This window comes from Bradyrhizobium nivariense (assembly GCF_029846695.2).
In the GTDB taxonomy this organism is placed as follows: domain Bacteria; phylum Pseudomonadota; class Alphaproteobacteria; order Rhizobiales; family Xanthobacteraceae; genus Bradyrhizobium.
Map to the genome: position 1 here is coordinate 1 of NZ_JARWCR020000014.1, position 112,277 is coordinate 112,277.

Consider the following 112,277-nt stretch of genomic DNA (forward strand, 5'->3'; position numbering starts at 1 on the left):
CCCCATCGGCCGCGAAAACGGACCTGCCCACTTCGCGCCCGGCGCCTGAGGTCGTTCAAAAAAGCCCGAAATCGAACTTCACTCCCGCACAAGACATTGCGCAAAGCCCTCGCTTGCGGGAGAGGTGGAGCCCGCGGCTCCGACTGACCCAACTTACCGTCCTTTGCGCAAGCGTCCGCTACTCCACCTTGATGTTCGCGGCGGCCACCACTTCGGCGAGCTCCTTAGTCTCCTTCGCGATCTTCGCCGCATACTCGGCCGGGCTGAGCAGGCTAACCACGCCTTGCGAGCCGAGCCGCTCCGCGACGGTCGGATCCTTGGCCGCCGTGACGATCTCCCGGTGCAGCGTCTCGAGGATCGGCGCGGGCGTTGCCTTCGGCATGAAGAAGCCGACCCAGAACGAGAGGTCGAAGCCGGGATAGCCGGCTTCGGCGACGGTCGGCACGTCAGGCAGCGCCGGCAGCCGCTCGGCTGACGACACCGCGAGCGCGCGCAGCTTGCCGGCTTTCACCAGCGGCACGGCGGACAGGGGATCGAACACCGCCAGGACCTCCTGCGCGAGGATGCCGACCTCGGACGCAGCACCACCGCGATAGGGCACGTGGATCATCTTGATGCCGGCCTTCTGGCTGAGCAGTTCCATGGCGAGATGGGCGAGGTTGCCGTTGCCGCCGGAGCCGTAGGCAAGCGCGCCGGGCGCAGCCTTTGCCGCGGCGACGAGATCGGCGACGGTGTTGATGTCAGCCGTCTTGGGATTCTCCGGATTGACCACGAGCACGAGCGGCGCCGACACGACGGTGGTCAGCGGCGCGAAGTCCTTTTCCGGGTCGTAGCGGATGTCCTTGAAGAGCGTCTTGTTGAGCGTGATGGTGGACGAGTTGCAGGCGAGGATAGTGTAGCCGTCGCCCTCGGCATGCGCGACGCCTTCGGCTGCGATCATGCCGTTGGCGCCGGCGCGGTTCTCGACCACCAAGGGTTGTCCCAGCTTGTTGCTCAGCCGATCGCCAATGATGCGCGCGACGACGTCAACCGGACCGCCCGCGCTGAAGCCGACCATGATCTTGACCGGCCGCACCGGATATTTTTGCGCGAGGGCCTCAGTCGTCACGCACAATCCGGCGACGATCGCCAGCAGGCGAAGCGTTCGTTGCATTCGTTCTCTCCCGGGACGCTCGCGGCCGCTTTGGCATGACGCGGCGCATTCGGCGATCATGATGAGCGGGCGCGCCGGATTTCGCAATCGCGTTTGCAGGCTGGCATTCCGTCGCGCGGCAGGTCGGCGCCGCTTCGAAACAAAAACCGCGAAAACAACCCCATGCACAGTAGCCGGCCGCTGTCGGAACAAGGGCTTACACGGACCAGGATTTGCACGAACGAGAATTGCGCGCTTCGCAATGCCGTTTGACTCGTCGGGCAAAACACCGGCAGAATGCCATCATTGCAACAATCGCCAGCGTCCACGCCGCCCCGGCCACGGGGCGCTCGACGCGATTGCGCGTAAGCCCTTCATCGACATCTCGAAAATCGCACAGGCGCGCAGCGAGCGATTGATTTCGCGCGCAATCAGCCTGCGCCGGCAAAGGACACATCACATGACGACATCTGCCCAACGCCATAGCACGCTGCCGCTTGCGGTAACCGATCGCAGCGGCCCGGCCGCCACCCCGCGGATCAAGCTCTACAAGCGGCGCATTGTGATCCACCATGCCGACCCGCAAGCCGGCGAACGACTGCTCGCCGAGGCGCTCGGCGCCGCCGACCGCGACGCACTGCATGGTCTGCTGGGGCAATTGGTGAAGGCCAGTGCGGTCGGACGGGAGCCCGATGAAGCCAATCTCGCCTTCATGATCTCGCTGGTGAAGAGCATCGCGCCGAAGGATTCGATCGAGGCCATGCTCGCGGTGCAGATGGTGTCCATTCACACGGCGGCGATGCGCTCCGCCTGCCGCCTCGCCCTCACCCCCGACATTCCGCAGCAGGAGAGCATCACACGCGCATTGACCCGGTTGAACCGCACCTTCGCGGCCCAGATCGAGGCACTCAGCCGCCACCGCAACAACGGCGAGCGTGCGATTACGGTCCAAAATTTGTCGGTGCAGGACGGCGGCAGGGCGATCGTGGGCAACGTTACCCAGCACGCGAGCATGATGGTCGCGGAGCCGAACGCTGCGACAGCTGCTGGAATGGTCCCGCCGCGCGAGGCCGGCGAATGCGAACAGGCCGAATCCAGACAAGGCGCCACCGCATGAACGGCCATCACATCCGCAACACGGGCGCGATGATGACGAGCCCGCGCTGCGGCGCCGGAACGCGCAGCGGCACCATTTGCCGCGCGCCGGCGGTGCAAGGCAAGGCCCGCTGCCGCATGCACGGCGGCGCACGGAAATCAGGCGCGCCGAGGGGAAATCAGAATGCGCGGACGCATGGCGCGTTCACGCAGGACGGGATCGCGGAAGGACGGGCAATCCGGACGCTGCTGGGCGAGACGCGGAAGCTGCTGGTCGAGATGGAGTCAGTGCCTGACTGAGGGATCGGCCGTTTGAAGCCAAGTTTCAGACATTCACGCGCTATTAATGGAGCATATCGGCCTAAATGGTCCAGTTATAAACCATCATATATTGACGCGCCTATCAAGGCAGGACTATAAATAGATCATGTAGCCATATACGGTCTATTAATGGATCATCCATGCCAAAAATAGCAAGACCCTACTCCCGTTACGCCAAGGATGCGGCTGTGCTGCTCGGCCAGCTCATTCACAAGGCCCGTATCGAGCGGAAGATGACGGCCGAAGAACTGGCCAGCAGGGCTGGTCTTTCGCGCGGGCTGTTGCGGCGCATCGAGAACGGCGACCTCGGCTGCACGCTTGGTGCGGTCTTCGAAGCAGCGGCCATCGCCGGCGTGTCGTTGTTCGATAGCGACGAACGCGCCCTGGCGAGCGCCCTCTCCTCCAATTCCGCCGTGATGGCGCTGCTGCCGAAATCCGTCCGCACTTCGCACAAGACGCCCGATGACGATTTCTGAAAAGCCCACTGAGGCCTTCGTATGGACCTGGCTGCCGGACGCTACCGCCCCGGTCGTGGCAGGTCGACTGTTTGCAGAAGGCACACAGCTGCTCTTCCACTACGGACGAAGCTACCTCGCGCGAAACAACGCGATCGCGCTCTATCACCCGGAGCTTCCACTGCGGAGCGGCGTGCTGCCGCTGACGCCCGGCTTGATGATGCCGAACTGCATTCGCGACGCCTCACCCGATGCGTGGGGCCGTCGCGTCATCATCAACCGGACATTCGGGAAGAGCGGCAAGGACGTCGATACCGGAGACATCGACGAACTGACCTATCTGCTGGAGTCCGGCTCGGACCGCATCGGCGCCCTGGATTTCCAGCTCTCGGCGGAGAGCTATATACCGCGCGAGGCTTCGGCAGCATCGCTTGCAGAACTTCAAGCCGCGACCACGCTCGTCGAACAAGGGGTCCCGCTCACGCCGGAGCTTGATCGAGCCCTCCTGCATGGAAGCTCGATCGGCGGCGCCCGGCCGAAGACGACGATCATCGCGAATACTCAAAAATATATCGCAAAATTCTCATCGCAGAACGACCTCTACAATGTCGTGAAGGCGGAATTTGTGGCCATGCGGCTTGCCGCAAGGGCTGGTCTTGTTGCGGCCCCCGTCAGCCTCGACCGCGCCGCCGGAAAGGACGTCCTGCTGATCGAACGTTTCGATCGGCAGAAGACCGGGGACGGGTGGCGGCGCCGCGCGATGGTCTCCGCGCTGACGCTGCTCGAACTCGAGGAAATGATGGCGCGCTACGCGAGCTACGAGGACCTCGCGACGATCATCCGTCACAGGTTCACCTCGCCAAAGGAGACGCTCCGCGAACTGTTCGGACGGATGGTGTTCAACATCCTCTGCGGCAACACGGACGATCACGCCCGGAACCACGCGGCGTTCTGGGACGGAAAAAATCTCTCGCTGACGCCCGCTTACGACATCTGCCCCCAGGCCAGAACCGGCGGTGAGGCAACGCAAGCGATGTTCATCACCGGCGAACGACGCACGAGCCAGATCACCGTGTGCCTCCAGGCCGCGCCGCTCTTCCTTCTCGGGCTCGATGAGGCGACCAAGCTCATTGCGGGACAGATCAAGGCGATCAAGACGTTCTGGAAAAACGTATGCGACACAGCGGCGCTTTCGGAAGTCGACCGCAACTTCCTCTGGAGACGACAATTCCTCAACGAGTTCGCCTTCGTCGACGCTCCGGAACCGCTGGTCAAGCTCGTTGAGGGATGAAAGGCTCTAGGATGGCTTGAACTCTTCGCGAAACCCATTATCGGCCAGCGCCGTAGCGGCGCCGGCCCTCTGTCGCCCGCTACTGCGTCCGGTCCGAGGTCCAGCCCTTGTAGTCGCCGACATTGTCGCGCGTCACCAGTTTCGACGGCAGCAGCTCGACTGTGGAAGCCGGCTTCTGGCCGTTGAGGATGCCGACGCCGACCTGCACGGCGCGGCGGGCCATGAAGAACGGGTCCTGCGAGGCGGAGGCCTGGATCTGCGCCGCCTGCGGGTCCTTGAGGGCGGCTTCGATGTCGGGCGCGCCGTCGACCGCGGTGATGATAATGCCGGTGCGCTGCTGCTGGCGGGCCGCGAGGTCGGTGCCGATGGCCTGCGGATCGTTGATGGCGAAGATGGCGTCGATCTTGGTGAACCGGGTCAGATAGCCCTGTGCCACCGTGAGGCCGCCTTCGCGCGAGCCCTTGCCGTCCTGGTCGTTGGACAGGACCTTGATGCCGGGTGTTTTGCCGAGCACGTTCTTGCAGCCGACGACGCGGTCGATCACCGCGGAGACCTGCGGGCCGTTCTCGATGATCACATCGCCTTTGCCGCCGAGCTTGTCGACGATGTACTGGCAGGAGATCTCGCCGGCCTGGACGTTGTTGGTGGTCACCGTGGCGTCGGCGCCTTCGGCCGCGGTGTCGACTGCAACGACGACGATGCCGGCGGCCTGCGCCTTCTTGATCGCCGGGCCGACCGCCTTGGGATCGCCGGGGTTGAGCAGGATCAGGTCGACGCCGGCGGCGATGAAATTGTCGATCTGGGTGACCTGCTTGCCGAGATCATATTCGAAGCCGACGGTGGTGATCTTGACGTTGGGATTGGTCTTTTTGGCCTCGAATTCGGCGCCCTTCGACAACGCGACGAAGAACGGGTTGCCGAGCGAGCCCAGCGAAATGCCGATCGACTTGAGCTCCTTGGCGAAGGACGGCGCGGAGCTCAGGACGAGCGCCATCGCGGCGCCGGCAAACGAGATCGACTTCAACATTGGCTTCCTCCCTGGTCTGTTTGAAGCTCCGGCACGGCGACCAGTTGCCGTGACGGAATGGACAGGACGGCGCGCGCCGGCTGCATTTCTCAGGCGCTCCTTGTTCGAGCATGATCTTTTCGAAAAACCGCTTCGCGCTTTTTCGGATCATGCTCTCAAGTCCGGGCCGAGCCCTGCAGCCGATAGCGGTCCAGTGCGACCGCGCCGATGATCACCAGGCCCTTGATCACATATTGCCAGACGTCGGACACGCCGATCAGGATCAGGCCGTTCGACAACACGGCAATGATCAGCGCGCCGACCAGCGTGCCCCAGATCGAGCCGATGCCGCCGACAAAGGAGGTGCCGCCCAGGATCACGGCAGTGATGGCGTCGAGCTCATAGGACTGGCCGAGCTGCAGGCCGTTGGCGGCGTAGAGGCGCGCCGCCTGCATCGCCCCGCCGAGGCCCGCGAGCAGGCCGGACACGCCATAGACGAAGATCAGCACGGCCCAGACCTTGATGCCGGCGAGCCGCGCGGCGCTCTCGTTGCCGCCGACCGCATAGATGTGGACCCCGAGCACGGTGCGCTTGAGCACCAGCCACGACACCAGGATGACCAGCAACGCGATCACCCAGAGCCAGGGAATCGACACGACGCCGGGAATGAGAGTCAGGGCGCCGTTGCCGATGAAGGCATAGGGTATCGACGGATTGAACACGGTGGTGTCGGCACCGAGCAGGCGCGCCGCGCCGCGCACGGCGGTCAACGACCCCAGCGTGACGATGAAGGGCGGCAGGCGCAACAGCGCGATCAAGGCGCCATTGAGAATGCCGAAGACGGCGCCGGTGAGCACCGCGGCCGGCAGCCACAGCGCCCCGAGATCGGGGAATTTGGAGATGATCAGCCCGGCCATCGCCGACGCCGCCAGGATGGAGCCGACCGAGAGGTCGATGCCGCCGGTGAGGATGACGAAGGTCATGCCTGCGGCCAGCACGGTATTGACCGCGGACTGCTGCACCACGATGCCGATGTTCTGGCCGGTGAAGAAGCGGCCGTCCGACAGGACATGAAAGCCGATGCACAAGAGCAGCAGCACCGGCAGCATGCCGACCGCGCGAATGATCATCCGCGTACGCTGCCGCTTCGTCTCCTGTGCCGCGGCAAGGCCGGGCGCGGAGGCGGCGGCCTTGGTGGCGGTGGCCTTGGCAGGGGCGGTGTTGGCGGAAGCGCCGTTCTCAGGCATCGAGCTGCTCCGTTCCGGTGGCGAGTGCCATGATCTCCTCCTGACTGAGCGGCGAGGTCGCGCCCCGCCGCATCTGGCCGGCGATGTGTCCTGCGCGCATCACGATGACACGGTCGCAGATGCCGATGATCTCGGGCAGGTCGGACGAGATGACGAGAACCGCGGTGCCCGACTTCGCGAGATTGTCGATGATCGAGTAGATCTCGGACTTGGCGCCGACGTCGACGCCGCGCGTCGGCTCGTCCAGGATCAGGATTTTCGGGCCGATCGCGAGCAGCCGCGACAGCAGCACCTTCTGCTGGTTGCCGCCAGAAAGCCCGCCGGCGGGAACGCCGACATTGGCGGCACGGATGCCGAGGCCAGCGAACGCTCGCTGGGCCCGCTCGCGCGCCTTGTCGCGGTCGAGGATGCCGCCGAATTTCGCATCGCGGCCGAGCACCGCCAGATTGATGTTGTCGAGGCAGGACATGTCGAGGAACAGGCCGAGCGCCTTCCTGTCCTCGGTGAGGTAGGCAATGCCCGCATCCAGCGCCTCGCCGGGGGTGCGGATCGAGACCGCGCGCCCCTCGATCTCGACATGGCCGGAAGTTTTGGGCGCGGCGCCGATGATCAGATGCGCAAGCTCGGTGCGGCCGGCGCCGACCAGGCCGGCGAGGCCGACGACCTCGCCCGCATGCACCGTCAGCGAACATCCCTTGACGCGCCTGTTGTCGGCGATGTCGACGGCCGCGAGCACGGGCGCGCCCGGCCGCGCCTTGGGATCATGGTCCTTCTTGTAGAAGGACGAGACGTCGCGTCCCACCATCATCCGGACGATGGCGTCGGCGCGGATCTCGTCCTTGTCGAGCGAACCGACCAGCGTGCCGTCGCGCAGCACCGTGACGCGGTCGCCGAGCGCATAGACCTCGTCCATGCGATGCGAGATGTAGATGATGGCAAGACCTTCGGCGCGCAGCTGGCGGATCAGGGCGAACAGCCGTTCGCTCTCGCCGGCCGACAGCGCGGTGGTCGGCTCGTCCATGATCAGGATCCTGGAGCGCGCGTGCAGCGCGCGCGCGATCTCGACCAGCTGGCGCTGGCCCATCGAGAGATTGGCGACCAGGGTCTGCGGCGTGAAATCCGCGCCGAGCCGCGCCAGGATCGGACCAACGCCGGCCTGCATCGCCTCGCGCGCCAGCAAGCCGCCGCGGGAGACCTCGCGACCGAGATAGATATTCTCCGCAACGCTCAGATTGGGGGCGAGCGAGAGTTCCTGATAGATGATTGAGATGCCGGCCGCGCGGCCGCCGAGCGGGCCGCTGATCTGCACCGGCTGGCCGTCGATGCGGATTTCGCTGCCCGGATCGGGCCGGTAGGCGCCCGACAAGATCTTCATCAGGGTGGATTTGCCGGCGCCGTTCTCGCCCATCAAGGCGTGGATTTCGCCCGCGTAGACGGTGAGGTCGACGTCGCGCAGCGCCTTGATACTGAAGAAAGACTTGGAGACCCGGCGCATCTCGAGGATGGGCTCGCTCATCACACCTCCCCGACGCGCCGACGGCGGCATCGCATCTCACCCGCGTCTCGTTTGGTCCCTGGCGCGAGTGCCCGCATTAAACAAAAGGCTGCGGCGCAGGGCAATAGCTCCGACGCGCTCGCGAACGGCCGGGCGCGAATTTATCTTCTTTGGACGGAACCGATGTTCGGACGTAATGCCTTTTCTTCGCCACATCGTCGCGCACCATCCTTGTGCCTGAGTTCGATGCCTTGCGGATCGCGCTCAGCGCCGCGGCCGGTACAGGCGGCGCCATTCCGGAAGCCGCTCGGCGTAGGCGTCCGCAAGCGCGCGGTCGGGCTCGAACGTCTCCACGCGCTGTGGCGCCGTGCAGACGGCCTCGATCGCCTCCCCGGTGACGGCGAGGCGGCCAAGCCGCGCCGCACCAAACGCGGCGCCGGTGTCGCCGTCGGCAAAGCGATGCACCGGCATGTTCAGGACATTGGCCAGCACCGAAAGCCAGAACCGCGACCGCGAGCCGCCGCCGATGACATCCGCCTCCGCGATGACAAGTCCGGTCTCGGCAAGCACGTCCCGGCAATCCGCAAGCGCGAAGGCGACGCCTTCGAGCACGCTTTGCACGATGGCGTCACGATCGGTGGCGTGACTGAGCCCGCTAAGCATACCGCGCACGTCGGGGTCATCGTGCGGGGTGCGTTCGCCCGAGAGGTACGGCAGGAAGCTGACCGGTGACGGCGCCCTCGGGCGCAACCCGAGCGGCGCCAGCAGATCGGCCTCGGTGGTCCCCAACAGCCGCGCGATCCAGGCCAGGCACGATGCCGCCGAGAGGATCGCGCCGGCCTGGATCCATCTGCCGGGGACGGCGTGACAGAACGTGTGCACGACCCGCTCCGGATTCGCAGCGATTGTCTCGGTCGGCACCAGCAATGCGCCGGAGGTTCCGAGCGAAATGAAGGCAGCGCCGGGATTAATGGCGCCAATACCGACGGCTCCCGCAGGATTGTCGCCGGCCCCGCCGGCGATCATCGGCCGCCCGGTCATGCCCCAACGCTGCGCCATCTCGCTGCGCAGCCGCGCCGCCGGCGCGCAGCCCTCGACCAACCGCGGCATCTGCCGGCGCGACAGGGCGGTCGCGGCGAGCCCCTCATCCGACCAATCGCGGCTGATAACATCGAGCCACAGCGAACCCGAGGCGTCCGAGACATCCTCGATCGCCTCACCCGTCAGCACCAGGCGCAGATAGGCCTTGGGTTGCAGCACGAGTTTTGTCGCCGCGAAGATCTCCGGTTCGTGCCTGGCGACCCACAGCAGTTTTGGCGCCGTGAATCCCGGCATCGCCTTGTTGCCTGTCGTCGTCCGCAAGGCGGGCCAGCGCTGCTCCAGTTCGGCGCATTCCGCGAACGACCGTCCGTCATTCCAGAGAATGCAGGGCCGCAACGGCGTGAAATCGGCATCGAGCAGCGTTGCGCCGTGCATCTGGCCCGACAGGCCGATGCCCTCGACGGCGGCCAATTCGCGCGCGTGGTCCGCCTTCAGCGCGTCCAGCGTCGCGAACGTCGCCTCGATCCACTGCGCCGGGTCCTGCTCGCAATGGCCGGGACGCAGCGAGCTGACCGTCAGCGACCGGCTTCGGCTCGCCACCACGCGCTGCGCGTCGTCGACAAGAACGATTTTGACGGCAGATGTGCCGAGGTCGATGCCGAGATACATGATGTCAGTTGCCTTGCAGGATCTTGCGTCCATGACATTGCGGGCATGGCGTTGCCGATGTTGGCATGCACCCGCCAATCATGTAATCCCACCCGAAACCTCGCCGGGACGCAACGCCCATGACCACCGCCGCCACCAACGACGCGGGAGCCACCCGCGCGCTGATCCTTGCGTTGCTCGCGCTTGCCTGCGGGCACATGCTCTCGACCTTGCTGCGCACCATTCCGGCGGTCAGCCTCGACCTGATGGCGGCGGATTTCGGCATCGAACCACAGGCGCTGGCGAGCCTCGCCTCGGTCTATCCGTTCGCGTTTGCGGTTGCGCAGATCCCGGTCGGCGCGGCGATGGACCGCTTTGGCGTGCGGCCGGTGTCACTGAGCCTGCTCGCGGGAACCGTGGTCGGCGCCATCGCGTCGGGGTTCGCGACGGGCCCCGAAAGCTTCGCGGTCGGACAGGTGCTGCTGGGCATCGCGACCTCCGGCATGCTGATGTGCCCGATGACCTTGGCGGCCAAGCAATTGTCGGCCGCGCGCTTCGGGCTGTGGTCCGGCGCGATCCTCTCGATCGGCAATATCGGCATGCTGTTGTCGTCGAGCCCGCTCGCCTTCGTGGTCGACACTTACGGCTGGCGCGCGGGATTCTGGATCTCGGCACTCGGCGGCGTCGCGGTGGCGCTCGCGGTGTTCCTGCTGGTGCCGAGCCAGCCGGCCGAGCACAAGGACGAATCTTCGCCGCTGTCGCAGATGATCGAGGTGCTCAGGCTCGGATTGTCGCGGCCCTTGCGCGGCCTGATCGCGCTGGCGCTGGTGTCGCTGGCGACCTCGCTGGTGCTGCGCGGCCTCTGGGGCGGGCCGTGGCTGATGCAGGTCAAGGGATTGTCGCGGGTCGAGGCCGGCAACCAGCTCGGCGCGTTCACGCTGGCCATGATTGCCGGTCCGCTTCTCATCGGCATGATCGACCGCAGGCTCGGTCGCCGCCGCGCGCTGGTGGCCGGAACGCATCTGGTCGGCGCATTGCTGCTGGCGCTGATGGCGTTCGGGGCGCCGCATTACGCCATCTCCGTGCTGTTCGGCGTGCCCGTGATGCCGCCGCAATACGACCTGGTGCTGTTCGTGCTCATTGGCCTCGCCACCTCCGCGCAGCCGCTGCTGTTCGGCATGTCGCGTCAGCTGGTCGACGCGCAAGTGGCGGGCAAGGCGCTCGCGGCGATCAACCTCGCCTTCTTCCTCGGCGCGGCGCTGATGCAGTCGATCACCGGCGCGGTGGCCGCGTTCGCGGGGCTGCCGGCGGTGCTGCTTTTCATGGCTGCCATGCTTCTGTCCGGTACGCTGATCTTTTTGGTCTATACGTCGCCAAGGCCAGCGATAGAGTAGACCCTGCATCAAGGGGACATCTCATGCCTGTCGACACCAAAGCCGCCACCGACCGCCTCATGCGTTTCCTCGCCGTCGAGGGCGTCACCGGACAGGAGGCGGCGATCGGGCGTGAGCTCACGGCCGCGCTGAAGGAAAGCGGCGTGCCGGCGAAGGCGATCCAGCTCGACGACGCCAATACGCGCATTCCGGTGCCGACCGAGACCGGCAACCTCATCGTCGACCTGCCCGGCCGCGGCGCGCTGCACAACCAGCCGCGCATCATGTTCATGACCCACATGGACACCGTGCCGCTGTGCGCCGGCGCCAAGCCGAAGAAGTCGGGTCGCAAGATCGTCAACGAGGCCAAGACCGCGCTCGGCGGCGACAACCGTTGCGGCTGCGGCGTGCTGGTGACACTGGCGGCAGAGCTCGAAAAGCAGAAGCTCGACCATCCGCCGATCACGCTATTGTTCTGCGTGCGCGAGGAGAGCGGGCTCTATGGCGCGCGCCACGTCAAGCTCGACGAACTCGGCTCGCCGGTGATGGCCTTCAACTATGACGGCGGCTCGGCCTCCAACGTCGTCATCGGCGCCGTCGGTGCCGATCGCTGGACCGTCGAGATTCTTGGCCGCGCCTCGCATGCCGGCGTCGCGCCGGAGCGCGGCATCTCCTCGACCATGATCATGGCGCTGGCGCTCGCCGACGTGAAAGCCGGCGGCTGGTTCGGCAAGGTGGTGAAGGGCAAGCAGCAAGGCACCAGCAATGTCGGCCCCGTCACCGGCGGCGAGGGCCGCCCGGCGGGCGATGCCACCAATGTCGTCACCGACTACGTGCATGTGCGCGGCGAAAGCCGCAGCCACGACGGAAAGTTCTTCAAGGAGATCACCAAGGCCTACAAGGCCGCGTTCGAGAAAGCGGCCAAGCGCGTCACCAACGCACAAGGCAAATCCGGCAAGGTCAAGTTCAAGGCGGAGACCGACTATTATCCGTTCCGCATGAAGGACAACCTTCCCGTCGTCAAACGCGCGGTCGAGGCGGTGTCCGCCGTCGGCGGCACCGCGAACGTCCGCACCGCCAATGGCGGCCTCGATGCCAACTGGATGGTCCGCCACGGCGTTCCGACCGTGACCTTCGGCGCCGGCCAGAACGAGGCGCACACCATCGACGAATGGATCAATCTCGACGAATACGACCGCGCCTGCGCGCTGGCCGTGCAGCTCGCGACGATGCGGTGAGCTGCCTTGCACGGCGTGCGCTTGCCGGGCGGTGTGCGTCGGCCTAGCCTGCAAAGAAAACGCAGGGAGGCCACATGGCACGCATTTCGACGATCGAGACCGGATTCTACCGGATCCCCCTCCCCGTCATGCTCTCCGACTCGACGCATGGCGAGATCGCGGCATTCGAGCTGATCACCTGCCGCATCCGCGATGCCGATGGCGCCGAAGGCGTCGGCTACACCTACACGGTCGGGCGCAATGGCGGCGCCGTCGCCGACATCCTCAAGCGCGAGATCCCCGCGCTGATCGAGAGGCGCGACGCCGACGATACCGAGGCGATCTGGCATCAGGTCTGGTGGGGCCTGCATTATGGCGGGCGCGGCGGGCCGGCGGTACTGGCGCTCTCCGCGCTCGACATTGCGCTGTGGGATTTGAAGGCGCGGCGCGCCAAGCTACCGCTGTTCCGCCTGCTCGGCGGCTTCGATTCGCGCGTACCCTGTTACGCTGGCGGCATCGACCTCGATCTCTCCGTCGAGGCGCTGCTGAAGCAGACCGACGGCAATCTCGCAAAGGGCTTTCGCGCCATCAAGATGAAGGTCGGCCGGCCCGACCTCAAATCCGATGTCGCGCGGGTCGCGGCGATGCGACAGCATCTCGGTGATGGCTTTCCTCTGATGGCGGATGCCAACATGAAATGGACGGTCGAGGAAGCGATCCGCGCCGCTCGCGCCTTCGCATCCCACGATCTCACCTGGCTCGAGGAGCCGATCATTCCCGATGACATCGCGGGCCATGCCCGCATCATGCAGGCCGGCGGCGTGCCGATCGCGGCCGGTGAGAATTTGCGCTCGCTGTGGGAGTTCAAGAACTACATCGTTGCCGGCGCGGTGTCCTATCCCGAGCCTGATGTCACCAATTGCGGCGGGGTCTCCGCGTTCATGAAGATCGCGCGGCTGGCGGAAGCGTTCAACCTTCCCGTCACCAGCCATGGCGCGCACGACATCACGGTGCATTTGCTCGCGGCCTGCCCGAACCGCTCCTATCTCGAAGCCCACGGTTTCGGGCTCGACAAGTACATCGAGCATCCGCTGGTACTTCAGGACGGGCTTGCGCTTGCGCCGGACCGCATGGGCCACGGCATCGGCTTCGACTGGACGGGGCTGGCGAAGCTGTCGGCGTAGCGCGGATTCGCGGCCGCGGGTGCGCCCCCTCTTCCGCTTGCGGGAGAGGGTTGGGGCGAGGGTGTCTCCACAGTGAGATCCCCAATGACGATCGAGCCCTCTCCCGGCCTCTCCCGCAAGCGGGAGAGGTGAAGTGGAGCGCAGCGCGGTCGGTCTGCCCCAGCAATCACCGAAACTCGTTGATGCACGCGAGGCATTCCATGACATTGGATGCAGGCATCGAATATTCGGCTATGGTGTCGACGCCGACACACAATCCGAGAGACGCCAGCCTTGACACCCGAGCTGCACCAGAAACTGACCGCGTGGCGCCAGCATTTGCATGCGCATCCCGAACTATCCCTCCAGGAGAAAGCCACCGCCGCCTTCGTGCAGGACAAGCTCACCGCGCTCGGCATTCCCTTCGTGTCAGGCATCGGCGGCCACGGCATCGTCGCGACACTGACGCGAGGGGCTGCGAACAGCCGCGTCGGCCTGCGCGCCGACATGGATGCGCTGCCGATCACCGAGGACACGGGCCTTGCCTACGCCTCGAAAAATCCCGGCGTGATGCATGCCTGCGGGCATGACGGGCATACCGCCTCGCTGCTCGGCGCCGCCGCGCTGCTCGCCGCCGACACCAACTGGAGCGGCACCGTCGACTTCATCTTCCAGCCGGCCGAGGAAGGTTATGGCGGCTCGCGCGCGATGGTCGCGGCCGGGCTGTTCGAGCGCTTTCCGATGGATCGGGTATTCGGCTTTCACAACTGGCCGGGCCTCGCCGCCGGCACCATCGCGGTCCATGACGGCGTCGTCATGGCCTCCGGCGGGCGCGTCACCATAACCATCGACGGCCATGCCGGGCACGCCGGCATGCCGCACCTGACGCGTGATCCGGTGATGGCGGCCGGTCATTTGATCGTGGCGCTGCAATCGATCGTGTCGCGCAGCGTCGATCCGCTCGACACCGCCGTGCTCTCGCTCTGCACGATCGACGGCGGCACCGCGCCGAACCAGATCGCGGGACGCGTCGTGATCCGCGGCACGCTGCGCTACCATCGCGACGCGGTGAAGGGCACCATCCTCGACGGCATCGAACGCATCTGCGCCGGGATCGCGACGAGCTTTGGCGTCAAGGTGACGCCGGAGATCGTCATGGGCGTCGGCGTCGTGATCAATACGCCGGCCGAGGCGGGTCTCGCGCGCCTCGCCGCGGACAAGGTACGGGCCGAGCTGCGGCGCGACCTCGCGCCCAGCATGGCCGGCGAGGATTTCGCCCACTACCTCCAGCAGCGGCCGGGCGCCTTCGTCTGGATCGGCAATGGCGAATTGCGCGACGGCGCCGAGCTGCACGGCCCGCGCTATGATTTCAACGACGCGATCCTCCCCGTCGCCTCCGGCTGGATGGCGGAAGTCGCCAAGACAGCGCTGGCGTCGAACTAGCGCGTGGACTCTAGCGTGCAGCCGGCCGACAGCGCGGGGAAGAATGCGCAGTGTTCTAATTATTTTCGGGTTTCTCATAGCGATTCTCGTTCTGGGGATTTTGGGGCTGGGCAGTTGGCTCGCCTTCGTCCGTCCGGAATTGTTGCCGCTCGCTTCTGCTTATGCAGCAAAAACCGTCTGCTCGAACCTATTCATCGCGAAACGCGATGCCGACGCAGTGATACGAACCGACGTACAGTTTGCGGAACGTCGCGTCGTTAAACTCATGAAAATCGACGTCGACACAGCCAACCGGCGTGTCGAGGCCGCACTTTTCGGCCTGTTCGGCAAGCGTTACGCGGCCTATGCCGAGGGGCGTGGTTGCACACTGGTTTCAAAAGACGAAATCCCGGCCCCCGCCTCCACGCCGCCGTTGCTGCCTCTGGCCACGGCTGAGGCGCTTTGGCCGACCGGCGAGGCCGCGCAATTGTCCAATGATCGTCGTTTGCGGGCGGTGCTGAACGATCCAGTTCTTCGGGGACCGGGGATGCGTGCGATCGTCGTCGTCCATGACGGACGCATTGTCGGCGAGACCTATGGCGAAGGCTTCAACGCTTCGACGCCCTTGCTGGGCTGGTCAATGACGAAGACCGTCACTGCCGCCCTGGTCGGAATGGCGATCAAGGACGGCAAGCTTTCGCTGGATCGGAAGGATCTGTTTCCGCAATGGGCCGGGGATGCTCGCGCGGATATCTCGGTGGCCGATCTGTTGGCCATGTCCAGCGGTTTGGAATTCAACGAGGACGATGGCCTCCTCAACGACGCCGCGCGTATGGAATTCCTGGTGAGAGATGCGGCGGCTTTTGCGAGGGACAAAGCGCTTGTCGCCGCGCCCGGGACGACATTTCATTATGGGTCAGGATCGTCGGTCCTGTTGACGCGAATTTGGCAGAACGCGGTCGGAGCGGCTGCGCCGGCTTTTCCGCAGGAGCGGTTGTTCAAGCCCTTGGGTATGACCAGCGCGGTACTCGAATCCGACCCGTCAGGTACATTCCTCGGCGAAGCCTTTCTCTACGCCAATGCGCATGATTGGGCACGTTTCGGCGAGTTTTTGCGCCTGGGCGGAGAATGGAACGGCCAACAGCTTTTGTCGCCGGGTTTCGTCGATTACATGCGCTCGCCCGCGCCGGCGTCCGATCAGGGCCACGGTCCTGTCTATGGTCGTGGACAGCTTTGGTTGGCCGCGGGTCTCGGGTTTTCTCTTCCCGCCGACACGTTCATGTTGAACGGGCACCTCCGCCAGACAATCACGGTTATCCCCTCGCGCAAACTGGTGATCTTGCGCATGGGATTAACGCGTGAAGATATTGGCTACAGCAACGCGAAACTGCTGCAGGCCATCGTCGCGGCAGGGTTTTGAAGCCTTGGCCTTGCTCGCCGCACGGCAGCAAAGTTTACGGGCACGCGGCCAGATGCGACCGCGCCCGCTCACGAGATTTCGCGCGGCAGCTTCCAGTCGGGCCGCGGCTCGCAGACCTCCTCGACCCGCGCGACGTGATATCCGGCAGGCAGAAGCCTGCCGCCCTCCTCGTCCGCGACGGGAACGTCGGTCACCAGCCCTTCGATCAATGCGGCTTCCCACACCTCCTTCTCGGAGGGAAAAGGGTCGCCGATCTGCTTGTTGCCTTCGAACAGCGCGTACATCGGTTCCGGTCCTGCGTTGATCAAGCTCACGAGCAACGTATCGGCCGCACGGGCGTTCCCTTTCGGCTAGCGCGGCTCCCGCCATCGAGCGTGCCGCGTCCGACGATGGCAACGGATGACCCGGGAAATGGCGCGCGTTCTGATCGGAACCTCCGGCTGGCACTACGCCTCCTGGCGAGGTCCGTTCTTTCCCGAGAGCGTGACGCTGAAGCAGCAGCTGCGCTACTATGCCGGGCAGTTCGACACCACCGAGCTGAACGGCGTGTTCTACCGCACCCCGACGCCGGAGGCCGTCGAGGCTTGGCGGGCGCAGACCGGGCGCGATTTCGTCTTCGCCTGGAAGGCGTCGAAATTCATCACGCACTGGAAGCGCCTGTCGGACCGCTCGGTGAACAGCCTCGAGCTGCTGGAGGACCGCATCTCGCAGCTCGGCGGCAAGGCCGGCCCGATCCTGTTCCAGCTCCCGCCGCAATTCGAGGCCGACGCGGACCGCCTCGCCGGCTTCTTCAAGCTGCTGTCGAGAAAGCGGCGTTACAGTTTCGAATTCCGTCATCCGAGCTGGTATCAGCCGCGCATCTTGCGGATGCTGGCCGACGAGAACATCTCGCTGTGCTTGTCCGACCATCACGACGCGCCGGCGCCGTGGAAGCGCACGGCGGATTTCGTCTATGTGCGCGGACACGGGCCGGGCGGGCGCTATCACGGCCACTACAAGAAAGCCACGCTGGCGCAATGGGCGCGGCGCATCAAGTCCTGGAAGCGGCAGGGCTGCGACGTCTTTGTCTATTTCGACAACGACCAGAAGAGCGCGGCGCCGGCCGATGCACGGGCGTTGAAGCAATTGCTGTAACCGCGGACAAGGCCGGCGAAGCCGCCGTTACGCCGCCGATCGATCCGGGAAGTCGCCTTGCAACGCGTCGAGCAGGCGCTGCTCTCGCTCGATCCTGCTACGGTAGAGCTCGCGTTCGCTCTCGGTTCTGGCGGCGGCCAGCAGCACGCGATAGTGCCGGATCACCTTCTCGCTGCCGCGGATGAGGAGGTCGCGGACGTTGCTCATGGTTCCGCTCCCGTCGCGGCGGAGGCGGATTGCGGGTTCGGAAGCGTGAATGCGACAGGGAAGACATCAGCGGCGAAAGCGTCGAGCGCGGTCTGCTCCTCGGCGAGGCGTCGTTCGATGAACTGACGTTCGATGTCCGACAGCTTCGTCTTCAGCAAGCGCCGGTAGCGGGAAAGGTTGTTTCGGTGCGCGCGAATGCGGGCCAGATCCTGATCGAGCATCATCGTCACTCCAGGCGGTCTTTCACGGTCCTTTTCAATTTAACGGTGTCGGAAGAGGACTCTTCCGGCGCAAAAAATATTCGGGCTGCTTTCCTTGTCAAGACGCTCATCGCCGCTCTTCGGCGCTTTGGCGGGATCGGCCGGCCGCCGGCGGCGCGAGCCTAAAAAATTTTTCGCCCCCCCTCTTGCAACGTCCTTCCGCCGTTCTATCTCGTTTTTCGCCGCGAGAGCGGTGTGCCGGATGCCCCGATCGGGTCCGGCGCGGGCGCCGGCAGGGGTCTTCGGACCTGGTCCGATTCCTGTCTTGCGCTCCTTCGTATCCATCTTGCTCTTTGGAGGACTTGGTATGAGGACTACTTTTGACTTCGCGCCCCTGTGGCGCTCCACCATCGGCTTCGACCACCTGGCCGACCTCGTCGACAGCACGCTGCGCCAGGCGAGCGAGGATAACTATCCCCCCTACAACATCGAGCGATCCGGCGAAGACCACTATCGCATCACGCTGGCGGTGGCGGGATTCGGCGTCAACGACATCATCGTGACCGCCGAACAGAACGCGCTCACCATCGAAGGCAGGAAGCCCGACGGCGCTGCGCGCGAGTATCTCTACCAGGGTATCGCGGCACGTCCGTTCCGCCGTGTGTTCAATCTCGCCGACTACGTCCAGGTCAAGCAGGCTGCCTTTGAGGACGGTCTCCTGATCATCGATCTCGTGCGCGAGATTCCGGATGCGATGAAGCCGCGCCGGATCCAGATCGCGGGCGCTTCGTCACCGCAGATCGAGCAGAGGAAGGCGGCTTAGCCTCGTCGCACGCGTTCGGCACTGCCGCAACCAGCATGGCGGATGGCGACCGGGGTCGCCGTCCGCCGATCAAGAAGCATCCCTTCGGAAGGAGTGTAGAGGGAGACAACCATGACCAATGCCAATGCGACCATCGGCGGTCTCAACCCGCTGTTTCATCCCGCCGCATATTATGCATCTCCGAGCGCCGTCCTCGACGATCGCAGCCTCTCGACGCCGGAGAAGCGGATCATCCTGTCGTCGTGGGCTTCGGACATGTACGCGGTGGAATCCCATCCTGCGTTGCGCGAGATTCCCGGCCTCGACCACACCATCCGGCTCCCGGACATTCTCGCCGCGCTGCGCAGGCTGGATGACGATGACGACCCGCCGCCCCGCGGCGGCGCTTCGATGCGGCTGCGGCCTCCCGCACCTGATGCGGAAGCCGACAATGACGGCCGACCACCCGATCGTCGCGCTGCAATCGATCGCTGCGCGTAGCCTGCCGGGCCCCGACGTTTCCTTCCTCTAAACATCCCGTTGAACGCACTGCGGCAACGCTCCCGACAATCGCCTATGGCCGATGCGAGGTTGTCGAACGTGCTCGGCCTGCATGGTTCGAGACACCCGCTTTGGCGGGCTCCTCACCATGAGGGTCCGATATCTCGCCGCGAAACACGGCCTCATCCTGAGGGCCCGCCGTAGGCGGGCGTCCCGAAGGATGGCCTCAGGCGAGCTTCCCGCCACGATGTGCGATCGCCCGGGCTCCCGACCGGGCTGTTCCCGCCGCAGCTTCGCGCCGTCGCGCTTGACGCACGGTGTTCGGACGGGTCTAATAATCCTTAAGAACAATTGTTCGCATTCCGAACACTGCCCAGTCGGGACAGAGCGGGCTCACAACACCGCGTCCGCGTCACCAGAGGAAACGTCAACGATGCAAGCCATCCTCAATGGCGACAGCACGCTCATCGTCGCGATGATCGTCGCCTACATCGCCTTCACGTCCTGGCTCACGCTCAAGCTGCGCAGCAGGACGAGCGATCAGTTCATGACCGGCGGGCGCGCGATGCCGGCCATCGTGGTCGGCGTGCTGATGATGTCCGAATTCGTCGGCGCCAAGTCCACCGTCGGCACCGCGCAGGAAGCATTCCAGTCCGGCATGGCGGCGGGATGGGCCGTGCTCGGCGCCTCGATCGGCTTTCTGCTGTTCGGACTGTTGATGGTGAAGAAGCTCTACAATTCCGGCGAATACACCATCTCGGCCGCGATCGCGCAGAAATACGGCAAGTCGACCATGCTCACGGTCTCCGTGATCATGATCTACGCGCTGCTGCTCGTGAACGTCGGCAATTACATCAGCGGCGCGGCTGCGATCGCCACCGCGCTGCATGTCAGCCTGCCGCTCGCGATGTGCGTCATCGCCGTGGTCAGCACCTTCTACTACGTGTTCGGCGGCCTGAAGGGCGTCGCCTGGGTGACGATCCTGCACAGCGCCTTCAAGGTCGTCGGCATCGTCATCATCTTCACGGTCGCGATGTCCCTGACCGGCGGCATTGCGCCGATGCAGGCCAAGCTGCCCGTCCACTATTTCACCTGGGACGGCAAGATCGGCTTTGCGACCATCTTCGCCTGGACCTTCGGCACCGTCGGCGCGATCTTCTCGACCCAGTTCATCGTCCAGGCGATCTCCTCGACGCCGAGCGCCGACGACGCCCGCAAGGCCACCTTCTATGCCGCCGCGTTCTGTCTGCCGCTCGGCTTCCTGCTCGCCTTGATCGGCGTTGCCGCGAAATTCCTCTATCCCGACATGAACAGCCTCTACGCGCTGCCCGTGTTCCTGGAGAAGATGCCGCCGCTGGCCTCGGCCTTCGTGACAACCTCGCTCGTCGCTTCGATCTTCGTCAGCGTCTGCACCGTCGCGCTCGCAATCGCCTCGCTGGTGGTGCGCGACTTCTACGTTCCCTATTGGAAGCCGACGCCGGAGCGCGAGCTGAAGATGACCCGCGTGTTCTCGGTGGTGATCGGCATCGCGCCGCTGGTGTTCGTCTTCTTCGTCCCGGAGATCCTCAAGCTGTCGTTCTTCACGCGCGCGCTGCGCCTGTCGATCACGATCATCGCGATGATGGGATTCTATCTGCCGCTGTTCGCGAGCAATCGTGGCGCCACCGCGGGCCTGATCGGCGCCGCGGTCTCGACGACGGTCTGGTACATGCTCGGAAATCCCCTCGGCATCGACAACATGTATGTCGCCGCCGCGACGCCGCTGGTCGTGATGGCGATCGAGCGCATGGCGCTGGGCCGCGCGCCCGCCGCTGCCGCGACGCCGCAGGCCGCGCAACCCAATGCTTTCGTGGAAAGGACTTCGACATGATTGCCGACATCGAGATCGCCGCCGACGGCGTCGTTCGCCAGGCCGACGGCGATCCCGACCGGTTCGACGCCTTCATTCCCTCGCCTTGCGTGCAGAACCACGCCGCCAATCTGATGCCGCTCGCCGATGGCGATCTGGCCTGCGTCTGGTTCGGCGGCACGCAGGAAGGCATGTCGGACATCTCGGTGTATTTTTCGCGCCTGGCCCGCGGCGCGACGCAGTGGTCGCGCGCCGAAAAGCTGTCCGATGACAAGGCGCGTTCGGAGCAGAACCCGGTGCTGTTTCCCGCGCCCGACGGCACGCTATGGCTGATGTGGACCGCGCAGCTGGCGGGGAACCAGGACACCGCCCTGATCCGCCGCCGGCTCTCCCGCGACAATGGCAAGAGCTGGGGCCCGATCGAGACGCTGTTTCCCGAGCACCGTGGCCGCGGCACCTTCATCCGCCAGCCGATCGTCGTGCTCGACAATGGCGACTGGCTGCTGCCGGTGTTTTATTGTCACAGCACGCCGGGACGGAAATGGAACGGCGACGCGGACACCAGCGCGGTGAAGATCTCGTCGGATTCCGGCGCGACCTGGCGCGACGTCGACGTCCCCGGCAGCCGCGGCTGCGTGCACATGTGCATCGCGCGCCTCGACGACGGTTCGCTGCTCGCGCTGTATCGCAGCCGCTGGGCGGACAACATCTACCAGAGCCGGTCCACCGATCATGGCCAGACCTGGTCGGCACCTGTTACGACCGTGCTTCCCAACAACAATTCCTCGATCCAGGTCACGCGGCTCGCCAACGGTCATCTTGCGCTCGTGTTCAACGACTCCAGCGCCAATGACGCGACCGGACGCCGTCTCTCGCTGTATGACGAGATCGAGGACGACCTTCCCCCCGTGATCGCCGGCGATGGCAGAAGTGCGGATGGACGCACCGCATTCTGGGGCGCGCCGCGGGCGCCGATGACGCTGGCCGTCTCGGCCGATGGCGGACGAAGCTGGACCAGGCGCAATGTCGAGACCGGCGACGGATACTGCATGACCAACAATTCGCGCGAGCAGACCAATCGCGAGCTGTCCTACCCGTCCGTCAAGCAGACCCCCGACGGCGCGATCCACATGGCGTTCACCTTCCATCGCCGCGCAATCAAGTACGTGCGCGTGACCGAGCCATGGGTCACGAGAACTGGGTGACGAGAACTGGGTGAGGCGCGCCGACAGGGACTGAGATCATGAACAAGAGGCCCCACGCACTCGTCACCGGCGCCAGCTCAGGGATTGGCGCGGCGATCGTCGAGCGCCTGCTGCGCGACGGTTGGCGCGTCACCGGGATCAGCCGACGGCCCGCGCCGTTCGACCACCCGGCGTTCGATCATTTGTCACTCGACCTCGCCGATGTTGACGCCATCGCGGCCGCCGTCGCGGACATCGTGCCGACCGGGCTCGTTCATGCCGCCGGCATGCTCAAGGTCGGGCAGCTCGGATCGCTCGACCATGACGAGGGCGCTGCGATGTGGCGGCTGCATGTCGACGTCGCCGAGCGCCTCGCCAACGCGTTGGCACCGCGCCTGAAGCAGGGCGGGCGCATCGTCTTCATCGGCAGCCGCACCGCATCGGGCGCGTCCGGCCGCGGGCAATATGCCGCGACGAAGGCGGCGCTGGTGGCGCTGGCGCGGTCCTGGGCGATCGAGCTCGCACCGCGCGGCGTCACCGTCAACGTGGTTGCGCCGGCAGCGACGGAGACGCCGATGCTGAAGGATCCCTCGCGCGCCGATGTCGCGCCCAAATTGCCGCCGATCGGCCGCTACATCCGCGCCGACGAAGTCGCCCACGCGGTGGCATTCCTGCTCTCGGCGGACGCCGCCGCCATCACCGGACAGCAACTCGTGATCTGCGGCGGCAGCTCGCTGTGAGTTGGAAGCAAGACGTGGCGGGAAGGTCGCCTGCGGCCATCCTTCGAGACGCCCGCCTGCGGCGGGCCCTCAGGATGAGGTCGGGCTTCGCGGCGAGATATCGGACCCTCATGGTGAGGAGCCCGCCAAAGCGGGCGTTCCGGACGATGCTCTGCATCGCCGGGCGAACCATGCAGGCCGAGCACGTCCGGCAATCTCTCCGCTGCCCCTCTCCGATAGCCCTGCCCTTGCTCGCTAGACGATGCCGCCTTGCCGGAGCGCCGCGATCGCGGCCTTGTCGTAGCCGAGCTCAGTCAGGATAAGATCGGTATGCTCGCCGAGCGTCGGTGGGCGCGTCGCGATTTCGCCGGGCGTTTCCGAGAGGCGGACGGCGGCGCGTGTCACCGGTGCGGGCTTCGGCAAGCCGGGATAATCGACATCCTGCATGAAGCCGGCGGCACGGATGTGCGGATGATCCAGCGCCTGTTGCGGGCTCAGCACGGGGCCGGTCGGAATCATGGCCTTGCCCAGGGTGTCGACGGCCTCCTGCGTGGTGCGCTCGGCGCACCAGCGCGCCATCCGTTCGCTGATGACGGCGCCGTTGTTGCCGCGGCTGATGTCGTCGGCAAAGCGCGGATCGTTCAGCCACAACTCCTCCTCGCCCATCAGCTTCGCCCAGCGCTTGAACAGCGGATGCCCCGTGACCTGGCACAGCACCCAGCCGTCGCTGGTACGGTAGATGTCGGCGGGCGCCGCGGTCTGGCCGAGATTGCCTGATGGCACGCGATTGACGTTGATAACAGCCTGCTCGATCAGCGTGGCATTGGTGAATGACAAAGCGGTTGCGAGCAATGCGCCCTCGACGATCTGCCCGCGTCCGGATCTGCCGCGCTCGATCAGCGCGGCGAGCGTGCCGAACGCGCAATGCAGCGCGGTGCCGAAATCGACCCAGTTGACCGCGGCCCGGTAAGGCGGATCGCCGGCGCCCGTCATGTACACCGCGCCCGACATGACCTGCCCGACACCGTCGAAGCCGACGCGGTCGGACCACGGCCCCGGCCCGCCGAACGCGGTTGCCGTCGTCAGGATGATGTCGGGCTTGATCGCCTTGAGCGAGTCGTAGTCGAGCTTCATTGCGCGCAGGGTCTGCGGCGGCAGATTGGCGACGACGACGTCCGCGGTCGCGACCAGGCGGCGCATCACCTCCTGCCCTTCCGGCTTCATCGGATCGAGCGTGAGGCACTTCTTGTTGCGATTGACCTGAAGGAATAGCGCGCCTTCGCCACCCTCGCCGACCGGCGCCACGAAGCGGTCCTCACTGCCGTCGCGCTTCTCCACGCGAATGACCTCGGCGCCGAATTCAGCCAGCAAGGTGGCGCAATAGGGCCCCGCGATATAGCGCCCGAAATCGAGAACGCGTACGCCATCCAGAACTCCCCCCATGGTTCTCTTTCCTTGTGTGTTTTTGTCAGATTACAGGGAATGGTCGTCGCGACAAGGTGGCAACCGGCATCATACCCTGCCTTAAGATGTGATCGGCCAACAGTTCGGCTGGCGGAAATTGTGCTCTAGTATGACCTTGCCCGTCATCCTACCCGAGAGCCGCATCCATGCCTCAACAATTCGATCGGTCTGCAGAAGACCTCGGCAACGCGATCCATTTCGAGCACGTCAACATCCAGGTCCCGGATCAGCGCCTCGCCACCCTGTTCTACGTCACGGGCCTCGGTCTCACCCGCGATCCCTACCTCATGGTGTCCGACACCAACATGTGGATCAATGCCGGACGGAGCCAGTTTCACTTGCCGAGCGGCCGGCCGCAGGTGCTGCGCGGTCATGTCGGGCTGGTCATTGCGGGCCGCGAAGCGCTGCTCGCGCGATTGGCGTCGGTCGCCAAAAAGCTCGAAGGCACGGCGTTCGCCTTCGCCGAGTACAACGACCATGTCGAGGCGATTTGTCCGTGGGGCAACCGCATGCGCATCCATCAACCGGATGCGGCGCGCTTCGGGCGCATCGCGCTCGGCATTCCCTATGTCGAGTTCGACGTGCCGGTGGGATCCGCAGCTCGCATCTGCGCCTTCTACCCTGAAGTCAATTTGATCTCGCGCGAGGACAATCGATACCAGTACCGGTTTTGCGACATCGTCGATCTCGACAGCGGCAAGCCTCTGTTCACGGTCGAGCACGAGGTGCGCAGCGCAACGCACCCGATGTTCTTGCGGCCGATGGTCAATCGCAATCCAGCGATCAACAACCGCAACTACGCTTCCGGCCATGATCAGTCATCCTAGGCGATGGGGCCGGATCAGTACGAGGGATAGGCAATAGCCAAATCCCGCGAGCCAACTCCCACGTGCCAACTCCCACGTGCCAAGTCCCGCGTGCCAAGTCCCGCGCCTGGCAACGGCAACGTCCGGATGACCGAAGTCTCGGTTGCAGGGCGGCCCCGCTGAGCGGGGCCGCCGCATGTTGCGTGCGCTCCGGTGGGACGGGCATGCCCCACCTTTCGCATCAGACGGGTGAGCATCCCGTCAGAAGTGGACCTCGGTCCGCATACCAAGAACCACGGCATTGTCGGTCTTCACGCCCACGGCGTTATAGCCGCGCCCGCCGGGATTGATCACATACTGTGCGTCGAACTTGAGATTCAGCCAGCCGGTCGCCTGCCATCCGTACCAGACTTCGATCGGAACTTCGTTGCCGCCGGCATTGGGGCTGAGGGCGGCCGTGTTCACGTGGGTCGTGCCCACCGCGAAGCCGACTTCGTCCTGGGGACGCCAAGTGAACGTTCCGGTATGCCGGAAGCCCAGGGCGATCTGGTAGTCCTGGTACGACGTCCGGTGATCGGCGACGGTGGTATTGAGGAAGGTGTACCAACCCACCGCACCCGGACCGTCCACGGTCAATCGCTGCAGGATCGACTCGTAAACACCGTAGCGGCCACGTTGATCGCTGAGATTTTGATCCGGCACGCCACCGATGCCCGGGATCGTGCTGACAACACCGGGAAGGCCGCCATCAATGGACGAGGCGCTGTCGTACCAGCCGCCAACTCTCCAGGTCCCGGTCAAGGGCCCCTTCGGCGTCCAGACCAACTCCACCGGCACCATCACACCACTGGCGGGGTTCGAGGCGGGGATGCCCGGCAAGAAGTAGATGCCGGGGTCCGACGTGGTCAGGTAACCCGGATTGGCGTCGTAGACGCCGACCGAGATCGTGAACTCCGGCGCGATCTTGTAGTGGACGACACCGGCCCACTGGCTCACCGGCCAGTTGTAGATGTACCCGCCCTGGATGTTGCCGGGCTGGCCGCCGCAGAAGGTCAGGTTGATGAACTCGCACAGACCGAAGAAGAAGTCGGAGCCGACCGGAAGACGGCCGCCTTTTAGTTCGAGGCGGTCATCGAACAGCTTTTGCGAGTAATAGAGCTGGGTCAGGCGCAGGATATTGCCGCGGCCGAACACTTCGTTGGTCAGCTGCAAGGCGGGAATGCCCGCCTCGGTATTCAGATTTTTGCCGAAACGATCGACCAGCGTGAGGCCGACTGTGCCGCCGGGGATGCCGGCAAGTTTTCCCATGTCCAGCTTCGCGCCAAACCACAACTGACCGGCGTTGGCTGCGGTGTTCCTGCTTCCACCCGACAGGTTACCGACGGATTCGTTACCGAGCGTCAGGCCGATATCGATGCCCTGCTCCTTGAGCTTGGTCCTGCCGAGATCGCCGAACAGATACGGTCTCGTCCAGAAATCGTCAGCCGCATAGGGAACAGGAGCAGCCTTCGTCGAAAAATCGGCCGCATATACCGCACCGCCAAGCAGCGATGAGAAAGCAATCCCCACACCGCACGCACATGCAGTGTTCACAAACCTGCGCAACATTTGTCTCGTCCTCCCGCCGTTTCAGGCCTTGTCATCCTTGCCTCACGTTCCCCGCCCAAGCCATCAAGCCTGGAACGCGTTCCTTCCCCAGCCCACACCGCCGCAGCCGCGCGCCACGAAGCTGCTTTGTGCCGACTTGAGCCTGGATCCGTCATGCCTGGTCGCCCGTTCTCGCCGGCAGCGCATCCGCGCTGCGCGGTGCTGCGCCCTGCTGTTTTTCAAGTATCGATCTCGGCGTCGTGCGGGCGAGGCCGGCCAGCGCCATCTTGCGCCGCCGTCGGGCCTGCAATTGATGATCCGCCAGCACGCCGAGCAAAATCACCGTCCCCATCACCGCGAAGTTCAGTGAATTGGGAATGCCCAGGATGTTCACGAGGTTCTGCAGCACCTGCAGCAACGCCGTCCCCAGCACGATACCGAGAATTGAGCCCTCGCCGCCGCGCAGGCTGCACCCGCCCAGGACCGCAGCCGCGATCGCGTAGAGCTCGTAGAAATTGCCGAACGAGCTCGGAGACACTGAGTTCGTGTAGAACACGAACAAGACTGTCGAAACGCCGGCGAGCCCGCCGCTGACGATATAGGCGGTTGCGATCACGATATTTGTATTGATGCCCGAGAAGCGCGCCGCCTCCTCGTTTTTGCCGACGGCATAAAGCCAGCGCCCGTAGACCGAACGGTGCAGCAGCACGCCGAGAATCAGCGCAAGGATGATGAGGAGGATGAAGGTGTTCGGGACGCCCGCCACATTGCCGGAGGCGATGTCGCTCAGTGTCCCGGCTTCGTCGCCGTAGCCGAAGCCGCGTGTCGAATCGGTCGTATAGTAGCGCGCGGCTCCGCGATAGATCAGCAACCCGCACAGGGTCACGATGAAGGGCTGCATTTTCAGCCGCGTGATCAGGAAGCCCTGGATGCCGCCCAGCGCCAGCCCGCCCAGCAGCACGGCCAACAGCGCGATGGGCCAGGGAACTTCATAAGTCGTCAGAAGGTCGACGAATACGACGCCGAGCAGCGCGAACATCGAGCCGAGCGAAAGGTCGATGCCGCCGGTGATGATCACGAGCCCCTCGCCAAGCGCGAACACACCGAAGAGGCCGATCAGATTGGCCATGTTCAGCAAGTTCACCAGCGACAGGAAGGCCGGATTGATCGCGCCCGTGATCGCGGCGATCACCACCAGCAGCAACCCGAGGCCGAGCTCTTTCTTGATCATGGCGCAGCCGCTTCCATGTTTTCCAGCGCCTGGCCCATTGCTAGCCGCAACACGTTGTATTCACTGAACTGCGGGCGCTCGAGCACACCGCTGACGCTGCCTTCATGCATCACGGCCACCCGGTCGGAGACGCCGATGACCTCCTCCATGTCCGAGGAGATCATCACGATCGCGACGCCCTGCTCGGCGAGTTCGCGCATCAGCGCGTAGATCTCGCTCTTGGCACCGACATCGACGCCACGGGTGGGCTCGTCGAAGAACATCACGCGCGGCTGCATGGAAAGCCACTTGCCCAGCACGACTTTCTGCTGGTTGCCGCCGGAGAGCGTCACCGCCTCCATATCGATGCTCGGCGCCTTGATGGACAGACGCCTCACCTGCTCTTTCGCGATCTTGCGCTCGGCCGCGCCGCTGACCAGCCACATCCGCGCGTAATTCAGCAGGCTGGCGAGCGTCACGTTCTCCCGGATCGGCAGCTCCAGCACGAGCCCGGATTTCTTGCGGTCCTCCGGCACCAGATAGATGCCTTGCTTGATCGCGTCCCGCGGCGATGCGACTCCGACCGGTGCGTTGTCGATCCTGATCTCGCCGCCCAGCAGCGGGTCGATGCCGAAGGCCGCGCGGGCAAGAGAGGTGCGGCCGGCGCCCACGAGCCCCGCCAGGCCCAGGATCTCGCCATGCCGCACGGAAAGATCAACCTGCCGGTCGGGAAAGGCTGATGTCACGAGGCCGACGATGTCGCAGCCGCCCGGCTGCGGCGGCCGTTTCGGCGGCGTATGCAGCGCCTTCAGGTCGCGGCCGATCATCAGCCGGATCATCGCGGCATGGCTTAGCTCATTCCGCGCCAGCTCTCCCACCGTGCGCCCGTCGCGCAGCACCACGACGCGGTCGGCGCAGGTCATGATCTCGCCGAGCCGGTGGGATATGTAGATCACTGCGATGCCGTGTGCCTTCAGATCGGCAATCACCTCCAGCAGCCGTTCCGTCTCCGAAAGTGTCAGGCTGGAGGTCGGCTCGTCCATGATGATGACACGGGCGTCAATCGAGAGCGCCTTGGCGATCTCCACCATTTGACGCTCCGCGATGGACAGGTCTTCGACCAGCGTGTCCGGCGCGAAATCGGCACCCAGCCGCTCCAGCAGCGGGGTCACGCGGGCACGCATCTCGGCATTGTCCACCAGCTTCAGCGGCCCGCCCATAAGCTTCTCGCGCCCGATGAATACGTTGGCTGCGACGTCGAGATTCTCGAACAGGTTCAGCTCCTGGTGCACGAAGGCGATGCCGGCCCGCGTCGCTTCGGTCACCGTCATTCGGGCATGCTCGCTGGCGCCGATGCGGATCACGCCTTCGCTCGGCGCGATCACGCCGCCCAGCACCCGCATCAGCGTCGATTTGCCGGCGCCGTTCTCGCCGATCAGACCCAACACTTCGCCGCGATAGACGCGCAAGTTGACGTCGTCGAGCGCCCTGACACCGGGATAGGTCTTACTGATCCCACTGAGCTCCAACAGTGTCTCTGCCATTCTCCGCTTCCTCCCGCCCAAAGCCCGGCCACCGTGGCAGCCGGGCCGTGAAGCACGCTGAAGTCACTTCTTCAGCAGCTCCTTCAGATGAGCGGTAAACTCTGCGACGTTGGACTTGCTGATCACTTGGGTCGGCACGATCAGCTTGCTATCAGCCGGGATCCAGGACTTGTCGCCGTTCAGCGTCTTGATGATGTTGGTGGCGGAGAGATACCCGAACTCGTACGGCTGCTGCACGACAGTGGACTCGATTGTGCCGTCGGATATTCCCCGCAGCGTGCGCTGATCCTCGTCGAAGCCGACGATCTTCACCTTGCCGGCCTTGCCAGCCGCTTTGACCGCGTCATAGATCAGCGGAGTCTCGTAGCTCCAAAGACCGGACAACAGCGCGATGTCAGGATATTTGACGAGCACGTTCTCCATATTCGCCTTGGCCTTGGCGAAGTCCACCTGGTCGGTGAACACGTCGACCAGCTCGACCTTGGTGCCGGCGATCGCCTCCTTGATACCCTGCACCCGCTCGCGGGCGTTGTCCGCGTCCATCGTGCCGACGAACAGCGCGATCTTGCCGCCGTTCGGCAACGCCTTCTTGATCTCCTCGCCTGCCTGCCGCCCGGCCGCGACGTTGTCGGTGCCGATATAGGCGAGACGCTTACTCTGGGGCGCGTCGCTATCCGTCGTGATCAACACGGTCTTGGCCGCGACCTTGTTGAGCTCTTCGGTTGCGTGCGGCGCATCGTCGACAGAGATGGAGATGCCGGCGACGCCGCGCACCAGCAGGTCGTCCAGCTCGCGCCGCTGACCCGCCGCCGTCGCTTCGTTAGTCACTATCAACTGGATATCGAATTCCGGATGCTCTTTCTGAGCCTTCTCGAGCCCGCGGCCGGCGATGGTCCAGAAATCGGCCGCGGCATTGGTGACCAGCGCAATGGTCTTTTTCTGCTGGGCCTGCGCCATCCCCGTGGCCATTGCCAGCGCAGCGGCGGTCGCCAGCAGCGGCACCATCAATTTCTTCATTGAAGCGTTCATATACATCTCCCTTGGTCACCCCCATGGGGGCTACACAGCGCTTTGCGCCTTATTTTATTTACACAGCGAAGAAATGCCGCAGAGCGAATCATCCGATACGGGATGTACTTGGGCCATCTTCAAGCCTAGATAGTACACATGGTACGATGTTAGTAAATATGGCCCAATTCAACAGCCGTCCGATGTGCTTTTTCGATCACACTGCTAGCTCCGGCCCACTATTAATTTCAGATTTCGAATTAAAGGGACAACATGGTTGACCAAGCTGAGCCGCCGAGACGTGTCTCGACCCTGGCCCGCGGATCGAGCCGCGGCCGCGTCGTCGAGGTCTTGCGACGTCAGGGGCCGTTGCCGCGCGTCGAGCTCGCCCGCACTACGGGCCTGAGCTTCCCCGCTATTTCGGGCCTGACGTCGAGACTGATCGCGGAAGAGTTGCTGTGCGAGACTGAGACAGCGGCGACCTCGTGGTCGGACGACACCGACGAAGAGGATGCGGACGGTCTGAATGGCCGTCGCCGTGGCCGGCCGGCCGTGCTGCTGACCCTGAACCCGGAGTTCGGGCGCATCATCGCGGTCTCTATCCGCATGAACCTGATTGAGACGCTGATCGCGGATTTCAGAGGCTCCGGCGTGGCGCAGTCGCGACTTGCGCTCCCGACGCGCGCGCTCGATGCAGCTGCGCTGTGCGATCTCGTGATCGCGCAGATCAATGCGATGCTCGATGCGACAGCCACGCCGCGCCATCAGCTGCTGGGAATCGGAATTGCGCTGCAGGGCATCGTGAACGCCGACACCGGCTGGACGCTGTGGAGTCCGGCGTTGTCGATCACCGACGTCGATCTGGCGACGCCGACACGTCAGGCGTTCGGTGTCGAGGTCGTGATGGCGAACGACGCTGTCGCAGTTGCGCTGGCCCTCACCGCCGCTGAACCGGCATTGGCGCAGGGCCTCTCAGCCACGATCATGGTCGGTCACGGCATCGGAATGGGCGTCGTCGTCGACGGTGAAGCGCGCGGGGGCGCCGGCAGCGAGATCGGCCATGTCAAGCTGGCGCCGGACGGTCCGCAATGCCGCTGCGGCCAGCGCGGCTGCATCGAGGCCTATCTCGCCGACTATGCGCTCTACCGCGACGCCCGCACCTTTCTCGACCTGCCGCCGGCGGACTCGCAGCAACCGTCCGAGGCGCAGATGGCGCTGCTGCGCGAGCGAGCACTGGGCGGCGACCCCCGCCTCAAGCACCTGTTCCAGCAGGCAGGTCGCGCGCTTGCGGAGGCGGTCGCCGCAACGATATCGGTGCTGCGCCCACACCATGTGATCCTGGCGGGCCCCGGCCTGCAGGCATTCGACATGATGCGCGGCGCCTATGAGGAGCGGCTTGAGCAAGCGGTGTTGCCATCGCTGCTCAAGTCCACGGCGATCTATCTGCGTCCAAGCGAGTCGGCGGCAATTGTCGACGGCATGGTGCGGCGAACGTTGGGGGTCGTGGACCGAAACCACATGGAAGCGACCGAGTAAGTACCGGGAGGCAGGACCTGGTCGTCCGCCGCGCGATGCGTTCGCATAGCGTCCAAACGAGCGCGAGTGGAAGGTCTATTGCGCACTGGGTACGGCCGCCCGTGCTCGCCCGAAATTTCCGCCGATTCCGCGGCGCTCGGCGCTGACCGCGATTTGTGCACCGTCGCCAAACTTCGCAATTATCCCGCCGCCACCGCGCGCCTCGCGGAAGCGCGCTTCCGCATGAGCGCTATATCGACGCGACACGCGCTCTGCCCTCTGAGCGGCCTCCCGCCATTCGAAGCTGCTTGCCAGCGACACGCTCCATCCTGGACATCTCGGCAATCAGAAGCGCCAGCTCGAGCGCTTGGCTGGCGTTCAGTCGCGGGTCAACCGCTGTCTGGTACCGCAGCGACAACGACTCGTCCGTGATGGACCCGGCGCCGCCTGTGCATTCGGTGACGTCCTCGCCGGTCATCTCGAAATGCACGCCGCCTGGATGGGTGCCCTCGGCCCGGTGCACGTCGAAAAAGTCAAACACCTCGGACACGATTCGATCGAACGATCGCGTCTTGTAGCCCGACCGCGAGGTGACGGTATTGCCATGCATCGGGTCGCAGACCCAGCCGACGACCCGCCCGGCTTCCCGGACCCGGCGGAGCAGCGGCGGCAGTTTTTCCTTCACCTTGTCGGCGCCCATGCGGACGATCAGCGTCAGCCGGCCGGGCTCGTTGTTGGGATTCAGGACGTCGATCAGCCGGATCAGGTCGTCGGGCTCAAGCGAGGGGCCGCACTTCAGGCCCAGCGGATTCTTCACCCCGCGCAAGAACTCGACATGCGCTCCGTCAATCTGGCGTGTGCGGTCTCCGATCCAAAGCAGATGGCCCGACACGTCGTACCAATCGCCAGTGTCGCTGTCGATCCGGGTCAAAGCCTGCTCATAAGGTAACAGCAGGGCCTCGTGACTGGTGAACAATTCTGTCACACGAATCGCCGACGTGGTCTCCCCGGCGGCGCTACAGGCAGCTGTGAACTCCAGCGCTTCGTCGAGCCGGCTGGCGAAGTTTTCGTAGCGCTCAGCCCAAGGCAACCGGGCAGCAAAGCAGAGGTTCCACTGGCGCAACTTATGCAGATTGGCGTAGCCGCCCTGGGAGAAGCCGCGCAGCAGATTCAGGGTCGCGGCCGATTGGTTGTAGGCCTGGATCATGCGGGCCGGGTCGGGCATGCGCGACACCTCGTCGAAACCGGAGGCGTTGACGATGTCGCCGCGATAGGATGGCAACGAAACGCCTTCGATGACCTCCAGCTCGGCAGAGCGTGGCTTGGCGAACTGTCCGGCCATGCGGCCGACTCTCACAACCGGCAGGCCACCGCCGAAAGTCAGGATAACCGCCATCTGCAGCAGCACACGGAAGGTGTCTCGGATCTTGTCCGGATGAAACTCGGCAAAGCTTTCGGCGCAGTCGCCGCCCTGCAGGAGAAATGCCCTACCCTCGGCTACGCGCGCGAGCGCCGCCTTGAGCGATCGCGCCTCGCTGGCAAAAACCAACGGCGGATAATTGCGCAGGATCTGCTCCACCGCGGCCAGCTTTCCCGAGTCGGGGTATTGTGGCATCTGCCTCGCTGGCCTCTCGCGCCAGGACCTTGGAGTCCAACCATTCGAGGGAGCAGACTCGTCTGAAGCCAACAGGTCGGTCGCGCGAACATATTGAAAATGATCCGAGACCGGGACCTTCAACCACACGTCGTTCATCTGCGGGCTCCTTATTACTGGAATGCAGTTACGAGTCTTGTCGGCAGATCTAGAGGCGGAGCTTCGTCGCGTAGCAGCGCGCAAGCTTATGGAAGACAAGAAACGCTCGGCCTCTGTGGAGCGCGCTCACGCCGCTTCCGCGGACCGCGGGAAAGCTGATCGACCCGTTGGAACAGGAACCAGCAATCGGAGACGCTCTTCCCCTTCGTGGAGAATGACGTCAGGTCCTCCCGCCCGGTCCGACATGACGATCTCTGCCGTCGCAGGCCGCCTGATGCTCTCGTATCGCGCGAGTCCGCCTGCCGGATCGCGGCACGAGGCGAGCTCTCTCGCCAGCACCTCGGCGTCGAGGATCGCCTGTCCGGCACCGTTGGATCCAAGAGGCACTAACGGGTGGGCCGCATCGCCAAGAAGTGTTACCCGGCCGAAACTCCACCGCGGTAGCGGGTCTCGATCCATCATCGGGAATTGCAGGATCGTGTGCGCATTCCGGATCAGCTCGGGGACGTCCAGCCAGTCGAAGCGCCAGTCCGCGAAGACGTCGACAAAATCCTTCGCATCCCCCGGGCAGTTCCAGTCCCGCTTGCTGCAGAAGTTCCCGGGGTCGGGGACCTCGACTTCGGCCACCCAGTTGATGAGCTGCGTCCCGTCGTCGTAGTTGCGAATGGGATAGATCACCATTTTGCCGACCGAAGGCAGCCCGATGCGCACCATGGTGACGCCATCGAGAAATTTGGGGCGGCGTGTCACCCCACGCCACATGAAGACTCCGGAATAACGAGGGGCGCCTTCATCGGGATAGAATTGCTGGCGGATCTTCGAGTGAATCCCGTCGCACGCGACGACGATTCCTCCACGCTGCGGTTCGAGTTTTTGACCGGTTCGACGATCCCTGAAGTTCAAACACAGCCCGTCGTCGTGCTCCGACGAAACGCCGGCACACTCCCAACCGGTTCTTATTCGGTGGGGTCCGAGACGTTCGCGTACTGCGTCGAGCAGCACCGCCTGCAGTTCTGCGCGATGGATCGAGAGTTGCGGCCAGGTTTCGCCGGCAAAGCGCCCGACGGGCATCTGATGCAGCGGGCTGCCGCAACGATCGAAGTAGGCACTCGCACGGGTTGGGATTGCGCGCTTCTCCAGTTCCTTTTCAAGCCCAAAGCCCGCCAGCACGCGCATGGCATAAGGCAGCACATTGATGCCGACACCGACCTGCTGAATAACCGGCGTCGCCTCGTAGATCGTCGAACCGATACCCGCCTTCTCGAGAGCCAAGGCCAGAGAGAGGCCGCCGATTCCGCCTCCAACGATGATCACGTCACTCATTCTCGTCTCCTGCTTCTCGCAATAACCGTCTGATCAAACCATCCGTGTCGCTCACCGATGGGCTCTCGAATCATTGGTCCGCGTCGGCGGTCATCAAACCGCCGTGCGAAGGGAATGGTGAAGCGGGCCGTAGCCGTATTCGGGTTCGTGATCGTTGCTTTCGTGTCGAGGCGCGTCCGGCTCGTCCGCCGCGTAAAAATAGAGATCGGTGTTGGCGGAGAGAATGAAACCGGAATAGATGTCCTGGATCGCAGCCTTGCTGAAGTGCTGCGCCTCGTGCTTCGTGGCCACGAGAAGCGAGACATAGCGGTCGATCTCGCGCTCTTTCCACGCGACCTCCTGAGCCAGCAGAGGCCACGCACTCAGCAGTTGATCGGCCGTCAGGTCCTCGGGGCGAGCGGGTTCGACGCCATGCTGCGCTTTGTAGACAAAACGCTTGGCCTGGACATATTCGACATGGATCGACGCCAGCAGCTGGCGCGAATCCTTGATGTCGTTCGGCCGGAGGCCGTCTGCCAGTGCGATCACCTCGCGCCATTCGGGGAGCGAGCCGGTCAATGTTCGCCAGGCAAGCTCCATGCGCGTGCGTGCGGCCGCGTAGGCGATGTTCTTGACATAGCCGCGGAAGGTGGCATCTGCCCTGTACAGATCCCGCAGATCGCCGACGTCCCGTGCCGCCAGCAAGCCCGCGCCGATCAATTCATGATGCACGCCACTCAACATCAGGGCCCGCGTCCAGGGGATCGCGCGAATGGCATCGGGTCGGGATTCCAGTTCCTGCACGTCGAAGGCCCGCGACGGAGGGCGGGTGCTCTTGCTGTTGGCGCGAACGATGTCGAAGCGCGCGATACCGCGCAGCAGCGCCGGCAGCATCGGGTGCTCGAAGAAGCGCTGCTTGTAGAGCCGAACGATTGCGATCCAGTCGACCCGGGAAACCCCATTCGGTCCGCCGCCCCGAGACGGCTTTGCGATGCCAAGCGGCGGGCGGCGCATTGCGTTCGCAAGGAGGAGATCCCGCAGGCACTGGTGTGCCATCACGGGCGTCAGCAGATGACTGCGCATCTCCAGAATACCGGAGAGCATGTAGCGCGCATCGCGGCCGGCGAATGCGTCAAAAGCCTCGAGGTTCTCGGCGATCGGCCCGTTCGAGCGCGCGTGCTCGTATCCGATCACGATGCTGGGCACGACCTCTATGCCGAAGCGGCCGGCGATCGCGCGATGGCGCTTGGCGATCTGCATATTCGCGATATGCATCGCCTTGCCGCCCTGCTTGCCGGTGTCGCTGGGCCCGAACGTGATGAACTGCCGGCGGCCGCGCAGCTCCAGATGCTCCCGATAGACCGGATTGGCGTAGAGATCCTCGACCTGCTGCAGCATGGACTCTGCGCCTGCGAGATCCTCGGGCTGCAGCGCGATATCGACACCGTTGCGGTGGCCGGCGGCCGCCAGCAGAAACAGCAGCGCCAAGGGCTCGTCGATGTTGCCGGCTTCCGCGATGCCGTGGATCGCAATCCGGTCGCTATATGTCTTCAGCAGCTTGAGTGTGTTCAGCGTATTGAGGGCGTTCAGGATGCGAATGTGCCCGCGATCGACATTGTAGATGTCGATGTAGTCCCTGCCCTGGTAGTGAGCTGCCTTGTCATGGAAGGCCTGACTGTTGTCGTCCCAGAAACGCCGCCACAACTCTTCGGGCAGATCCTGACGCTGGCCGTTGCATCCATGCAGCCGGGAGAGAAGCTCGACCCTGTCGGCGGTCGACAGGTCCGCATAGCAGGAAGGTCGGCCGGGGCCGAGCGGCCCGGCGATCAGGCCAGGTGGAATGATGCTGTCCACCACCTCGGTGAACATGGCTGCGTTCTGACGGAATTCGATCTTGAGATAGTGGAAACCGAAGACGCCGATGCGCAGCATCAGCGCGCGCACGCGCTCGTCAGCGCCATAACCGCTGGCCTCCAGCTCCGCCAGAAACTGCGATGACGAGGTGAAGGCTTCAGGGTGGACGGAATCGAGTCTCTCCGCGAACTTCCGGAAAAAATCCGAAGCCGGATGGCCTTCGGCGATCTCGGCAAGGTCGCGCCGATAATTGGCGCGAATGCCTTTCTCGAGTGCGACAATCAGTCTTTCAGTGTGCGCATCCGTGTCGTGCGGCCGCCCGTCGCGATCACCGTAGAGCCAGGTGTAGGGCCTGAGGCAGGTTTCCAGATCCGCAGGATCGATCCCCTGCCTCGCGAGCAGGCGGCCCGCCTCGCTCAGCGCCTGCGGCAGCGCCGCGTACACGCTGTCGGCGTAGAGCAGCTGCGTTGCGATGAGGTCCACATCCTCATCGGACCAGATCGCATCCCACAGGGTCTGGAGCGCATCGCTGACGGCGCGCTTCGACAGGTCATTGTCCAAAACTTGATCCAAGTTTTGTTCCAAGCCACCTTCCAAGACTTGCACGAGGCCGCGAAGGCCTTTGACGACCCTGGCGCGCAGAAACTCCGTCTCCTGGCAATGCAGGCCGAGCTCCATGCGCAGAGGCGCGCTCTCGCCGCGCGATGGCCAGCATTCGGTTTGATCGAGGATGACCACGTCGCGTCGCTGGCGGTTGAGACAGGCCTGCAACGATGCGTTGATCAGGAGCTGCCGCATCAACGCAACGCGGAGCATTCTCATGTCGTGCGGATCGGGAGACTGCTCCTCGACTGCTTTGGCTGCACCGCACGCGCCGGATATCGAACGGATCGATGACTGCGCGCCGTAGATCTCATTGAGATCGGCTTCGGTGACGACGACGGCGTCGCCATCCGAGAGCGCGTCTTCTCTGAGAATTGGAATGAACTTGTTCCAAATTCGGTTAAACTGCTGCTGTGATGCCGCAATGCGAGGTGCGGCTTCCGTGACTACGGATGGAGCAGCTATACTTTCTATCTTGCCGTTTATTTTAGATTCTGCCGCCATTGAGATCACATCACGCGAATACATAGCCCTAATCCTTTCGTTTTAGCGAACTTTAGGCTAGATTTTCGACAGCGTAGAGATCGATTTTAAACTTTAACTTACTTACTTTTCTTGATTCTCTTCTTCTTTTATCTCTATTTTTACTTCATTTCTCTAACTTATTGCTTGAAGCAAGATGCCATCTATCACACGGCAATTTCAGCACAGGATCGATGAAACGTTACCAAATTTGCGCGCCGCGTCAATTGTATGCGGTGCACAAATCTCGGTAAAGTTGCACGAATTGCGGGCGTCACTCTGCGTGTGTTTTGCGCATTGCCGGCAAGCTGATCAGAGCAAGCATCGGTCAATCGCCCGACGACACAGCATGCTCTGCGCTCGAACAGAGAGTCGTCGAAACGGCGAAGCGCTTGATTGCGCGGGAGCCTGGAACCCGCGGCGAAAATCGTCGTCCGCGTGAGCGTTTCCGACGCGTCGACAACACGCGTTCTACACGGGAGAGCAATCGTGCGATGCGCGATAGCTGGCATATCCGCACGGCAACCGGTGAAGCTTGCGACGAGATAACACGATCATTGCCGGCGATGCGCGGCCGGGGTTACGCCTGACGGGCATCAAAGCGTCGATGTGGTGCTGCACGGCTGCCGAAATGACGGCCGTCGCGATCACTGTTCGGTTGTTGCCTTGTGCAGGTAGGCGATCAGGTCGTCGCGGTCGCTCTTCTCGGACATGCCTGCAAACGGCATGCGGTTGCCGGGCACGAGCGTCTGGGGTTCGGCCAGGAATCGATCCAGTGTTGCATCATCCCAGACGAGACCGCTGCGGCGCATCGCGGGCGAATAACGAAACTGCTCCTGGCTGCCGGCCCTTCGGCCGAAGATCCCCGCGAGCGGCGGTCCAAGGGTTGCGCCCTCCTGTTTGGTGGCGTGACAGGCATGGCATTTCTCAAACAGGCTTTCACCCTTCGCCGGATCCGCGGCCTGGACGGCGCTCGCGTCGGCGAGGACGAACACGCATGCGACGAACCATTGGCGCACGAGGTCCTTCATGGTGTTGCCCCGATCAGGTGTGCAAGAGCGGGCCCGGATCCTTCAGATACTTCGTCCGGATCGCGTCAGCTGCCCAATAGGTCAGCGCTCCGACGGCGCCCGTCGGATTGTAGCCCGAGTTGTGCGGGAAGCCGCTGGCGCCCATGACAAAGACGTTGGGAACGTCCCAGCTCTGCAGGTATCGATTGAGCGCGCTTTTGCCGGGATCATGTCCGGCAATCGCGCCTCCGGTGTTGTGCGTGCTTTGATAGGGCACGATCGAATAAGGAGCGCGGCGAGGCGTCTTGGAGCCGAGATGGGTTGGCCCCATCGCGCGGGCGATGTCATGTGCGACGGTCGTCAGGTGGGCCGAGAGCTTCTCGTCGTTATCAGTGAAGTTGTAGGTCATCCGCATCAGCGGCAAACCGAAGGCATTGCGATAAGTCGGATCGAGATCGAGATAGTTGTAGCGACTGGCCATGTTAGAGCCCTGCACCGACATCTGCAGTGTGCGGTTGTACCAGCGCGCGGTCGCTTTCTTCCATTCCGTTCCCCAGCGAGGGGTGCCCGGCGGCACGGCACGTTGATTGATCGGGCGTCCTCCCAGCGAAGCGCTGTAGATCGAGGCCCCGCCGATATAACCCACCGGCCCGTGGTCGAAATTGTCGCCGTTGAAATCATCGATGACGACGCCCAGCGACCCCGCCCCCATGAAGGGATTGAAATTCCTGTCATCGAAGAACGCCTGCACGACCGTGGCCACCTGGTAGCAATAGCCCTTCCCCACCGTGCCGGTATCGCTGACCGGGTCGTAGGGCCTGCCGATGCCGGACAGCAGCATCAGGTGCACATTGCCGAAGCCGTACGCGCACAGGATGACAAGGCTGGCGGGCTGCTCGAATTCCTCCCCCGTCAGCACGCTGGTGTAGGAGACCCCGGTTGCCCGCTTGCCATCCGGAGTGAGGTTGACACGCGTGACCCAGGCATGCGGTTTCAGAGAGAAGTTCTTGTTGCGAAGCGCGGCCGGGATCACCGTGATATGCGGGCTGGCCTTGGCATTGGCCTCGCACCCGAAATTCTCGCAGAAGCCGCAATATTGGCACTCGCCGAGCTGGATGCCGTCCGGATTGGTGTAGGGCCGGCTCATATTGGCCGCCGGGCGCGGAAACGGATGATAGCCAAGCTTCTTCGTCGTCTCCGTGAACATCTCGCTGGCGAGGCTCGGCTTGAGCGGAGGGTTCGGATACTCGCGCGCACGCGGCCCCTCGAAGGGATTGCCTCCCTCCTGAATCCGGCCGGCGATGTTGCCCGCTTTGCCGGAGATGCCCGCCATATACTCGAACTTGTCGTAGAACGGTTCGAGTTCGGCATAACTCATCGGCCAGTCGGCCAGCTGCATGTCCTGCGGGATGAAGGATTTGCCGTATCGCCCCTCCACGCGGGAGCGCAGGGCATGATCATGCGAAGACAGGCGATAGGTCTGTCCATTCCAGTGGACGCCGGCGCCCCCCACGCCTTCGCCCGGCAGGAACGAGCCGAGCCTGCGCATCGGCAGCGCCCGTTCGGCCGGCTTGTTGCGGAAGGTGAGTGTATCGCGGCTGACGTCCATGAACAGCTCGTTGCGGACGGCATAGCGCAGTTCGTCACGGATCATCGGCACCGAGAAACCTGCGTCCGAGCGCGGCGCGCCTCGCTCCAGTCCGACCACGGTCAGGCCCGCATCCGACAGCTCCTTGGCCATGATGCCGCCGGTCCAGCCCATGCCGACGATGACGACGTCGACCTCCTTGAGTTTCGTCGTCATCGGATCGTCCTCACGAGAGATCGGCTATGCCGAGCGGTTCGACCGGATACGGCTTGCCGCGGAAACGCTCGATGTTCTCGGCATGCGCGGCAATGACACCGGGAAAGCCGACCAGCTTCCAGCCACGCTTGTCCTTATTGCCGCCGTAGATCGGATCGGCGAACAGACCTTCCATGACATTGGCATAGGCCATGTCGAAAAAGGCTTGGGCCGGGACCTCCTGCAGATGCAGGCTTCCTTCGGAGAGGGCCTGCACGATTTGCTGGCGCTGCGCGGGTTGAAGCCTGTCGAAACTGCCGCCGTGGACGGCCACGCAATGGGCTTCCACGGCGCGGATGGCGCAGCGGTAAAAATCGGCGGGAGCAAGCGGCAGCTGATATCCCTGCTGCGATGTGCCGGCAGCCCAGGGACCGAGCAGATACATCCGCGCGCCACGGCCCCAGGCACCGGCGAGCTGCCTGTCGATATAGATGGTGATGCCGAGCTCCACTCCTGAGGGCGTGAGTTCGTCGGCCGGAATCATATGATCGACGAAAGCCTCGATGAATGCCACCTCGTTAAGATCGAAGAACTGATAGGATCGCGCCGCCGCGCTTGCGGCCGGACTGTCCTGAGCCTTGTCCTTTGGTGGCACCTCCGCAGGAGCGGGCGAAACGGGAATGGCGACCCCGACCCCCACGGCTCCCGCCATCGTCAACACGTCGCGCCGAGCTATATCCACCATCTTGATCTCCCTTGATCTCCCTTGATCTCCCTTGGCCTGCTCTTCATGCGGCCAGATGTGCGGTGCCTTGTCGTCGCGGGGCGTCAGGCTGCGTGGAGCGAGACATCACCCGCGACAAGCGACCAGATCTCTTTCTTCAATTCGCCCCATGCAGGGGACAGCTGAACATCGATATTGCGCGGCCGCTCGAGATCGTTGGCGATGACCGCCTTGATCTGGCCGGGATGGGGCGACATCACGACGATCCGATCGGCCATGATCAATGCCTCATCGATGTTGTGGGTGACGAGCACGACCGTCTTGAGGCTCTCCCGCTGAATGCGGCTCAGCTCCTCCTGAAGAACGTGACGCGTCATGGCGTCGAGCGCCGCGAACGGCTCGTCCATCAACAGCACCTCCGGATCGGCCGCCAGACTGCGCGCGAGCGTCACGCGCTGCTGCATGCCCCCGGACAACTCGGCCGGATAATGATCGGCAAAGCCGTGCAGTCCGACCATCTCGATGAACCGGCCGGCAGTGCTCCGGCACTCGTCGGCAGGCAGCCCCTTCATGCGGGGGCCGAACTCGACGTTCTTGCGAACCGTCTGCCACGGAAACAGCGCATAGGACTGGAACACCATGCCGCAGCGCGGATCGATGCCAGTGATCGGGCTCGATCGCAGCAGAATGTCTCCCTGCGACGGAGGCGTAAAACCCGCGAACATGTTCAGCAAGGTCGACTTGCCGCAACCTGACGCGCCGAGAAGACACAGAAACTCACGCTCGTACACATCGAGATTCACATCGCGCAACGCCAGAACGTCTTCGTTCGGACGCACGGAAAACGACTTGCTGACGTGTTGTGCGGAGAGAATGACAGACATCGAAACGTCCTTTGTCGCGGAAGTCAGGGGATCAGCTCTGGCGCTTGTGGCGCTCCCAGGGCAGCAGGGCGCGCTCCAGCCTGTTGGCCAGGAGGTCGGCGACCAGCACCGTCGCGGAGATGCTGACCATGCCTACCAGCACCAGCGCGAGATTGCCCCAGTCCTTCGCCGACCAGATCAAAGCGCCGAGGCCATTCTGGGCCGCGACCATCTCGGCCGACAGGACGCAGGACCAAGCGATGGCGAGACTGACCTTGAGACCGGACAGAATGCCCGGGAGGGCACCGGGAAGAACGACCTCCCTCATGACGGCAAACTCGGAGGCGCCGAGGTTTCTCGCTGCCTTGATCAGGATAGGATCAACCCGCTTGGTGCTCTCCAGCGTGTAGAGCAGGACGTAGATCCAAGACCCCATGAACACGATGGCGACTTTCTGGGCCTCGCCAATGCCGAGCCACAGCATCGTGAGCGGGATCCAGGTGATGGAGGGCAGCGGGCGCAGCAACGAGATCAGCGGATCGAGCAGCGCCTTCGCCGGCCACCAGCTCCCCATCAGCACGCCGAGTGGGATCGCGATGGCGGCAGCAAGCGCGAAGCCGAGAAAGACCCGCAGCGACGATGCACCAATGGCCCACCACAATTCGTGAGTGGCGGCGACGCCAGCGGCTTCGCTTGCGACCTTGAACGGAGATGGAAGAAACAGCGGCGAAACCCAACCGCGCTCGGTCACCAACGCCCAGGTGATGCAGAAGGCGAACACGCCGAGGATGTTGAGCAGGATGATCGGTCGGCCACGAAGACTCGAGCCGCGCTTCGGCTTCGTCAGGTCGGGCGGAGCCACGAGATTGCTGGCCATATTGCGTGCCGACGTCATGTCACTTGTCTTTCCATCAAATTAGGCCGCAGGGAATGCCGCTCCGCTTGCGTGGACCAGCCAGACTTCACAGTTCAGGAACAAACGACGTGTTTTCCCATTGCTTGACGTCGGGAGCGCTCTCGATCTTCTTGTTTCGATGGAGCCAGGACGAGAGAAACTGCATCTGCTCGGTATGTCTGTTCATGTGCTCTCGCCAGCCTTTCGAGCCGTAGTATTTGAAGTTCTTGATGCCGGCGAGCACGACATCGGGTGGTTGCCGGAAAAGCGGCGCGACGGCAGCGGCTGCGGCTTCGGGATTCTGGTTCACATAATCCGCCCCACGCATGATCGCGACCGCGAGCCGGCGCGCCTGATCGGGATGCTCCTCCACGAGCTTTCGGGAGATGATCAGGATGTCCGGCGACGACATCGTGCCGAAACGCTTGTAGGTCTCGGTGTCGGCGTCGGTGCCGAGAAGCTTGCCATCCGGAGCAGCCTTCTTGAGGTTGTCGAGCAGCGGTTGCCACACACAGGCCGCATCGACATCGCCGCGTCCAAGCGCAAGCGCCATCTCATTGGGCGACAGATTCACGAACTGGACGTCCCGCACGCTCATGCCGGAGTTCTGAAGCAGGCCGTCCATCGTCACTTCGGCTGACGTGTTGGCGGCGATTTTTTTGCCCTTGAGGTCGGGAAAGGACTGGAAGCCTGCCCGTGCCCAGCATCCTTCGCTGCCGGGAGAATCGTCGACATTGGCAAAATAGAAAAAGCTGTTGTTGCCGCGCGCCATTTCGCTGATCACGGTCGAGCGGCCGAGATTGCTGAACGCGACGGAGCCCGCGGTGACGGCCCGGATACGGTCGCTCGAACTCAAGATCACCTGGACGCTAACGTCCAAGCCTTCGTCTTTGAAGAAGCCCTTCTCGACGGCAACGAGAATGGGGACCTGGCCCAGCCAGGTGACGGAGCCGGCAAAATCGAGCTTGGGCATCGGTTCCGCGGTCGCCGCGGTCCAGGGGACCTGCGACACAAGGATCGCCCCGATCACTGCCGCCGAACCAAAAATCCTTGCCCCAAAAAGCCTTGCCCCAAAGATCCTTGCCGATGTCCACATCGTTCGTCCTCCAGACCACATCGCTTTTCCTTTCCAAGCAAATCGCAGGCCAATTATGAAACGGTTCCAAATAGGCATCCGAAGTTGCCGATGTCCTGGATCGCGGCGCATTTTCACGGCGGGGCGTCGCTTTCTGGCGTTGCCAAGCAGATGGTCTTCCCACTGCGACGCGATCGGTCGCTTAATCTCTGCGCATCGTTGCAACGATTGTCATCACAAGCGCCAGCGCCGTAGCGAGCTCCTACGTTTGGCCAACGCTCATGCCAGCTCTTTCGCGCGCGGCACCGAGCGGATGTGTCGCCCATGCAGTCTCGCCAGTTCTTTGGAGATGAAGAGATATCGTCACGATGAAAAGGGATCCGGCGGCGCTTGTCGGCGGCGATACGCACGCAAGGTCGCGATCGACGACGCGGCCTCGATCAACCCGGTTGCTCAAGCGCACCGAAAACCGGGCGCATGATGTGCGATCTGGATCCGACCTCGCTCAACAGCTCGCGTGATCAGTTCGCGGCGTGTCGGTGGATCGCGCGTTGAGAGGCGCTGTGGGTGCGCCCCCAGCGGCGTTCGCGCCAGACGTCGATGCGATCCATCCATCTCCGCTGCAGCGCCGCTCCGCTGGCGATAGCGTTGGCTCCCATCGGCCAGCGCGGACCGTCCTGCGGGGTGACGACAGGGAACGCGAGTTCGTCGGAATGCGCACCGGCGACCCGGCGCGCGAGGTCGCGGCCAAGCAGCGGGCCAAGAGCAAGACCGCGCCCGCTGAGGCCGAGCCCGACCATGATGCCCGGCGCGGCCTCGATGATGCGCGGGTACTGGTCCGGCGCCATATCGATCCACCCGCTCCAGCTCGACTGCCAGGTCACGCGACCGAGGTGCGGAAAAAGTCCGGCAATGCGCGCTGCGGCGTGCTTGAGATTGGCGCCGCCGGTTGAAAACATCGGCCCTTCGATGGTCACCACAAGGCGCCCGTCTCTGGTAACGCGAACACCGGACGGCAGGCGGCGCGTATCGGTCAGGGCTCGTCCGCCCGGAAGGATCGTGCTTGCGATCTCGGTGCGGAGCGGCTCGCTCGCAACCTGGTGGACGCGGATCGGAAGGACGTGAGCGCCGACGCCGGGCGCCAGATCGTTTCGATAGGCGTTTGTGCACACCAATATCTTGTCGGCAATCAATGTCCCGGAGCCGGTCTTCAACTCCCAGCTGGTTGCACCGTGACGACGGATCGCTTCTGCTGGCGAGCGGCAGAACAGGCCGACACCGTTCATTGCCGCGGCACGCGCGAGACCGACGGTGAACGCGAAGGAGTTCAGCGTGCCGCCGCGGTGATCGAGCAGCGCGCCCGGATAAGCTCCGCCGCCGATCGCCTGTGAAGTCTTGTCTCGATCGAGAATGTCGATGGTCGATCCACGCTTCTGCCAAAAGGCCGCACGTTGGGTCAGTCGTTCGAGACCTTCGGAAGAATGAGCCGCAAAAATCAGCCCGCCTTGCACCGCCTCGCAGGCGATCTGATAGGTCTTGATCAATTCGAAGACAAAATCAGGGCCGCTGGCAGCCGCCGTGACCAGCCGCTCGCCGAGAGTTTCGCCGAACAGTTTCAGCGCATGCCCTGGTTCATGCTTCAGGTAGGGAACGACCTGGCCGAAACTCCGCCCGCTTGCACCGGTGCCGATCCCATTGGCTTCCACCACGGCAACAGTCATTCCGAGTCTCGCGGCATGGAGCGCCGCCGACAAGCCGGTGAGCCCCGCCCCGACGATCGCCACGTCGGCACGTTCGCATCCTGTCAGGACTCGGGTCGGGGAATCGTCGACACCTTTCGTGTAAACCTCGGGCAGCGAAGTATCATTGTCATGCAACAACCCGTCTCGCATGACGCTCTCCTTCTCCAAAGACATCACAGTAGGCTCTTGGGGGGCAGAGCCTGCGGCCGATTGGCCAGGGCATGATCAAGCATGAGCAACAGCGGTGGAGCGGCCCAGGTCATCGCGAGAGCCAGCAGGGCGACAGCATCCATGCCGACAAGCTGCCCGCCCGGCGCAATATTGAGCAGGAATGGCGCGCTGGCAGCTCCCGCGGCTTGCGCAAGATTGGTGACCGCAGCGATGAGGGATTGAAATGCCGCGCGCTCGGCAACAGCCGGTACCCTGGTCACCCAGGCTTGGTTGACCGTGCTGCGCACCAGTTGAAACGCGATGACAAGAGCAAACAGTGGAATCGCAGGCAAGTCGATCACACCGCGGCCGATGAAGACGACCCCCAGCAGGCCGGTGGTCACGACGGCGACGGCAATGGAGACCGACGTTGCGCCGAAGCTGTCGACAAGGCGACCTGTCAGCGGCATCACCAGCACGCTCACGATGCCGCCCAGCAGATAGACATCGGCCAGGCGCGCAGGCGACAGACCGGCATTATGGACTGCGAAGATGGCCAGGTTCGGCGAGATCAGCAGAGCCGCATAGGACGCGCTTGCGATCAGCATGAACGCGAGAATACTGGCGCGCGCAGTGACGAGCTCAATCATGGCGGCATGTTGCTCGGACCAATTCCACGTGCGCAATTCGGCCAAGTGCTGGCGTTGTGCGCCGATTTGCCAGCTGACGATTCCAGCCAGAATGAGGGTGATGGCAGCAATGCCGACGAAGTTCATCTGCCAGCCCATGTCCGAGGCCGCGACCATGACCCCCAGTGGCAGCCCGGCGATCAATGCCAGGCCGTAGGCGCCGATCAATATCCCGACCGCCGCGCCGCGCCGTTCCGGCGGCACATTGTCCGATGCGATCGCGATGAGCAGCCCCCACAAGGGACCGGCAAACAATCCGGCAAGAGCCCGCATGACAACGAGCTCGACGATGTTCGTCGCCGTCGCGCAGACGGCTGTCGCGGCGACGAAGCCGAGCGCGCAGGCAACCAGCGCGATGCGGCGGTCAAATCTGTCGAGGAAACCGGCCGCTACGAATCCGCCAACAGCAGCGGCGATCGAATAGCTGCTGCCGAGAAAACCGACTTGCTGAGGTGGAAAGCCGAGACTGTCCGCAAGGAACGGGCCCAGCGGAAAGATGATGATGGAACTCAAGGCAACCACGAACGCGACCGCGCTGAGCAGAACGATGGTCTGCCGTTCCGAAAGCCGGGGTCGACCGGTCACGGCCATGCCTTGCGCCGAACTGATCAGACGGCCCTGCTGCGAATGGTCATACAGACCCACGGGGACTCCTTGTATGGCGCTCGGCTGCTTCGGGAGAACCAGAGATGCCGGACGCGCGAGCGGATGATGCGGGGTCGAGAAGCCGGATCGGTCAGGCCACGGCAGCCGCCACGTCGAGGCGTTCGAGCTGCGCGCAGGCCGCGGTGATCCGCTCCAACCCCTGCTCCAGCCGCTGATTGGACGCCGCATAGGACAACCGGAAATGTCCGGGCATGCCGAACGCGGAGCCGTGCACGAGCCCGACGCCGGCACGATCCAGCAGATACAGCACGAAATCCTCGTCACTGGCGATGACGCCTCCATCCGGACGCCGCGCCCCGATGAATTCCGCACAAGACGGAAAGACATAGAAGGCTCCCTCCGGCTTGTGGCAGACGATTCCATCGATCGCGTTGAAACCGTCGACGATCATGTCGCGTCGTTTTTCGAACGCAGAGACGTGCCCGGCAATGAAATCTTGAGAGCCGGTGAGAGCCTCCAGAGCGGCAGCCTGACTGATCGAAGACGGATTCGTCGTCGAGTGGGACTGGATGGCCGCCATGGCCTTGATCAGCGGGCGTGGCCCGGCGCCGTAGCCGATGCGCCAGCCGGTCATGCAGTATGTCTTCGACACCCCGTTCATCGTCAGGGTGCGATCATAGAGCTTCGGCTCGATCTGAGCGGCGGTAACAAATTCGAAATCGCCGTAGGTCAGATGCTCGTAAATGTCGTCGGTGAGCACCCAGACGTGCGGGTGACGCACGAGCACGTCGGTGAGCGCCTTGAGCTCCGACCTCGTATAGGCCGCGCCCGATGGATTGGACGGAGAATTGAGGATCACCCAGCGTGTCCTGGGTGTGATCGCCGCCTCGAGGTCCGCGGCTGCAAGCTTGAAGCCCCGCTCCGCCGCGCACGGCACGATCACGGGCGTTCCCTCGGCAAGCAACACGATTTCCGGATAGGAGACCCAGTAGGGAGCCGGAATAACGACCTCGTCTCCAGGGCTCACGCTTGCGATCAGCGCATTGTAGACGACCTGCTTTCCCCCGGTGCTGACGACGACCTGATCACGCTCATAGCTCAATCCATTCTCGCGCCGGAATTTGCCGGCGACCGCATCCTTCAGGGCGGGCGTCCCGTCGACGGCCGTGTATTTGGTCTCTCCACGCGCGATCGCGGCGGACGCGGCCGCCTTGATGTGGTCCGGGGTGTCGAAATCGGGCTCCCCGGCAACGAGGCTGAGAACATCCCGGCCAGTTGCAGCGAGGGCCGCCACACGAGCTGACAGGGTGACCGTAGGCGAGGGCTTGACGCGCGTCAGGCGCTGAGCGACTTGGAACAAGTTCATCTCCCAAAATGCCAGAATGGCAGCGATTATCATTGCTTTCGCAGGTCTGTCAATGAACCGTTTCCAATCTAGACGTGAATCCCCGTGTCTATTTCGTATGACCTGTTCATTTCCGTGCTAATGGGCGCGATAGCGCCTCCGGGCGCGCAAGAGGCTGCCAGAGGGGATCCGGCCAATGGGAAAGGCGACGAAACGCACCGTCACTATTCGCGATGTCGCAGCGGCGGCCGACGTCGCCGTCGGAACGGTTTCCCGGGTCTTGAACGATCATCATTCGGTCACCAAGCAAGTACGCGAACGCGTCCAGAAAACGATTCTGACCCTGGGCTATCAGCGAAACGCCATCGCTCAGAGCATGCGCAGCTCCCGAACCAAGATGGTCGCCTGCGCCATACGCGACTTCGATATTCCGGCGTTCGCCAGCTACGTGAAAGCAGCGGAGGCAACCTTTCGGAGTGCCGGCTACACCTTCATTCTTGCAAGCACTGCAAACGCCAAGGACGTCGAGCTCTCTCTGCTGCAGACATTCAGCCAACGCCGCGTCGACGGCGTGATGATGACGATGAGCGACGAGACCGACCCCGATCTCGTCAACGCAATCACCAACGTAGCCATGCCGATTGTGCTGATCGATCGCGAACTCGTCCAATCAGTGGATAGCGTTTCGGCCGATCACCGTTCCGGCGCCCGTCAAGCCACCGAGTACCTGCTGTCGCTTGGCCATCGCCGTATTGCGCTTCTGGTCGGCGACCCGAAGGCCTATCCCTCCCGCAGCCGCATCGAAGGCTATACGGACGCTCATCGTTCTTTCGGGGTTCAGGTCGATGCGCACCTCATTCGCGATCGCCTGCTCTCGAACGAGGCGACGTTTCGCGAAACCGCGGCTCTGCTGAGCCGCAGCGAACGGCCTACGGCGATCTATGCCGCAGGTCTCGACACGCTGTCCGGGCCCTTGCGCGCGGTCCGCACGGCCGGCTTGGTGGTGGGACAGGACATCTCCATCGTCAGCGGAAACGATTCCGATCTTGCCGAGCTCAACACGCCGCCGATCACCGCGTTGCGCTGGGACCGCTCCGAAATGGGCCGCCATGCCGCCGAAATGCTGCTCGACAGGATCGACCAGAGCAGTCTGTCGCCGCCCCGCCGCATCCGGCTCCCCGTATCGCTTGTCGTCCGCGGCTCCTGCAGAGCGATTTGACCTCAACGACGTCGATCAGACAGGCTTCTCAAAAGTTGAGCGCGAGTATTGTCGTCGCGGGCAAAGCCTGTTCGAAGCCATTGTGCTCGCCCCAGTTGTCATAAGTTGAGGCGTTGGACCGATCAGCTCTTTTGAGCGCGAACTGCTCAGCATGATCACGTTCGTCAGCGCCCCCGCATCGTCTTCCTCATGGAGCCTGCGCCAATGTCAGCCACACGGCTGTAAGCGAAATCGCTTCAGTTCAATGAAACGGTTCATTGACACTACCGGGCTGACCTGCAAGGATCGCTCATGTCCAGAATCCTTATCTTTCGGAGCATCGGATGCAGCATCCCAGGATTGGTTTTGTTGGCTTCGGAGAAGCCGCGCAATGCTTTGCCTCGCACCTGACAGCGCAGGGCGCGGGACCGATCCTGGCTTATTGCAACGGAAACGCGAATCGACCGCCCTATTCCGAGGCCTTCCTCGCCCAGGCTGCTCGATGCGGCGTGACATTAGTCGACACGCTCGAGAGCCTGTCCGACATGGACGTGGTCTTTTCGGCCGTGGTCGTCGCCGTCGCCGGGACGACAGGGGAAGCGATCGCGAAAATCATCAGGCCGGACACGCTGGTGATCGACATCAATGCCTCGACACCGACCACCAAGAAGCGTGTGGCAAAGGCCGTCGAAGCGCGTGGCGGCCTGTTCGCCGACGCCAATCTGATGGGCGCAGTCAGTCTCTATAAGGCGGCCGTCCCGCTCTATACGTCGGGCAGCGGGGCTGCGCAATTTGCCAGCAGATTTGCGCCGTTTGGCTTCACGATCGACGTCGCAAGCCCGGAAGCGGGCACGGCGGCAGCGGTCAAGATGCTGCGCAGCGTGGTGACCAAAGGAATTGAAGCGCTGGTGGTAGAAGCGCTGACGGCGGCCTCACTGGCGGGCGTCCGGCAGGAAGCTCTGCGCGGCATCTGTGACACGATGGATGCGACAACTTTCAGCAAGTTCGTGGACATGTGCATCCGCACCGACGTCCTGCACGCCGAACGCCGGGCAGTCGAGATGGAAGGTGTGCGCGACGGTCTGCAGGAGCTCGGCCTGGAGCCCGTCATGACCGAGGCGGTTGTAAAGCGGCTTCGTCTGTCATCGGATTCAGCACTACGGAGCAACTTCGCTGCGCGCCAGAGCTATAGTGCTGACGACGTACTTGACGCATACCGTCAGAAGATTGCGCTGCAGCTCCGACCAGGGTGAGGTTGTGCCCCCGCCATCAGCATGATGCTGGTCCAGCGCCGAACTCAAACGAGTTCTGAAACACCGATGGCAGTCTGTCCATATTCGCGTCGTTCGAAGGCAGGCTCGTCCTCGCCAACCACCCCTGAGAAACGTGTGGCAGACAGCGTCTCCAGCAAGACCTCCGGCGGGCACGCCGGAGGTCTCCTTGGAGATTTAATCTGTGAGAGCCTTTGTTCTCCTTCGGTTGATTGATGAAAACTTACCAGTTGCGCTGAGCGCGGAGGAGCATAACGAGCGAGTTCTGATCCTTCAGCTCGTAGGTCGCGACCGGCTTGGCGGGAACCGGGATCAGAGCGGCCGGGGTGACAACACCGGCATACTTCTGGTCGAGATGGGTCCAGGCAAGGTCAGCCGAGAACGTCAGGTTCTTGACCGGGGTCCAGCGGGTGATGATGCCCACCTGGCCGATCGCGAAGTCCGGGTTGCACGAGGTCACGCCGGCAAACCCAAGACCGATCACGCCACCACCGGCACCACCAGCGCCGCAAAGCGTGGTCTTGGCCAGGGTGCCGAACTGCGCCTGAGCGTAAGCACCATAGATCGCCGTGTTCCAGTACGGATCCCAGTTATGGGTGTAGGCACCGCGGAAGCCCCAGGTCTTGACCGTCTCCTGCGAGCTACCCGTGACGAACACAGTGTCCGGAGCCGAGGCGAAGCCGAGGCTGCCGTAGGCAATATTCGAGCCGCCGAACATCGCGTAGCTGCTGCCCGCGAGGTTCTGGAAGTTGTAGCGGGTCGCGCCGTCGGTGTAGACGCCCTGGATATTGATCACGTCACCCGCACCGGTCGGGATGTTCTTGATCGACAAAGCGAGCTGAACCGCCCAACCCCATTTGTCGTCGGGGTGGCCAGTCGGCTCGGTCGCGCCGTAATAGGCAACGTGGTTGTCATGCGCAGCCACCGATGCCTGGAACAGACCCCAAGCCTGGTCGACACGCACCATACCGACGAGGTTCGGAGAACGCGAACCGCCAAGGGCGTTGGAGCCGTAGGAGGCACCGAGGACGCTGGACGCGGTCGCGCCGGACATGTTGAGGTTGCCGGCCTGCATATAGGAGGTCGGATCTTCCGCCGAGAACGACGCCGTGATGCCCTGACCGAAGTCAGCGGTGTACGAGAACTGGAGGATACCAGTGACCGTGCCGCTGCCGCCGACGAGGCTGTCGAAATTGTTGCCGGGATAGTTGGTCCAGGGCGCGTCGAACTGCGACACGGCCTTACCCATCGTAAAGCCGGCGAACTGGATGAAGGCGTAGTACACGCCGAGCGAACCGGCCGAGGTGTTGCCGTCGGTGCCGTTGACCGAGCCGCCGCCCGAACCAAACAGCGACGTGGTGGTCGCACCAGGAGTCGTGGCGGTAGCCAGCGCGCCGCTGTAGGCCGTCGTACCCGTCGCACTGCCAGTGCCGACGTAGTTGCCGGTCGTCCACGAGAAGACGCCATCGAAGAACGTGCGGACGACGCCGTACTCGGTCGCGGTGCGCGTGTCGATGTTGAGGTCTTCACGAGCTTTCAAGGTGTAATAGTTCGTCAGACGGTTGCGGGAACCGTTGGCGCCCTGGCTCGAAACGTTCTGGTTCAGGGCGAAGTCCGAGTTGGTGCCCAGCGTGGCGTCGAAGCGGAGGTAACCGCCCAGCTTGATGCAGGTGTCGGTGCCCGGGATGTAGTAGAATCCGGCACCGTACAGGGAGCAGATCTTCACGTATTCGACCGCCTTGGCCTTTACGGGGAGATCGGCTGCGAGCGCCCCGGAGACAGCCATTAGGCCGGCGGCCGAGCCGAGAAAGAGCGTCTTCGTCAACTTCATTAGTACCTCCAAGTCGGTTCCTGGGGCGCGACGCCTCGGTGGACGCCGCTTTGCCCTCTTTAATTTCCATTCAATTCAGGTCCGCACGGATGGTCCGGACTGAACGAAACAACACGTAGATCTCACTGAGATCGGCTTCGGTGACGACAACGACGGCGTCGTCACCCAAGAGCACGTCTTCTCCAAGAAATTGGAATGAACACGTTCCAAATTCGATCGAACAGCTGCTGTGGCGCTGCAATGCGCGCCACTCGTGACCGCCCCCATTTGTTTGATTTCCAGCCCGTTCCTAGGACAGCGATGCCACCGATCAACCGACAAATTCCGTCCTAGGCCGAATGAAACGTTACCAAATATGCGCATCACGTCAATTGAACGCGGTGCACAAATCTCGGTTGAGTTGCACGAATTGCGGGCGTCACCCTGCGTGTGTTTTGCGCAGTCCCGGCGGGTTGCACGATTGCTGGCTATCGACGTTTCGTGATCCGCTGTTGCCTGGCGCAGCGGAATTGCAGCCGTCCAAGCGCGCTGCTCGACGACGAGGATGAACCACCAAGGCGTCGTGAACACAGTCTTGGTTCGACTTCGCGGACTGGTGGGTTAGCTGTATCGCGAGGACAACGCTGACAAAGTGCGCAGAGGTCTGGCTGGGAACGGTAACGCCGGCAAATGGCCGTGGCTGACGTACGCGCCCGCCTTTGTCACGATCGCGACCTCACGCTTCGCAATGGAGAAGGTCAAGTCGATTACTGCGCTGCCGGTCCCGACCCTGACGAAGGAGCAAACACCGCGTTGTCGCTGAACGGCCGATGGGCCGCGATGCGATTATGCCCACCGCCCCCGCGTTAGCGACCGCAAAGTGTCGACGGCGTTTTGCCGGTGGCGATCCCCGGTTTTGCTGGGTAAAGTCGCGCGTCGACCTCCACAAAATGCGCTGACCAGAACGGCGCCGAAATACCAAAATGGTGGACTGGATCGTGACCAACCCTCCCTATTCAATCTACGACGACTGCGGGAGGCCAACAAATGGTACGAAGGGAATCCGCTCGCGTTTGGCACATCTTGGCAGAAGCTCTTTGATGGCCTCTAAAAAGTGAGGTGCTTGCTGATGGGCATCCCAGCCCGCTTTATTGAAATAGAGTTCAAATATGAAAAACTGCGCTTTATCATCAAGCGATCGGTACGGTAAGAAAAGCTTCACGCCTTCCTCGGCCATCGTCGGCGCCACCAAACTGTCTAGAATGTTCGCGACACTATCCTCTTCGCCTACTTTAGCTGTAATCGATATAGAAACCACAAACCCTTCGTTATAGTAACGGAAGGGCGGAATTGTCTCGTCCAGGTCACTGCTCATGATCATTCCTCTGGACAGCAAACCTATGCAAGGCTCAGCTGTGGGCTCGTTGCTTGCTGTCCAAAACCGCAGTACAAACCTTCTGCGCTGTCAGCGGCGCAAATTTATACCCGATTCCAGAGCAGGCAGTCATAATGATCGCTTTGTCGCGGATATGAAAGCTATCCGGCGTCGAGAATAAGGTCCAGTGGTTGAACCGGACCCTTCCGGTTAATGCAGAAAACTGCGGATATCTGATGCTCTGCTCATAAGACTCTGCATCGGTGTTAGCGACAATGACTCCAGTCCTAGAGAAGCCGTCGCATTCGAGCTCTCTCAAGAGTTTATCCCATAGCTCAAGAGCTGCATGAGCATCCAGCCCTCGGCTTGGATCTGATTTCCACGGATGCAGCAGACGATGTTTGCCATGGGAAGCCGAAAATTGATTCGGGATTTCGCCTTGGTCGATAACACGAACTGAACATCCCCTTCGCACGAGCTCAAGCACCGCTCAAGTGCAATTTTGAATGTGCTTAGTTTTCCTCTTATCTCTCGATCAACGTAAGCCTGCATTTCCTTCAAAATAAAGTTGGATTCCGCCAATTCCGGTGCGTTCAACGCAATGTAGAATCGCGCTTCGTCCACAGAGCAATATTCAAGTAGCTCCCGGCCCCAAATCGCGTGCTGCTTGCTAGTCGAGAACTTACTGCTATCGAGATAGTAGAACTCATTCGTTACTATCCAATCGGGCAGTTTCGCGGTGGGCAAAAACGACCGCGTTTGTGGAGTGGCGCTATGTTGACGTGAACACGACAGGCTCCAAGCCAACCCAATTAAAGTCGCAACTTCTATGGAAAACGAAAAGCGAAAAATCTCGAAAGGCGAAAAGTGGTGGTCCGGGAACCATCCTTTGCTGATCTCTTGAAATACATGGTCGAACGCGACGGCCTGACCGAAGATGAAATCCCGATGAACCGGCGTTGTGGCCCTCCGTCCAAGGCCCTCGACATGATTGCAGGCGATATCAAACCGAACTCGTGGACCATTCGCAACGAACTTGCAGGCGGCGTTCCGTTTGGTGAGTTCCCGTGGGCCGGTCTGCTGGAGTTGGTGCGAGACCTCATCAATTACGCGTACCGCGATTGGATACAGAGTGCGACTAAGGCGTGAGGCGGGACGCAGGTGATTTGAAGAGGGCTCGCACTCCGCGGATGCCAGCCGGCGACCTCCGTCGTGAAGCTGAATAGCTGGGCCAAGCTCAACATGAAAAAACGAAAATGGAAAAGAGATCATGTCGCGTCTATGTCGCGTGGAGCAGCCCGCACTGGTTTGCAAGCCTTGAAAACAGACGGAGATTTTTTGCGACATGACGCCACATGGAAGCCGCGAAAATGCGGAATCCGCGAAAATGCGTCGTGACACGCAATCTAATCGATTGTTTTTCCCTGATAATTTCTGGCTGGGGCGGGAGGGATCGAACCTCCGAATGGCGGAATCAAAATCCGCTGCCTTACCACTTGGCTACGCCCCATCAGGCCCTCGGGAACGGCGGAGGCACGCGCTACCGCAGATTCCCTCGATTGGTGCCGGTCTATAGGGAGAGACGCGGCATTTCAACCGCCCGAAGGGGCAAAATACCACAGCCCGCGGGGTGCCGTGCCGTACCTTATATGACCGCGACGCCGCCCCGTTCCCGACAGGCGTTCTTCCACCTCCTACGGACAGTTGAGACCTCCCCCGTTTCATGGGAATACGGCGCCAAGACCTGTCCCGCAAAGACCTGTCCACGGGAGTGAGCCATGACCTACCGCGCGCCGATCTCTGACATGCTGCTGTCGCTCAACCACGGCGCCGGCCTGAAGGCTGCCATGGAGGCCGGCCATTACGGCGATTTCGACGGCGATATCGTAAGCGCGGTGCTGGAGGAAGCCGGCAAGTTCGCAACCGACGTGCTGGCGCCGCTCAACAAGGTCGGCGACGAGCACGGCATCAAGCTTGGCGACGGCAAGGTCACGACCGCGCCGGGCTGGCCGGATGCCTACAAGCGCTGGACCGAGGGCGGCTGGAACGCGGTCTCCGGCCCCGAGGATTTTGGCGGCCAGGGCCTGCCGCTTGCGATCAACGCCGCCTGCACCGAGATCTGGAGCGCCGCCAACGTCGCCTTCGGCCTCTGCCCACTGCTGACGGCGTCGGCGATGGAGGCGCTGGACGCGCATGGCAGCGACGAGCTGAAGACCATCTATCTCGAAAAGCTCGTCACCGGCGAATGGACCGGCACGATGCAGCTCACCGAGGCGCAGGCCGGCTCCGACGTCGGGGCGCTGCGCACCCGCGCCGAGCGGCAGGCCGACGGCACCTATCGCATCAAGGGGACGAAGATCTTCATCACCTATGGCGAGCACGACATGACCGACAACATCGTGCATTTCGTGCTCGCGCGCCTTCCCGACGCGCCCGCCGGCACCAAGGGGATCTCGCTGTTCCTCGTGCCGAAACTCATGGTCAACGAAGACGGCTCGCTCGGCGCGCGCAACGACATTTTTGCCTCTGGTGTCGAGCACAAGCTCGGCATGCATGCCTCCCCGACCTGCACCATGACCATGGGCGATCATGGCGGCGCGATCGGCTTCCTGGTCGGCGAAGAGAACCAGGGCATGCGCTGCATGTTCACGATGATGAACCAGGCCCGCCTCGGCGTCGGCCTCGAAGGCGTCGGTGTTGCCGACCGCGCCTATCAGCTGGCCCTCGGCTATGCGCAGGAACGCAAGCAGGGGCGCGCCGTCGGCAAGAAGGGTGACGGCTCCGACGCGATCTTCGTGCATCCCGACGTCAAGCGCATGCTGATGCGGATGCGGGCGCAGACCGCGGCAGCACGCACCATCTGCTATGCGACCGCCGTCGCGATCGACGTCTCCACGCGCGCCAAGGATCCCAAGGTCCGCGCGGACGCTGCCGCGCGCGCGGCGCTGCTGACGCCGATGGCCAAGGGCTATTCGACCGATATCGGCAACGAGGTCGCCTATCTCGGCGTGCAGGTGCATGGCGGCATGGGCTTCATTGAGGAGACCGGCGCTGCACAGCATTATCGCGATGCCCGCATCACAGCGATCTATGAGGGTACCAACGGCATCCAGGCCATCGACCTCGTCACGCGCAAGCTCGCAGCCAACGGCGGCGCGGCGGTGTGGGCGCTGCTCGACGAGCTCTCGGCAACCGTGAAGCTGGTCGAAGCCTCCAACGATCCCGCCTTCGGCACCACGGGCGTGAAACTGCGCGAGGCACTGGAGGCGCTCACGCGCACCAGCAAATGGCTCCTGGAACGCGTTGGGTCTGCGCCGAACGAGGCGCTCGCCGGTGCGACGCCGTATTTGCAGCAGTTCGGGGCCACGCTCGGCGGCTGCATGCTCGCATCCGAAGCGCTCGCCGCGAAAGCCGACGGCAACACGGACGCCGCGCGCTACGTCTCGCTGGCGCGTTTCTTCGCCGAGAACATCACCGTGCAGGCCGGCGCGCTCGAGCGCACCGTGACGGAGAGCGCGGAGTCGGTCGCGGCGGCGGATGCGGTGCTGTTGGGGTAGGGGGAGCGCGCTATTGATCCGTCATCCTGAGGTGAGAGGCTTGAGATGCGAATGCATCGCAAGCCGAACCGTCACCCTTCGAGGGCCGCTAAAGGAGCGGCCACCTTCAGGGTGACGGGGATAGATTGGGCGAATCTTCCACCCGTCTCCCCGGCCGCCACAGCACGATGCCAGCCGCGACGAGGTCGAGCACGACACAGAGCGCGAATGCCGTCGTGTAATCGCCGGTCGTGCTGCGCACGAGGCCGACGATGCCGGGACCGAAGGCGCTGACGACACCGCTGATCGAGGTCCCCAGTCCCATCGCGGCGGCGAAGGCGCTCGCGCCGATTTCGCGCTGGATGATCAGGGGCGGGAACGTGATCATGTTGCCGATCGAGAAGCCGTAGACGGCGCAGCAGGCGAGCAGCACCGTCGGGCTTGTGCTCTGCACGACGACGAACAGCGCCGCCGCCTGGCTCGTCATCGACGCCGCGCAGGCGAGCCGCGGATCGAGCCGGTCGACGAACAGGCCGAGCGACAGGCGCCCGACCACTGCCATCGCCGCCATGATGGTGACGGCAAGGGCCGCGGCAGAGCGCCCGATAAGCGGCTCGAGGAACGTCACCTGATGGATGATGAATCCCATCTGCGCCAGCAGCGCGACTGCGATCGGCAGCACCATGGTCCAGAATGCCGCGTTGGCGAGCAGCGTCTTGCGCGAGTGAACCGCAGGCGCGGCGGTGCCGCTACCGGATGAGCCTCCGTCCGACGTCGGCGACATTTCGGCCCGCCAGCCCGTGAAGATGACCACCACCGGCAACACCAGCACCACCATCGCTATCGTGGCCGCCAGCATGGCGGAACGGAAGCCGATACTGCCGCTTAGCGTCAGCAGCAGCGGAACGAGGACGATGCCGCCGCAAGTCGCGCCGTTGAAAGCGAGGCTGAGCGCGAGCCCGCGTCGCCGTTCGAACCAGGAGTTCAGCACGGTCGCGATCACCACGGTGCCCATGCCGGTCCAGCCGACCGACATCAGCGCGTAGGCGAGATAGAGCTGCCAAGGCGTCTGCATCATCGCCAGCAGCACCGTCGATGCCCCGAGCGCCGACAGGCCGCACAGAATCAACGATCGCAGCCCGATGCGGGCCAGCAGATCGTCGGTGAAGATGACGAGGACGGAGGTCAGGAGAAAGGAGAAGGTGCTGGCCGCGGAGACCAGCGTGCCCGGCCAGCCATGGGCGCGCTGGAGCTCGGCGAGATAGACGCCCTGGCCGTACAGGCCGAAGCCGAACATGAAGAAGGCCATCAGGAAGCAGGCCAGCACGACGCGCCAGCCGCGGTAGTGCAGCGAGGATTCGTCAACGCCCGTAGCGACAATCATCAATCGAGCAATCGGCCAAAGGAAACGGCATGGGGCGATCGTGCCCCACAACTACCGGTTTTTCAAATGAAACATTGTAGCCATCTGTTGCAATGCGCAACCGCACATGCGAAGCGATACAACCGGCGCGCCCCGACGCGATGCGGTTCCCGAACGAAATCGGGTCGCGGGCGGCGGCGCCATGCGCCGAACTTGCGGAGATCGTTCTCGAAAAGGTGGAGCGGGCGGATTGGCACGCCTGCAAGATGATGTAGGCTGACGCTTGCGAGACTCGCCAAAGTCAAGCGTCGCGGCGACCGCAGGGAGCTCTCATGCCGAATGGCAATATCGTCGTCACCGAAGAGCGCGGAACGCGCGTGATCACCCTGCGCCGCCCGAGCAAGAAGAACGCGATCACGCAGGGCATGTATCGGGAGATGAGCCGCGCGATCGACACCGCGCAGAACAATCCCGACATCCGCTGCATGATCATCACCGGGGGCTCGGGCGTGTTCACCGCCGGCGACGACATCGACGATTTCATGCACGCCGACACGTCGCGCCCCGAGACGCTGTCGGACGGCGCCAAGTTTCTCTATTCACTCGCCCTCAACGCCAAGCCGGTCATCGCGGCCGTGGACGGCGCGTCGATCGGCATGGGCACGGTGATGCTGTTCCATTGCGACTATGTGCTGGCCTCGAACGCTGCGACCTTCTCCGCTCCCTACATCCATCTCGGGCTCGTGCCGGTCGGCGCGGCCAGCCTCTTGATGCCGAACACGATGGGCTACCAGCGCGCCTTCGCGATGCTGGTGATGGGGCGGACCTTTACTGCCGCGGAAGCGCATGCCGCGGGCTTCGTCAACACCGTGGTCTCGCCGGGACATACCGAGGTCGAGGCGCGCAAAGTGGCGCGCGACATCTGCCGGCTGCCCGCCGAAGCGGTCGCCACCTCGCGCAGACTGCTGCGCGCCGCGCCCGAGGAACTCACCCGCCGCATCGATCAGGAAGCCCATCTGTTCGGCGAGCGGCTGAAGTCGGAAGAAGCCATCGCCGCGTTCAACGCGTTTGCGAACCGGAAGAAGCGGTGAGGTACCTTTCATGACCCGCGCTTGTCATTCCGGGGCGCGCGAAGCGCGAACCCGGAATGACAGCAACAAGCTTCGTGAAATCTTCGCGTGAAACGTCTAACCTGGTTCCATGCGATACGCTTCCCCATTCAGCTTTGCCGCGCTTTCACTGGCGCTCGCCGCCCTCCCCGCCGCGGCCCAGACTGGCGCGCCCGTCGAGCTGCGCATCCTCGCGATCAACGATTTCCACGGCAATCTGCGGCCGCCGCCCGGCGGCATCCGCATCAATGATCCCGAGGACAAGGCCAGGAAGGTGATGGTGGCGGCCGGCGGTGCCGAATACATGGCGACGCTGGTGAAGCAGCTGCGCGAGGGACACAAGAACACGATCTTCGTCACCGCCGGCGACCTGATCGGCGCGAGCCCCTTCCTGTCGGCAATGTTCCACGACGAGCCTTCGATCGAGTCGCTCTCGATGATGGGACTCGCGATCACCTCGGTCGGCAATCACGAATTCGACGAGGGCAAGACCGAACTCTTGCGGATGCAGAATGGCGGCTGTCATCCGGTCGACGGCTGCCAGGGGCCGCATCCCTTCACGGGCGCCAAATTCCACTATCTCGCGGCCTCCACCATCGAGACGGCGACGGGCGAGAGCGTGCTGCCGCCTTACGAGATCAGGGAGTTCGAGGGTATCCCCGTCGCCTTCATCGGACTGACCTTGAAGGAAACCGCGGGCATCGTCTCGCCATCAGGCATCACTGGCCTCGAATTCCGCGACGAAGCCGAAACGGTGAACGCGTTGGTGCCGCAGCTGAAGGCGCGTGGGGTCGAGGCGATCGTGGTGCTGATCCACCAGGGCGGCGAGCCGGCCGGCGACTACAATGAATGCCCTGCCATAACGGGACCGATCGTCGATATCGTCAAAAAATTCGATCGCGCCGTCGACGTCGTCGTCAGCGGCCACACCCACCGCGCCTATGTCTGCGATATCGACGGACGGCTCGTCACCAGCGGCGACAAATACGGCACGCTGGTCACCGCGATCGATCTCAAGCTCGATCCGGCAACGCGCGATGTCGTCAGCGCCGGGGGCGAGAACGTCATCGTCGCCAATGCCTCGCTGCCGAAGGATCCCGAACAGACCGCGCTGATCGACGCCTACGATAAGCTTTCAGCGCCGATCGCCAATCGCCCGGCTGGCTCGGTGACGCAGACGCTGTCACGCGTGCCGAACGAGGCCGGCGAAAGCGCGCTCGGCGACATCATCGCGGACGCGCAACTTGCCGCGACCAGGGACGCCAAGGATGGCAGCGCCGTGATCGCACTCACCAATCCCGGCGGCATCCGCACCGACATCGTTCCAAAGGAGAACGGCGCGATATCCTTCGGCGATGTTTTCGCGAGCCAGCCGTTCCGCAACCGCCTCGTCACCATGACGCTCACGGGCAGCCAGCTCAAGGACATGCTGGAGCAGCAATGGCTCGATCCGAAGCGGCCGCGGATCCTCCAGGTCTCGAACGGGTTCAGCTATGCCTGGGATACGTCGAAGCCATTCGGCGAACGTGTCGTCGCCGACAAGATGACGCTCAATGGCAGGCCGATCGAACCTGGAAGCAGCTACCGTGTCACTCTCAACGATTACCTCGCCGTCGGCGGCGACGGTTTTACGATCGCCAAACAGGGCACGGCGCCGCAATATGGCGGCTACGACGCGGATGCGCTGTTCGCCTTCTTCAGGGCGCACGGACCGATCGGGCCGCTGCCGCTGAGCCGCATCCTGCGCGTCAATTGATCCGGATCAAACGGACTGGTCCGGGACCGCCCTTTGCCATTCCCGGGGGAACGCATAGATTGGGTTTTGCATTTGCGTTTTGGCGCTGGATGCGCCAAGCGACGTCAAGAGCCCGCATCCCATGAGGCCGACCTGATGAGTACGCTTCTCCTCTCCCACAAGGCCTGCCTCGACCACGTCACGCCGCCGGGACACCCTGAAAGGCCGGACCGCCTGCGGGCGGTGGAGGAAGCGCTGTCGAATGAGCGCTTCCAGTTCCTGGTGCGCGACCAGGCGCCGGAGGGCGATCTCGACCTCGTCACGCTCTGCCACAACGAGGATTACGTCACGGAACTGCGCCACATCGCGCCGACCAGCGGCCAAGTCTATATCGATGGCGACACCTCGATGTCGCCGGGCACGTGGGAAGCGGTGATGCGCGGCGTCGGCGGTGCGGTCGCGGCGACCGAAGCGGTGATGGCGGGCGAGCATCGCAACGCCTTCGTCGCGGTGCGCCCGCCCGGCCACCACGCCGAGATCGGCAAGCCGATGGGCTTCTGCTTCTTCGACAACGTCGCAATCGCCGCCCGCCACGCGCAGCGCAAATACGGCATCAAGCGCGCGGCCATCGTCGATTTCGACGTGCATCACGGCAACGGCACCCAGGACATCTTCTGGTCGGACCCGACCGTGATGTACTGCTCGACGCACCAGATGCCGCTGTTTCCGGGCACCGGCGCCAAGAGCGAGCGCGGCGACCACGACACCATCGTCAACGCGCCGCTCGTCTCCGAAGACGGCGGGCCGGAATTCCGCATCGCGTTCGAGAATTTGATCCTGCCGCAGCTCGAAAAATTCAGCCCGGAGCTGCTCGTCATTTCTGCAGGCTTCGACGCGCATTATCGCGATCCGCTGGCGTCGCTGAATTTGCGCGCTGAGGATTATGCCTGGGTGACGCGCAAGCTGATGGACCTCGCCGACAAGACCGCCGGGGGGCGCGTTGTTTCTGTGCTCGAAGGCGGCTACGATCTGCAAGGACTGAAAGAATCTGTTACGGCGCATGTCGGCGCCCTGATGGGCGCTTGATGCACCCGCCACATTACGCCCGCAAAACCTTGCTTTCTCTGACGTGAAGCGAATCGGGCAATCGGAAACTTACATGGCCGAAAATACCCAAGTCGACGTCTCCAGGCTGACCTTCGAACGCGCCATCGAGGAGCTCGAAACGATCGTGAAGCGGCTCGAGGACGGCAAGGTGCCGCTCGAAGAATCCGTGACGATCTACGAGCGCGGCGAGGCCCTGAAGCGCCGCTGCGAGGAGTTGCTGCGCCAGGCCGAGGCGCGCGTTGACAAGATCACAACCGATGCCAGCGGCCAGGCCACCGGCACCGCGCCGCTCGACGTCCAGTAAGCGCCGCCGTTCGAAGCCTCGAGCCTCGGCCGCCCGCAGTTTTTCATGATCGCACGTTGCCGCTTGCCTGCTTGGGCCTAGGTGGCGGAGCACGACAATCGGGGAACTCCCCCACGAGGGCCGCCCCCTCCTGAATCCCGACCAAAAGACCTTGCTCTCGGCCAAAATCCTGCCGAGGAACCGGGCAAGGTAGGAACCCTTCCGCTAACGCCTCGGTTAACCACCCTGGTCCGCGGGTTGCTCGTGCATGCCCGTAATCGGCCCAGTGGGTTGGCTTTGGCCCAAGCTTTGGTGTAAAGCTGCGCGGAGTGTGGCTTTTTGTAAGCTTTGCGTGGGCACCGAATTCCGACGACAAGCGCTTCAAACTGCTAATGAAATTGGTTGGGACGGACGAAGCCGATCTAAGTGACAGGGATCACAGAGACTGAACCGGAGCGCACTTAAGCTCACCTAAGCTTGAAGACGGGGCATTGCCCCATGCAGGTGGCTCCGACGGTTTAAGGACTCGCGCTGCGCCGATATTGTGCAAACCCATCGCGCGCCGGAACGGTCTTCCGGCGCTGACAAATTGGAAATCGCCGTGAACGCATACAGTAAAACGCCGCTTCTCGACACCATCCGGACGCCGGACGATTTGCGCAAGCTCAAGATCGAGCAGGTTCGCCAGGTCGCCGACGAGCTGCGGCAGGAGACCATCGATGCCGTCTCCGTGACCGGGGGTCACTTCGGCGCGGGTCTCGGCGTGGTCGAGCTCACCACCGCGATCCATTACGTCTTCGACACGCCGCGCGACCGGCTGATCTGGGACGTCGGCCACCAGGCCTATCCGCACAAGATCCTCACCGGCCGGCGCGACCGCATCCGCACGCTGCGCACCGGCGGCGGCCTGTCCGGCTTCACCAAGCGCAGCGAGAGCGATTACGATCCGTTCGGCGCCGCACATTCCTCGACCTCGATCTCCGCCGGCCTCGGCATGGCGGTCGCGCGCGACCTCTCCGGCGGCAAGAACAACGTTATCGCCGTCATCGGTGACGGCGCGATGTCAGCCGGCATGGCTTACGAGGCCATGAACAATGCGGGCGCGATGAACTCGCGGCTGATCGTCATCCTCAACGACAACGACATGTCGATCGCGCCGCCGGTCGGCGCGATGAGCGCGTATCTGTCGCGGCTCTACTCGGGCAAGACCTATCGCACGCTGCGCGATGCGGCCAAGCAGATCAACAAGCGCTTGCCGAAGATCCTTGCCAACCGCGCCAACCGCGTCGAGGAATATTCTCGCGGCTTCATGATGGACGGCGGCACGCTGTTCGAGGAGCTCGGCTTCTATTACGTCGGCCCGATCGACGGCCATAACCTCGACCATCTCCTGCCCGTGCTGAAGAACGTCCGCGACATGGAGACCGGCCCGATCCTGGTCCACGTCGTGACCCAGAAGGGCAAGGGCTACGGTCCGGCGGAAGCCTCCGCCGACAAGTACCACGCCGTCGTCAAGTTCGACGTCGCGACCGGCACCCAGGCCAAGGCCAAGCCCAACGCGCCGGCCTATCAGAACGTGTTCGGCCAGAGCCTCGTCAAGGAAGCGGAGAAGGACGACAAGATCGTCGCCATCACCGCGGCGATGCCGTCCGGCACCGGCGTCGACATCTTCAACAAGGCGTTCCCGGACCGCACCTTCGACGTCGGCATCGCCGAACAGCACGCGGTGACGTTCGCCGCCGGTCTTGCGAGCGAAGGCTACAAGCCGTTCTGCGCGATCTACTCGACCTTCCTGCAGCGCGGCTATGACCAGATCGTGCATGACGTCGCGATCCAGAACCTGCCCGTCCGCTTCGCCATCGACCGCGCCGGCCTCGTCGGCGCCGACGGCGCGACCCATGCCGGCTCGTTCGACAACGCCTATCTCGGCTGTCTGCCGAACATGGTGATCATGGCGGCGGCCGACGAAGCCGACATGGTGCACATGGTTGCAACCCAGGTCGCGATCAACGACCGCCCCAGCGCGCTGCGCTATCCGCGCGGCGAAGGCCGCGGCATCGAAATGCCCGACGTCGGCGTTCCCCTCGAAATCGGCAAGGGCCGCGTGATCCGCCAGGGCAGCAAGATCGCGCTGCTTTCCTTCGGCACGCGTCTGGCCGAATGCGAGAAGGCCGCCGACGAGCTCGCAGCCCATGGCCTTTCGACCACGATCGCGGATGCGCGCTTCATGAAGCCGCTGGACACCGAACTGGTGCTCAAGCTCGCGCGCGACCACGAGATCCTGATCACGATCGAGGAAGGCTCGGTCGGCGGTTTCGGCTCGCATGTCGCGCAGTACCTGACCGACCAGGGCGCGCTGGACAGCGGCTTGGTGCGGTTCCGCTCCATGGTGCTGCCCGACGTGTTCCAGGACCACGACACGCCGGCGGCGATGTACGGCCGTGCCGGTCTCGACGCCAAGGGCATCGTCGCCAAGGTGTTCGAGGCGCTCGGCAAGGACGTCAAGGCCGAGACGGTCAAGCTCGCCTAACAGCGAGCTTCGACCTTCTGCGAAGCAGCTCTCATGAAAATCTATCTGGCAGGCCCCGACGTGTTCCTGCCAGATGCGGTCGAGGTCGGCCGGCAGAAGGCCGCGATCTGCGCCGCTCACGGACTTACCGGCCTCTACCCCCTCGACAACAAAATTGACCTCACCGCGCCTGATGCGTCGCGGCAGATCTTTTGCGGCAACGAGGCGATGATGGACGCGGCCGATGCCATCATCGCCAACCTCACGCCGTTCCGCGGCGCCGGCGCCGATCCCGGCACCGTCTACGAGCTCGGCTACATGGCCGGCCGCCGCAAATTCTGCCTCGCCTATTCCAACGACGGCGCCGCCTATGCCGATCGTGTCGGCCGCTTCATGGAGGTGACGTCCGAAGACGGGCGGCTGGTCGACGCGCAGGGGCTGACGGTCGAGGATTTTGGCCTCGTCGACAATCTCATGATGATTCACGCGCTGGAGCTGCATGGTTGCCCGCTGGTGACGCCGGCGCAGATGCCGATCGACGTCTGGCACGATCTGGCCGCGTTCGAGGCTTGCGTCCGACTGGCGGCCGCGCGATTGATCGCTACATAAGCGCTTCAGGCGTCTTCGGAGAGATTATGTCCCCTGCCCGCAAGCGCGCGGATGTTCTGCTGGTCGAGCGCGGCCTGTTCGAGAGCCGGGCGCGGGCGCGCGCGGCGATCGAGGCCGGACTCGTCACCGCCAACGACAAGCAGGTCGCAAAACCGTCGGAGACCATCGCCGAGGACGCCGTGATTCAGGCCGAGCCCGCGCACCCCTATGTCTCCCGCGGCGGCGTCAAGCTCGCTGGCGCGCTGGAGCGCTACAGGATCGAGATCGAGGACCATGTCTGCCTCGACGTCGGCGCTTCCACCGGCGGGTTCACCGAGGTGCTGCTGGCGAACGGCGCGAGCCTCGTCTTTGCGGTCGATGTCGGCACCAACCAGTTGCATCCCTCGCTGCGCGGTCACGCCAAAATCGTGTCGATGGAAGAGACCGACATCCGCGCCTATGACGGCAAGCGCTTGCCGGCGCGGCCCGATGTCGTCGTGATCGACGTCAGCTTCATCTCGCTCAAGACGGTGCTGCCCGTGGCGCTGTCGCTGGCGGCCGCGCCGATGAGCCTGCTGGCGCTGATCAAGCCGCAATTCGAGGCGGACCGGAAGCACAACAAGAAGGGCATCATCCGCGACGCCGCCGTGCACCGCGAGATCTGCGACGACATTGCCGCCTTTGCGGCCTCGCTCGGCTGCACCGATATCGAGGTGTTCCCGTCGGCGATCACCGGCGGCGACGGCAATATCGAATTCTTCCTGGGCGCGCGCCGTGGTTGAGCGCGTGAAGATCGAGCACGTCGGCCATCGCGGCGACGGCGTCTCGCTGGCTGCGGGCGATGCGGTCTATGTGCCCTATGCGCTCGGGGGCGAGACCGTCGAGGTCGACCACGTCGCCGGCAACCATCCCGACCGCCGCAAGCTGCTGGCAGTGGATGTCGCCAGCCCCGAGCGCGTCGAGCCGTTCTGTCCGCATTTCGGCGTCTGTGGCGGCTGCGCGATCCAGCACTGGGCGGCCGAGCCCTATCACGCCTGGAAGCGCGGCATCGTGGTCGAGACCCTGGCGCAGGCCGGCATCGACTGCGAGGTGGCGTCGCTGGTCGACGCTCACGGTGCGGGGCGCAGGCGCGTCACGCTGCACGGCCGGTTCGGCACGCATGACATCCTCAAGGTCGGCTTCTCGGCTGCCAGCTCGCACGACGTCATCCCGATCCATCGCTGCCCGGTCCTCGATCCCGGGCTCGAGGGCGCGCTCGATGCCGGTTGGGCGCTCGCCGAGCTGCTGACGTCCAAAATGCCGGTGACGAAACCGCTGGACATCCAGGTCACCGCGACCGCCAACGGTCTCGACGTCGACGTGCGCGGCTCCGGCCCGCTACCAACGCCGCTCGTGACGGCGCTCTCGCGCGTCGCCGAGCAGCACCGCCTGGCACGGCTGACACGGCACGGCGAACTGGTGCTGCAACGCCTGCCACCGACCGTGCAGATGGGCCGCGCCGAGGTGACGCTGCCGCCGGGCTCGTTCCTGCAGGCGACCTTTGCAGGCGAAGAGACGCTTGCGTCTCTCGTCGCGGAGCGCATCGGCAAGGCCAAGAACGTTCTCGATCTCTTCTGCGGCGTCGGGCCGTTTGCGTTGAGGCTCGCCGAGAAGGCGCGCGTCACCGCCCATGACAACGACGCCGGCGCCATTGCAGCGCTCGCAAAGGCCGCGCGCACGCCGGGGCTCAAGCCGATCAAGGCCGAGCCGCGCGACCTGTTCCGCCGCCCCCTGGTGCCGCCGGAGCTGCGCGATTTCGACGCCGTCGTGTTCGACCCGCCGCGCCAGGGCGCCCAGGCGCAGGCCTTGAAGCTTGCCGCGAGCAAGGTGCCTGTGGTGGTCGCGGTGTCCTGCAACGTCGCGACATTTGCTCGCGACGCCAGGCTCCTGATCCATGGCGGCTACAAGATCGACAGCGTCGTGCCCGTGGACCAGTTCCGCCACACGCCGCATGTCGAGCTGGTGGCGCGGTTCACGCGCTAGTTTTGTTTGATCATGACCTTTTCGGGAAACCGCTGCACACTTTCCCGGGTCATGCTCTACCGCCGAAGGCCGCCCAAGGCCGGTGACTCGCCGGGCAGCAGCGACGAGTTGATGTCGCTATCCATGCGCCCAGATTGCTGCTGGGTGAAACCGGCGCCGAACGACAGGCTGAGGTTCGAGGTCGGCTTGAACTCGACACCCGCGAACGCGCCGTAACCGGGCGAGGCGCTAGAGGTGAGCGGCGCAAGCGAGCTGCCAATGCCGCCATTGTATTTCAGCGTGTCGAAACCTGCAAAGAACGTGACGGGCATGCCGCCCGCGGTCTTGGTGTTGTAGCCAAACTGCGTGCCATCATAAGAGAGCGCGCTGAAATTGCCGGCCGTGGCGGGTTGGCTAAGGCCGCTCAAACCAAGATCACCGCGTTGGCTTCCGACAAAGAAACCGGGACGAAAACTGTAGCTTCCGTCTGCATCGCCGGCCTTGAAGCTTGGAAAGTTGCCATAGGCATCGGCGCTCTGGCCGCTACTTCCGCCAAAGCCGAAAGGACCGCCCGGTATCCAATACCTCAGGGGCGCCACTTGCGCATGAGCCGTCGCTCCGCCGAGGCAAAGCACGGCGAAGAGAGTTGCGAGGGCGCGTGAAGCTACGAGGCTGAACATTCAGGTGACCGTCAAGGAAGTGCGGAAATTATACGCGACGGATGCCCCGAATGCCAGTGGAGCCCGGGCGTCGTTTCCTTCAACTCCCGCATGCGTTCCCGAGGTCTTGCACGGTTCGCATCGCGCCGTAAGCTGTTGTCCGAAACAAGGCGGCGCGAGTCCGCCGGAATGGGAGAAAGACGATGCGATATCCGGGCGTGGCGCTGGCTGCGCTGTTCGCTGTGGCGATTTCGGGAGCGGGCCGCGCAGCCGAGCCGACCCGCTTCGTGCCGCTGAAGGCGGACGAGCTCACGCCGCCGCAGAAGGAATGGGCGGATGCGATCGCCGTGCCCCCGCGCAATGCCAAATTCACCAACCCGCCCTACCGCGCCTATATCCGCAACCCGGAGCTCGCGCCAAAGCTCTCCGCGATGTCGGATTATCTGCGCTGGAATTCGTCGCTGCCGGCGCGCCTCAGCGAGTTCGCCATCCTGATCACCGCGCGGCAATGGACCGCGCAGTACGAATGGTTCGCGCATTATCCGCTCGCGATGAAGGCCGGCCTCGATCCAGAGATCGCCAGAGACGTCGCGAACGGCGTACGGCCAAAGGCGATGAAGGATGACGAGGCTGCCCTCTATGATCTCGCAATGGCGCTCTACCGCGACAAGAAGGTCTCCGACGAAACCTACCGCGCAGCGCAGCAGAAATTCGGCGAGCGCGGCATCATGGATATCATCAGCCTGATCGGCTATTACGACCTGGTCTCGATGACGCTGATCACCATGCAGGCGGAAGCGCCGAACGACAGCGTGCCGCCCCTGCCACCGCTCGCCGCGAAGTAGCCGGAGCGTTCGATTGGCAGTACCGTGGCGGCACTGACATCATATCGCGGCAAAACGACGGTGAGGCGTTACGCGGTCTTGTCCACCGAGGACGACGTATCGGCCGGCGGATATTTCGTCACGGGCACCATGAACGACTTGTTGCCGACCTGGTAGATGATCTTGCCGCTCTGCCCGTCGTCGGTCGCGATCTGCGCCTGCCCGAACATGATGACGTTCTTGTAGACGGTGCCGGTGCCCTGACGGGTGACGCCGTCGGTGGTGACGCTGACCTGCGCTTCGTTGCCGTTGACGGCGAGCACCCTGAAGCTCGCGCTCTTGCCATTGTCACTGGAATAGCCGCCCCAGCTTCCCATCAGGCGGCTGTCCGAGGCCGGCGGCGCCTGCTTATCCAGCGTCGCGGTCTGCTTGCCCGCGCCAGCCGAGGACAAGAGCACCAAACTCTTGCCGTCCTTGGTGCCGACCGTGATGTTACCGAAGGTGAGAAGCGCGCCACTGACCTCGCCAAAGCCGCGCTCGGTGTGCCCGTTATGGGTGTACTCGACCTGCGCCCGGGCCCCGCGGATGTTCACGACCTTGAAGCCGACGGGCTGGTTGTTGCCCGCCCAATTGCCCTTCCAGTCACCGAGCAGGGCGCTCTGGTGATAGACCCGCTCGTTGGCGGGAGAAATCTGGCTGGTGCTCGACGTGACGATGGCCATTGGATTGCTCGGCGGATTGGTCTGACAGGCCCGCTTCGTTCGCGCCCCGACAGCAGCGTCAGAACATTATCCGGAAACAACTGGAAACGGCCGATTAGGGCCGCCCAACGGTTAACGCACGGTTAAAATTCTACCGGAAGCAAGCCAGGGCAAAAGGTCTCATGCGGTGGTAGCGTTCACCGCCCCCAGCGGTCCGACCAGATCTTCTCGCCGATCATGCAGCTCACACGCGGCTCCTTGTCCTTCTCCGCAACGTGCATCACGGGGCGCTCGGGCGTGCGGCCCGCGACCTCCATCAGGAGCTTGGTGCGGATTGCTTCCTTGAACTTGTCGCGGTCCTTGATCGTGATCACGAACGAACCGGGGCCGCCGATGACGCAGTCCTCATAGTAGTAGTCGAGATTGTCGATATCCATGGTCGAATAGGACGGCTCCTTGACCATGATCGGCAGGCCGTTGATGACGATGCCCTTCTCGATCGCTGCGTCGCGCGCCACTGTGACCGGAGTGCCATTGTTGTTGGGACCGTCGCCGGAAATGTCGATCACGCGGCGCAAGCCCCGATAGGGATCCTCATCGAACAGCGGCATCGCGAAAGTGATCGCGCCGGAGATCGAGGTACGCGAGGCACGCCGGATCGGCGTCTTCAAGATTTCGGCGGCGACGGCATCCGCGGTCTCCGGTCCGTCGATCAGCCGCCAGGGGATGATGATCTTCTGGTCGGTCGAGGCGGCCCACTCGAAATAGGTCACCGCGATCCGGCCGTTCGGACCCATCTTCAGCGCCTGCAGGAATTCCTTCGACTGGATCGCCTGCGCATAGCCTTCGCGCTGGATCGCGAGCTCGTCCATGTCCATGGAGTAGGACACGTCGACCGCGAGGATCAGCTCGACATCGACCGTCTGCGCGTCCCTGTCGGCTGCTTGCCGCTGCGGCTGAATTTTAGGCGACTCAAATTTAGGTCCTGGTGCCGCGATGCCCGCGACGTCCCCTCCGGCAAACATGCCGGTCACCAGCACAACCCCGATCGAGAACAGCAAGCGCATCGCAGCCTCCCGTCGTATGACGCGATGGTGACATGCAAACGCCTTGCCGCAAAGTCCGAAGATCGCTTGCGCTTCACATTCCAGTTAGGGATTTACGAGTTAGGATTTGCGAGTCGGCAATTTGCGCAGCTTTACGCAAAGCTGCCGCCATGTTGCCGCGCTCGCGCCGCTGGAACTGCGCGATCTCTGGCATCGTCATGCCGTCGCGCGCGGCGCGCTCCCGGAATGACGGACCACTCGACAGAGCACCCCGCCCTACTTGTCCGGCACGATTTCCGTGCTAGGCTGGCCGCATAGATGGGGATGGAGTCCCCCGATAACCGCCCGTCAGTCGATGAGACCGTAGTGGGCTGATGACTCCTGCCTGAGGTGGGGCAATCTTTGAGCCTCTGCCTTTGGCGGGAGCATGGACAAACCCGCCGCTGGCGGGTTTTTTGTTGCCTGGACGCGAAGGCCAAGGAGCAGGCCCAAGGAGAAGGCCAAGGAGCAGGCCAAGGAGAAGTCCTGGACGTGACGACGACACCGAATGCTGCGCGCGCGGGGCTGCCCAGGGGGATCTGGGTGCTCGGCTTCGTCTCGATGCTGATGGACGTCTCCTCCGAGATGATCCACGCGCTGCTGCCGGTCTATCTCGTCACCGTGCTCGGCGCCTCCACGCTCACCGTCGGCTTCATCGAGGGCATTGCGGAGGCGACCGCCTCGATCACGAAAATCTTCTCCGGCGCGTTGTCCGACTGGCTCGGCCGGCGCAAGCTCCTCGCGGCGCTCGGCTACGGACTAGCCGCGCTGACAAAGCCGCTTTTCCCGCTTGCCCCCAGCGTCGGATGGCTGGTTGCAGCGCGTTTCATCGACCGCGTCGGCAAGGGCATTCGCGGCGCGCCGCGCGATGCGCTGATCGCCGATATCGCACCCATCGGCCTGCGCGGCGCGAGCTTCGGCCTGCGGCAGTCGCTCGACACCATCGGTGCGTTCGTCGGGCCGCTCGTGGCGATCGGCCTGATGTGGTGGACGTCGGACAATTTTACGGCGGTGTTCTGGGTAGCGGCGCTCCCGGCGTTCCTGTCGTTCGGACTGATCGCATTTGCGGTGAGCGAGCCGGAGCCGGATCCGAGCAGGGAGCCGTCGAAAAATCCGCTGAACACCGCCGCGATGCGGCAGCTTGGATCCGTGTACTGGCGTGTCGTCGCGGTCGGCGTCGTCTTCACGCTGGCGCGCTTCAGCGAGGCCTTTCTGATCCTGCGCGCACAAAACATCGGGCTCAATGCGATGTGGGTGCCGGCCGTGCTGGTGCTGATGAACGTCGTCTATGCGCTGTCGGCCTATCCGGCCGGCGTGCTCTCGGACCGGATCAATCGCACCGGCCTGCTTGCGCTCGGCCTCGTCTTCCTCGCCGGCGCCGATCTCGTGCTCGCGCTGCTGCCGAGCCTCGGCGGCCTCGCACTCGGCGTCGGGCTGTGGGGGCTGCATATGGGATTGACGCAAGGCCTGCTCTCGGCCCTTGTCGCCGACGCCGCGCCGCCGAGCTTGCGCGGTACCGCGTTCGGCTATTTCAACCTGTTCACCGGCCTTGCCTTGCTGGCCGCGAGCGTGATCGCGGGCGCACTGTGGGATGCCTATGGTCCGGCCGGCACGTTCCTGGCCGGGCTCGGCTTCGCGCTGGTGGCGCTCATGGGGCTGTTCGCCGTCGGCAACGGGCTGGCAACGGAGGAGAAATGATGACGGGAGGCTGTTCGCCGTGCTGAGCGGAGTGCTTGCGATCATGATCGGCAGCGTGCTGGGCGGCTGTGCGCGCTATTTCATCTCCGGCGTGATCGCGCGGCGGCTGGGCGAGACGTTTCCGTGGGGCACCATGACCATCAACGTCACCGGCGCCTTCCTGATCGGCCTTTTTGGCGCACTGGCGACCCATCCCGGCTCGGCCTTCGCCGCGCCCAATCCATGGCTGTTCGCGGTGACCGGCTTTCTCGGCTGCTACACCACGGTGTCCTCGTTCAGTCTGCAAACGCTGACGCTGGCGCGCAGCGGCGAGCCGATGCACGCGCTCGGGAATGTCGTGTTCTCGGTCGGGCTGTGCCTCGCGGCCGTCAGTTGCGGCTTCCTCCTCGCGGACACTCTGGGAGGCTAGAGGCAGATGAAGTCCCCCTCCTCTGCCGATCGCTGGCGCACCGCGATGCTCTATGCCTGGGTTGCGGCCGGCAGCACCGTCGGCGGGCTGACGCGTTATCTGGTCGGACTTGCGCTCGACACCGGCCCCGGCTTCCCCGTCGCGACGCTGTTCATCAACGCAACGGGCTCGCTGATCATCGGCTTCTACGCGACGCTGACCGGGCCCGACGGCCGCGTGCTGGCACGGCCCGAGCACCGGCAGTTCGTCATGACCGGTTTCTGCGGCGGCTTCACGACCTTTTCAACCTTTAGCCTGGAGACCTTCCGCCTGTTCCACGACGGCATGAAATATACGGCGCTCGCCTATATCGCGGCGTCTGTCATCTGCTGGCTGGTGTCGGTGTGGCTCGGCCATATGATGGCCAGCCGCACCAACCGCTTGACAAGGAGCTGACCATGCAAATCCCCAATCAGGCCGTTTCGCTCCGGATCTTCATTGGCGAGAGCGACCATTTCGACGGCAAGCCGCTCTATGAAGCGATCGTGATGACGGCGCGCGAGCGGCATCTGGCCGGCGCCACCGTGTTGCGCGGCCCCATGGGCTTCGGCAAGTCGAGCCGGCTGCACACTTCAAAAATTCTGCGGCTCTCGGAAGACCTGCCGCTGCTGATCGAGATCGTCGACAGCGAGGACAACGTCAACGCATTCCTGCCCATCCTGGATGGCATGATGTCGAGCGGCCTGATCACCTTGGAGAAGGTGCAGGTCCTGCAATATGGTGAGAAGGCCGCGCGCTGAGCGCGCCGGCAGGAACCCGAACCCGCCGTATCCGGGAGGCGGAATGAACGATACCGTCATCAAGCCGAAAACCAGGACGAAGACCAAGGTCGAGCGGCCGAAGCTGCACAAGGTCATCCTGATCAACGACGACTTCACGCCGCGCGAATTCGTCACGATGATCCTCAAGGCCGAGTTCCGCATGACCGAGGATCAGGCTTATAAAGTCATGATCACGGCGCACAAGTTAGGAGCCTGCGTGGTCGCCGTGTTCACCAGGGACGTCGCCGAGACCAAGGCCACCCGCGCCACCGACGCCGGCCGCACCAAGGGCTATCCGCTGCTGTTCACGACGGAGCCGGAGGAATAGCGCTCAGTCGACCAGCACCGACGCTTCATCCGCCAGCCCGTATACGCGCTGCGCCTTGGAAAATCCCGCGATCGGGAATTCGCCGAGCTCGTGCCAGTCGTGGTAGCAGACCTTGGCAAACCCTTCCGAGGCCACGACGGTCCGCCCCAGGCGGCCCGTGATCTTCTCGAGCCTTGCGGCGAGATTGACCGCGGGGCCGATGCAGGTGAAGTCGAGCCGGTTGCCGCCGCCGATATTGCCGTAGAGGATGTTGCCGACGTGGAGCGCGACGCCGAAGCGGAAGCGCTCGATGACGTCGCCGACCGGAAAGGCGAGCGCCTCGACGCTGGCGCGGGATTCGCGCGCCGCCTCCAGCACGCGCGTGCAGACATGGGCGGCATCGCCGACATATTCGTCGATAGGGAACACCGCGAGCAGCCCGTCGCCCATGAATTTCAGCACCTCGCCGCCATGGCCCCGGATCGCAGTGACCTGGCAGTCGAAATAATGGTTGAGGATCTCGACCACGGTCTCGGCCGGCAGCCGGTCCGACAGCGCGGTGAAGCCGCGCAGGTCGGAGAGCCAGATCGCAGCCTGCATGGTGTCGTTGTGGCCGCGGCGGATCTGGCCGCCGAGGATGCGCGCGCCGGCACGGTTGCCGACATAGGTGTCGAGCAGCATCTCGGCGGTGCGGCGCAAGCTGATGATCTCGGCGACGCGCGCAAGCGGCGTCACGATGCAGCGGATCGCAGCGATCTGGTCGTCGCTGAAGCCACCGGGATGCCGTGTCACCCAACTCGTCGCATGGACCGAGCCGTCGAGAAACGGCAGCGGCACAGCGATATAGTCGGTCGCCCCTTCGGCCCGCATGTCGTTGATGAACGGAAATCGCTCGCTGTCGGGATCGTCGACGCGGCCCCTGACCTCGATCCCCTGCTCGAACACGATCCGAAGCGGGCTCCGGGCGAATTCGGGCGTGTCCAGGATCTCGAAATCGACGGTGCCGATTTCGACCTTCTCGCCCTGCCGCCAGATGAAGTTGCGGCCGAAGATCTCCGGATGCAGCGTGCGGATGAAGATGCCGAACCGCCATAACGGCAAGCCGGCTTCGACCAGATGTTCGCAGACGTCTGCGATCATCTCCGCCGGGGTCCCCGACGACCTTGCGCCGTCGATCAGCCAGTTGGTGATGCGTTGGAGCTCGGAGCTTTCCATGTCCGCATTTGCGGACGAAGTTGTGGGATCGTCAAGCTGCGCGGTGGGCTAGTGGCGCGACACAAGCGCCCCGCGCAGCGCTAGCGCCCGACCTGCCCGCGGTCGCGCAGGAAATGATCCGCCAGCACGCAGGCCATCATGGCTTCGCCGACGGGGACGGCGCGGATGCCGACGCAGGGATCGTGGCGGCCCTTCGTGAAGATCTCGGTGTCGGCGCCGTTGCGGTCGACGGTCAGGCGCGGCTGCAGGATCGAGGAGGTCGGCTTCACCGCAAAGCGCACCACCACCGGCTGTCCGGTGGAGATGCCGCCCAGCACGCCGCCGGCGTGGTTGGACAGAAAGCGCGTGCCGTCATTGCCGGTGCGCATCTCGTCGGCGTTCTCTTCGCCGGTGAGTTCGGCCGCGCCAAAGCCCGCGCCGATCTCGACGCCCTTCACCGCGTTGATGCTCATCATCGCGGAAGCGAGCTCAGCATCGAGCTTGGCGTAGATCGGCGCACCCAATCCCGCCGGCACGCCCTCGGCGACGATCTCGAGCACCGCGCCGATCGAGGAGCCGCTCTTGCGGATGCCGTCGAGATAGGTCTCGAAGAACGCGGCCTTGTCCTTGTCGGGACAAAAGAACGGATTTTTCGCAATCTCGTCCCAGTCCCACTTCTCGCGGTCGATCTTGTGCGGGCCCATCTGCACCAGCGCGCCGCGCACCCTGACGGCGGGCAGCACTTTTCGCGCGATCGCGCCGGCGGCAACGCGCGTCGCGGTTTCGCGCGCGGAGGAGCGGCCACCACCACGATAATCGCGCAGGCCGTACTTCGCTTCATAGGTGAAGTCGGCGTGGCCCGGTCGAAACTTGTCCTTGATCTCGGAATAGTCCTTCGAGCGCTGGTCGGTGTTCTCGATCAGCAGCCCGATCGGCGTGCCCGTCGTCACCTGTACGCCGGTCTCCGGATGCGCCATCACGCCGGAGAGGATCTTGACCTGGTCCGGCTCCTGGCGCTGGGTCGTGAAGCGCGACTGGCCGGGCCGGCGGCGATCGAGATCACCCTGGATGTCGGCCTCGACGAGCGGGATCATGGGCGGGCAGCCGTCGACCACGCAGCCGATCGCCACCCCATGGCTCTCGCCGAAGGTCGTGACGCGGAACATGTGGCCGAAGGTGTTGAAGGACATCGCTGCTCGCTGGCTCGGTTCCCGCGTGTGGTAACGCGCGGGGCGCCGGGGGTCAAACCCGCAGCCCGCCACAGGAGACGGCGGGCCGCTTAACTAAACTTCTCCAGCCGCCCGTCGCGGAACACGTAGACAGCGCCCTGCTCGATATAAAGCTCGGCGGCGCTCGCCGGCGTCTCCAGGCCGAGTGAAACCATCAGGGCCCGGCAGGTCCCGCCGTGGGCGACCGCGACGGTGTCGGTCCGGAGCTGGTCGTACCAGGCGCGCACGCGGACCTGCACATCGGCGTAAGTCTCCCCGCCCGCGGGGCCCACCGTCCATTTGTCGGCGAGGCGCCGGGCATAGATTTCGGGATCGGAGGCCTCGCTCTCGGCCAGCGTCAGTCCCTCCCAGGTGCCGTAGCCGATCTCACGCAGGCGATCATCGAGCGCATAGTCCGTCACCGGCAGTTCGAGCCTGCCGCGCGCAAGTTCCATGGTCATGCGCGCGCGGCCAAGCGGGCTCGACACGTAGGGTAACGCAGCCTTGTCGCGGCCGTCGCGCTTGAACAGATCGGCGAGAATGCCGCCGGCCTGCACGGCCTGACCGCGACCGCGCGCATTCAGCGGAATGTCCTTGATGCCCTGAAGCCTCCCGAGCGCATTCCACTCGGTCTCGCCGTGGCGAAGATAATAGATCGTGGGCACGGGCGTTCCAGATTCAGAAACTAATCCTTCCCACCGAACGAAATGTCCGGCGCGTCCGGGCGCTTCATGCCGAGCACGTGATAGCCGGAATCGACGTGGTGCACCTCGCCGGTGACGCCGCGCGAGAGGTCGGACAGGAAATACAGCGCGCTGCCGCCGACGTCTTCAGTGGACACGTTGCGCCGCATCGGCGCGTTGGCCTCGTTCCACTTCAGGATATATCTGAAATCGCCGATGCCGGACGCCGCGAGCGTCTTGATCGGCCCGGCCGAGATCGCGTTGACGCGGATGTTCTTCTCGCCGAGATCGGCGGCGAGATAGCGCACGCTCGCTTCGAGCGCCGCTTTCGCGACGCCCATGACGTTGTAATGCGGCATCCACTTCTCGGCGCCGTAATAGCTGAGCGTGATGAGCGAGCCGCCGTCGGTCATCAGCTTCTCGGCGCGCTGCGCCACAGCCGTGAACGAGTAGCAGGAGATCAGCATGGACTTCGAAAAATTCTCCTGCGTGGTGTCGACGTAGCGGCCGTCGAGCTGCTCGCCATAGGCGATCGCATGCACCAGGAAGTCGATCTTGCCCCACTTCTCCTTCAGCACCGCGAAGGCCGCATCGATGGTCGCAGCATCGGTGACGTCGCAATGGCCGAGCACGAGCCCGCCGATCTCGGCGGCGAGCGGCTCGACGCGCTTCTTCAGCGCATCGCCCTGATAGGTGAAGGCGAGCTCGGCGCCGGCCGCGTGGCATGCCTTGGCGATGCCCCAGGCGATCGAGCGGTTGTTGGCAACGCCGAGGACCACGCCCCGTTTGCCCTGCATCAGACCTGAATTCTGCGCCATTTTGCTAACGTCCCGTCGAGCTCTCGGTAAGGTTTGGAGGTACACCAGCCCTCCGTTGCGGTACAGTCCTAATACGCGGCGTTAACGCTGTTTCAAGCGCCGGAATAGCCGTTCCGGTCGGGTGTTATGATCGTTGTGGCGCTCGCGCCGAACATCAGGACGTCAAGACGGCAATGAGTGCGTTTCGCCAGAGTGTTGAAGCCATGATCCCGGCGTTGCGCCGCTACGCCCGCGCGCTCACGCGCGAGGCGGATGCGGCCGACGATCTGGTGCAGGATACGTTGGTGCGGGCGCTGCGTTCGGAGCGCCTGTTCCTCGGGGGCGACGTCAGGAGCTGGCTCTACACGATCCTGACCAACCTCAACAAGAACCGGCGGCGCTCGCTGGCACGGCGCCCGCAATTCATGCAGCTGACGGAGAACAACCCGGATGCCAGCGGGACCGAAGCCGAAGGGCGCGATATCGAGAAGGCGCTGGCGACGCTCGTCGAGGAGCAACGCTCGGTACTGCTCCTGGTGATGCTGGAGGGCATGAGCTACCGCGAGGTCGCCGACATCCAGGGCGTGCCGATCGGCACCGTGATGTCGCGCCTGGCACGCGCCCGCGCCCACGTTAAAGCCTCGCTGGAGGGCGAGCGCCCGGCGCTCAGGCGGGTGAAATGATGGCAAGATTGATGCATCGCGCATGTCGCTTCCCCTGCATGGCGTGGGAAGCGGCGCAGTCGAACCACGAAGAACATTTTGGGCCGCAGAGCCAGAGACGACCGATATGAACGACCGCAATATCCCAGTGACCGAGGACGAACTGCACGCCTATGTCGACGGCGAGCTGCCGGCCGAGCGCCGCGCCGACGTCGAGGCCTGGCTTGCCGCGCAGCCTGAGGATGCCGAGCGCGTGCAGTCCTGGCGCGCCATGGCCGAGATGCTGCACACCCGCTACGATTCCGTTGCCCAGGAGCCGGTGCCGGCGCGGCTGGAGCTCGAGCGGCTGGAACGCCGCCCGCGGCACTGGCTCTATGGCGCCGCCGCAGCCGTGCTGGTGGCCTTCGTCGCCGGCGGCACCGCCGGCTGGCTGGCGCACGGCGCCGCCAACGCACCCTCGACCTTCCAGAGTTTTACGACCGACGCGCTCGACGCCCACCGCCTCTATGTCGTCGAGGTTCGCCACCCCGTCGAGGTCGGCGGCAACGAGCGCGACCACCTCCAGGCCTGGCTGACCAGACGCTGCGGCTGGACCGTGTTCGCGCCGAACCTGGAGGCGAGCGGACTGAAGCTCGTCGGCGGCCGGCTCTTGCCGGGGCCGAGCGGCCCGGCCTCGTTCCTGATGTATGAGGGCGCCTCTGGCGAGCGGTACACGATCTACACCGCCAAGACCGAGAACGGCGCGACGCAGATGCGCTACGCCAGAACGGACAAGGACGGGGCGTTGTTCTGGGCCGAGCGCGGCGTCGGTTACGTCGTCAGCGGTGGCGGCGACCGCGACCGGCTGACCAAAGTGGCGCAGGCGGTTTACGACCAGGCAGAGAAAAACGGCAGCTAGACAACCACGCAAGCGCGGTGCCTCGATTCCGACATTGAAAATTTGGAATCAGGACATCGGCGCGTCTCATTATAGCACCGGATGATCACGCGAAAATGAGCAGCGTTCGATCCGCCGATCGACGCGGGCGGCCTCGATTGGGGTTTTTGGTACCGCGCTGGTCCCCCTCTCGAGGCCGCACCTTTTTATCGGCTGCCCCGCCGGACAGCCGACACGTCGAGCACGTGAGCCGAGAAGGGCTATCACGCCTCGGGCGTATGATGAGCATCATCTCCATGGACGACGCTCTCAGTCTTTAGGAGAACCCCTTCAGCTGCCGATCTCGCCCTAACCGAGCCCGCTACGTGGATTGTAGGGGTGCTGGTCCCGCCACTTTTCCATCAATGCTTCAAGCTCGGCGTCGTTCCCGTCCGGTAGCATAATCCTGATGGTGACGAAGAGATCCCCGGTTCCGCCAGATTTTGGCAATCCCTTGCCCTTGAGGCGGAAGGTCCGGCCGCTGGAGGTGTTTTTCGGGACCGACAACTCCACGGCATTGCCGAGGGTGGGCACGCGGATCTTGCCGCCAAGCACCGCCTCATAGAGCGTGACCGGCAGGTCGATCCTGAGGTCGGCGCCCTCGATCTTGAAGAACGCGTGCGGTGCAACGGTAATCGTGATCAGAAGATCGCCTGGCGGATGGCCCTGCGCGGTCTCGCCCTGCCCCTTCAGCCGGATCTGCTGGCCGCTGACGACGCCGACCGGAATCTTGACGTTGAGTTCCTTGCCTGTCGGCAACCGGACGCGCTTCTCTCCGCCCTGCACCGACTCTTCCAGCGAGACGGTCATGGCGACGTTCAGGTCGAGATCGACCCCGATCCCGCCGGTGTCGAATTCGAATTGCCCTGCGCCGCCGGCCCCGGGCCGCGGACGCTGCCCACCGCCGAACATGCTGTTGAGAATGTCCTCGAACGCGCCGCCGCCCTGACCAGGGCCCGCGCCGCCAGCGCGGAACGTATAGCTCTCGAACCCGCCGGGACCGGCGCGACCGCGCGGTCCGCCGCCACCCGGAAAACCCTGGAAGCGCGGCTTGCCGTCGGCGTCGATCTCGCCGCGGTCGAACTGCTTGCGCTTGTCCTCGTCGCCGATGATCTCGTTCGCCGAATTGATCTCGGAGAAGCGCTCGGCGGCCTTCGGGTCGTCCTTGTTGCTGTCGGGATGATGCTTCTTGGCAAGCTTGCGATAGGCGCTCTTGATCGCGGCAGCATTGGCGCTCCGCGGCACCCCCAAGACCTCATAGGGGTCGCGCATCCGTCACGTCTCCTTCAAGAAATCGAATTGTTCAAAGGGCTCCCCGCCCCACCTGAGCCTCATGTGGGGGGCGAGTGGTATTTTTGCAACTAGCCTGGTGAAGCGATTCCTAGCTCCGCCACGGCTTTAGCGTATGAATCTCCCAACGGCCACGGCTGCTTTGGCAGCCGGCACCCTGGAGCCAGCTTTCGGTGCCACCGTTGACGTAGCTCGCCAGGAAGTCGCGGCACTTGCGGCCGTCCTCGGCGGCATAGGATTGCGCGATCGGCGTGACCGAACCGCGCGCCCCGGTTTCCGGATTCTCCCAATGCTGGCTGGAATCCTTGTCGCCCTTGCTGAGGACGTCGGAGGCGGCGTTGCGGGCGAAGGCGAGATCGGTTTCGGTCGGGGGCGCCTCCTTGGCCAGCATTGCGATCGAGCCGGTGAGGTCGCTGTCGTTGGCCTTGGCGTAGGCACTCTTGTCATTGCGGGAAAAGCTGCAACCGCCGGTGCCGAGCCCGATCAGAATGATCGTCATGACGAAGCCGGACGGACGGATCGCCGATAGGCCAACGCGTCCCCATACCCTATATAGGGCGGTAGCGGACAACAACGCGTTTTGGACCGCGGGACGCAACTCGGACTCCAGACATGACCGACACGACCTCGATGAAACACCAGACACCCTTAACATCCGGTGATTTCACCGCCGCCGACGAGCCTTTTGTGCTGTTCGAGACCTGGCTGAACGAGGCGATCAAGAGCGAGCCGAACGATCCGAACGCCATGGCGCTCGCAACCGTCGACCCGGACGGGCTGCCGGACGTGCGCATGGTGCTGATGAAAGGCTTCGATACCGACGGTTTCGTCTTCTACAGCCACATCGCCAGCCAGAAGGGCCGCGAACTCGCCGCAAATCCTAAGGCCGCGTTACTATTTCACTGGAAGTCGCTGCGCCGTCAGGTCCGCATCCGCGGCAACGTGACGCCGGTGACCGACGCCGAGGCCGACGCCTATTTCGCCACCCGCCCCAAGCAGGCGCAGATCGGCGCCTGGGCGAGCAAGCAGTCGCAAGAGCTCGAGAGCCGCTTCGCCTTCGAGCAGGCGATCGCCAAGGTCGCCGCCAAGCACGTCATCGGCGAGGTGCCGCGTCCGCCGGGCTGGAGCGGCTGGCGCATCACGCCGGCGCGTATCGAGTTCTGGCACGACCGCCCATTCCGCCTGCACGACCGCATCGAATTTCGCCGTGACGCGGCTGGCGAGCCGTGGTCCAAGACGCGGATGTATCCTTAGAGCTTAGGCCGACCTGAAAGATGTCCATGCCGCATTCGTCCAATGCGCCGCGCCGCACGCTGCTCCTGACCGGTGCGAGCCGCGGCATCGGCCATGCCACCGTGATCCGCTTCTCCTCGGCGGGCTGGCGGGTCATCACCTGCTCGCGGCATCCGTTCCCGGAGGATTGTCCCTGGGATGCGGGCCCTGAGGATCACATCCAGGTCGACCTCGCCACCCCCGCCGACACCACGCGTGCGATCTCCGACATCCGCGACCGCCTCGAAGGCGGCATGCTGCATGCGCTCGTCAACAACGCCGCGATCTCGCCGAAGGGCGCCGGCGGCTCCAGGCTCGGCTCGATCGACACCGACCTCGATACCTGGACGCACGTGTTCAACGTCAACTTCTTCGCGCCGATCATGATGGCGCGCGGACTGATCGAGGAGTTGAAGGCGGCCAAGGGCTCGGTGGTGAACGTCACCTCGATCGCGGGCTCGCGGGTGCATCCCTTTGCGGGCGCGGCCTATGCGACCTCCAAGGCCGCACTCGCATCCCTGACACGCGAGATGGCGTCGGATTTCGGCCGCGTCGGCGTGCGCGTCAACGCGATCGCACCGGGTGAGATCGACACCTCGATCCTGTCGCCGGGCACCGAGAAGATCGTCGAGCAGCAGATCCCGCTGCACCGGCTCGGCACGCCCGACGAGGTCGCCAAGATCATCTACGTGCTGTGCACGGACACCTCGTCCTACGTCAACGGCGCCGAGATCCACATCAACGGCGGCCAGCACGTTTAGTCTCTCGTCATCGTTCAAAGGCGGTCAGTTGCGGAGAGTCTGAGAGCGCTTCAAGCGGGGCGCTTCCGGCCACGCCGTGGCTGTAACGGCGTCCCCTCATAGAGATCAGCGACCGCACATTGCAGCCCGAATGCGGGCAGCTTTAATTCGTCGGCCGTACAAAGTGTTTGCGAACTCCAACCACTCGGCGTTCTGGCGTCGAGACGGACCTCCATCCGGTCCTGCTCGATGATGAGCACCGCTTCGCAGGCCGCATGCGCGAGGTAGATGGTTCGCTTGACGTCGATCCACCTCTTCTCGGTGGCGGGCACCCGCGTGTCGTCAGTGGCGGAGACGATCTCTGCCAGCAGATAGGCTCGCTCGACGAACCTCTGGTCCGGTTCGTACTCGGCGTCGATGACGGCAACATCCGGCTCAGGGCGGAATTCGCCCGACCCGAGTTCGATGCCGGGACGCTGCATTGCGATACGACTCTGATCGTGACTCGCCAGCGCGTCATTGAGCAGACGCTCAAGATTTCCCGCGATGCGGTTGTGCGCGATCGTTGGCGGCGTCATCATCATCGGGACACCTCCGACAAGCTCCCAGCGCTCATGGTCCGGACGACCCTCCTGGAACAGGCGGAAGCGCTCGCCGGACATGCGCCCGGTCCTGGTGGGTTCTTTGATTCCAACACCCATCGGCGTCTCCGACGTCACCGCGCGCGAGCCTAATCGGCTCCGCCGCAAACGCCAATAGAGATAAGAAGGGCTGGCAGGGGACGCCACCGTCCCCGTCAGACGCTACGACCCAATGTGGGGAAGAGCTACGGGAACGGAAGCAAGGCGATCCAGACAACGCCGCCGCAAGACCTGGATCGCCCTTCCTTCCGTTCCTCAATCGACTCGAATTCGACGCGACCGATCGCGCGGCCGCGGAGCGGCCACGTCGATTGCAGTCGAGCAGTCGTCGTCGTTCTCACCATCGAGCAGCGGAGCACCACAGTGCCGGCACATGCGCGCCGACATCGACGACGCCTTGCCGTTCGCCAGGACCTGACGATAGTTCGCCAGATCGATGACGTTGCGGGGCGACGTTATGTGTTTTTCAACCATGGCTGTTCCTCGCGGCTAACACGCTGCTTATCGCAGACAAGTTTCGCGCAAACGTTCAGTCCACCGCTCAAATTTTACCGGAGGAATTGGGGCGGCGCGCACACATCGCCGTGCAGCCGCAATCCCGCTCTATTCTGCGACACCAGAGACCGTGTCTCTGCGTCCGGCGTAAGGTCTCGGTAGCTATTACAGCCACTTCTTCCACTTGAAGATCCAGTAGGGAACGATCGCCGCGATCAGCATCAACACCAGCGCGAACGGATAGCCGTGGACCCATTCGAGTTCCGGCATCGACTTGAAATTCATGCCGTAGATCGAGGCGATCAGCGTCGGCGGCATCAGGACAACGGCCATGACCGAAAACAGCTTGATGATGTTGTTCTGCTCGAGATTGACGACACCGAGCATGGCGTCGAGCACGAAGGTGATCTTGCTGGAGAGGTAGGAGGCGTGGTCGGTCAGCGAGGAGACGTCGCGCTGCATGGTCTTGAGCTGCTCGCGCATGTCCTTCGACCATTTCACGCCTTCGACGATCGCCGAGAGGAAGGTGACGACGCGGCCGATCGACACCAGGCTCTCGCGGACCTTGGAGGTCAGGTCGCCCTTGCGGCCGATCGAGATCAGGATTTGCGAGTATTGCTTGGCGTGGCCGTGGCGCTCGCTCTCCGGCTCGAAGATGTCATGGGAGACCTGGTCGATGTCGGCGCCGCAGCGCTCCAGAATGTCGGCACAGCGGTCGATCACCGCGTCCAGCAGTTCCATCAGCACCATCTCGCCGGTGATGGCCGGCGTGCAGGACCGGGCAAGCTTGGCTTCCACCAGCGCGAAGGGCTTTGGCTGATCGTAGCGCACCGTCACCAGGCGGTGGTCGCCGAGGATGAAGGTGACCGCCGTGGTCCGCGGCATGTCGGTATCGGATTGGCACATCAGCGTCGCCGTCATGTAGCGCGCGCTGTTCTCGATATAGAGGCGGCTGGAGATCTCGATCTCCTGCATGTCCTCCCGGGTCGGGATCGCGATCCCCGAGAGCTTCTCCACGGCCTTGTCCTCGGCCGCGGTCGGGTTGACCAGGTCGATCCACACCGCATGCTCCGGCACCGCCGCAAGATCCTCGACGATGGCCTTCTTCAAGATGGAGTCGGAGGGAACGAACACAGAAAACATGCACAACTCCAGCAGGGGCCTGCGACAGAGTGACAGCCCTTAGCGCGATTCTGACAAGTTCAAGATGACAAGCACATTAACGGCGCGTTTGCATTTGTGGCGGCGCGGTGGCTCAACCGTGACACGGAATCGACAGTCGGGCATCGTTTGCCCCAAAACCAGCCCAAGACCGCAAAATTTGCGGCAAAAAAGCCACAGGTGAGGTCTCGCATCGCGGGAAAAGGTCCGAAAGGCTGGAATTGTGGCAGATTTCAACGATAATAGGGGTCAACGGAATCGTGGTCTTTGGGCTTGGCCCAAGCTCCGCGCAAGTTTGTTGTTGTCGATTGGAACCAAATCATGTCGTCGCTGAAAGTTATGCTGGGTATTTTGGCCGCTGGCCTGATGCTGTCGGGCTGCATGCAGGCCACACATTTTGAGGCGACCGACACCAAGGCCTTCAAGCCGAAGGACAAGGAACTTCTTGCCAAGGTCCGGTACGAGAACACCCCGGTCGCAGAGCCGTTCCGCCGCGCCATCGTCGACTACCATCGCAAGGAATCGCCGGGCTCGATCGTGGTCGATTCCGACAATCATTACCTCTACTGGGTGATGGATGGCGGCAAGGCGATCCGCTACGGCATCACGGTCGGCGAAGAGGCCATGGCCTGGTCCGGCATAGCCAAGGTCGGCAGCATGACCGAGTGGCCGGCATGGCATCCGACCCCGGGCGAGATTTCGCGTCTGGGCGTACCGACCTTCGTTGCACCCGGTCCGGACAATCCGATGGGCTCGCGCGCGATGTACCTCTACTCGGGCGGCAAGGACACGCTGTTCCGCATCCACGGTACCAACCAGCCGGAATATATCGGCGCCTCGATTTCGTCGGGCTGTATCCGCATGACCAATGAGGACGCGATCGACCTCTACAGCCGCGTCAAGGTCGGCACGATCGTGGTCGTGCTCGAGCCCAAGCATGGCGACTCGCCCTACAATTCACGCCTCGCGCTCGGCGGCGGCGGAACTGGCCAGGCGGGCAGCTACTGATCCCCTCCTGATCTCTAACATCCAAAAGCGCCGGTTTCACCGGCGCTTTTTTGTTGCCGGCTTGTGCGGCTGAACTTTGTTGCCGTCGACCGCCGCCTTGTCCGCAGCCGCAGAGGATTTCTCCGCCGCCTCGTCATCAGCTCCTTGCTTTGCCTCGGGCTTGGCCGCGACCTCACGTGGCGGCGCTTCCTCGGGCCGCTCCGCCGGCAGAAGCGGGGCGACCTGCGGCAGGGGATCCCAGACATTCCACTGACAGATCCGGTAGTCGTTGCGCCGCTGCGCCAGATCGAGATGGATATGATCCTCGTGGTACCAGTCCGAGCCGGGGCCGAGCACGGTCGAAAAACGCGAGCAGACCGAATGCAGCACGCGCTCGCGCACGTCGCGCGACATGATGCGGTCGGTCAGGCCGATCGACTGCCCGTTGGCGAGCTTGATGGCGCGGACATCGAGGGCGTTGGCCTTGCCGTGCTCGGACAGCATGGCGCCGACAACGCGGTTGCGGCCACGGCACTCGAAGCTGTCGAAATTGTCGAGATCGCTGATGGTCGAACCGAGGCTCGCGGCCAGCGGCACCATGTCCTTGCGCACCCAATCGGCGATCGCTGACGCCATGGTGCAGCGAAGGATCGCCGCTGGCTTGACCGCCACCTTGCGCTTGTCCGGTAGCACGATGGCTTCGAGCCGCACCAGATCCTCACCGCCGCAGGCGCCGGGGCCATGGATGTCCGGGATGGACGGCGCGATAGCGATCTCCTCGGTCAACGCGAGGCGGCAGGCCGAGACCTGCTTCTCGGGCGGCGGCGCGGCCTCGGCGGGCTTGTTGGCGCCAGGCTTGTCCGCGGAAGGATTGTCGGGGGACGGCTTGTCGGGAGAAGGCCTTTCCGGGGAAGCCTTGCCGTCGGTCTCCGGAGGGGCCTCGTCCGATGCTTTGGGGGCCTCCTCGGGGCGTGGTCTCGGGAGCGGGACCTTGGCAGAATGAACCGTCGCGCGCGGCCGTGGTGCAGCAATGCCGAAGATATCCAGCGGGAAAGCATATTTTCGCGCCTCCGCCCTCTCCGCAAGCACCAGCGACAGTCCGAGTGCGGCGGTAACCATTGCCGCGCCGGCGGACATATAGCCGCGACAAGACCATTTGCGGCGAAAGGCCGGCAGGCTAAAACTCATGACAATTCTTTGGCCCAACGCTGAGAGCGACAATCCGCCCAGCGACTTCTCGGAGGAACGACCGAATGCTTGGTTTGATGCAAGACTGGCCCCTGCTCTGCCACCGGATCATCGAACACGCCGCCAGGATTCATGGCAAGCAGGAGGTCGTCACGCGCTCGGTCGAGGGACCGATCCATCGCACCACCTATACCGAGATCCACAAGCGCGCGCTCAAGGTCTCGCAGATGCTGGAGCGCGACGGCATCAAGCTCGGCGACCGTGTCGCAACGATCGCCTGGAACACCTGGCGCCATCTCGAGGTCTGGTACGGCATCATGGGGATCGGCGCCATCTGCCATACCGTCAATCCCCGCCTTTTCCCCGAGCAGATCGCCTGGATCATCAACCATGCGCAGGACCGCATCGTGATGACCGACATCACTTTCATTCCGGTCCTGGAGAAGATCGCCGACAAGCTGACAAGCGTGGAACGCTACGTCGTGCTCACCGACAAGGCGCACATGCCGCAGACGACGTTGAAGAACGTGGTCGCCTACGAGGACTGGATTGCGGAGGCCGACGGCGAATTTAAATGGAAGGACTTTGACGAGAACACGGCGGCCGCGATGTGCTACACCTCCGGCACCACCGGCGATCCCAAGGGCGTGCTGTATTCGCATCGCTCCAACGTGCTGCACGCGCTGATGGCGAACAATGTCGACGCGCTCGGCACCAGCGCCTCCGAGACCATGCTCCCCGTGGTGCCGCTATTCCACGCCAACAGCTGGGGCATCGCCTTCTCCGCGCCCTCGCAGGGCACCAAGCTCGTCATGCCCGGCGCCAAGCTCGACGGCGCCTCGGTCTACGAGCTGCTCTCGACCGAGAGGGTGACACATACCGCCGGCGTGCCCACGGTTTGGCTGATGCTGCTCCAGCACATGACCGCCAACAATCTCAAGCTGCCGGACCTTAAGATGGTGATCTGCGGCGGCTCGGCGATGCCGCGCTCGATGATCAAGGCCTTCCTCGACATGGGCTCGAACGTCCGCCACGCCTGGGGCATGACCGAGATGAGCCCGATCGGCAGCGTCGCGGCGCTGAAGCCGCCGTTCCAGAATGCGACCGGCGAGGCGCGGCTCGACGTGCTCCAGATGCAGGGCTACGCGCCGTTCGCCGTCGAGATGAAGATCACCGACGATGCCGGCAAGGAACTGCCGTGGGACGGCACGACCTTCGGCCGCCTCAAGGTCGCCGGCCCGGCCGTCGCCAAGGCCTATTACCGGGTCGACGCCAACATCCTCGACGAGGACGGCTTCTTCGACACCGGCGACGTCGCGACCATTGACGAAGCCGGCTACATGCGGATCACCGACCGCTCCAAGGACGTGATCAAGTCCGGCGGCGAGTGGATTTCCTCGATCGACCTGGAAAACCTCGCAGTCGGCCATCCCGCCGTAGCGGAAGCCGCCGTGATCGGCGTGTTCCATCCCAAATGGGACGAGCGTCCGCTACTGATCGTGCAGTTGAAGCAGGGCCAGCAGGCCAGCCGCGAAGACATCCTGAAGTTCATGGACGGCAAGATCGCCAAATGGTGGATGCCTGACGACGTCGCCTTCGTCGACGGCATCCCCCATACGGCGACGGGCAAGATCCTGAAGACCGCGCTGCGCGACCAGTTCAAGGAATACCGCTTCCCGAACGCGGCGGCGTAGGGCTCACGCGCCATTCCGGGGCGATGCCAACGGCATCGAACTATGGCGCGCCTTTGCGCATCTGAGAATCTCGAGGTTCCGGGTTCGCCCTTCGGGCGGCCCGGAATTGACGGGCAGTAACAATCCGGTCTCCCTTGAATTTGGCCTCAGGCCGTGGTCTCAACGGCCCATAGTCGTGCCAAATCGGCCGGCACCGCCCCCAAGCCCCCGGCAGAGCTCACCCGATGGCCCGCAGGTTTTCCGCTCCCTATCAGTCGGAGCCCGTGTCCAGCCTCGCGAGCTGGGCGCGCAATCTGGCCGTGTTCGCAGTGGTGGCGGTGGTGGTCTCGATCATCATCCTCCGGTTCGGCTTCCTGGAGATGAAGCCGGCGCTCGCGACCTTCTTCGGCGGGCTCGGGATCGCCGCGCTCTCGATCCTGTTCGGGCTCGCCGGCTTTGCCGCGATCTGGCAGAACGGCTCGCGCGGCATGGCGCGCATCCTGCTCGCCTTTCTGATCGACGGCGCGATCCTCGCTTATCCCGCTTATCTCGGCCTGCAATACCGCAAGCTGCCGGCGATCCACGACATCACCACCGACCCGATCGACCCGCCCCGCTTCGACGCGCTGGCCCGCCTGCGCACCGGCGATGGTGCCAATACCGCTGTGTATGCCGGCCTCTATTCGGCCGAGCAGCAGCGTCACTTCTATCCTGATATCGAGCCGATCGAGCTCGAGATTTCGGCCGACCGCGCCTATGCGATCGCGCTTCAGCTCGTCAACAAGCGCAAATGGCTGGTTATCGACGAGCGCGCGCCGCAGCCGCCGCGCCGCATCGGCCGCATCGAGGCGGTGGCGCGCTCGCCGATCATGGGTTTCCGTGAGGACATCGCGATCCGCGTCGTGCCGGATGGCGACGATTCCCGCGTCGATATCCGCTCCGCCTCGCGCTATTTCGACAGCGACCTCGGCAGCAACGCCGCGCGCGTGAAGAAATTCATCGACGATCTCAACACCGCCGCCGATGCCGACGCACTCAAGCCGGTGAAGAAGACGCCGGTGACGCCGCCGAAGGCGCCGGCGAAGACGGTGAAGAAATGACGGAACGCTAAGCGTTCGCCATTCGATACGTCCCGCCGATCACGGGATCGCCATCCGTCGCCACCACGCCGCGGGCGACCAGGTCTTCCAGATGCGCCAGCACGGAGTAGCCCGCCGCAGTGGTGAGCCTCGGATCGATGCCGATATAGATCGCCCGGACCATGGTCGGGATGTCGGTCTCGCCCTTGGCAAGGCGGTGCAGGATGGAGGCCTCGCGCGCCTTGCGGTGACGGATCAGGAAGCGCACGAAGCGCGGGCCGTCCGGAATTTCGGGGCCGTGGCCGGAGAAATACAGATCCTCCTCGCGCGCGGCGAGACGATCCAGCGATTCCATGTAGTCGATCATCGAGCCGTCGGGCGGCGCCACGATCGAAGTCGACCAGCCCATCACGTGATCGCCGACGAAGTTGAATTTTCGCTCGGGCCAGGCGAACGCGAGGTGATTGGCGGTATGGCCAGGGGTCGCCACGGCCTCGAGCCGCCAGCCGTCTCCTTCGACGACGTCGCCATGGGCGATCCTGATATCGGGCGCGAAGTCGCGATCGGCGCCGGATTCCGGGTTGTGCTTCTCGCTCTCGAAACGCGGGCGCGAGGCGCGGTGCGGGCCTTCGGCATAGACCGGCGCGCCGGTCGCCTGCTTGATCCGCGCGGTGTTCGGCGAATGGTCGCGGTGGGTGTGGGTGACAAAGATATGGCTCACCGTCTCGCCGCTGACAGCATCGAGCAGCGCCGCCGCATGCGCCGCGTCGTCCGGACCGGGATCGATGATCGCGACGTTGCCTCGGCCTACGATGTAGCTGACCGTGCCGGTGAAAGTGAACGGGCTCGGATTGTTACAGAGCACGCGCCGCACGCCGGGGCGGACTTCCTCGACGATGCCGGGCTTGAGCGGAAATTCGCGGTTGAACGGGACGTCGTCGTTGTCGGACATGGGCCTTCCTATTCGTACCGCGACACTCTTCGTCATACCCCGCGAAGGCGTATCCAGTACGCCGCGACGCCCGAGACGAAGATGAGGTCTCTCGGATACTGGATCGTCCGCCTTCGCGGACGATGACAGCAGAGCATATCGGTCACCACCGAACGCCGTGGCCTCTAGAAGCCGTCGCCCTAGAAAAACGCCTGAATGCCCGTGATCGCGCGGCCCAGGATCAGGGCGTGGACGTCGTGGGTGCCCTCGTAGGTGTTGACGGTCTCGAGGTTATGGACGTGGCGCATCACGTGATACTCGATCGAGATGCCGTTGCCGCCGTGCATGTCGCGCGCGACGCGGGCGATGTCGAGCGCCTTGCCGCAATTGTTGCGCTTCATGATCGAGATCATCTCGGGCGCGAACTTGCCCTCGTCCATCAGGCGGCCGACGCGAAGCGAGCCCTGAAGGCCCAGCGCGATCTCGGTCTGCATGTCCGCGAGCTTCTTCTGCACGAGCTGGGTTGCAGCGAGCGGCTTGCCGAACTGCTTGCGGTCGAGCGTGTACTGGCGGGCGCGGTGCATGCAGTCCTCGGCCGCGCCGAGCACGCCCCAGGAAATGCCGTAGCGGGCGCGGTTGAGGCAGCCGAACGGGCCCTTCAGGCCGGAGACGTTGGGCAGCAGCGCGTCTTCCGGAACCACGACGCCGTCCATCACGACCTCGCCGGTGATGGAGGCACGAAGCGACAGCTTGCCGCCGATCTTCGGGGCCGACAGGCCCTTCATGCCCTTCTCCAGCACGAAGCCGCGGATCTGGTTGTCGTGCGCGGCCGACTTGGCCCAGACCACGAACACGTCGGCGATCGGCGCGTTCGAGATCCACATCTTGCTGCCGGTCAGGCGATAGCCGTCCGAAACCTTCTCGGCGCGGGTTTTCATCCCGGCCGGATCGGAGCCGGCGTCAGGCTCGGTCAGCCCGAAGCAGCCGACCCACTCGCCGCTGGCGAGCTTCGGCAGGTACTTCTTGCGCTGGTTCTCGTCGCCATAGGCGTAGATCGGATACATCACCAGCGAGGACTGCACCGAGTTCATCGAGCGGTAGCCGGAATCGACCCGTTCGATTTCGCGCGCGACGAGACCATAGGCGACATAGCCTGCATTGGCGCAGCCATATTCCTCCGGCAGCGTGATGCCGATCAGGCCGAGCTCGCCCATCTCGTTGAAGATCTCGCGGTCGGTCTTCTCTTCGAGATAGGCCTTGGCGACGCGCGGCAGCAGCTTGTCCTGGGCGTAGGCGCGCGCGGTGTCGCGCACCATGCGCTCGTCTTCGGTGAGCTGCTCGTCGAGCAGGAACGGATCGTCCCATTGGAAAGAAGCCGAAGTCGGCTTGTCCTTGGCCTGAGGGCGCGCGGTCATGAAACGTCCTTTCGTCTGGTTCCGTCAAAATTTGCCCGACAAAGTAAAGCGCCGCGGCAACAAGTGCAATTGCGTTGCAGATGTACGGGTCTGCGTGAATCCCGGGGACCTGCGAGGCGCGCCTCGGGATGACAGCGCTAGCTTTCGAGCTGCTCGTTGGCGACGATCTCGATGCCGAAGCCCGACAGGCCCTTGTAGTCGTGCACCGAGGAGGTGAGATGCCGGATCGAGGTGACGCCGAGATCGCGCAGGATCTGCGCACCGACGCCGACTTCGCGCCACTGGCGGTTGCGGTCAGCCTCGGTCGCGCTCTCATCGGGCAGCGGCGCCACGGGGACACCGGCCGCGCCGTCGCGCAGATAGACCAGGACGCCACGGCCGGATTTCTTGAAGTGCTCGAGCACCGCCGCCATGCGCTTGTGGCCGGTGAAGATGTCTTTGACGATGTTCGGCTTGTGGAAGCGCGTCAGGACGTTCTTGCCGTCGCCGACGCCGTTGTAGACGAAGGCGACGTGGGCGATGGAATCGAACGGCGAGCGGTAGGCATAGCCCTGAAGCGGCCCGATCGGGCTCTCGGTGACGAAGGTCGAGACCCGCTCGATCAGCTTCTCGCGCACCTGGCGGTAGGCGATCATGTCGGCGATGGTGACGTGCTTGAGCTTGTGCTGGGCGGCAAAGCGGGCGACCTGCTCACCTTTCATCACGCTGCCGTCGTCGTTCATCAACTCGCTGATGACGCCGACCGGCGGCAGGCCGGAGAGCTTGCACAGATCGACCGCGGCCTCGGTATGGCCGGACCGCAGGAGCACGCCGCCGTCCTTGGCGATCAGCGGGAAGATGTGGCCGGGACGGGCGAAGTCGTTGGCGCCGGCATTGGGATTGGACAGCGCGCGGCAGCACGAGGCGCGCTCCTCGGCCGAGATGCCGGTGCCGCCATCGGGCTTGTAGTCGATCGAGACCGTGAATGCGGTGGTGTGCGCGGAATCGTTGTGGGCCACCATCGGATCGAGCCGCAGGCGGCGCGCATCTTCGGTGGTGATCGGCGCGCAGACGATGCCGGAGGTATGGCGGATGATGAACGCCATCTTCTCGGCGGTGCAGAGCGAGGCTGCGACGATCAGATCGCCCTCGCCCTCGCGGTCCTCATCGTCGGTGACGACCACGAGCTCACCCCGGGCAAAGGCCTGCAAGACTTCCTGGACGTTATCGGGCATTTCCCAATCTCTATCGGTTATGGCCCGGAGGCTTAGCTGGACTTGGGCCGGGGCGCTAGTGTCCTGGACGCAACCGCACATGCCGGGTGGCTGGCCCGTCCGGGGGTTTCAGGCTTGCACCGGGCATACCAGGGATATAGGCGCGGACGAGCTCGGGAAGAAGGGCGGCTAGTCCGCGTCAGGGTAGCACTTCGCGCCGCTCGCCGAGCCGCTGATCGAGCTCGGCACGTTTGTCGGACAGAAGCCCGGCCTGGGCCGCTTCGATCACCGTGAACAGCTCATGGGCGTCGCTGAGCCGGGTCACCGCGACATAGCTGGCTCCGGCCTCGTAGAGCTCGCCGACATCGGCCAGCAGGTCCGCGGTGGCGACGATCAGGGCGGTCGGGTTGAGCGCTCGGACGTGGCGGACCAGTTTTTCGTTGCTGGCGCCCTTGAGCAACGAATCCGGCACGCTGAGGATGACCAGCTCGGACTTGCCGACGCCGGCATGGAGCAGCGTGTCGGCATTGCTGATGTCGCCATAGATCACGTGCAGGCCGCGCGAAAGCAGGGTCTGGTACACATTCGGGTTGAAGTCGACCACCGTGATCTGCTCCAGGAGCGGCGGATTCTGCCGCTCGATCTCGGCCAGCAGCGCGCTCGCCGCACGGAAAAAGCCGAGGATGACGATGCGGCGAGCCTCGCCATGACCGCCCTCGTTCTCCTCCTCGGCATGGCCGTTGCCATGGTCGAGGTCGCGCAGGCCGATCCGCTTCAGGGGGCCGATCGCCCAACGGGTGATCTCGTCGCTGCGGGTCATCACGAAGGTCGAGACCACCGCCAGCACCACGAAGGCGAAGGAGGCTGCATTCGCCGTCTCGGCTGCGATGTGGTGGTCGGCGACGCCGGTCTGGATCACCACCAGCGAGAACTCGGAGATTTGCGCGAGGTTCAGAGCCGGCAACAGGCTGGCGCGCAGGCCCTGCTTCATCAGATAGAGCGGGGCGAAGGTGGTGACGAGGCGGCTCACCACCGTGAACGCCGCGATCAGCAAGGCAAGGCCGATCACGGAAAGGCCGGGCACGGGAATGGTCATGCCGAGCGCGACGAAGAACAGCGTGATGAAGAAGTCGCGAAGCGTGGTGACCTTGGCGGTGACGTCGAGCGCGTAAGGAAAGGTCGAGAGCGAGACGCCGGCGATCAGGGCGCCCATCTCGCGCGACAGCGACAGCCGCTCTGCGGTCTCGGCGACCAGGAAGCACCAGGCGAGCGCGCCGAGCAGGATCAGCTCGGGGCGGCGGGCGATCTGGTGAAACAGGCGCGGCAGCACGTAGCGGCTGACCAGCAGCGCGGCGGCGACCAGCACCGCGACGCGGCCGATCGAAAGCAGGATGACGCTGACCTGGAGATTGGCAAGGCTCGGCTGCACCGCCAGGAACAGGATGGCGAAGATATCCTGGAGCACCAGCACGCCGAGGGTGATGCGGCCGGGCAGCGTGTCGAGCTCGCGCTTCTCGTAGAGCACCTTGACGATGATGACGGTGCTCGACAGCGCGCAGGCGACGCAGAGATAAACCGCATCGAACTGGCCGCCGCCGAGCGACAGGCCGATGCCGACGAAGAACAGCACCCCGAGCAGGCAGCCGCCGACGAGCTGGCCGCCCGCCGCAAACAGGATCACCTTTCCCGCCCGCACGATCTTCTTCAGGTCGATCTCCAGGCCGATCATGAACAGCATGAAGATCAGGCCGAGCTCGGAGATGACGCTGATCGATTCCTGCGACTTGACCCAGCCGGCGCCGAATGGACCTATGCAGAAGCCGGCGATAAGGTAGGCCAGGATCAGCGGTTGCCTGGAGAAGTGGGCAAGCAGGCCCAGCATCCAGGCAAACAGGATACAGAGAGTGATGTCGCGAATGAGCTCGTGCATGCCAGATTGGTCCGTTTTGCCGCACCCTAGTGATCGAGTGCGGCGCGGCAAGCGAGCAATTCGTCACATGCGGATGGGGCTCGCCGTTGCAATGCTGCTATGCCCGCTCGCGCCCGCTCCGCCCGCGCTCGCGCAGCCCAAAGTCAATATCGAGCAGAGTTCTGCCGATTCGCTCACCGCGATGCCGAAGGACGAACTCGCCGTCTCCGGCGGATTCTACGTGCCGGCCTATTCCAGCGTGGCAATGAGCCAGGGCAAGCTGCGCGTCGATTTCTCGGTGACGCTGAGCATCCACAACGCCTCGGAGACCCAGGCGCTGGTGGTCAAGCGCATCGCCTATTTCGATACCGCAGGCAAGCAGGTCGAGAGCTATTTGAAGGCGCCGGTCGCGTTGAAGCCGCTCGCCACCGTCTCGATCTTCATTCCGACCGACGACGTGCGCGGCGGGACCGGAGCCAATTTCATCGTCGACTGGGCCGCAACAAGCGAGATCGCCGAGCCTGTGGTCGAGGCCTTGATGGTTGGCGGCGTCGCCAATGCACATTACGCTTTCATCAGCCAGGGCCGTCCGACCCGGACGGTCGGCAAGAAGTAAGCAAGAAGTACGACTGACCGGCGCAAAGCCGGCAGCCTGACAAGAATAGAACGAGGAACGCCCCATGTCGTCCAGCTTCGATTTCGCGCCCCTGTTTCCCGCAGGGCTGCCAGCCCCTTCTGCGCGCTGGACGGGCCTCGCCAAATACAGTTTTGTTGGCGGCAACAACGACTCCGAGCAGTTGCCGCTCGATCACTTGATCGAGGCGACCAACCTAGCTCTGCAACGCGAAGGCCGCTCACTCGCCACTTACGGGCTGGCACATGGTCCCCAGGGCTACCTGCCCTTGCGCGAATTCCTGGTGACAAAACTCAAGCGCGATGCCGGCATCAGCTGCACGGCCGACGATCTCCTGATCGTCTCCGGCTCGCTGCAGGCGCTCGACCTCGTCAACGCCACGCTGCTGACGCGCGGCGATACCGTGATCTTCGAGCAGGACAGCTATCAGGGCTCGTTGACCCGCTTGGCACGGCTCGGAGTCAACGTGGTTGGCATCCCCCTCGACAACGACGGCATGCGCATGGACGTGCTGGCCTCGACGCTGGCCGACCTCAAGCGCCGCGGCATCCGGCCGAAATACGTCTACACCATTCCGACGGTGCAGAACCCGACCGGCAGCATCATGCCGGAGGGCCGCCGCACGGAGTTGTTGCGGCTGTCGGCAGAATACGGCGTGCCTGTATTCGAGGACGACTGCTATGCCGATCTGGTCTGGTCAGGACAGCGGCCTCCGGCGATCTATGCGATGAGCCCGAACGGCGGCGTGATCCATATCGGCTCGTTCTCGAAGTCGATCGCGCCGGCTCTGCGCGTCGGCTTCATCGTCGCGCCCTGGGATGTGATGTCGCGGATGCTGGCACTGAAGACGGACGCCGGCTCCGGCGCACTGGAGCAGATGGTGCTGGCCGCCTATTGCAAGCCGCATTTTTCGACCCACGTGCCGGCCCTGACGAAGGCGCTGCGCACCAAGCTCGATACGCTGATGGAAGCCCTCAACGAGCAATTCGGGACGGCCGCCGAGTTCGAGGAGCCGAAAGGCGGCATCTTCCTGTGGGTGAAGCTGCCCGATCAGGTCGATACGTTAAAGCTATATCAGGCCGCGCTTGCCGCCGGCGTATCGATCAATCCGGGGCCGGAATGGTCGACCGACAAAAACCATTCCAGATCGCGGCTGCGGCTATGCTTTGCGAGCCCTTCGCATCAGCAGATCCGCGAGGGCGTCGCCGTGCTGGCCGAGATCTGCCGCAAGGAGTTCGGCGTGCCGGCCCGTAGCGCCAATGTGGAGAAGCGGGCCTAAGGCTCAGCCGATCTGGGGCTGGCTGCCGTGGATCGCGGAGGCCAGCCGCAGCAGCAGCACGATCGAGACGTTGCCCTTGCCGGCCTCGATCTGGGCGATGTAACGCTCGGAAATCCCGGAGCGGCGGGCAAGCTCCCGCCGCGACAGGTCGCAGCGCATGCGCGAGGACCTCAAGCGGTCGCCCAGCTCGGCCAGAAACGCGGTCTCGGAATAAGGCGGCACGGCACAGCTCCCCGGCAGCACCTCACCTGCGAAATCCCTGACTGATTCAGCATCGGTCCATCCAATCTCGCCTTCGGGAGCGCCATCCTACCCCGGAAGCGGCCGGCCTCATTGACGCGGATCAAATTCGCGCCCGAATGGCGGTCAGCGTGGACGATCGCGCGCGGGATGCTACACTTCGGAATTATTGGAGGTGGGGCTTTTCAGAACATGACGTGTTGTTTGAGCCGCTGGATCACGGCGGCGTTGCTGTGGCTTGCATTCACGCCAGCGGCCGGCGCCGAGACGCTTGCGGCGAGGGTCGAGCAATGGGGCCTGCTCGGCACATGGGCGGTCGATTGCGCGGCTCGGCCCGACCGCGACAAGGGCGCGCTCTTGACTTACGAGATCCGGAAGGACGAAAGGGTGATGTACCGGCGCAATTTCGGCGAGGCCAAGGACGACAACGAAGTGGTGTCCGCCACGGTCAGCGCCGAGGGCCTGCTCAATGTGATGGTGTACTTCCCGTCGCTGCGGCAGACACGCGAGTTCGGCCTGTTGCTATCGAAGCAAGGTAGCCTGCGCGCGATCTACAATCGCAGCGAACGCGGCGAATACACGATCAGGGACGGCAAATACGTCGCGACGGGCGCTCCGACGCCGCTGCAGCAACGCTGCGATTAACCACCTGAACATCCATTCAGAATTCTCCTGCGATTCCTCCGGAACGTTCACGCGAATGCGCTGTTTAGATTTGCATTCGATTGGAGGAGGACATCATGAAGAAGCTCGGTTATGTGGTTGCCGCTATCGGCGCGCTCGCGGTTGCATTGCCGACGCTCGCCAGCGCGGAGACGGTGGTGATCAACCGTGGTCATCACTACGGCCCGTATGGCGCCCGCGCCGAATACGGCATGCATCGCGATCACGGCTGGCATCGCGGTTGGTACCATCGCGATCGGGTCGTGGTGGTGAAGCGTGGTCACCGTCACCACTGGGACTAATGCGCAAGGCAATATGGAAATGGCCCCTCAGGGGGCCATTTCTTTGCGTGTTCGAAACGTTCGGCGAGGTCAGTCCCACGCCGGCGCGAAGCCGGGATTGACGCAGCGCCTATCCTTCGGCAGCGCGGCGATCTTGTTGCGGTCGGCCTCGTCGAGCGGGATCTTCAGCGCGTCGAGATTAGCCAGCTGGCTCTCGCGGCGTGAGGCCTTCGGGATCGCGGCGACGCCATCCTGGTCGAGCAGCCATTTCAGCGCGACCTGCGCAGCGGTCGCATTGTGCTTGGCGCCGATCTCGGCCAGCACCGGATCGGATGCGACGCGCCCCTGCGCGAGCGGACAATAGGCGACCAGCGGGATCGACTTGGCGTTGAGATAGGCCAGCACCTTCGATTGATCGAGCATGGCGTGATATTCGATCTGATTGCAGGCGATCGGCGCCTTGATGTCCTCGACCGCGATCTTGAGCAGCGCCGTGGTGAAGTTGGCGACGCCAATTGCCCGCGTGCGCCCCTCCTCCTTCAGCTTCATCAAGGTGTCGAACACCGGGCCCCAGCTCGCCGCCTTCGAGGGCCAGTGCACGAGATAGAGGTCGACATGGTCGAGCCTGAGCTTCGTCAGGCTGGCGTCGAAGGCGCGCCGGATGGCGTCGGGGCTGAGGTTCTCGTGCCAGACTTTGGTCGTGACGTGCAGCTCGCCGCGCGGCAGCCGGGCCGCGGTGAGCGCCGCGCCGATCGGTTCTTCGTTGCCGTACATCTCGGCGGTATCGATATGGCGATAGCCGATCGACAGCGCGCTCTCGACCGCCGCGCGGCAAGGATCGCCCTGCATGCGGAAGGTACCGAGGCCGAGCTTGGGCATGCTGATGCCCTGTGTCTTCAGATGATCCATGAAAAGGCTCCTGACATAGTTCAGCCCGCCGGAGGCCAGCAGCGATGCTGCGTGAGCAGACTCTTCGGTGATGGAAAAGAGGTGGCGGGAACGGACAGCATAGCGCGGGAGGTGGACGGCGGCCAATCAAGATCGGGTTAGCGACCTACGAATGCTGCGCCACCACGGCCGGGCGCGGCTGCGGCTGCGGCACGATGTCGACGGACCAGAGGTCGTGGTTGTCGACATCCTTCAGGGTCACTGTCATCACACCGCTGCGGCCGTCGATGTCGACCTTGCCGAAGAACTGCAATCCGAAACAGGGCGCCAAATTCTCGCCTTGCGCCTCGCTGCAGCCGTTCTGGTACATCGCGACCGGACCAAAGGTGTTGTCGAGCTCGCCAGGACCCCAGGTGCCGGCATGCAAGGGACCGGACACGAACTCCCAGAACGGTTCGAAGTCCTGGAATTGCGCCTTGTTCGGATCGTAGTAATGCGCGGCGGTGTAGTGCATGTCGGCGGTGAGCCAGACGATGTTGCGGATTCCGGCGCGCTTGATGGACGCGAGAAGATCGGCGATCTCGTGCTCGCGCCGGTCGGGCGGCCCATTGCCGAGCGCGACGGCATCGAGACTGATGAGGCCGATCGGCAAATCGGCAGCGATCACCTTCCAGGTCGCGCGCGAGGCGGCGAGCTCGCGCTTCAGCCAGGCGAGCTGCTCGGCACCCAAAATCCAGCCGCGGTGATCGTCGCCCTTGTTCCAGCTATCGTCGCGAAAACTGCGCATGTCGATCATAAAGACGTCGAGCAGCGGACCATAGGCGATCTTGCGATAGACCCGCGCCTTTCGCGCGCCGACGTCGCGGATCGGCATGAAGTCGAAGAAGGCGCGGCGGGCGCGCGCGACCAAGCGCGGGGTGCCGTCATCCTCATGGCCGGCCCCGTCATAGCTGCCGGTCGGCGACCAGTCGTTGGTGACCTCGTGGTCGTCCCACTGCGCGAACATCGGCACCTCGGCGTGGAAGGCGCGGAAGTGCTGGTCGAGATGGTTGTATTTGTAATTGCCGCGGAACTGCGCCAACGTGTGTGCGACCTCGGATTTCTCCTCGGTCACGACATTGCGCCAAATCTCGCCGTTCGGCAGCTTCTGCTCCGAGGGAATCGTGCAGTCGGCATAGACGTGATCGCCGGAGTGGATGAAGAAGTCCGGGCGATTGTCGAGCATGGTGCGATAGCTGCGGTAGCCCCCGCGCGATGTGTCGGTGCCCCAGCCCTGCCCCGCGGTATCGCCGGACCACAGGAACGAGATCGACCGGCCGGCAGCCGGCGCTGTGCGGAAATGGCCGATGCGGCTTTCGCCGGCGATGCCGGTCGCGATATCGTCGAAGCGCACGCGATAGAAGATGTCCTGCCCGAGGGGCAGATCGTTCAGCAGCAGTTTTGACGTGAGATCAGCGTCGCGCAATGCATCGCTCGAAGCCGACGCAATAATGGTCTTGAAGCTTTCGACGGTCGAGTAGTCCACCTGCATGCGCGCCGGCCGGTCGGCGCGCGCCCAGATCACGGCGGAGTCATCCGAGACGTCGCCGGACTGGATGCCGCCTGTGATCTGCGGACGGTCGGCGGCGCGGCTGAGGTGTGGCTTTGCGAGCGCGGCGACGGCGAGGCTGGAGGTGGAGCGGACCAGGAATTGCCGCCGGGTCCAGGCGCGCGAGGCGCGGAGCGATGCCATTCAGGAAACCTTCGTCGAATCGCGACGGAAGGTGCCTGCGTCGTTTGACCCCCGGCTTACGGTTTCTTGACCCCGGGCCTACGGTTTTACGACGTGCGGATGACGGCTCGGAACTGACCTAAAGCATGATCCGGAAAAGTGCGAAGCGGTTTTCCGAAAAGATCACGCTCAAACAACAACCTAAAGCGCGATGATGATTCATCCTCATCTCATCGCGCTTTAGCGCTTCCAGTTGCAGATGCCACCCGAGCGGCAAGGCCAGGTCTGGATGCGAGTGTCCATCGCCTGCGCGTCGAGCGGATTGCCGTGGCGATGCGCGAGCTTGGTGCGCGCTGCGCCGCGTGGCTGCGCGGGCTTGGCGTGCGCGACCTTGACCTTCGGCTCCGACACGCGCACGCGTTCGGCGGCGACCTTCTTCGGCACGTCGACCGGCTCGGCGTGCGCCTGCGCCTCATTGCCGCCGCGCGCCTCCAGCGCGACCGGCGTGAAGTGGGTTTCCGGCCCGAGCCGCTTCGGCGACAACACCGCCTTCGAAAGATCGAGGCCGAGATATTCGTTTGGCTTGTAGTCGTCAGCGCGCGCGATGCCGCCCCATGCGAGCACGAGGGCGACGGCAACGGCAAAAGGAACGCTCTTCAGGACCATGGACGCCTCCTGAAATTGATTGTTAAGAGGTAATTTACCTCTACTTAGGGGGCGTCGCGCGCAATTCCAGCGGTCAACTGCCGCCGTGGTTAAGGAGTTTGGCGGTGTCAGGCGACCTTTTTCGCCGTTCCCATCCCCTCGAGGAACCCCATCAGACGGTTGCGGATGATGGTTTCAGCCTCGGCCATGATGCGATCGACGAGTTCCTTGCAGGTGGGGATGTCGTGGATGAGGCCTGCGACCATGCCGCAGCTCCAGGCACCCGCATCCATCTGCCCCTCCAGCATGATCCTGGGATAGACGCCCGCGACCTGGTCGTGAATGTCGTCGATCTTCAGCTTGTCGCCCTTCTCGCGTTCGATCTCGAGCAGGCGGTCGACATTGGCGTTCTTCAGCACGCGCTCGGTGTTGCGCAAGCTCCGCATGATCAGGCGGGTGTCGAGCTCGGTCGCCGCGACAAGAGCGTTCTTCACGTTCTGATGCACCGGCGCTTCCTTGGTAGCGATGAAGCGCGTGCCCATGTTCATGCCGGCCGCACCCAGCGACAGCGCCGCAACGAGGCTGCGCCCATCGGCCATGCCGCCGGAGGCGACGAACGGGATCTTCAGTTCCTCCGCTGCGCGCGGCAGCAGGATCATGTTGGGAATGTCGTCCTCGCCGGGATGGCCGCCGCACTCAAAACCGTCGACGCTGACGGCGTCGCAGCCGATCCGCTCCGCCTTCAAGGAATGGCGCACCGAGGTGCATTTATGGATGACCTTGATGCCGGCCGCCTTCAGCGCGGACATATAGGCTTCCGGGCTGCGGCCCGCGGTCTCCACACTCTTCACCCCGCCTTCGACGATGGCCGCGATGTATTCCGGATAAGGCGGCGCGGCGAAGGTCGGCAGGAAGGTGAGGTTCACGCCGAACGGCTTGTCGGTCATGTCGCGGCAGCGTGCGATCTCTTTTGCCAGCAGCTCCGGCGTCTTCTGCGTGAGACCGGTGATGATGCCGAGCCCGCCGGCATTCGAGACGGCGGCAGCCAGCGCCGCAAAGCCGACGAAATGCATCCCGCCCTGGATGATGGGGTGCTCGATGCCGAACAGTTCGGTAATCGCGGTCTTCACTTAAGTTACCTCCCGGAGTTTCGGTTTGTGTTTGGGTCAGTGTAGCCGGAGCTTTGCGCCGCGGTCACCATTTCTCTCCGAGCGGCCGTTGGCTCAATGCCCCCGCGCCGGCGCGCCCAGCTCAATCGAGCGCAGCACAGCGGCGGTCGGGATCATCAGCACGGCGACGATAGCAAGCGTCCAGAACACGTCGATATAGGCGAGCAAGTCGACCTGCTGCTGCAGGGTGCGGCCGACCCAGGCGACCGCCTGCGAGGCCGCATCGCTCGCGTTCGAGCCCTGAGCCTGGAAGAAGCGTGTCATCGTCTCGATGGTCTGCTGGTAGCCGAGATCCGACGGCCCGGCATGCTCGATCAGGCGGCTCTGATGGAATTGCTGGCGCTGCGCCAGAATTGTCTGCGCCAGTGCGACCCCCATGGAGCCGCCAATGTTGCGGGCGACGTTGATCAGCGCGGAGGCCTGATTGGTCTTGTCGGGCGGCACGCCGTCATAGGACGCGGTCGTGACCGGCAGGAACAGGAAAGGCAGACCGAGGGCGAGGAAGATGCGCGACATCGCAGCATAGCCGTAGGTAATGTCGCCGGTGAGCCCTGTGAGATGCCACATCGAGAAGGCGACAATGACAGCGCCGAACATGATCAGATATTTCGGCTGCACGCTGCCGACGAGGCGGCCGACCACCGGCATCAGCACCAGAGTCGCGATTCCGCCCGGTGACAAAGCGAGACCGGCCAGCATCGCCGTGTAGTTCAACTCGGTCTGCAGCAATTGCGGCAGGAGTTGCGTCGTGGAGATCAACACCGCGCCGGTGCCGAGCATGACCAGGAAGCAGGCGGCGAACTGGCGGCGGCCGAGCAGGCGGAGATCGACGATGGGATCCTCACGCGTCAGCTCCCACGGGATCAGCGCAAGCAGTGACACGGCCGAAAGCACCGCGAAGAACACGATCACGTTCGAGCCGAACCAGTCGTTGCGCTGGCCTTCGTCGAGCACGTATTCGAGCGAGCCCAGCCCGATCGCGACCAGCAGGAAGCCGATATAGTCGACCCGCAGCCCCTTGCTCAGCAGCTTCTCCCTCTCCTCCTCTGCACCCGACGGCTCCTTGACCAGTGTGCCGACCAGTAACAGCGACAGCATCCCCATGGGGACATTGATCAGGAACACCCAGTGCCAGGTATAGGTGTCGGTGATCCAGCCGCCGAGCGTCGGTCCGATCACCGGCGCGACCACGACGGCGACGCCATAGATCGCAAAGGCCTGGCCGCGCTTGTGCGGCGGAAAGGAGTCGGCGAGGATCGCCTGCTCGCTGGTCGCCATGCCGCCGCCTCCAAGGCCCTGAAGGATGCGGAACAGTACCAGCGACTGCAAATTCCAGGCGAAGCCACACAAAAGCGAGGAGACAGTGAAGGTCGCAACGCAGATCATGTAGAAGCGCTTGCGGCCGATCACGGTCGACAGCCAGCCCGAGATCGAGAGCACGATGGCGTTGGCTACGAGATAGCTGGTGACGACGTAGGTGCTCTCGTCGATGCCGACGGCAAGCCCACCGGCGATGTGGCGCAAGGCGACGTTTGCGATGGTGGTGTCGAGCACCTCCATGAAGGTCGCGATCGAGACGACGAACGCGATGAGATAAGGATTATGACCGCCCGCCGCCGAGCGCTCCGGCGACCAACCTGCAGCGGACGCGCCTCCTTGCGCCGTGTCCGTCATCGCACCCTGGTCCAGGGCACAACCGACATGCCGGGACCGACAGGCAGATCCGCCGGCCAGCTGTCGACCACGATCTTCACCGGCACGCGCTGCACCACCTTGACGTAATTGCCGGTGGCGTTTTCCGCCGGCAGCAGGCTGAACGCGGTGCCGGAGCCGGGCTGCACGGACTCGACATGGCCGGTCAGCTTACGCCCGGGATAGGCGTCGATGCGGATCTCGACCGGCTGGCCCGGCCGCATGTCGTTGAGCTGCGTCTCCTTGTAGTTGGCGACGATCCAGACCTCGTCAGGCACGAACATCATCAGGCTCTGTCCCGCAGTGACGAAAGTTCCCTTGGCGCCGCTGAGCTTGACGACGCGGCCGGACTGCGCCGCAACGACGCTGGTATATTGCAGGTTCAGCTTGGCCTGATCGAGCTGCGCCTGCGACTGCTCGAGCTGCGCCCGGGCACCCTCGAGCTGCGCTTGCAGCGTCTTGATGCCCACTTGCGCGGCGGTCACAGCGGTCTTCGCGCGTTCATTGTTGGCCTGCTGCGCCTGAAGATCGGAGCGGGTCTGCTGCTGGCGCTGCACCGTGCCGGCGCCCTTCTCGACGAGATCCTCGGCGCGCGCGAATTCCTCCTGCGAGAACTGAAGCTGGGCCTGGGCCTGTTCGAGCTGCGCCTGAGCCTGCTTGATCTGCTCCTGCTGCGAAACGATCTGCGCCTCGACATTCGCGATGTTCGCCTTGGCAACCGCGACCTGCGCATTGGCCTGATCGACGGCGATGCGATAGTCGCGCTCGTCGATCCTGGCGAGAAGGTCGCCGGCATTGACATGCTGGTTGTCCGTGACCGGAACGTCGCTGACGTAGCCGCCGACTTTCGAGGCCACGGAAAAGCTGCGCGCGGCGACGAAGGCATCGTCGGTGGACTCATAGTGGCGCACCTGGAGCCAGTAGAGCAGTCCGCCGATCAGGGCCGCGAGCAAAACGATGGCGCCAACGGTTGCCAGCAGCCAATGCTCGCGAAGCCGAGCGCGCAGCGACGGCGTCTCGGCCGACCGATCCTTGACGTCGCGGGTCTGATCAGGCGATGTGTTCGGAGCTTCCTTCGCCCTCTGCGGCTGCTCCGCGGACGGCCCACGCTCCCGTGTTTGAGCATCCACGGCGACCACCTTTCCAGGGGACTAAACTGACGGCAGAGCGGCGAAAGGCTCATGCGCCGCGAGCCCAACTACATCCCCAAGGCATGGTTCCGGCCTTCGAGAGCATCACCGCCATTCGTGATTGCACTGCTCGAGAAGGAAGCGCGGCACCGCGCGCGCTTATCTCGAATGCCGTCGTCGTGCACTTTGCTCAATGTGTCTTCGTCTCCTGCCACTTCTCGAGGTCGGGTTTTACTTCGCCCGACTTTTGCTCCTTCTCCGGATTGCCCTTCCACGGCTTGTCCGTCTGGGCATGCGATCCCCAGTCGTTCTGCTGCCGGGGATCGTCGGTGGGCCGTTCCTTGCTCATCGAGCTCCCTTTCCGTGAAACCGCTAAACGAAGGGAACGCCGTAGTAGGAGTTGATGCCGCGAACTGTGGCGTCATCCGCCCAGTTCCAATCACTCCGTTCGCCGTATTTCGGCGCGCCCTTCAGCTCCTTGGTGGTAATGCCGGTGACATAACCGCCAAGCTCGGTGTCGTATTTCAGCGACTGCCAGGGCAGCGGATAATGGTCGTTGCCAAGGCCCAGGAAGCCGCCAAAGCCGAGCACGGCGTAAGAGACCTTGCCGCTGACCTTGTCGATCATCACGCGTTCGATCGAGCCGATCTTGTTGCGATCCGCGCCATAGACCGATGTTCCCTCGACTTTGTCGCTGCCGATCAAACGGCCCATCTCGTTTTGGTCCAGTTCGCGTTGATTCAACATCTCAATTCTCCACTCAGCCAGTGTGGAGACAACCCGGATAGGTGAGCGATCGTTCCTGCTTGTTCCGCGAGTGCGGGAACATCGCCTGACACGGCCGGTTCTCTCAATTTCAAGCCCTGGCAACGAAGAGCGGCCCCATGACGTCCCAGACCGTCTCCGACTTCATCGTTCAACGTTTGCATCAATGGGGCGTGCGCCACCTCTTTGGCTATCCCGGCGACGGCATCAACGGCGTATTCGGTGCCCTGCAACGTGCTGAGGGCAAAATCGGTTTTGTCCAAGCGCGGCATGAGGAGATGGCCGCCTTCATGGCCACGGCCTACGCGAAGTTCTCCGGCCAACTCGGGGTCTGCATCGCAACTTCGGGCCCCGGCGCCTCCCATCTCGTCACCGGCCTCTACGATGCCCTGCTGGATCACCAGCCCGTGCTCGCGATCGTCGGTCAGCAGGCACGCAATGCACTGGGCGGACACTATCAGCAGGAACTCGATCTCGTCTCGATGTTCAAGGATGTGGCTGGCGCCTACGTCATGCAGGCATCCTCGCCAGCGCAAATCCGGCATCTGATCGATCGATCGATCCGGATCGCGCTGGCCCGTCGGACGCCAATGGTGATCATCCTGCCCAACGATATCCAGGAGGAGCCGTACGAGGATCCGCTGCGCGCTCACGGCACCCTGCACTCTGGCATCGGCTACAGCGCTCCAAGCATCAAGCCTCGTGACGCTGACCTCGACCGGGCGGCAGAAGTGCTCAACGCCGGCAAAAAGGTCGCGATGCTTATCGGCGCCGGCGCGCTTCATGCCACCGAGGAGGTGATCGCGGTCGCCGATCGGCTATCGGCCGGCTGCGCCAAGGCGCTGCTCGGCAAGGCTGCGCTACCCGATGACCTGCCCTGGGTCACCGGCTCGATCGGCCTGCTCGGCACCGAGCCCAGCTACAACATGATGATGGAATGCGACACGCTGCTGATGGTCGGCTCCGCCTTTCCCTATGCCGAATTCCTGCCGAAGGAAGGCGCGGCGCGCGGCGTGCAGATCGACATCGACGCCAGCATGATGTCGATCCGCTTTCCCATGGAGGTCGGCCTCGTCGGCGATGCCGCCGAGACGCTGCGCGCCCTGCTGCCGCGACTGAAACCCAACAGCGACGGCGCCTGGCGCCAGGGCATCGAAGACGACGTCGCGAAATGGTGGAAGACGCTGGATGATCGTGCACATCAGCCCGCAGCACCGGTCAATCCGCAGCTCGTCGCCTGGGAGTTGTCTCCGCGCCTGCCCGACCGCGCCATCGTCACCAGCGATTCCAGCTCCTGCGCCAACTGGTTCGCGCGCGACCTGAAGATGCGCCGCGGCATGATGGCCTCGCTCTCCGGCGGCCTCGCCTCGATGGGCGCCGCGGTGCCCTATGCGCTCGCCGCGAAATACTCCCATCCCGACCGCCCCGTGATTGCACTGGTCGGCGACGGCGCCATGCAGATGAACAACATGGCCGAGCTGATCACCGCCGCGAAGTATTGGCGCGGCTGGAAGGATCCGCGCTTCATCGTCTGCGTCTTCAACAACGAAGACCTCAACCAGGTGACGTGGGAGCAGCGCATCATCAACGGCGATCCAAAATTCGAGGCATCGCAGCGCATACCAAACGTGTCTTATTCGCGCTTTGCCGAGTTGATCGGCCTCTCCGGCATCTACGTCGACAGCCCGCAGCTGCTGGGCTCGGCTTGGGAGCAGGCGCTGGCGAGCGAGATGCCGGTGGTGCTGGAGGTGAAGACCGACCCCGAAGTGCCGCCGCTGCCGCCGCACATCACGTTGCAGCAGGCGAAGAATTTCTCGCTCGCCTTGATGAAGGGCGATCCCAACGAGAGCGGAATGATCAAGGGGGCGGCGCGGCAGATGTTGGAAAAGATCCTGCCTGGAAAGGAATGAGGTGAAGCATGAGCGATTTCCGCGATATCCAGCACGGCGTCAATGATCCCGTGGATGGCGTCGACGTCAAGCGGCAGATCAACGACAACCAGACGCCGCATGAACGGGCACAACGCCATGCAGACGTACGTGCCGAGGCCACCGCCTTGCCGACCGAGCCGTTTCTGCCCGAACGGCTTCGGCGCAAGCCGACCGATCCCATCAATCCGCGCACCGGGCGCCACCCCACGGATTAGCCGTTAGGAACCTCGGCCCCTGCGGGGTGTTGGTCGGCGCAACGTCGCGCGGCGAGAGGCTGCGCGCTCAATCGAAGGGACCGGACCATGAAACGTACCATTATCGCCCTCGCTTGCGTGCTTCTCGCAGGCCCCGCGCTCGCCCAGTCCCTTGGTGAGAAGACCGGCGTCAATTCGGCGCTTGGCGTCGCGCCTGCGACCGCCGACTTCGTCAAGGAGGTCGCCATCAGCGACATGTTCGAGATCGAATCGAGCAAGCTCGCGGAGCAGAAGGGCAACGCGCAGGAGAAGAGTTTTGCGCAGCAGATGGTGACGGACCACACCAAGACCAGCAGTGAACTGAAGGGCCTTGTCAGCGGCGGCAAGGTGCAGGCGACCCTGCCGACAGCACTCGACAGCTCGCACCAGAGCAAGCTCGACAAGCTCAAGAGCGCGAACGGAAGAGACTTCAGCTCGGATTACAATTCCTACCAGGTCAGCGCCCACGAGGACGCGGTCTCACTGTTTGAGCGCTATGCCAAGGGCGGCGATAATTCCGAGTTGAAGGGTTGGGCCGGCAAGACGTTGCCGGCGCTCAAGCACCACCTCGACATGGCCAAGGAGCTCGGCAAGGCGCCTAGCGTCGGTCAGTCCAAGTAAACATCGTCCGATGACGCCGGCCCTGCCGGCGTCCTCCCGATTTGCAACGACGCCTCTCTCCGCGCATTGGACTCGCAAAGATCGCGGAGACGGTAATGGCGGCGCCACGATGGAGAAGCTCGAAAAATTCGGCGGCATGACGCCGCTCGGCCGTCCCGGCCAGCCCGCGGAGCTGGCCTCGATCTACGTGCAGCTTGCCGCGGCCGACGCAAGCTATGCGATCGGCCAGGTCTATGGCGCTGCCGGTGGATCGGGGCAGCCGTAACGCGAGGAACCTTCGCTGTCATCCAAGCTTTACAATAGTGTCAGGAAGGACATCGCGCCTGCAGACCGATGGCATCAGTAAGCGTCAAACCTACCCGGATCGACACCGCGATCGCGAATGAGATCGCCGACCGCACCAATTCAGGTCTCGAGCACACCGCGCAAACGCTAACCTGGGCCGCCGACGAGCACGTGCTGCTCGCGCTGGCCGCAGCGGCGTGGCTCTATACTCATATTCGGAAGCCGCAACAGCGGCCTATTGCCAACCACGTTCTGGCGGTTTCGGTAGCGACTGCCGTTTTACCTCATATCCTGAAATCCGTGTTCGATCAGATCAGGCCAGATCGGCTGACCCTGCGCGGACACCGCCATGGGATTCCAATCTCAGGACAGGCGCGCAACGCCTTCCCTTCCGGTCACGCGGTCCATATGGGCGCACTTGCCTCGGCGGCGGGCTTGCTGCCGAAGACGCCACGTCGGTTGGTGCGCACGGTCGCGGTCGCGCTTTCGCTGACGCGGATTGCAGTGCTCGCGCATTGGGCGAGCGACGTGGTCGCAGGTTTCGCGCTGGGCGCGGCCGTGGAGAGACTGATGCGGCCATGGACGCTGAGCAGATCGGGGAGCGGAAAAGACAAATTGCGGGCGCCATGACCGAATATCTCCTGCGCTTCATCGCCGGCGGCCTGATCGTTTCCGTGTTCGCGATTTTCGGCGACATGCTTCGGCCAAAGACCTTTGCCGGGCTTCTGAGCGCGGCGCCGTCGGTTGCGCTGGCCACCCTTGGCATCGCCGTCGTCCAGCACGGCCCGCACTATGCTGCGGCCGAAAGCTGGACGATGATCTATGGCGCGGTCGCCCTCGCCTGTTACAGCCTCGCCGTTTGTCAGGTGCTGATGAGGTCTCGTCTCGGCGCGCTCGCCGCCACGATCCTCGCCTTTGGCGCCTGGCTCGTGGTCGCCTTCGGTCTGCTCGCGGGCTTCGGAGGTGCTGCCTGATGCTGGTCAAGCTGTCTTCATCGGTGTTGAAGCAGACGCGTTGGTACGAATACGCCGTTCGCTTCGTACTCGGCGGCTTCGCGACAGTGCTCGCGGGATTGCTCGGCTCGCATTTCGGCGTCTCTGTCGGTGGGCTCTTTCTCGCGCTCCCCGCGATCTTCTGCGCCAGCGCAACGCTGGTCGAAAGCCATGAACGCCGCACCAAGGAGAAGGCCGGTCTCAGCGGCCGGCGACGCGGCCAAGAGGCGGCCGCGCTCGACGCTGCCGGCGCCGCTTGGGGAAGTATCGGTCTTGTGGCATTCGCCGCCGTCTTCCATCTCACCGTAGCGGCAAGCGTCGCTGGTGCCTTCATTGCCGCCCTG

107 protein-coding genes, 1 tRNA gene, 2 pseudogenes and 1 riboswitch (1 of these 111 running past the window's edge) are annotated in these 112,277 nt (G+C 63.9%); of the genes and pseudogenes, 53 read left to right on the forward strand and 57 right to left on the reverse strand.

The genetic code is table 11. The features are described 5' to 3' along the window. Positions 1-178 precede the first annotated feature (178 nt). A complete protein-coding gene (locus tag QCM77_RS13740; protein WP_279683935.1) occupies positions 179-1,153 on the reverse strand; it encodes a Bug family tripartite tricarboxylate transporter substrate binding protein in 975 nt (324 codons plus the stop codon). A gap of 439 nt (positions 1,154-1,592) precedes the next feature. Here QCM77_RS13740 and QCM77_RS13745 point away from each other — a divergent pair, with 439 nt between their 5' ends. From QCM77_RS13745 to QCM77_RS13760, 4 genes are all read left to right on the forward strand, one after another. Then, positions 1,593-2,249: a hypothetical protein gene (locus QCM77_RS13745; RefSeq protein WP_279684006.1), complete on the forward strand. Its 657-nt coding sequence runs from the start codon at positions 1,593-1,595 to the stop codon at positions 2,247-2,249. Beyond that, positions 2,246-2,527 (forward strand): HGGxSTG domain-containing protein, encoded by a 282-nt coding sequence (locus tag QCM77_RS13750; RefSeq protein WP_279683936.1) that lies wholly within the window; start codon positions 2,246-2,248, stop codon positions 2,525-2,527. The genes QCM77_RS13745 and QCM77_RS13750 overlap by 4 nt, the downstream gene beginning before the upstream one ends. 209 nt (positions 2,528-2,736) lie before the next feature. Further along, the gene (locus QCM77_RS13755) at positions 2,737-3,024 is read left to right on the forward strand and encodes a helix-turn-helix transcriptional regulator (protein ID WP_347882367.1); all 288 of its coding nucleotides are present in this window, start codon (positions 2,737-2,739) and stop codon (positions 3,022-3,024) included. Next, positions 3,011-4,294 (forward strand): type II toxin-antitoxin system HipA family toxin, encoded by a 1,284-nt coding sequence (locus QCM77_RS13760; RefSeq protein WP_279683938.1) that lies wholly within the window; start codon positions 3,011-3,013, stop codon positions 4,292-4,294. The genes QCM77_RS13755 and QCM77_RS13760 overlap by 14 nt, the downstream gene beginning before the upstream one ends. A gap of 79 nt (positions 4,295-4,373) precedes the next feature. Here QCM77_RS13760 and QCM77_RS13765 read toward each other — a convergent pair whose 3' ends face one another. The 4 genes from QCM77_RS13765 to xylB all read right to left on the reverse strand — a co-directional run bounded on the left by QCM77_RS13765 (position 4,374) and on the right by xylB (position 9,752). Beyond that, positions 4,374-5,321, reverse strand: a complete 948-nt coding sequence (locus QCM77_RS13765) for an ABC transporter substrate-binding protein (protein WP_279683939.1) — start codon at positions 5,319-5,321, stop codon at positions 4,374-4,376. 155 nt (positions 5,322-5,476) lie between these two features. Continuing rightward, entirely contained in the window at positions 5,477-6,547 is a 1,071-nt protein-coding gene (locus tag QCM77_RS13770; protein WP_279662710.1) for an ABC transporter permease subunit, read from the reverse strand. Then, entirely contained in the window at positions 6,540-8,063 is a 1,524-nt protein-coding gene (locus QCM77_RS13775) for a sugar ABC transporter ATP-binding protein (protein WP_279683940.1), read from the reverse strand. Before QCM77_RS13775 ends, QCM77_RS13770 begins: the two co-directional genes overlap by 8 nt. Before the next feature lie 243 nt (positions 8,064-8,306). Continuing rightward, positions 8,307-9,752 (reverse strand): xylulokinase, encoded by a 1,446-nt coding sequence (xylB, locus tag QCM77_RS13780; RefSeq protein ID WP_279684007.1) that lies wholly within the window; start codon positions 9,750-9,752, stop codon positions 8,307-8,309. A 119-nt stretch (positions 9,753-9,871) separates the two neighbouring features. Here xylB and QCM77_RS13785 point away from each other — a divergent pair, with 119 nt between their 5' ends. The 5 genes from QCM77_RS13785 to QCM77_RS13805 all read left to right on the forward strand — a co-directional run bounded on the left by QCM77_RS13785 (position 9,872) and on the right by QCM77_RS13805 (position 16,326). Next, positions 9,872-11,125, forward strand: coding sequence for an MFS transporter (locus QCM77_RS13785; RefSeq protein WP_279683941.1), 1,254 nt, complete (start codon positions 9,872-9,874; stop codon positions 11,123-11,125). 23 nt (positions 11,126-11,148) lie between these two features. Beyond that, positions 11,149-12,342, forward strand: coding sequence for a M20/M25/M40 family metallo-hydrolase (locus tag QCM77_RS13790; RefSeq protein ID WP_279683942.1), 1,194 nt, complete (start codon positions 11,149-11,151; stop codon positions 12,340-12,342). Between the two features lie 74 nt (positions 12,343-12,416). Then, positions 12,417-13,505 (forward strand): mandelate racemase/muconate lactonizing enzyme family protein, encoded by a 1,089-nt coding sequence (locus QCM77_RS13795; protein ID WP_279683943.1) that lies wholly within the window; start codon positions 12,417-12,419, stop codon positions 13,503-13,505. A gap of 273 nt (positions 13,506-13,778) precedes the next feature. Then, a complete protein-coding gene (locus QCM77_RS13800; RefSeq protein WP_279683944.1) occupies positions 13,779-14,927 on the forward strand; it encodes an amidohydrolase in 1,149 nt (382 codons plus the stop codon). A gap of 43 nt (positions 14,928-14,970) precedes the next feature. After that, positions 14,971-16,326, forward strand: a complete 1,356-nt coding sequence (locus QCM77_RS13805) for a serine hydrolase domain-containing protein (protein ID WP_279683945.1) — start codon at positions 14,971-14,973, stop codon at positions 16,324-16,326. A gap of 68 nt (positions 16,327-16,394) precedes the next feature. On the opposite strand, the gene QCM77_RS13810 is transcribed toward QCM77_RS13805, so the two are convergent. Beyond that, positions 16,395-16,640 carry a hypothetical protein gene (locus tag QCM77_RS13810; RefSeq protein ID WP_279683946.1) on the reverse strand — a complete coding sequence of 82 codons (246 nt, stop codon included), beginning with the start codon at positions 16,638-16,640 and terminating at the stop codon, positions 16,395-16,397. A gap of 97 nt (positions 16,641-16,737) precedes the next feature. Here QCM77_RS13810 and QCM77_RS13815 point away from each other — a divergent pair, with 97 nt between their 5' ends. Then, positions 16,738-17,460, forward strand: coding sequence for a DUF72 domain-containing protein (locus QCM77_RS13815; RefSeq protein ID WP_279684008.1), 723 nt, complete (start codon positions 16,738-16,740; stop codon positions 17,458-17,460). A 27-nt stretch (positions 17,461-17,487) separates the two neighbouring features. Here QCM77_RS13815 and QCM77_RS13820 read toward each other — a convergent pair whose 3' ends face one another. Together QCM77_RS13820 and QCM77_RS13825 are read right to left on the reverse strand one after the other, a co-directional pair. Then, on the reverse strand, positions 17,488-17,667 hold the full coding sequence (locus QCM77_RS13820) for a hypothetical protein (RefSeq protein ID WP_279683947.1): 180 nt from the start codon (positions 17,665-17,667) through the stop codon (positions 17,488-17,490). Continuing rightward, a complete protein-coding gene (locus QCM77_RS13825; RefSeq protein WP_347882368.1) occupies positions 17,664-17,891 on the reverse strand; it encodes a hypothetical protein in 228 nt (75 codons plus the stop codon). Before QCM77_RS13825 ends, QCM77_RS13820 begins: the two co-directional genes overlap by 4 nt. A gap of 343 nt (positions 17,892-18,234) precedes the next feature. On the opposite strand from QCM77_RS13825, the gene QCM77_RS13830 reads away from it, so the two are divergent. The 5 genes from QCM77_RS13830 (at position 18,235) to QCM77_RS13850 (ending at position 22,943) form a co-directional block, all read left to right on the forward strand. Continuing rightward, positions 18,235-18,690, forward strand: a complete 456-nt coding sequence (locus QCM77_RS13830) for an Hsp20 family protein (RefSeq protein WP_279683948.1) — start codon at positions 18,235-18,237, stop codon at positions 18,688-18,690. A gap of 111 nt (positions 18,691-18,801) precedes the next feature. After that, a complete protein-coding gene (locus QCM77_RS13835) occupies positions 18,802-19,170 on the forward strand; it encodes a hypothetical protein (protein ID WP_279683949.1) in 369 nt (122 codons plus the stop codon). A 433-nt stretch (positions 19,171-19,603) separates the two neighbouring features. Beyond that, positions 19,604-21,040, forward strand: coding sequence for a sodium:solute symporter family protein (locus QCM77_RS13840; protein ID WP_279683950.1), 1,437 nt, complete (start codon positions 19,604-19,606; stop codon positions 21,038-21,040). Further along, complete coding sequence (locus QCM77_RS13845) at positions 21,037-22,224, forward strand: sialidase family protein (RefSeq protein WP_279683951.1); 1,188 nt, start codon at positions 21,037-21,039, stop codon at positions 22,222-22,224. The genes QCM77_RS13840 and QCM77_RS13845 overlap by 4 nt, the downstream gene beginning before the upstream one ends. Before the next feature lie 38 nt (positions 22,225-22,262). Beyond that, entirely contained in the window at positions 22,263-22,943 is a 681-nt protein-coding gene (locus QCM77_RS13850) for an SDR family NAD(P)-dependent oxidoreductase (RefSeq protein ID WP_279683952.1), read from the forward strand. Between the two features lie 234 nt (positions 22,944-23,177). Here the strand turns inward: QCM77_RS13850 and QCM77_RS13855 are convergent, their stop codons facing one another. Continuing rightward, positions 23,178-24,365, reverse strand: coding sequence for a CaiB/BaiF CoA transferase family protein (locus QCM77_RS13855; RefSeq protein WP_279683953.1), 1,188 nt, complete (start codon positions 24,363-24,365; stop codon positions 23,178-23,180). A 167-nt stretch (positions 24,366-24,532) separates the two neighbouring features. Between QCM77_RS13855 and QCM77_RS13860 the strand changes: the two genes are divergently transcribed. Next, the gene (locus tag QCM77_RS13860) at positions 24,533-25,213 is read left to right on the forward strand and encodes a VOC family protein (RefSeq protein WP_279683954.1); all 681 of its coding nucleotides are present in this window, start codon (positions 24,533-24,535) and stop codon (positions 25,211-25,213) included. Positions 25,214-25,453: 240 nt separating this feature from the next. Here the strand turns inward: QCM77_RS13860 and QCM77_RS13865 are convergent, their stop codons facing one another. The 4 genes from QCM77_RS13865 to QCM77_RS13880 form a co-directional block, all read right to left on the reverse strand. Continuing rightward, a complete protein-coding gene (locus QCM77_RS13865; protein ID WP_279662695.1) occupies positions 25,454-26,800 on the reverse strand; it encodes a carbohydrate porin in 1,347 nt (448 codons plus the stop codon). A gap of 151 nt (positions 26,801-26,951) precedes the next feature. Next, positions 26,952-28,010: an ABC transporter permease gene (locus QCM77_RS13870; RefSeq protein ID WP_279662694.1), complete on the reverse strand. Its 1,059-nt coding sequence runs from the start codon at positions 28,008-28,010 to the stop codon at positions 26,952-26,954. Continuing rightward, positions 28,007-29,533 (reverse strand): sugar ABC transporter ATP-binding protein, encoded by a 1,527-nt coding sequence (locus QCM77_RS13875; RefSeq protein WP_279683955.1) that lies wholly within the window; start codon positions 29,531-29,533, stop codon positions 28,007-28,009. The genes QCM77_RS13870 and QCM77_RS13875 overlap by 4 nt, the downstream gene beginning before the upstream one ends. Before the next feature lie 63 nt (positions 29,534-29,596). Then, positions 29,597-30,562 (reverse strand): sugar-binding protein, encoded by a 966-nt coding sequence (locus QCM77_RS13880; protein WP_279662692.1) that lies wholly within the window; start codon positions 30,560-30,562, stop codon positions 29,597-29,599. Between the two features lie 252 nt (positions 30,563-30,814). Between QCM77_RS13880 and QCM77_RS13885 the strand changes: the two genes are divergently transcribed. Continuing rightward, positions 30,815-32,077 carry an ROK family protein gene (locus QCM77_RS13885; RefSeq protein WP_279662691.1) on the forward strand — a complete coding sequence of 421 codons (1,263 nt, stop codon included), beginning with the start codon at positions 30,815-30,817 and terminating at the stop codon, positions 32,075-32,077. A gap of 229 nt (positions 32,078-32,306) precedes the next feature. Here the strand turns inward: QCM77_RS13885 and QCM77_RS13890 are convergent, their stop codons facing one another. From QCM77_RS13890 to QCM77_RS13945, 12 genes are all read right to left on the reverse strand, one after another. Beyond that, on the reverse strand, positions 32,307-33,809 hold the full coding sequence (locus QCM77_RS13890) for a class II 3-deoxy-7-phosphoheptulonate synthase (protein WP_279683956.1): 1,503 nt from the start codon (positions 33,807-33,809) through the stop codon (positions 32,307-32,309). Between the two features lie 126 nt (positions 33,810-33,935). After that, positions 33,936-35,132: an FAD-dependent monooxygenase gene (locus QCM77_RS13895; protein WP_279662689.1), complete on the reverse strand. Its 1,197-nt coding sequence runs from the start codon at positions 35,130-35,132 to the stop codon at positions 33,936-33,938. 93 nt (positions 35,133-35,225) lie between these two features. Next, positions 35,226-37,781 carry a phosphoenolpyruvate carboxylase family protein gene (locus QCM77_RS13900; protein ID WP_279683957.1) on the reverse strand — a complete coding sequence of 852 codons (2,556 nt, stop codon included), beginning with the start codon at positions 37,779-37,781 and terminating at the stop codon, positions 35,226-35,228. A gap of 956 nt (positions 37,782-38,737) precedes the next feature. Beyond that, positions 38,738-39,121, reverse strand: coding sequence for a c-type cytochrome (locus QCM77_RS13905; protein ID WP_279683958.1), 384 nt, complete (start codon positions 39,119-39,121; stop codon positions 38,738-38,740). A gap of 13 nt (positions 39,122-39,134) precedes the next feature. Next, positions 39,135-40,904, reverse strand: a complete 1,770-nt coding sequence (locus tag QCM77_RS13910; RefSeq protein ID WP_279683959.1) for a GMC family oxidoreductase — start codon at positions 40,902-40,904, stop codon at positions 39,135-39,137. A gap of 10 nt (positions 40,905-40,914) precedes the next feature. Next, on the reverse strand, positions 40,915-41,628 hold the full coding sequence (locus QCM77_RS13915) for a gluconate 2-dehydrogenase subunit 3 family protein (RefSeq protein ID WP_279662685.1): 714 nt from the start codon (positions 41,626-41,628) through the stop codon (positions 40,915-40,917). Positions 41,629-41,711: 83 nt separating this feature from the next. Beyond that, complete coding sequence (locus QCM77_RS13920; RefSeq protein WP_279683960.1) at positions 41,712-42,491, reverse strand: ABC transporter ATP-binding protein; 780 nt, start codon at positions 42,489-42,491, stop codon at positions 41,712-41,714. 31 nt (positions 42,492-42,522) lie between these two features. After that, on the reverse strand, positions 42,523-43,365 hold the full coding sequence (locus QCM77_RS13925) for an ABC transporter permease (protein ID WP_279683961.1): 843 nt from the start codon (positions 43,363-43,365) through the stop codon (positions 42,523-42,525). A gap of 67 nt (positions 43,366-43,432) precedes the next feature. Continuing rightward, the gene (locus QCM77_RS13930; RefSeq protein WP_279684010.1) at positions 43,433-44,572 is read right to left on the reverse strand and encodes an ABC transporter substrate-binding protein; all 1,140 of its coding nucleotides are present in this window, start codon (positions 44,570-44,572) and stop codon (positions 43,433-43,435) included. 389 nt (positions 44,573-44,961) lie between these two features. Continuing rightward, positions 44,962-46,332: an NAD(P)/FAD-dependent oxidoreductase gene (locus tag QCM77_RS13935; protein WP_279683962.1), complete on the reverse strand. Its 1,371-nt coding sequence runs from the start codon at positions 46,330-46,332 to the stop codon at positions 44,962-44,964. A 23-nt stretch (positions 46,333-46,355) separates the two neighbouring features. After that, positions 46,356-47,666 carry an MFS transporter gene (locus tag QCM77_RS13940; RefSeq protein ID WP_279683963.1) on the reverse strand — a complete coding sequence of 437 codons (1,311 nt, stop codon included), beginning with the start codon at positions 47,664-47,666 and terminating at the stop codon, positions 46,356-46,358. Between the two features lie 91 nt (positions 47,667-47,757). Continuing rightward, positions 47,758-48,993 carry a pyridoxal phosphate-dependent aminotransferase gene (locus tag QCM77_RS13945; RefSeq protein ID WP_462676331.1) on the reverse strand — a complete coding sequence of 412 codons (1,236 nt, stop codon included), beginning with the start codon at positions 48,991-48,993 and terminating at the stop codon, positions 47,758-47,760. A gap of 175 nt (positions 48,994-49,168) precedes the next feature. Between QCM77_RS13945 and QCM77_RS13950 the strand changes: the two genes are divergently transcribed. Next, positions 49,169-50,191 carry a LacI family DNA-binding transcriptional regulator gene (locus QCM77_RS13950; protein ID WP_279662679.1) on the forward strand — a complete coding sequence of 341 codons (1,023 nt, stop codon included), beginning with the start codon at positions 49,169-49,171 and terminating at the stop codon, positions 50,189-50,191. A 323-nt stretch (positions 50,192-50,514) separates the two neighbouring features. Then, positions 50,515-51,423 (forward strand): NAD(P)-dependent oxidoreductase, encoded by a 909-nt coding sequence (locus tag QCM77_RS13955; RefSeq protein WP_279683964.1) that lies wholly within the window; start codon positions 50,515-50,517, stop codon positions 51,421-51,423. Positions 51,424-51,664: 241 nt separating this feature from the next. Here QCM77_RS13955 and QCM77_RS13960 read toward each other — a convergent pair whose 3' ends face one another. The 4 genes and pseudogenes from QCM77_RS13960 to QCM77_RS13975 all read right to left on the reverse strand — a co-directional run. Continuing rightward, complete coding sequence (locus tag QCM77_RS13960; protein WP_279683965.1) at positions 51,665-53,272, reverse strand: porin; 1,608 nt, start codon at positions 53,270-53,272, stop codon at positions 51,665-51,667. Positions 53,273-54,272: 1,000 nt separating this feature from the next. Further along, entirely contained in the window at positions 54,273-54,626 is a 354-nt protein-coding gene (locus tag QCM77_RS13965; RefSeq protein ID WP_279683966.1) for a putative quinol monooxygenase, read from the reverse strand. Positions 54,627-54,660: 34 nt separating this feature from the next. Next, the gene (locus tag QCM77_RS13970; protein ID WP_279683967.1) at positions 54,661-55,113 is read right to left on the reverse strand and encodes an FAD-dependent oxidoreductase; all 453 of its coding nucleotides are present in this window, start codon (positions 55,111-55,113) and stop codon (positions 54,661-54,663) included. Between the two features lie 32 nt (positions 55,114-55,145). Continuing rightward, positions 55,146-55,433: pseudogene (locus QCM77_RS13975) on the reverse strand (class I tRNA ligase family protein); the annotation flags it as partial. A gap of 63 nt (positions 55,434-55,496) precedes the next feature. Between QCM77_RS13975 and QCM77_RS13980 the strand changes: the two are divergent. Continuing rightward, the gene (locus QCM77_RS13980; protein ID WP_279683968.1) at positions 55,497-55,775 is read left to right on the forward strand and encodes a hypothetical protein; all 279 of its coding nucleotides are present in this window, start codon (positions 55,497-55,499) and stop codon (positions 55,773-55,775) included. A 286-nt stretch (positions 55,776-56,061) separates the two neighbouring features. Here QCM77_RS13980 and QCM77_RS13985 read toward each other — a convergent pair. Further along, positions 56,062-56,136, reverse strand: a tRNA-Gln gene (locus QCM77_RS13985). 268 nt (positions 56,137-56,404) lie between these two features. Between QCM77_RS13985 and QCM77_RS13990 the strand changes: the two genes are divergently transcribed. Continuing rightward, entirely contained in the window at positions 56,405-58,183 is a 1,779-nt protein-coding gene (locus tag QCM77_RS13990) for an acyl-CoA dehydrogenase family protein (RefSeq protein ID WP_279683969.1), read from the forward strand. 106 nt (positions 58,184-58,289) lie between these two features. Here the strand turns inward: QCM77_RS13990 and QCM77_RS13995 are convergent, their stop codons facing one another. After that, positions 58,290-59,546 carry an MFS transporter gene (locus QCM77_RS13995; RefSeq protein WP_279683970.1) on the reverse strand — a complete coding sequence of 419 codons (1,257 nt, stop codon included), beginning with the start codon at positions 59,544-59,546 and terminating at the stop codon, positions 58,290-58,292. A 311-nt stretch (positions 59,547-59,857) separates the two neighbouring features. Here QCM77_RS13995 and QCM77_RS14000 point away from each other — a divergent pair, with 311 nt between their 5' ends. The 8 genes from QCM77_RS14000 to QCM77_RS14035 all read left to right on the forward strand — a co-directional run bounded on the left by QCM77_RS14000 (position 59,858) and on the right by QCM77_RS14035 (position 68,878). Beyond that, complete coding sequence (locus QCM77_RS14000) at positions 59,858-60,616, forward strand: enoyl-CoA hydratase-related protein (RefSeq protein WP_279664072.1); 759 nt, start codon at positions 59,858-59,860, stop codon at positions 60,614-60,616. Positions 60,617-60,725: 109 nt separating this feature from the next. Then, entirely contained in the window at positions 60,726-62,390 is a 1,665-nt protein-coding gene (locus QCM77_RS14005; RefSeq protein ID WP_279683971.1) for a bifunctional metallophosphatase/5'-nucleotidase, read from the forward strand. 135 nt (positions 62,391-62,525) lie between these two features. After that, a complete protein-coding gene (locus QCM77_RS14010) occupies positions 62,526-63,455 on the forward strand; it encodes a histone deacetylase family protein (RefSeq protein ID WP_279683972.1) in 930 nt (309 codons plus the stop codon). A 73-nt stretch (positions 63,456-63,528) separates the two neighbouring features. Continuing rightward, complete coding sequence (locus tag QCM77_RS14015; RefSeq protein WP_008132970.1) at positions 63,529-63,780, forward strand: exodeoxyribonuclease VII small subunit; 252 nt, start codon at positions 63,529-63,531, stop codon at positions 63,778-63,780. Between the two features lie 580 nt (positions 63,781-64,360). Then, a complete protein-coding gene (gene dxs / locus QCM77_RS14020; protein WP_279683973.1) occupies positions 64,361-66,289 on the forward strand; it encodes a 1-deoxy-D-xylulose-5-phosphate synthase in 1,929 nt (642 codons plus the stop codon). Between the two features lie 33 nt (positions 66,290-66,322). Next, positions 66,323-66,877 carry a nucleoside 2-deoxyribosyltransferase gene (locus QCM77_RS14025; RefSeq protein ID WP_279683974.1) on the forward strand — a complete coding sequence of 185 codons (555 nt, stop codon included), beginning with the start codon at positions 66,323-66,325 and terminating at the stop codon, positions 66,875-66,877. Positions 66,878-66,903: 26 nt separating this feature from the next. Then, complete coding sequence (locus QCM77_RS14030; protein ID WP_279683975.1) at positions 66,904-67,638, forward strand: TlyA family RNA methyltransferase; 735 nt, start codon at positions 66,904-66,906, stop codon at positions 67,636-67,638. Beyond that, positions 67,631-68,878, forward strand: coding sequence for a class I SAM-dependent RNA methyltransferase (locus QCM77_RS14035; RefSeq protein ID WP_279683976.1), 1,248 nt, complete (start codon positions 67,631-67,633; stop codon positions 68,876-68,878). The genes QCM77_RS14030 and QCM77_RS14035 overlap by 8 nt, the downstream gene beginning before the upstream one ends. A 56-nt stretch (positions 68,879-68,934) precedes the next feature. Here QCM77_RS14035 and QCM77_RS14040 read toward each other — a convergent pair whose 3' ends face one another. Beyond that, positions 68,935-69,537, reverse strand: a complete 603-nt coding sequence (locus QCM77_RS14040) for a hypothetical protein (RefSeq protein ID WP_279664080.1) — start codon at positions 69,535-69,537, stop codon at positions 68,935-68,937. Between the two features lie 182 nt (positions 69,538-69,719). Here QCM77_RS14040 and QCM77_RS14045 point away from each other — a divergent pair, with 182 nt between their 5' ends. Continuing rightward, complete coding sequence (locus QCM77_RS14045; RefSeq protein ID WP_279664081.1) at positions 69,720-70,361, forward strand: carboxymuconolactone decarboxylase family protein; 642 nt, start codon at positions 69,720-69,722, stop codon at positions 70,359-70,361. 68 nt (positions 70,362-70,429) lie between these two features. Here QCM77_RS14045 and QCM77_RS14050 read toward each other — a convergent pair whose 3' ends face one another. Continuing rightward, entirely contained in the window at positions 70,430-71,062 is a 633-nt protein-coding gene (locus QCM77_RS14050; protein ID WP_279683977.1) for a hypothetical protein, read from the reverse strand. A 176-nt stretch (positions 71,063-71,238) separates the two neighbouring features. Beyond that, entirely contained in the window at positions 71,239-72,108 is an 870-nt protein-coding gene (locus tag QCM77_RS14055) for a DUF1194 domain-containing protein (protein WP_279664083.1), read from the reverse strand. A gap of 290 nt (positions 72,109-72,398) precedes the next feature. Next, positions 72,399-72,478: riboswitch (Fluoride riboswitch) on the forward strand. A 140-nt stretch (positions 72,479-72,618) separates the two neighbouring features. Here QCM77_RS14055 and QCM77_RS14060 point away from each other — a divergent pair. From QCM77_RS14060 to clpS, 5 genes are read left to right on the forward strand one after another with little or no spacing between them, the layout of a single operon-like run. Then, positions 72,619-73,824, forward strand: a complete 1,206-nt coding sequence (locus QCM77_RS14060; RefSeq protein WP_279664084.1) for an MFS transporter — start codon at positions 72,619-72,621, stop codon at positions 73,822-73,824. Between the two features lie 10 nt (positions 73,825-73,834). Then, positions 73,835-74,233 (forward strand): fluoride efflux transporter CrcB, encoded by a 399-nt coding sequence (crcB, locus tag QCM77_RS14065; RefSeq protein ID WP_279664177.1) that lies wholly within the window; start codon positions 73,835-73,837, stop codon positions 74,231-74,233. 6 nt (positions 74,234-74,239) lie between these two features. Next, the gene (crcB, locus tag QCM77_RS14070) at positions 74,240-74,668 is read left to right on the forward strand and encodes a fluoride efflux transporter CrcB (protein ID WP_279664085.1); all 429 of its coding nucleotides are present in this window, start codon (positions 74,240-74,242) and stop codon (positions 74,666-74,668) included. Positions 74,669-74,670: 2 nt separating this feature from the next. Then, entirely contained in the window at positions 74,671-75,012 is a 342-nt protein-coding gene (locus QCM77_RS14075) for a putative PII-like signaling protein (RefSeq protein ID WP_279664087.1), read from the forward strand. A 43-nt stretch (positions 75,013-75,055) separates the two neighbouring features. Next, a complete protein-coding gene (gene clpS, locus QCM77_RS14080) occupies positions 75,056-75,361 on the forward strand; it encodes an ATP-dependent Clp protease adapter ClpS (protein ID WP_279664089.1) in 306 nt (101 codons plus the stop codon). 3 nt (positions 75,362-75,364) lie between these two features. Here the strand turns inward: clpS and QCM77_RS14085 are convergent, their stop codons facing one another. The 4 genes from QCM77_RS14085 to fabI all read right to left on the reverse strand — a co-directional run bounded on the left by QCM77_RS14085 (position 75,365) and on the right by fabI (position 79,243). Next, positions 75,365-76,555 (reverse strand): adenylate/guanylate cyclase domain-containing protein, encoded by a 1,191-nt coding sequence (locus QCM77_RS14085; RefSeq protein ID WP_279683978.1) that lies wholly within the window; start codon positions 76,553-76,555, stop codon positions 75,365-75,367. Between the two features lie 80 nt (positions 76,556-76,635). After that, the gene (gene aroC, locus QCM77_RS14090; RefSeq protein WP_279664091.1) at positions 76,636-77,724 is read right to left on the reverse strand and encodes a chorismate synthase; all 1,089 of its coding nucleotides are present in this window, start codon (positions 77,722-77,724) and stop codon (positions 76,636-76,638) included. An 89-nt stretch (positions 77,725-77,813) separates the two neighbouring features. Further along, positions 77,814-78,407: a histidine phosphatase family protein gene (locus QCM77_RS14095; RefSeq protein WP_279664093.1), complete on the reverse strand. Its 594-nt coding sequence runs from the start codon at positions 78,405-78,407 to the stop codon at positions 77,814-77,816. 20 nt (positions 78,408-78,427) lie between these two features. Further along, entirely contained in the window at positions 78,428-79,243 is an 816-nt protein-coding gene (fabI, locus tag QCM77_RS14100) for an enoyl-ACP reductase FabI (RefSeq protein ID WP_092259949.1), read from the reverse strand. A gap of 173 nt (positions 79,244-79,416) precedes the next feature. Here fabI and QCM77_RS14105 point away from each other — a divergent pair, with 173 nt between their 5' ends. Beyond that, positions 79,417-79,905 (forward strand): sigma-70 family RNA polymerase sigma factor, encoded by a 489-nt coding sequence (locus tag QCM77_RS14105; protein ID WP_211382502.1) that lies wholly within the window; start codon positions 79,417-79,419, stop codon positions 79,903-79,905. Positions 79,906-80,011: 106 nt separating this feature from the next. After that, positions 80,012-80,782, forward strand: coding sequence for an anti-sigma factor family protein (locus QCM77_RS14110; RefSeq protein WP_279664094.1), 771 nt, complete (start codon positions 80,012-80,014; stop codon positions 80,780-80,782). 327 nt (positions 80,783-81,109) lie between these two features. On the opposite strand, the gene QCM77_RS14115 is transcribed toward QCM77_RS14110, so the two are convergent. Both QCM77_RS14115 and QCM77_RS14120 read right to left on the reverse strand, forming a co-directional pair. Continuing rightward, positions 81,110-82,072, reverse strand: coding sequence for a DnaJ C-terminal domain-containing protein (locus tag QCM77_RS14115; protein WP_279664095.1), 963 nt, complete (start codon positions 82,070-82,072; stop codon positions 81,110-81,112). 109 nt (positions 82,073-82,181) lie between these two features. Continuing rightward, positions 82,182-82,589 carry an RT0821/Lpp0805 family surface protein gene (locus tag QCM77_RS14120; RefSeq protein ID WP_347882369.1) on the reverse strand — a complete coding sequence of 136 codons (408 nt, stop codon included), beginning with the start codon at positions 82,587-82,589 and terminating at the stop codon, positions 82,182-82,184. Positions 82,590-82,702: 113 nt separating this feature from the next. Here QCM77_RS14120 and pdxH point away from each other — a divergent pair, with 113 nt between their 5' ends. Both pdxH and QCM77_RS14130 read left to right on the forward strand, forming a co-directional pair. Further along, entirely contained in the window at positions 82,703-83,344 is a 642-nt protein-coding gene (pdxH, locus tag QCM77_RS14125; protein ID WP_279664097.1) for a pyridoxamine 5'-phosphate oxidase, read from the forward strand. A gap of 26 nt (positions 83,345-83,370) precedes the next feature. Beyond that, a complete protein-coding gene (locus QCM77_RS14130; RefSeq protein ID WP_279664098.1) occupies positions 83,371-84,123 on the forward strand; it encodes an SDR family NAD(P)-dependent oxidoreductase in 753 nt (250 codons plus the stop codon). A 50-nt stretch (positions 84,124-84,173) separates the two neighbouring features. On the opposite strand, the gene QCM77_RS14135 is transcribed toward QCM77_RS14130, so the two are convergent. The 3 genes from QCM77_RS14135 to QCM77_RS14145 form a co-directional block, all read right to left on the reverse strand. Beyond that, complete coding sequence (locus QCM77_RS14135; RefSeq protein WP_279664099.1) at positions 84,174-84,764, reverse strand: Uma2 family endonuclease; 591 nt, start codon at positions 84,762-84,764, stop codon at positions 84,174-84,176. Between the two features lie 234 nt (positions 84,765-84,998). Further along, complete coding sequence (locus tag QCM77_RS14140; RefSeq protein ID WP_279664100.1) at positions 84,999-85,217, reverse strand: hypothetical protein; 219 nt, start codon at positions 85,215-85,217, stop codon at positions 84,999-85,001. A 186-nt stretch (positions 85,218-85,403) separates the two neighbouring features. Further along, the gene (locus QCM77_RS14145; protein WP_279664101.1) at positions 85,404-86,381 is read right to left on the reverse strand and encodes a magnesium transporter CorA family protein; all 978 of its coding nucleotides are present in this window, start codon (positions 86,379-86,381) and stop codon (positions 85,404-85,406) included. Positions 86,382-86,720: 339 nt separating this feature from the next. Here QCM77_RS14145 and QCM77_RS14150 point away from each other — a divergent pair, with 339 nt between their 5' ends. Continuing rightward, positions 86,721-87,407: a L,D-transpeptidase gene (locus QCM77_RS14150; RefSeq protein ID WP_279664102.1), complete on the forward strand. Its 687-nt coding sequence runs from the start codon at positions 86,721-86,723 to the stop codon at positions 87,405-87,407. Between the two features lie 36 nt (positions 87,408-87,443). Here the strand turns inward: QCM77_RS14150 and QCM77_RS14155 are convergent, their stop codons facing one another. Continuing rightward, on the reverse strand, positions 87,444-88,574 hold the full coding sequence (locus QCM77_RS14155; RefSeq protein ID WP_279683979.1) for an extensin family protein: 1,131 nt from the start codon (positions 88,572-88,574) through the stop codon (positions 87,444-87,446). A 65-nt stretch (positions 88,575-88,639) separates the two neighbouring features. Here QCM77_RS14155 and QCM77_RS14160 point away from each other — a divergent pair, with 65 nt between their 5' ends. Both QCM77_RS14160 and QCM77_RS14165 read left to right on the forward strand, forming a co-directional pair. Continuing rightward, entirely contained in the window at positions 88,640-90,268 is a 1,629-nt protein-coding gene (locus tag QCM77_RS14160) for a fatty-acid--CoA ligase (RefSeq protein WP_279683980.1), read from the forward strand. A 224-nt stretch (positions 90,269-90,492) separates the two neighbouring features. Continuing rightward, on the forward strand, positions 90,493-91,347 hold the full coding sequence (locus QCM77_RS14165) for a DUF1499 domain-containing protein (RefSeq protein WP_279664105.1): 855 nt from the start codon (positions 90,493-90,495) through the stop codon (positions 91,345-91,347). A 7-nt stretch (positions 91,348-91,354) separates the two neighbouring features. On the opposite strand, the gene QCM77_RS14170 is transcribed toward QCM77_RS14165, so the two are convergent. The 4 genes from QCM77_RS14170 to QCM77_RS14185 all read right to left on the reverse strand — a co-directional run bounded on the left by QCM77_RS14170 (position 91,355) and on the right by QCM77_RS14185 (position 96,795). Continuing rightward, entirely contained in the window at positions 91,355-92,278 is a 924-nt protein-coding gene (locus QCM77_RS14170; RefSeq protein WP_279664106.1) for an MBL fold metallo-hydrolase, read from the reverse strand. A 179-nt stretch (positions 92,279-92,457) separates the two neighbouring features. Continuing rightward, on the reverse strand, positions 92,458-93,672 hold the full coding sequence (locus tag QCM77_RS14175; RefSeq protein WP_275171744.1) for an acyl-CoA dehydrogenase: 1,215 nt from the start codon (positions 93,670-93,672) through the stop codon (positions 92,458-92,460). A 137-nt stretch (positions 93,673-93,809) separates the two neighbouring features. Further along, positions 93,810-94,886 carry a 3,4-dihydroxy-2-butanone-4-phosphate synthase gene (gene ribB, locus QCM77_RS14180; protein ID WP_279664107.1) on the reverse strand — a complete coding sequence of 359 codons (1,077 nt, stop codon included), beginning with the start codon at positions 94,884-94,886 and terminating at the stop codon, positions 93,810-93,812. Between the two features lie 178 nt (positions 94,887-95,064). Then, positions 95,065-96,795, reverse strand: coding sequence for a cation:proton antiporter (locus QCM77_RS14185; protein WP_279683981.1), 1,731 nt, complete (start codon positions 96,793-96,795; stop codon positions 95,065-95,067). Between the two features lie 67 nt (positions 96,796-96,862). Between QCM77_RS14185 and QCM77_RS14190 the strand changes: the two genes are divergently transcribed. Both QCM77_RS14190 and QCM77_RS14195 read left to right on the forward strand, forming a co-directional pair. Further along, a complete protein-coding gene (locus QCM77_RS14190) occupies positions 96,863-97,390 on the forward strand; it encodes a DUF3124 domain-containing protein (RefSeq protein ID WP_279664108.1) in 528 nt (175 codons plus the stop codon). A 64-nt stretch (positions 97,391-97,454) separates the two neighbouring features. Further along, positions 97,455-98,687: an aminotransferase-like domain-containing protein gene (locus QCM77_RS14195; RefSeq protein WP_279664109.1), complete on the forward strand. Its 1,233-nt coding sequence runs from the start codon at positions 97,455-97,457 to the stop codon at positions 98,685-98,687. A gap of 3 nt (positions 98,688-98,690) precedes the next feature. On the opposite strand, the gene QCM77_RS14200 is transcribed toward QCM77_RS14195, so the two are convergent. Beyond that, positions 98,691-98,909 (reverse strand): helix-turn-helix domain-containing protein, encoded by a 219-nt coding sequence (locus QCM77_RS14200; RefSeq protein ID WP_279664110.1) that lies wholly within the window; start codon positions 98,907-98,909, stop codon positions 98,691-98,693. 210 nt (positions 98,910-99,119) lie between these two features. Between QCM77_RS14200 and QCM77_RS14205 the strand changes: the two genes are divergently transcribed. Continuing rightward, entirely contained in the window at positions 99,120-99,572 is a 453-nt protein-coding gene (locus tag QCM77_RS14205; protein ID WP_279664111.1) for a hypothetical protein, read from the forward strand. A 95-nt stretch (positions 99,573-99,667) separates the two neighbouring features. After that, entirely contained in the window at positions 99,668-99,892 is a 225-nt protein-coding gene (locus QCM77_RS14210; protein ID WP_279664112.1) for a hypothetical protein, read from the forward strand. Positions 99,893-99,961: 69 nt separating this feature from the next. Here the strand turns inward: QCM77_RS14210 and QCM77_RS14215 are convergent, their stop codons facing one another. From QCM77_RS14215 to QCM77_RS14250, 8 genes are all read right to left on the reverse strand, one after another. Further along, complete coding sequence (locus QCM77_RS14215; protein WP_279664113.1) at positions 99,962-100,780, reverse strand: aldo/keto reductase; 819 nt, start codon at positions 100,778-100,780, stop codon at positions 99,962-99,964. A 145-nt stretch (positions 100,781-100,925) separates the two neighbouring features. After that, on the reverse strand, positions 100,926-102,491 hold the full coding sequence (locus QCM77_RS14220) for an alkaline phosphatase D family protein (RefSeq protein ID WP_279683982.1): 1,566 nt from the start codon (positions 102,489-102,491) through the stop codon (positions 100,926-100,928). 219 nt (positions 102,492-102,710) lie between these two features. Continuing rightward, complete coding sequence (locus QCM77_RS14225; protein ID WP_279664116.1) at positions 102,711-103,136, reverse strand: hypothetical protein; 426 nt, start codon at positions 103,134-103,136, stop codon at positions 102,711-102,713. 107 nt (positions 103,137-103,243) lie between these two features. Beyond that, the gene (locus tag QCM77_RS14230) at positions 103,244-104,245 is read right to left on the reverse strand and encodes an NAD(P)H-dependent flavin oxidoreductase (protein WP_279664118.1); all 1,002 of its coding nucleotides are present in this window, start codon (positions 104,243-104,245) and stop codon (positions 103,244-103,246) included. A gap of 93 nt (positions 104,246-104,338) precedes the next feature. Then, positions 104,339-105,958, reverse strand: coding sequence for a DHA2 family efflux MFS transporter permease subunit (locus QCM77_RS14235; RefSeq protein WP_279664119.1), 1,620 nt, complete (start codon positions 105,956-105,958; stop codon positions 104,339-104,341). After that, positions 105,955-107,106 (reverse strand): HlyD family secretion protein, encoded by a 1,152-nt coding sequence (locus QCM77_RS14240; protein ID WP_279683983.1) that lies wholly within the window; start codon positions 107,104-107,106, stop codon positions 105,955-105,957. The genes QCM77_RS14235 and QCM77_RS14240 overlap by 4 nt, the downstream gene beginning before the upstream one ends. 190 nt (positions 107,107-107,296) lie before the next feature. Continuing rightward, on the reverse strand, positions 107,297-107,455 hold the full coding sequence (locus QCM77_RS14245) for a hypothetical protein (RefSeq protein ID WP_279664121.1): 159 nt from the start codon (positions 107,453-107,455) through the stop codon (positions 107,297-107,299). 23 nt (positions 107,456-107,478) lie between these two features. Continuing rightward, positions 107,479-107,853: a PRC-barrel domain-containing protein gene (locus QCM77_RS14250; protein ID WP_279664122.1), complete on the reverse strand. Its 375-nt coding sequence runs from the start codon at positions 107,851-107,853 to the stop codon at positions 107,479-107,481. Between the two features lie 137 nt (positions 107,854-107,990). Here QCM77_RS14250 and QCM77_RS14255 point away from each other — a divergent pair, with 137 nt between their 5' ends. From QCM77_RS14255 to QCM77_RS14285, 7 genes and pseudogenes are all read left to right on the forward strand, one after another. After that, on the forward strand, positions 107,991-109,781 hold the full coding sequence (locus tag QCM77_RS14255; RefSeq protein ID WP_279664123.1) for a thiamine pyrophosphate-requiring protein: 1,791 nt from the start codon (positions 107,991-107,993) through the stop codon (positions 109,779-109,781). An 8-nt stretch (positions 109,782-109,789) separates the two neighbouring features. Beyond that, positions 109,790-110,017, forward strand: coding sequence for a hypothetical protein (locus tag QCM77_RS14260; RefSeq protein WP_279664124.1), 228 nt, complete (start codon positions 109,790-109,792; stop codon positions 110,015-110,017). Between the two features lie 87 nt (positions 110,018-110,104). Beyond that, complete coding sequence (locus QCM77_RS14265; protein WP_279664125.1) at positions 110,105-110,656, forward strand: DUF4142 domain-containing protein; 552 nt, start codon at positions 110,105-110,107, stop codon at positions 110,654-110,656. 94 nt (positions 110,657-110,750) lie between these two features. Then, positions 110,751-110,921 (forward strand): annotated as a pseudogene (locus QCM77_RS14270) (SDR family oxidoreductase); the annotation flags it as partial. A gap of 68 nt (positions 110,922-110,989) precedes the next feature. Continuing rightward, entirely contained in the window at positions 110,990-111,571 is a 582-nt protein-coding gene (locus tag QCM77_RS14275) for a phosphatase PAP2 family protein (protein WP_279664126.1), read from the forward strand. Further along, a complete protein-coding gene (locus tag QCM77_RS14280) occupies positions 111,568-111,915 on the forward strand; it encodes a DUF3147 family protein (protein WP_279664127.1) in 348 nt (115 codons plus the stop codon). Before QCM77_RS14275 ends, QCM77_RS14280 begins: the two co-directional genes overlap by 4 nt. Next, on the forward strand, positions 111,915-112,277 hold the 5' portion of the coding sequence (locus QCM77_RS14285; RefSeq protein ID WP_279664128.1) for a DUF3147 family protein. Its footprint extends 123 nt past the window's final position; 363 of the gene's 486 nt are visible here — the first part of the coding sequence; it begins with the start codon at positions 111,915-111,917; its stop codon lies beyond the right edge, outside the window. The genes QCM77_RS14280 and QCM77_RS14285 overlap by 1 nt, the downstream gene beginning before the upstream one ends.

What these genes read in the sequence shown, in the direction of transcription:
- QCM77_RS13740 (WP_279683935.1), bottom strand. Translation starts at nt 1,153, where the DNA reads ATGCAACGAACGCTTCGCCTGCTGGCGATCGTCGCCGGATTGTGCGTG.
- QCM77_RS13745 (WP_279684006.1), top strand. Translation starts at nt 1,593, where the DNA reads ATGACGACATCTGCCCAACGCCATAGCACGCTGCCGCTTGCGGTAACC.
- QCM77_RS13750 (WP_279683936.1), top strand. Translation starts at nt 2,246, where the DNA reads ATGAACGGCCATCACATCCGCAACACGGGCGCGATGATGACGAGCCCG.
- QCM77_RS13760 (WP_279683938.1), top strand. Translation starts at nt 3,011, where the DNA reads ATGACGATTTCTGAAAAGCCCACTGAGGCCTTCGTATGGACCTGGCTG.
- QCM77_RS13765 (WP_279683939.1), bottom strand. Translation starts at nt 5,321, where the DNA reads ATGTTGAAGTCGATCTCGTTTGCCGGCGCCGCGATGGCGCTCGTCCTG.
- QCM77_RS13770 (WP_279662710.1), bottom strand. Translation starts at nt 6,547, where the DNA reads ATGCCTGAGAACGGCGCTTCCGCCAACACCGCCCCTGCCAAGGCCACC.
- QCM77_RS13775 (WP_279683940.1), bottom strand. Translation starts at nt 8,063, where the DNA reads ATGAGCGAGCCCATCCTCGAGATGCGCCGGGTCTCCAAGTCTTTCTTC.
- xylB (WP_279684007.1), bottom strand. Translation starts at nt 9,752, where the DNA reads ATGTATCTCGGCATCGACCTCGGCACATCTGCCGTCAAAATCGTTCTT.
- QCM77_RS13785 (WP_279683941.1), top strand. Translation starts at nt 9,872, where the DNA reads ATGACCACCGCCGCCACCAACGACGCGGGAGCCACCCGCGCGCTGATC.
- QCM77_RS13790 (WP_279683942.1), top strand. Translation starts at nt 11,149, where the DNA reads ATGCCTGTCGACACCAAAGCCGCCACCGACCGCCTCATGCGTTTCCTC.
- QCM77_RS13795 (WP_279683943.1), top strand. Translation starts at nt 12,417, where the DNA reads ATGGCACGCATTTCGACGATCGAGACCGGATTCTACCGGATCCCCCTC.
- QCM77_RS13805 (WP_279683945.1), top strand. Translation starts at nt 14,971, where the DNA reads ATGCGCAGTGTTCTAATTATTTTCGGGTTTCTCATAGCGATTCTCGTT.
- QCM77_RS13815 (WP_279684008.1), top strand. Translation starts at nt 16,738, where the DNA reads ATGGCGCGCGTTCTGATCGGAACCTCCGGCTGGCACTACGCCTCCTGG.
- QCM77_RS13820 (WP_279683947.1), bottom strand. Translation starts at nt 17,667, where the DNA reads ATGAGCAACGTCCGCGACCTCCTCATCCGCGGCAGCGAGAAGGTGATC.
- QCM77_RS13825 (WP_347882368.1), bottom strand. Translation starts at nt 17,891, where the DNA reads ATGATGCTCGATCAGGATCTGGCCCGCATTCGCGCGCACCGAAACAAC.
- QCM77_RS13830 (WP_279683948.1), top strand. Translation starts at nt 18,235, where the DNA reads ATGAGGACTACTTTTGACTTCGCGCCCCTGTGGCGCTCCACCATCGGC.
- QCM77_RS13835 (WP_279683949.1), top strand. Translation starts at nt 18,802, where the DNA reads ATGACCAATGCCAATGCGACCATCGGCGGTCTCAACCCGCTGTTTCAT.
- QCM77_RS13840 (WP_279683950.1), top strand. Translation starts at nt 19,604, where the DNA reads ATGCAAGCCATCCTCAATGGCGACAGCACGCTCATCGTCGCGATGATC.
- QCM77_RS13845 (WP_279683951.1), top strand. Translation starts at nt 21,037, where the DNA reads ATGATTGCCGACATCGAGATCGCCGCCGACGGCGTCGTTCGCCAGGCC.
- QCM77_RS13850 (WP_279683952.1), top strand. Translation starts at nt 22,263, where the DNA reads ATGAACAAGAGGCCCCACGCACTCGTCACCGGCGCCAGCTCAGGGATT.
- QCM77_RS13855 (WP_279683953.1), bottom strand. Translation starts at nt 24,365, where the DNA reads ATGGGGGGAGTTCTGGATGGCGTACGCGTTCTCGATTTCGGGCGCTAT.
- QCM77_RS13860 (WP_279683954.1), top strand. Translation starts at nt 24,533, where the DNA reads ATGCCTCAACAATTCGATCGGTCTGCAGAAGACCTCGGCAACGCGATC.
- QCM77_RS13865 (WP_279662695.1), bottom strand. Translation starts at nt 26,800, where the DNA reads ATGTTGCGCAGGTTTGTGAACACTGCATGTGCGTGCGGTGTGGGGATT.
- QCM77_RS13870 (WP_279662694.1), bottom strand. Translation starts at nt 28,010, where the DNA reads ATGATCAAGAAAGAGCTCGGCCTCGGGTTGCTGCTGGTGGTGATCGCC.
- QCM77_RS13875 (WP_279683955.1), bottom strand. Translation starts at nt 29,533, where the DNA reads ATGGCAGAGACACTGTTGGAGCTCAGTGGGATCAGTAAGACCTATCCC.
- QCM77_RS13880 (WP_279662692.1), bottom strand. Translation starts at nt 30,562, where the DNA reads ATGAACGCTTCAATGAAGAAATTGATGGTGCCGCTGCTGGCGACCGCC.
- QCM77_RS13885 (WP_279662691.1), top strand. Translation starts at nt 30,815, where the DNA reads ATGGTTGACCAAGCTGAGCCGCCGAGACGTGTCTCGACCCTGGCCCGC.
- QCM77_RS13890 (WP_279683956.1), bottom strand. Translation starts at nt 33,809, where the DNA reads ATGAACGACGTGTGGTTGAAGGTCCCGGTCTCGGATCATTTTCAATAT.
- QCM77_RS13895 (WP_279662689.1), bottom strand. Translation starts at nt 35,132, where the DNA reads ATGAGTGACGTGATCATCGTTGGAGGCGGAATCGGCGGCCTCTCTCTG.
- QCM77_RS13900 (WP_279683957.1), bottom strand. Translation starts at nt 37,781, where the DNA reads ATGCTCCGCGTTGCGTTGATGCGGCAGCTCCTGATCAACGCATCGTTG.
- QCM77_RS13905 (WP_279683958.1), bottom strand. Translation starts at nt 39,121, where the DNA reads ATGAAGGACCTCGTGCGCCAATGGTTCGTCGCATGCGTGTTCGTCCTC.
- QCM77_RS13910 (WP_279683959.1), bottom strand. Translation starts at nt 40,904, where the DNA reads ATGACGACGAAACTCAAGGAGGTCGACGTCGTCATCGTCGGCATGGGC.
- QCM77_RS13915 (WP_279662685.1), bottom strand. Translation starts at nt 41,628, where the DNA reads ATGGTGGATATAGCTCGGCGCGACGTGTTGACGATGGCGGGAGCCGTG.
- QCM77_RS13920 (WP_279683960.1), bottom strand. Translation starts at nt 42,491, where the DNA reads ATGTCTGTCATTCTCTCCGCACAACACGTCAGCAAGTCGTTTTCCGTG.
- QCM77_RS13925 (WP_279683961.1), bottom strand. Translation starts at nt 43,365, where the DNA reads ATGACGTCGGCACGCAATATGGCCAGCAATCTCGTGGCTCCGCCCGAC.
- QCM77_RS13930 (WP_279684010.1), bottom strand. Translation starts at nt 44,572, where the DNA reads ATGCGCCGCGATCCAGGACATCGGCAACTTCGGATGCCTATTTGGAAC.
- QCM77_RS13935 (WP_279683962.1), bottom strand. Translation starts at nt 46,332, where the DNA reads ATGCGAGACGGGTTGTTGCATGACAATGATACTTCGCTGCCCGAGGTT.
- QCM77_RS13945 (WP_462676331.1), bottom strand. Translation starts at nt 48,993, where the DNA reads ATGAACTTGTTCCAAGTCGCTCAGCGCCTGACGCGCGTCAAGCCCTCG.
- QCM77_RS13950 (WP_279662679.1), top strand. Translation starts at nt 49,169, where the DNA reads ATGGGAAAGGCGACGAAACGCACCGTCACTATTCGCGATGTCGCAGCG.
- QCM77_RS13955 (WP_279683964.1), top strand. Translation starts at nt 50,515, where the DNA reads ATGCAGCATCCCAGGATTGGTTTTGTTGGCTTCGGAGAAGCCGCGCAA.
- QCM77_RS13960 (WP_279683965.1), bottom strand. Translation starts at nt 53,272, where the DNA reads ATGAAGTTGACGAAGACGCTCTTTCTCGGCTCGGCCGCCGGCCTAATG.
- QCM77_RS13965 (WP_279683966.1), bottom strand. Translation starts at nt 54,626, where the DNA reads ATGAGCAGTGACCTGGACGAGACAATTCCGCCCTTCCGTTACTATAAC.
- QCM77_RS13990 (WP_279683969.1), top strand. Translation starts at nt 56,405, where the DNA reads ATGACCTACCGCGCGCCGATCTCTGACATGCTGCTGTCGCTCAACCAC.
- QCM77_RS13995 (WP_279683970.1), bottom strand. Translation starts at nt 59,546, where the DNA reads ATGATTGTCGCTACGGGCGTTGACGAATCCTCGCTGCACTACCGCGGC.
- QCM77_RS14000 (WP_279664072.1), top strand. Translation starts at nt 59,858, where the DNA reads ATGCCGAATGGCAATATCGTCGTCACCGAAGAGCGCGGAACGCGCGTG.
- QCM77_RS14005 (WP_279683971.1), top strand. Translation starts at nt 60,726, where the DNA reads ATGCGATACGCTTCCCCATTCAGCTTTGCCGCGCTTTCACTGGCGCTC.
- QCM77_RS14010 (WP_279683972.1), top strand. Translation starts at nt 62,526, where the DNA reads ATGAGTACGCTTCTCCTCTCCCACAAGGCCTGCCTCGACCACGTCACG.
- QCM77_RS14015 (WP_008132970.1), top strand. Translation starts at nt 63,529, where the DNA reads ATGGCCGAAAATACCCAAGTCGACGTCTCCAGGCTGACCTTCGAACGC.
- QCM77_RS14025 (WP_279683974.1), top strand. Translation starts at nt 66,323, where the DNA reads ATGAAAATCTATCTGGCAGGCCCCGACGTGTTCCTGCCAGATGCGGTC.
- QCM77_RS14030 (WP_279683975.1), top strand. Translation starts at nt 66,904, where the DNA reads ATGTCCCCTGCCCGCAAGCGCGCGGATGTTCTGCTGGTCGAGCGCGGC.
- QCM77_RS14040 (WP_279664080.1), bottom strand. Translation starts at nt 69,537, where the DNA reads ATGTTCAGCCTCGTAGCTTCACGCGCCCTCGCAACTCTCTTCGCCGTG.
- QCM77_RS14045 (WP_279664081.1), top strand. Translation starts at nt 69,720, where the DNA reads ATGCGATATCCGGGCGTGGCGCTGGCTGCGCTGTTCGCTGTGGCGATT.
- QCM77_RS14050 (WP_279683977.1), bottom strand. Translation starts at nt 71,062, where the DNA reads ATGGCCATCGTCACGTCGAGCACCAGCCAGATTTCTCCCGCCAACGAG.
- QCM77_RS14055 (WP_279664083.1), bottom strand. Translation starts at nt 72,108, where the DNA reads ATGCGCTTGCTGTTCTCGATCGGGGTTGTGCTGGTGACCGGCATGTTT.
- crcB (WP_279664085.1), top strand. Translation starts at nt 74,240, where the DNA reads ATGAAGTCCCCCTCCTCTGCCGATCGCTGGCGCACCGCGATGCTCTAT.
- QCM77_RS14075 (WP_279664087.1), top strand. Translation starts at nt 74,671, where the DNA reads ATGCAAATCCCCAATCAGGCCGTTTCGCTCCGGATCTTCATTGGCGAG.
- clpS (WP_279664089.1), top strand. Translation starts at nt 75,056, where the DNA reads ATGAACGATACCGTCATCAAGCCGAAAACCAGGACGAAGACCAAGGTC.
- QCM77_RS14085 (WP_279683978.1), bottom strand. Translation starts at nt 76,555, where the DNA reads ATGGAAAGCTCCGAGCTCCAACGCATCACCAACTGGCTGATCGACGGC.
- aroC (WP_279664091.1), bottom strand. Translation starts at nt 77,724, where the DNA reads ATGTCCTTCAACACCTTCGGCCACATGTTCCGCGTCACGACCTTCGGC.
- fabI (WP_092259949.1), bottom strand. Translation starts at nt 79,243, where the DNA reads ATGGCGCAGAATTCAGGTCTGATGCAGGGCAAACGGGGCGTGGTCCTC.
- QCM77_RS14105 (WP_211382502.1), top strand. Translation starts at nt 79,417, where the DNA reads ATGAGTGCGTTTCGCCAGAGTGTTGAAGCCATGATCCCGGCGTTGCGC.
- QCM77_RS14110 (WP_279664094.1), top strand. Translation starts at nt 80,012, where the DNA reads ATGAACGACCGCAATATCCCAGTGACCGAGGACGAACTGCACGCCTAT.
- QCM77_RS14115 (WP_279664095.1), bottom strand. Translation starts at nt 82,072, where the DNA reads ATGCGCGACCCCTATGAGGTCTTGGGGGTGCCGCGGAGCGCCAATGCT.
- QCM77_RS14120 (WP_347882369.1), bottom strand. Translation starts at nt 82,589, where the DNA reads ATGACGATCATTCTGATCGGGCTCGGCACCGGCGGTTGCAGCTTTTCC.
- pdxH (WP_279664097.1), top strand. Translation starts at nt 82,703, where the DNA reads ATGACCGACACGACCTCGATGAAACACCAGACACCCTTAACATCCGGT.
- QCM77_RS14130 (WP_279664098.1), top strand. Translation starts at nt 83,371, where the DNA reads ATGCCGCATTCGTCCAATGCGCCGCGCCGCACGCTGCTCCTGACCGGT.
- QCM77_RS14135 (WP_279664099.1), bottom strand. Translation starts at nt 84,764, where the DNA reads ATGTCCGGCGAGCGCTTCCGCCTGTTCCAGGAGGGTCGTCCGGACCAT.
- QCM77_RS14140 (WP_279664100.1), bottom strand. Translation starts at nt 85,217, where the DNA reads ATGGTTGAAAAACACATAACGTCGCCCCGCAACGTCATCGATCTGGCG.
- QCM77_RS14145 (WP_279664101.1), bottom strand. Translation starts at nt 86,381, where the DNA reads ATGTTTTCTGTGTTCGTTCCCTCCGACTCCATCTTGAAGAAGGCCATC.
- QCM77_RS14150 (WP_279664102.1), top strand. Translation starts at nt 86,721, where the DNA reads ATGTCGTCGCTGAAAGTTATGCTGGGTATTTTGGCCGCTGGCCTGATG.
- QCM77_RS14155 (WP_279683979.1), bottom strand. Translation starts at nt 88,574, where the DNA reads ATGAGTTTTAGCCTGCCGGCCTTTCGCCGCAAATGGTCTTGTCGCGGC.
- QCM77_RS14160 (WP_279683980.1), top strand. Translation starts at nt 88,640, where the DNA reads ATGCTTGGTTTGATGCAAGACTGGCCCCTGCTCTGCCACCGGATCATC.
- QCM77_RS14165 (WP_279664105.1), top strand. Translation starts at nt 90,493, where the DNA reads ATGGCCCGCAGGTTTTCCGCTCCCTATCAGTCGGAGCCCGTGTCCAGC.
- QCM77_RS14170 (WP_279664106.1), bottom strand. Translation starts at nt 92,278, where the DNA reads ATGTCCGACAACGACGACGTCCCGTTCAACCGCGAATTTCCGCTCAAG.
- QCM77_RS14175 (WP_275171744.1), bottom strand. Translation starts at nt 93,672, where the DNA reads ATGACCGCGCGCCCTCAGGCCAAGGACAAGCCGACTTCGGCTTCTTTC.
- ribB (WP_279664107.1), bottom strand. Translation starts at nt 94,886, where the DNA reads ATGCCCGATAACGTCCAGGAAGTCTTGCAGGCCTTTGCCCGGGGTGAG.
- QCM77_RS14185 (WP_279683981.1), bottom strand. Translation starts at nt 96,795, where the DNA reads ATGCACGAGCTCATTCGCGACATCACTCTCTGTATCCTGTTTGCCTGG.
- QCM77_RS14190 (WP_279664108.1), top strand. Translation starts at nt 96,863, where the DNA reads ATGCGGATGGGGCTCGCCGTTGCAATGCTGCTATGCCCGCTCGCGCCC.
- QCM77_RS14195 (WP_279664109.1), top strand. Translation starts at nt 97,455, where the DNA reads ATGTCGTCCAGCTTCGATTTCGCGCCCCTGTTTCCCGCAGGGCTGCCA.
- QCM77_RS14205 (WP_279664111.1), top strand. Translation starts at nt 99,120, where the DNA reads ATGACGTGTTGTTTGAGCCGCTGGATCACGGCGGCGTTGCTGTGGCTT.
- QCM77_RS14210 (WP_279664112.1), top strand. Translation starts at nt 99,668, where the DNA reads ATGAAGAAGCTCGGTTATGTGGTTGCCGCTATCGGCGCGCTCGCGGTT.
- QCM77_RS14215 (WP_279664113.1), bottom strand. Translation starts at nt 100,780, where the DNA reads ATGGATCATCTGAAGACACAGGGCATCAGCATGCCCAAGCTCGGCCTC.
- QCM77_RS14220 (WP_279683982.1), bottom strand. Translation starts at nt 102,491, where the DNA reads ATGGCATCGCTCCGCGCCTCGCGCGCCTGGACCCGGCGGCAATTCCTG.
- QCM77_RS14225 (WP_279664116.1), bottom strand. Translation starts at nt 103,136, where the DNA reads ATGGTCCTGAAGAGCGTTCCTTTTGCCGTTGCCGTCGCCCTCGTGCTC.
- QCM77_RS14235 (WP_279664119.1), bottom strand. Translation starts at nt 105,958, where the DNA reads ATGACGGACACGGCGCAAGGAGGCGCGTCCGCTGCAGGTTGGTCGCCG.
- QCM77_RS14245 (WP_279664121.1), bottom strand. Translation starts at nt 107,455, where the DNA reads ATGAGCAAGGAACGGCCCACCGACGATCCCCGGCAGCAGAACGACTGG.
- QCM77_RS14250 (WP_279664122.1), bottom strand. Translation starts at nt 107,853, where the DNA reads ATGTTGAATCAACGCGAACTGGACCAAAACGAGATGGGCCGTTTGATC.
- QCM77_RS14255 (WP_279664123.1), top strand. Translation starts at nt 107,991, where the DNA reads ATGACGTCCCAGACCGTCTCCGACTTCATCGTTCAACGTTTGCATCAA.
- QCM77_RS14260 (WP_279664124.1), top strand. Translation starts at nt 109,790, where the DNA reads ATGAGCGATTTCCGCGATATCCAGCACGGCGTCAATGATCCCGTGGAT.
- QCM77_RS14265 (WP_279664125.1), top strand. Translation starts at nt 110,105, where the DNA reads ATGAAACGTACCATTATCGCCCTCGCTTGCGTGCTTCTCGCAGGCCCC.
- QCM77_RS14275 (WP_279664126.1), top strand. Translation starts at nt 110,990, where the DNA reads ATGGCATCAGTAAGCGTCAAACCTACCCGGATCGACACCGCGATCGCG.
- QCM77_RS14280 (WP_279664127.1), top strand. Translation starts at nt 111,568, where the DNA reads ATGACCGAATATCTCCTGCGCTTCATCGCCGGCGGCCTGATCGTTTCC.